The 86,162-nt window shown below is 47.5% G+C and carries 62 protein-coding genes and 3 pseudogenes; 34 read left to right on the top strand and 31 right to left on the bottom strand.

Annotation, left to right across the window (positions count from 1 at the left end; translation table 11 throughout):
• Positions 1 to 113: 113 nt before the first annotated feature.
• Positions 114 to 266, top strand: a pseudogene (locus NDI33_RS19775) (IS701 family transposase); the annotation flags it as partial.
• Between the two features lie 27 nt (positions 267 to 293).
• Here NDI33_RS19775 and NDI33_RS19770 read toward each other — a convergent pair.
• Positions 294 to 2,078 carry an ATP-binding protein gene (locus NDI33_RS19770; RefSeq protein WP_190677975.1) on the bottom strand — a complete coding sequence of 595 codons (1,785 nt, stop codon included), beginning with the start codon at positions 2,076 to 2,078 and terminating at the stop codon, positions 294 to 296.
• Positions 2,079 to 2,333: 255 nt separating this feature from the next.
• On the opposite strand from NDI33_RS19770, the gene NDI33_RS19765 reads away from it, so the two are divergent.
• Positions 2,334 to 3,077: an SIMPL domain-containing protein gene (locus NDI33_RS19765; RefSeq protein WP_190677971.1), complete on the top strand. Its 744-nt coding sequence runs from the start codon at positions 2,334 to 2,336 to the stop codon at positions 3,075 to 3,077.
• Between the two features lie 8 nt (positions 3,078 to 3,085).
• On the opposite strand, the gene NDI33_RS19760 is transcribed toward NDI33_RS19765, so the two are convergent.
• From NDI33_RS19760 to metK, 3 genes are all read right to left on the bottom strand, one after another.
• The gene (locus NDI33_RS19760) at positions 3,086 to 3,469 is read right to left on the bottom strand and encodes a YkvA family protein (protein WP_190677967.1); all 384 of its coding nucleotides are present in this window, start codon (positions 3,467 to 3,469) and stop codon (positions 3,086 to 3,088) included.
• Positions 3,470 to 3,519: 50 nt separating this feature from the next.
• Positions 3,520 to 5,118 (bottom strand): glycosyltransferase family 39 protein, encoded by a 1,599-nt coding sequence (locus NDI33_RS19755; protein ID WP_199302569.1) that lies wholly within the window; start codon positions 5,116 to 5,118, stop codon positions 3,520 to 3,522.
• A 180-nt stretch (positions 5,119 to 5,298) separates the two neighbouring features.
• Entirely contained in the window at positions 5,299 to 6,555 is a 1,257-nt protein-coding gene (metK, locus tag NDI33_RS19750) for a methionine adenosyltransferase (RefSeq protein WP_190526496.1), read from the bottom strand.
• Between the two features lie 306 nt (positions 6,556 to 6,861).
• Between metK and NDI33_RS19745 the strand changes: the two are divergent.
• Positions 6,862 to 7,299 (top strand): annotated as a pseudogene (locus NDI33_RS19745) (hypothetical protein).
• A gap of 30 nt (positions 7,300 to 7,329) precedes the next feature.
• Here NDI33_RS19745 and NDI33_RS19740 read toward each other — a convergent pair.
• The 8 genes from NDI33_RS19740 to NDI33_RS19705 all read right to left on the bottom strand — a co-directional run bounded on the left by NDI33_RS19740 (position 7,330) and on the right by NDI33_RS19705 (position 14,463).
• On the bottom strand, positions 7,330 to 8,076 hold the full coding sequence (locus NDI33_RS19740; protein WP_190677960.1) for an HAD family hydrolase: 747 nt from the start codon (positions 8,074 to 8,076) through the stop codon (positions 7,330 to 7,332).
• A 109-nt stretch (positions 8,077 to 8,185) separates the two neighbouring features.
• Positions 8,186 to 9,298 carry a 30S ribosomal protein S1 gene (locus NDI33_RS19735; RefSeq protein WP_190433695.1) on the bottom strand — a complete coding sequence of 371 codons (1,113 nt, stop codon included), beginning with the start codon at positions 9,296 to 9,298 and terminating at the stop codon, positions 8,186 to 8,188.
• A 250-nt stretch (positions 9,299 to 9,548) separates the two neighbouring features.
• Complete coding sequence (locus tag NDI33_RS19730) at positions 9,549 to 10,391, bottom strand: S1 RNA-binding domain-containing protein (RefSeq protein WP_190677957.1); 843 nt, start codon at positions 10,389 to 10,391, stop codon at positions 9,549 to 9,551.
• Between the two features lie 65 nt (positions 10,392 to 10,456).
• The gene (gene nrdR / locus NDI33_RS19725; protein ID WP_190411293.1) at positions 10,457 to 11,020 is read right to left on the bottom strand and encodes a transcriptional regulator NrdR; all 564 of its coding nucleotides are present in this window, start codon (positions 11,018 to 11,020) and stop codon (positions 10,457 to 10,459) included.
• Between the two features lie 202 nt (positions 11,021 to 11,222).
• A complete protein-coding gene (locus NDI33_RS19720) occupies positions 11,223 to 11,321 on the bottom strand; it encodes a photosystem II reaction center protein T (RefSeq protein ID WP_190411294.1) in 99 nt (32 codons plus the stop codon).
• A 113-nt stretch (positions 11,322 to 11,434) separates the two neighbouring features.
• Positions 11,435 to 12,964 (bottom strand): photosystem II chlorophyll-binding protein CP47, encoded by a 1,530-nt coding sequence (gene psbB, locus NDI33_RS19715; RefSeq protein WP_190425144.1) that lies wholly within the window; start codon positions 12,962 to 12,964, stop codon positions 11,435 to 11,437.
• A 417-nt stretch (positions 12,965 to 13,381) separates the two neighbouring features.
• Positions 13,382 to 13,714, bottom strand: coding sequence for a hypothetical protein (locus NDI33_RS19710; protein WP_190425142.1), 333 nt, complete (start codon positions 13,712 to 13,714; stop codon positions 13,382 to 13,384).
• Between the two features lie 413 nt (positions 13,715 to 14,127).
• Positions 14,128 to 14,463 (bottom strand): hypothetical protein, encoded by a 336-nt coding sequence (locus tag NDI33_RS19705; protein ID WP_190425141.1) that lies wholly within the window; start codon positions 14,461 to 14,463, stop codon positions 14,128 to 14,130.
• 222 nt (positions 14,464 to 14,685) lie between these two features.
• Between NDI33_RS19705 and mnmG the strand changes: the two genes are divergently transcribed.
• The 3 genes from mnmG to NDI33_RS19690 all read left to right on the top strand — a co-directional run bounded on the left by mnmG (position 14,686) and on the right by NDI33_RS19690 (position 18,942).
• A complete protein-coding gene (mnmG, locus tag NDI33_RS19700; RefSeq protein ID WP_190677989.1) occupies positions 14,686 to 16,608 on the top strand; it encodes a tRNA uridine-5-carboxymethylaminomethyl(34) synthesis enzyme MnmG in 1,923 nt (640 codons plus the stop codon).
• A gap of 347 nt (positions 16,609 to 16,955) precedes the next feature.
• Positions 16,956 to 18,248, top strand: a complete 1,293-nt coding sequence (locus tag NDI33_RS19695; RefSeq protein ID WP_190677954.1) for a hypothetical protein — start codon at positions 16,956 to 16,958, stop codon at positions 18,246 to 18,248.
• Positions 18,249 to 18,363: 115 nt separating this feature from the next.
• A complete protein-coding gene (locus NDI33_RS19690) occupies positions 18,364 to 18,942 on the top strand; it encodes a TIGR04376 family protein (RefSeq protein WP_190425136.1) in 579 nt (192 codons plus the stop codon).
• Between the two features lie 152 nt (positions 18,943 to 19,094).
• On the opposite strand, the gene bchD is transcribed toward NDI33_RS19690, so the two are convergent.
• Positions 19,095 to 21,158, bottom strand: coding sequence for a magnesium chelatase ATPase subunit D (gene bchD, locus NDI33_RS19685; protein WP_190677951.1), 2,064 nt, complete (start codon positions 21,156 to 21,158; stop codon positions 19,095 to 19,097).
• Positions 21,159 to 21,641: 483 nt separating this feature from the next.
• Between bchD and NDI33_RS19680 the strand changes: the two genes are divergently transcribed.
• The 10 genes from NDI33_RS19680 (at position 21,642) to NDI33_RS19635 (ending at position 30,724) form a co-directional block, all read left to right on the top strand.
• On the top strand, positions 21,642 to 22,178 hold the full coding sequence (locus NDI33_RS19680) for an NYN domain-containing protein (RefSeq protein WP_348245658.1): 537 nt from the start codon (positions 21,642 to 21,644) through the stop codon (positions 22,176 to 22,178).
• A 12-nt stretch (positions 22,179 to 22,190) separates the two neighbouring features.
• Positions 22,191 to 22,448 carry a hypothetical protein gene (locus tag NDI33_RS19675; protein WP_190677947.1) on the top strand — a complete coding sequence of 86 codons (258 nt, stop codon included), beginning with the start codon at positions 22,191 to 22,193 and terminating at the stop codon, positions 22,446 to 22,448.
• 190 nt (positions 22,449 to 22,638) lie between these two features.
• Positions 22,639 to 23,325 (top strand): ribonuclease III, encoded by a 687-nt coding sequence (rnc, locus tag NDI33_RS19670; RefSeq protein ID WP_190677944.1) that lies wholly within the window; start codon positions 22,639 to 22,641, stop codon positions 23,323 to 23,325.
• Positions 23,326 to 23,424: 99 nt separating this feature from the next.
• On the top strand, positions 23,425 to 24,522 hold the full coding sequence (locus tag NDI33_RS19665; RefSeq protein ID WP_190677942.1) for a YihY/virulence factor BrkB family protein: 1,098 nt from the start codon (positions 23,425 to 23,427) through the stop codon (positions 24,520 to 24,522).
• Between the two features lie 428 nt (positions 24,523 to 24,950).
• Positions 24,951 to 25,574, top strand: a complete 624-nt coding sequence (locus tag NDI33_RS19660) for an OmpH family outer membrane protein (protein ID WP_190677940.1) — start codon at positions 24,951 to 24,953, stop codon at positions 25,572 to 25,574.
• Between the two features lie 126 nt (positions 25,575 to 25,700).
• Positions 25,701 to 27,482, top strand: coding sequence for an OmpA family protein (locus NDI33_RS19655; protein ID WP_190667014.1), 1,782 nt, complete (start codon positions 25,701 to 25,703; stop codon positions 27,480 to 27,482).
• Entirely contained in the window at positions 27,482 to 27,979 is a 498-nt protein-coding gene (locus NDI33_RS19650) for a Rab family GTPase (protein WP_190677937.1), read from the top strand. The genes NDI33_RS19655 and NDI33_RS19650 overlap by 1 nt, the downstream gene beginning before the upstream one ends.
• Positions 27,980 to 28,996: an adenylate/guanylate cyclase domain-containing protein gene (locus NDI33_RS19645; RefSeq protein ID WP_190677934.1), complete on the top strand. Its 1,017-nt coding sequence runs from the start codon at positions 27,980 to 27,982 to the stop codon at positions 28,994 to 28,996.
• Complete coding sequence (locus NDI33_RS19640; RefSeq protein WP_190677930.1) at positions 28,996 to 30,114, top strand: HAMP domain-containing sensor histidine kinase; 1,119 nt, start codon at positions 28,996 to 28,998, stop codon at positions 30,112 to 30,114. The genes NDI33_RS19645 and NDI33_RS19640 overlap by 1 nt, the downstream gene beginning before the upstream one ends.
• Positions 30,115 to 30,334: 220 nt before the next feature.
• Positions 30,335 to 30,724, top strand: coding sequence for a hypothetical protein (locus tag NDI33_RS19635; RefSeq protein ID WP_190411312.1), 390 nt, complete (start codon positions 30,335 to 30,337; stop codon positions 30,722 to 30,724).
• An 81-nt stretch (positions 30,725 to 30,805) separates the two neighbouring features.
• Here NDI33_RS19635 and NDI33_RS19630 read toward each other — a convergent pair whose 3' ends face one another.
• The gene (locus NDI33_RS19630) at positions 30,806 to 33,550 is read right to left on the bottom strand and encodes a family 10 glycosylhydrolase (RefSeq protein WP_347275940.1); all 2,745 of its coding nucleotides are present in this window, start codon (positions 33,548 to 33,550) and stop codon (positions 30,806 to 30,808) included.
• Positions 33,551 to 33,774: 224 nt separating this feature from the next.
• Positions 33,775 to 36,483: an RNA helicase gene (locus NDI33_RS19625; protein WP_190435553.1), complete on the bottom strand. Its 2,709-nt coding sequence runs from the start codon at positions 36,481 to 36,483 to the stop codon at positions 33,775 to 33,777.
• 625 nt (positions 36,484 to 37,108) lie between these two features.
• On the opposite strand from NDI33_RS19625, the gene NDI33_RS19620 reads away from it, so the two are divergent.
• The 3 genes from NDI33_RS19620 (at position 37,109) to NDI33_RS19610 (ending at position 40,366) form a co-directional block, all read left to right on the top strand.
• Complete coding sequence (locus tag NDI33_RS19620) at positions 37,109 to 37,276, top strand: hypothetical protein (RefSeq protein ID WP_190536917.1); 168 nt, start codon at positions 37,109 to 37,111, stop codon at positions 37,274 to 37,276.
• A 151-nt stretch (positions 37,277 to 37,427) separates the two neighbouring features.
• Positions 37,428 to 39,587, top strand: a complete 2,160-nt coding sequence (locus tag NDI33_RS19615) for a tetratricopeptide repeat protein (RefSeq protein ID WP_190677983.1) — start codon at positions 37,428 to 37,430, stop codon at positions 39,585 to 39,587.
• 467 nt (positions 39,588 to 40,054) lie between these two features.
• A complete protein-coding gene (locus NDI33_RS19610; RefSeq protein WP_190411315.1) occupies positions 40,055 to 40,366 on the top strand; it encodes a chromosome segregation ATPase in 312 nt (103 codons plus the stop codon).
• Between the two features lie 68 nt (positions 40,367 to 40,434).
• On the opposite strand, the gene NDI33_RS19605 is transcribed toward NDI33_RS19610, so the two are convergent.
• Positions 40,435 to 43,575 carry an MFS transporter gene (locus tag NDI33_RS19605; RefSeq protein WP_190677929.1) on the bottom strand — a complete coding sequence of 1,047 codons (3,141 nt, stop codon included), beginning with the start codon at positions 43,573 to 43,575 and terminating at the stop codon, positions 40,435 to 40,437.
• Positions 43,576 to 44,807: 1,232 nt separating this feature from the next.
• Here NDI33_RS19605 and NDI33_RS19600 point away from each other — a divergent pair.
• The gene (locus tag NDI33_RS19600; RefSeq protein ID WP_190677926.1) at positions 44,808 to 45,122 is read left to right on the top strand and encodes a hypothetical protein; all 315 of its coding nucleotides are present in this window, start codon (positions 44,808 to 44,810) and stop codon (positions 45,120 to 45,122) included.
• Here NDI33_RS19600 and NDI33_RS19595 read toward each other — a convergent pair.
• Both NDI33_RS19595 and NDI33_RS19590 read right to left on the bottom strand, forming a co-directional pair.
• On the bottom strand, positions 45,083 to 49,750 hold the full coding sequence (locus NDI33_RS19595; protein ID WP_242033245.1) for a CHAT domain-containing protein: 4,668 nt from the start codon (positions 49,748 to 49,750) through the stop codon (positions 45,083 to 45,085). The genes NDI33_RS19600 and NDI33_RS19595 overlap by 40 nt on opposite strands.
• 199 nt (positions 49,751 to 49,949) lie before the next feature.
• Positions 49,950 to 51,821 (bottom strand): tetratricopeptide repeat protein, encoded by a 1,872-nt coding sequence (locus tag NDI33_RS19590; protein ID WP_190677924.1) that lies wholly within the window; start codon positions 51,819 to 51,821, stop codon positions 49,950 to 49,952.
• Positions 51,822 to 52,302: 481 nt separating this feature from the next.
• Between NDI33_RS19590 and NDI33_RS19585 the strand changes: the two genes are divergently transcribed.
• Together NDI33_RS19585 and NDI33_RS19580 are read left to right on the top strand one after the other, a co-directional pair.
• The gene (locus tag NDI33_RS19585) at positions 52,303 to 53,097 is read left to right on the top strand and encodes a DUF2993 domain-containing protein (protein ID WP_190428742.1); all 795 of its coding nucleotides are present in this window, start codon (positions 52,303 to 52,305) and stop codon (positions 53,095 to 53,097) included.
• A 184-nt stretch (positions 53,098 to 53,281) separates the two neighbouring features.
• Positions 53,282 to 54,574 (top strand): amino acid permease, encoded by a 1,293-nt coding sequence (locus NDI33_RS19580; RefSeq protein WP_190677921.1) that lies wholly within the window; start codon positions 53,282 to 53,284, stop codon positions 54,572 to 54,574.
• 36 nt (positions 54,575 to 54,610) lie between these two features.
• On the opposite strand, the gene NDI33_RS19575 is transcribed toward NDI33_RS19580, so the two are convergent.
• The 3 genes from NDI33_RS19575 to lepA all read right to left on the bottom strand — a co-directional run bounded on the left by NDI33_RS19575 (position 54,611) and on the right by lepA (position 59,174).
• On the bottom strand, positions 54,611 to 56,002 hold the full coding sequence (locus tag NDI33_RS19575) for a UDP-glucose/GDP-mannose dehydrogenase family protein (protein ID WP_190411322.1): 1,392 nt from the start codon (positions 56,000 to 56,002) through the stop codon (positions 54,611 to 54,613).
• A 108-nt stretch (positions 56,003 to 56,110) separates the two neighbouring features.
• Positions 56,111 to 57,070 carry a UDP-glucuronic acid decarboxylase family protein gene (locus NDI33_RS19570; protein ID WP_190526465.1) on the bottom strand — a complete coding sequence of 320 codons (960 nt, stop codon included), beginning with the start codon at positions 57,068 to 57,070 and terminating at the stop codon, positions 56,111 to 56,113.
• Positions 57,071 to 57,362: 292 nt separating this feature from the next.
• Complete coding sequence (gene lepA, locus NDI33_RS19565; protein ID WP_190411324.1) at positions 57,363 to 59,174, bottom strand: translation elongation factor 4; 1,812 nt, start codon at positions 59,172 to 59,174, stop codon at positions 57,363 to 57,365.
• 773 nt (positions 59,175 to 59,947) lie between these two features.
• On the opposite strand from lepA, the gene NDI33_RS19560 reads away from it, so the two are divergent.
• The 6 genes and pseudogenes from NDI33_RS19560 to NDI33_RS19535 all read left to right on the top strand — a co-directional run bounded on the left by NDI33_RS19560 (position 59,948) and on the right by NDI33_RS19535 (position 65,692).
• Positions 59,948 to 60,178 (top strand): type II toxin-antitoxin system CcdA family antitoxin, encoded by a 231-nt coding sequence (locus NDI33_RS19560; RefSeq protein WP_190411356.1) that lies wholly within the window; start codon positions 59,948 to 59,950, stop codon positions 60,176 to 60,178.
• Between the two features lie 188 nt (positions 60,179 to 60,366).
• Positions 60,367 to 61,641: pseudogene (locus NDI33_RS19555) on the top strand (ATP-binding protein); the annotation flags it as partial.
• Between the two features lie 313 nt (positions 61,642 to 61,954).
• Positions 61,955 to 62,080, top strand: coding sequence for a hypothetical protein (locus tag NDI33_RS19550; RefSeq protein WP_277878926.1), 126 nt, complete (start codon positions 61,955 to 61,957; stop codon positions 62,078 to 62,080).
• A 206-nt stretch (positions 62,081 to 62,286) separates the two neighbouring features.
• A complete protein-coding gene (locus NDI33_RS19545) occupies positions 62,287 to 62,937 on the top strand; it encodes a DUF3386 domain-containing protein (protein WP_190411327.1) in 651 nt (216 codons plus the stop codon).
• 130 nt (positions 62,938 to 63,067) lie between these two features.
• Positions 63,068 to 63,310 carry a NifU family protein gene (locus NDI33_RS19540; RefSeq protein ID WP_190411328.1) on the top strand — a complete coding sequence of 81 codons (243 nt, stop codon included), beginning with the start codon at positions 63,068 to 63,070 and terminating at the stop codon, positions 63,308 to 63,310.
• A gap of 150 nt (positions 63,311 to 63,460) precedes the next feature.
• Positions 63,461 to 65,692 carry a glycoside hydrolase gene (locus NDI33_RS19535; RefSeq protein ID WP_190526463.1) on the top strand — a complete coding sequence of 744 codons (2,232 nt, stop codon included), beginning with the start codon at positions 63,461 to 63,463 and terminating at the stop codon, positions 65,690 to 65,692.
• Positions 65,693 to 65,739: 47 nt separating this feature from the next.
• Here the strand turns inward: NDI33_RS19535 and NDI33_RS19530 are convergent, their stop codons facing one another.
• Both NDI33_RS19530 and rtcA read right to left on the bottom strand, forming a co-directional pair.
• Positions 65,740 to 66,411 (bottom strand): GNAT family N-acetyltransferase, encoded by a 672-nt coding sequence (locus NDI33_RS19530; protein WP_190677918.1) that lies wholly within the window; start codon positions 66,409 to 66,411, stop codon positions 65,740 to 65,742.
• A 125-nt stretch (positions 66,412 to 66,536) separates the two neighbouring features.
• Positions 66,537 to 67,613, bottom strand: coding sequence for an RNA 3'-terminal phosphate cyclase (rtcA, locus tag NDI33_RS19525; protein WP_190677916.1), 1,077 nt, complete (start codon positions 67,611 to 67,613; stop codon positions 66,537 to 66,539).
• Between the two features lie 59 nt (positions 67,614 to 67,672).
• On the opposite strand from rtcA, the gene NDI33_RS19520 reads away from it, so the two are divergent.
• The 3 genes from NDI33_RS19520 (at position 67,673) to NDI33_RS19510 (ending at position 72,913) form a co-directional block, all read left to right on the top strand.
• Complete coding sequence (locus NDI33_RS19520; protein ID WP_190526457.1) at positions 67,673 to 68,551, top strand: Tab2/Atab2 family RNA-binding protein; 879 nt, start codon at positions 67,673 to 67,675, stop codon at positions 68,549 to 68,551.
• 201 nt (positions 68,552 to 68,752) lie between these two features.
• Entirely contained in the window at positions 68,753 to 70,069 is a 1,317-nt protein-coding gene (locus NDI33_RS19515; protein ID WP_190526455.1) for a TldD/PmbA family protein, read from the top strand.
• A 90-nt stretch (positions 70,070 to 70,159) separates the two neighbouring features.
• The gene (locus NDI33_RS19510) at positions 70,160 to 72,913 is read left to right on the top strand and encodes a chloride channel protein (RefSeq protein ID WP_190536924.1); all 2,754 of its coding nucleotides are present in this window, start codon (positions 70,160 to 70,162) and stop codon (positions 72,911 to 72,913) included.
• A 31-nt stretch (positions 72,914 to 72,944) separates the two neighbouring features.
• Here NDI33_RS19510 and ftsE read toward each other — a convergent pair whose 3' ends face one another.
• The 6 genes from ftsE to alaS form a co-directional block, all read right to left on the bottom strand.
• A complete protein-coding gene (ftsE, locus tag NDI33_RS19505; RefSeq protein ID WP_190411357.1) occupies positions 72,945 to 73,604 on the bottom strand; it encodes a cell division ATP-binding protein FtsE in 660 nt (219 codons plus the stop codon).
• A gap of 169 nt (positions 73,605 to 73,773) precedes the next feature.
• Complete coding sequence (locus NDI33_RS19500) at positions 73,774 to 74,514, bottom strand: WecB/TagA/CpsF family glycosyltransferase (protein ID WP_190411358.1); 741 nt, start codon at positions 74,512 to 74,514, stop codon at positions 73,774 to 73,776.
• A 761-nt stretch (positions 74,515 to 75,275) separates the two neighbouring features.
• Positions 75,276 to 75,644: a VanZ family protein gene (locus NDI33_RS19495; RefSeq protein ID WP_190432312.1), complete on the bottom strand. Its 369-nt coding sequence runs from the start codon at positions 75,642 to 75,644 to the stop codon at positions 75,276 to 75,278.
• Between the two features lie 289 nt (positions 75,645 to 75,933).
• The gene (locus NDI33_RS19490) at positions 75,934 to 76,194 is read right to left on the bottom strand and encodes a hypothetical protein (protein WP_190428755.1); all 261 of its coding nucleotides are present in this window, start codon (positions 76,192 to 76,194) and stop codon (positions 75,934 to 75,936) included.
• Positions 76,195 to 76,237: 43 nt separating this feature from the next.
• Complete coding sequence (locus NDI33_RS19485) at positions 76,238 to 77,980, bottom strand: adenylate/guanylate cyclase domain-containing protein (RefSeq protein WP_190677910.1); 1,743 nt, start codon at positions 77,978 to 77,980, stop codon at positions 76,238 to 76,240.
• Positions 77,981 to 78,138: 158 nt separating this feature from the next.
• Entirely contained in the window at positions 78,139 to 80,781 is a 2,643-nt protein-coding gene (gene alaS / locus NDI33_RS19480; protein WP_190677908.1) for an alanine--tRNA ligase, read from the bottom strand.
• 703 nt (positions 80,782 to 81,484) lie between these two features.
• Between alaS and NDI33_RS19475 the strand changes: the two genes are divergently transcribed.
• Entirely contained in the window at positions 81,485 to 81,688 is a 204-nt protein-coding gene (locus tag NDI33_RS19475; protein ID WP_190411340.1) for a heavy-metal-associated domain-containing protein, read from the top strand.
• Positions 81,689 to 82,308: 620 nt separating this feature from the next.
• Positions 82,309 to 83,298: a diguanylate cyclase gene (locus NDI33_RS19470; RefSeq protein WP_190677978.1), complete on the top strand. Its 990-nt coding sequence runs from the start codon at positions 82,309 to 82,311 to the stop codon at positions 83,296 to 83,298.
• A 268-nt stretch (positions 83,299 to 83,566) separates the two neighbouring features.
• Here NDI33_RS19470 and NDI33_RS19465 read toward each other — a convergent pair whose 3' ends face one another.
• Complete coding sequence (locus NDI33_RS19465) at positions 83,567 to 84,253, bottom strand: ATP-dependent Zn protease (protein ID WP_190536928.1); 687 nt, start codon at positions 84,251 to 84,253, stop codon at positions 83,567 to 83,569.
• Between the two features lie 79 nt (positions 84,254 to 84,332).
• On the bottom strand, positions 84,333 to 85,166 hold the full coding sequence (locus tag NDI33_RS19460) for a M15 family metallopeptidase (protein WP_190677905.1): 834 nt from the start codon (positions 85,164 to 85,166) through the stop codon (positions 84,333 to 84,335).
• 240 nt (positions 85,167 to 85,406) lie between these two features.
• On the opposite strand from NDI33_RS19460, the gene NDI33_RS19455 reads away from it, so the two are divergent.
• Positions 85,407 to 86,105, top strand: a complete 699-nt coding sequence (locus NDI33_RS19455; protein WP_190677902.1) for an AEC family transporter — start codon at positions 85,407 to 85,409, stop codon at positions 86,103 to 86,105.
• Positions 86,106 to 86,162 lie beyond the last annotated feature (57 nt).

The raw sequence follows: 86,162 nt of genomic DNA, 5'->3' as shown, positions 1-86,162 counted from the left end.
GTGAAATACCAGTGGCTTTCTGATTCCTTGATTGAGGAACTGAAACATCCTTCTATTCCCATGCAACTTGTGTAACTTGTACGCTATATCTAGCGCCTTTGCGTAAGTCCTGAAATGATACGGTTCTAGACAAGCGTTATTCAGACTCGATTGAACTGGTCAGGCGACAATACTGGTCAGGCGGCAATACAGTGGGAATGAGCATCGCGTGATTCGGGGCATTGGCTTGACGCCGCTGTCTGTACGTCAATGGTGAAACTGGACTGAAATGTCCCTTGCGTAAGCCCTGTCCTTTACAAACTCAAGGGGAGGCGAACCGTGAAACTAGATCCCATCCCTTCCTGACTTTCTACAGTAATATCACCCCCCATCATCTGGCAGAAGTGACGGCTAATCGCCAACCCCAGTCCAGTACCGCCATACTTTTTCGTAGTCGAGGCATCTCCTTGCATAAAGGCTTGAAACAGTTGCTGTTGTTGTTCATCCGAGATCCCAATCCCAGTATCGGCGACCCGAAAAAGGATGAAGGACGTTTTCAAGGATGAAGGATGTAGGGTGGAAGAATCAGAGTTTCGGGTTTTTAGACTTGCTGCTGGTAGTTGACTCTGAGCGATCGCGCTTTCATCTTTCTGCACCGTCAGCGTCACTTTACCTTGCTCGGTAAACTTGGCGGCATTGGAGAGCAAATTAAACAATATCTGCCGCACCTTAATCTGGTCAGCGTACATGGTGCCCAGATTCTCGTCACAATGAACGTCTAAGACATTTCCATTCTTCTCTACTAACGGTTTTACTGTTATGACAACGCTAATAATTAACATTTTGATATCAAACGTTTCCGGGTAGAGGGTCATTTTCCCGGCTTCAATCTTCGACAAGTCGAGGATGTCATTAATCAGTGCCAGAAGATGTTTGCCAGCAGAGTTAATTGATTGAAGATCGCTAATAAAATCTTCATCGCTTAAGCCGAGATCCTGAGCATCTTCTTCGAGAAGTTTGCTCAAGTTAATGACAGCATTCAAGGGTGTACGCAGCTCGTGGCTCATATTCGCCAGAAACTGACTTTTCGAGGTACTAGAAGCTTCAGCTAATTCTTTCGCTTGTTGCAATTCTTTGGTTCGCTCGGATACCCGTTCGATGAGATGATTCAGAGAAGTGGCTAATGACCCAATTTCATCGCCAGTGGTAACAGGGGCACGCAGATCAAAATTAGATTCCCGTGCTACCTGCTGAGCCACTTGAGTAACCGTGACGACTGGCTGTGCGATCGCGCGACTGGTACGCAGCGCCATCGTCCCTGCGATCGCAACCGAAACAAGCATACTCAAGATAATAATGATTTTCTCCAGTCCTTGAGCATTCTCCATCACTTCTCTCCCTTGCTGCTCCTGCTTTTGAGCCATGTCAAGGAGGTTGCTCAATTGTGCATTGAAGCGCTCTAAAGTCATCGCTGACTCCCCACGGATCGTGATGAGTAGTTGCCGTCGTGCTGACTCAACCGCCTTTGGCTGCAATTGCAATTGGTCAATTGGTTGCAAGCTAGACTCAGTTTGCTGAACGTAGGAGTCCAAAGTAGTCGTGTAAGTCTGCAATAATTCCTGTATTGTGTCGGGGGTTGCTGCTAACCAGGCAGGGTTACTCTGGATGAAGCGTTCAATTTCCAGCCTCAACTTCTTAGCTCTGCTAACACAGTCGAAAAATTGCGCTTTTTCCAATTGCAGCTGTTGTGAATCCTCTAGTACAGCAGCTAAATGCGAACCATGTAATTGCACCTCGATGACCGCATCCTTAAAATTTCCGAGCAGTTGTGCTTGTACGTGGGCATCATTGAGTTGTTTGACGCCTTGCCCTTGGTAATAGTCTGCGATTACTAACCCAGCTAGCGAACCGAAAAAGCCAATCGCAATTGCTAGGAAATAGCCGTAGCCAATCTTTTGGTGGATGCGCCAAGAACCGGCTTTCGGTTGCCAAGGTAAGAGAGATTTTAGCGAGTGGCGGTCGGTCGAGAGCGGCTGAGTCGCTAAAACTTTTTGGCTCTGTGTGTTGTCGTCAGCAGCGGTTGGCTCTTGAGGTTGCATCAGCAGAAATTCCTTGCCTTGCTGCTAAAAATGACCAAATCAGCCCTATTAGATCGAGTCGAGTCTCGCTCGACACTTAGCTCCACTTCTTTTATAACAGCACCACCGCTGAGCCAATGTGATTTGTATGGTGTTTTAAACAAGATCGAGGAAAGGGTTAAGTTTCCAAAAATGTAACCTAAAGCACTACTCGAAAGCTACAGTGCCAGATTAGGAACACGAGATTATTTGTTGTTCTAATTTGTGTTCCAAAATATGAATCGCTTTCTCCCGTGTAGTGCTAAGCCGAATTTCTGGAATCGTGTAAAAATTGTTTCTCTAGCGCTGGGTATCCTCAGCCTGAGTGCCTGCCAATCTGCCCCGACGCTAGAGAAACTACCCAGAAGCCTGACTGTCTCCGGAAAAGGAGATGTCAGCATTCCGACAACGATCGCGCAAGCGCGTTTGGGTGTGGAAGTTCAGGGGAAAACTTCTCAGGAAGTTCAGCAGCAAGTCGCCCAACGCTCTTCTGCGGTAGTGAAACTGCTGAAATCCCGTCAGGTGGAAGAACTAAAAACGACTGGAATTACTCTCGCTCCTAACTATAGTTTCAAAGACGGTAAGCAAACCCTGAATGGATATATCGGCACCAACATTGTAAGTTTTCGGACTGGTCATGAAAAAGCCGGGACGCTGTTAGATGATGCCATCAAAGCCGGTGCAACACGAATTGATGGCGTTAATCTTGTTGCTGCGGATGAAGCGATCGCGCAGGCTCAACAAGAAGCGGTTAAGGAAGCCTCCGAAGACGCCCAGAAGCAAGCAGCAGCGGCTTTGGGGGCACTCGCTCTCAATCAGCGAGAAATTGTCAGCATTCAAATCAATGGAGTCAATCCACCACAGCCAGTCATCGCCTCCGAGCAGGCTTTATTATCCCCTCGAAATCAGGCTGCTAACACGCCGGTTGTGGGTGGCGAACAGAAGATTATTTCATCCGTTACCTTGCAAATTCGCTATTAAAGAGCGGCTTAACGTTTCAGGATGCGTCCAATCCAAATTACACCTAAAATCCCTAACCCAAACCAGATAGCTACGATAATAAAGGCAGCAATCCAATTCGTAGGTTTATCTTGAGCGATCGCAGTTGTTGCTCTTTCCCGAAAATCCGCCATCACGGCTGGGGGAATCATCTTCAGTACCAGCCAAATTCCCAGCGGCACAAGAATCAGATCGTCTAGATAACCAATGACTGGGATAAAATCTGGAATGAGATCGATCGGACTAAAGGCATAGGCGACGATCAACCCAGCCAATATCCTTGCATACCAAGGAACTCTGGGATCTTTACAAGCCAAGTAAATTGCGTAGGTTTCTTTTTTCAACCGATGGAGTTGTTGTTTCCATCCCTGCATTTGCGTTGACCTGAATGAACGTTAAACGCTAATGAAGCTGTAGCGATCGCTTACTGCAATACTTGAATAAGTTGCCACTCTCGGACTTTCCCGATCGCTCGGTAAGGCGAGGATAAATTGGCGAGTTGTTCTGACCTAATCCAAGCGTAGCTAGACGGTTGCAGCTCTGAAACTTGTTTAACCTGTTTCGCCAAATCGGGAGTGTAAAAGCATAGTAGCACTCCAGTTTTTCCCGTTCCTCTGATCCAATTCACTGGATGAGTTTGTAACACAGCAGCAATTTCCGGCTGCTGCATTAATGCCTTGATCTCAGGGTTGTAATCTCCGATTAAACCGGTGCTTCCCGCTACGGCTAAAGCAAACCAAGGTCCTACCAACCAAGCTGCTAACCAATAACGAGCCGTTAAAAACTTCTTGCCAAAGTAATAACGACCCATCCATACCACTGGTAACATTAGCCATCCCAACCCCAAACCGAGAGCGATCGCTCCATACTTTTGTATTTGTGCATCCCCTTTCACGCCAGGAATCGGAAAACTACCGTACAACGCCACACCTGCTAACACTAATAAACAAGCTAAGCCCCCAAAAGCATAACTAAGATTTTGCGGAAGCCATTTTCGCGGCGATGTATCCTCATAAATTCTGGCAAGCCAATCCAAAGCAAGTCCTGCCAACAAAGCCACAAAAGGATAAAGAGCCAAAGCATAATGGGGCAAACGAGTCGAGAAAAAACTCAGTTCTACAAACAGAATCAGCGGAAAAACCCCTAATATTAGCTTCTGTCGAGGAAGTAGATTTCGTAAACAAATGCCTATACCTAACAAACTGAAAAAAGGCCAGGGAAACGCTTTGACTGGAATATTCCAGAAATAGTAAGGCCAAGTATTTCCATCACTTTCATCTGAGCTAAGCCTGAAAATAAACTGGAACAATTCCTGAAAAGTATCTTTGTCATAGTACAGCCAGCCATTCAAAAGCCAGACGATTGTTGGACTGAAGCCAACTACAAAGCCTAAATAGAGCATGGGATTTGTGAGATGTCGGTGACGACGATGCTCCCAAATTAGGTAAGGTAACAGCGCGATCGCTGGCAAAAAAATCATATAGCTTCTGATTAAGAAGCCCAGGCCTAAACTTATACCAGCGACAAAGCTCCAAAAACCTTGATATTTTGGATGTCGTTCAGCTTTTAATAAAGACCAAATACCCAAAAGTGCCATGCAAACCATCGGCACATCTGGAACGGCTAATCGACTATATTGAAACCAAAAAAACTCAACACTTAGAATTGCCGCTGCTAACCATGCGGCTCGTTTACTTAACAAAATTGTCCCAATTTCATAGACCAATATCACGCTAATGATGCCAGCAATGATGCTCGGTATTCGCGCAGTTGCCTCACTAATGCCGAACAGCGAGAATGAACTGGCAATCAACCAATAGGCACCGGGAGTTTTACCATAATTAGCGATAGAGGGCTTTAACCAGTTGCTAGACTCCACTATTAATTTAGCTCGCCAAGAGTAAAGTCCCTCATCATGCGCCATTAGGCTTTGCTGTTCGTGACTGAATAGCAATAAAGGGACTGACCAAAGTAACAAGGTCAAATAGGGTAATAATGCCTGTAGGCGAGAGATTTTAAGCATTTGACTTCTCATTAAGCAGTCATTTTATTTAGTTGAAAATTAGCCTAGAAGATTTTAAGTTTTTTTATCTAAACTTTTTTGTTGACCCTCACAAAAAAGCCGAGAGGACACTGCTTTTTTCAAAGCAAGCATCTCTTCGGCTTTAAGCTTCGAGGTATTCAGGTACTTGAAGTACAAGGGTTAAGCAGTCGCTTCACACTCGGTCATTGCTTCCCGCAGGAGTGCTGCTTTGTCAGTTTGTTCCCAAGGCAAATCTAAATCCGTCCGTCCAAAGTGACCATAAGCAGCGACATCTTGGTAGAAACGACCGCCGCGATCGCTGGGTAGGTGACGTAATTTGAATTCTTGGAGAATCCCCGCTGGGCGCAATTCAAAGTTCTGTTTCACCAGTTCCAGTAAGCGCTCATCGTCTACTTTGCCGGTACCGAAGGTTTCTACCAAAATACTGACGGGTCGAGCAACGCCAATTGCATAGCTCAACTGGACTTCGCATTTTTCTGCCAAGCCAGCCGCCACAATGTTTTTAGCCACATAGCGACAAGCGTAAGCCGCACTGCGGTCTACTTTTGTCGGGTCTTTTCCGGAGAAGGCACCGCCACCATGACGGGAGTAGCCGCCATAGGTATCAACAATAATTTTCCGTCCGGTCAGACCAGAGTCGCCTTGAGGTCCCCCGATGACGAATTTGCCAGTGGGGTTGACTAGAAAGCGGGTTTCTTCGTCCGGCTGAATCGCCATATCCGCAAAAACGGGTTGTACAACCGCCGCCCACAAATCTTCTTTAATCTTGGCTTGGACTGCGGATTGCTCGCTAATTTCACCAATGTTGGCGGTGTGCTGGGTGGAAATCAGGATGGTGTCAATCCCAACGGGTTTCCCACCTTCATAGGCAACCGTTACTTGAGTTTTGCCGTCTGGACGCAGGTAAGGCAATTGTCCAGTTTTCCGAACTGCTGCAAGGCGGCGAGAAATTCGGTGTGACAAACTGATCGGCAAGGGCATCAGTTCTGGTGTCTCGTTGCAGGCGAAGCCAAACATGATGCCTTGATCGCCAGCGCCAATGGCGTCTAATTGGTCGTCGCTGGCTTCTACGCGGGTTTCCTGCGCGGTGGTAACACCTTGGGCAATATCTGGGGATTGTTCATCCAAGGCAACCAAGACTGAGCAGCTGTTGGCAGAGAAGCCATTATCGGCATCGGTGTAGCCGATCTCTGCAATTTTTTTCCGGGCTAAGTTAACGAAATTTACTTGAGCTTTGGTGGTAATTTCACCTGTGATTAGCACTAAGCCGGTGTTGACGACAACTTCTGCTGCGACGCGGCTGCTGGGGTCTTGTGTCAGTAGCGCATCTAGAATGGTGTCAGAAATCTGATCGCAGATTTTATCGGGATGACCTTCAGTAACAGATTCAGACGTAAATAGGTAGCGACGAGACAAGGGCAATTCCTCCTGGGATGATGGCTCTTGCTAGGGCAGTGATTTGAGTTAAGTTAAGCTATTTTAACCTGCGATCCTAAAAACATTGAGACGCGATCGCTATTATGGTCAATTTATTTGATAAAGCTTTGATGAAGCGAATCGACTGCCCTACTATTTGGCGTTACAGTGGGAAGACATCGGGATTCCCTTTGTAGCGGGAATTTTTCGATGATTTTTATCAGAATAGTCGCTCTTGGTGGACACGAAAGCGATCGCGCTCATGCCAATTACAAATAAATCGGTGACGCTGAGACGGTGCTAGTGATGACAGCAATTTTACCGACAGCCCAACCGGAGAAATCTTTTCCCCTAGTGCCGATGGTGAACCAGTAGCAGAAACCTATGACCATCTCTATGCCATTTTGACGACTTTGGAAGTCCTCAAACAATACTTGGTAGAGCGTCAGGCAACTGTTCTTGCTAACCAGTTTCTTGACTATTCCCAAGGCTTTCCTAAAAGGGAAACTACTTGGCTTTTACCGAGAAGATACTGGGGAAAAGTTGCTAATTGCCGATGAGCTAATGCAGGCGCTAAAGCGGGAAACTCAGAGGCGACAGCAGGCAGAAGAACAAGCCGAACAAGAACGCCAACGAGCTGAACAAGAACGCCAGCAGCGGGAATTCGCTCAACAACAGCTTGCCGATATGGAAAACCTGTTAGCTCGTTATCGCGATCGCTTTGGGAATTTGCCTGATAGCTAATGGCTAACGGGTGTCAGGGGTTCTCACCGATTAGCCATTAGCATCCAAAATTTGAATTTCGTCGAGTTGCGCGATCGCGACATCTGCACTTTCTAGATGCGCCGCCTCCGGTTTTCCCCAGCAGATGCCAATACAACCCGCCGCCCCCGCCTGACGTGCCATCTGAATATCTCCGGCAGAATCTCCCACCATCAGAGTATTGCTGGGTGAAACTCCCAGTCTCTGGCAAGCTTGCAAAAATAAGGCTGGATCGGGTTTAGTGGGACCTTCATCAACTCCCATCTCTAACTGGATGTAGGGCGAGAGCTGATGCCGTTTGACAAAAGCTTCTACTCGTGAAGTCGAAGCAGCTGATAAAATTCCTAATTTTAAGCCAGCTTGAAACAGAAGTTGCAGCACTTCCAAAGAACCGACAAATAAGGGGGAAGGGGCAGCATCTTTTAGAAATTGATCTGCTTCATTAAAGGCGCGACGAGCGATCGCTCTTGATTCCAGCCACCCCCGTCCGGTCTCAGCAATATAAGCAGCAGCAGTAATTTCATTCTCTCCATGACTACCTACTGCTAATAACCCCGTAGGGTCGAGAGTGTCTCCATTAATGCCAAACGCCATTAATAAAGGGTCTCCGGTTCCGGGGATTTGAGCGTCTATAATGCGCGATCGCTTTTGCCCCAACTTTCTCAAAAATGACTCCGAATCCTCTAGGGTGCCGTCCTTGTCAAAAATTACCGCCTGGATATTCGGGAACGTGACCTCTCGACAGCGAATTGTTACCAAAATTTCCCCCTCAACTCATTAAACTGCAATAAAAAAAGAGGGAAATTCCCTCTTTGGTCATCACTAATTTCAAATTTAAAATCTGAAATTTCTCTGTCTCCTAACAAAATTACTCTTGTTCTATAGCAGGTGACAGCTCTTTAGCTTCTGTATCAGGTGACTCTTCTTCCTCTTCTGTAGCGGGTGGCACCTCTTCAGCTTCGATAGCGGGTGGCACTTCTGCCTCTTCTGTAGCAGGTGGCACGTCTTCATCTTCGATAGGAGGTAGCGCTTCTTCGTCAGAAACGCCGATTTCTATAGAAGGTATCGTAGTGCCTTGCAGCTTGGCTCGCATCTGCTCCCGATACTTAGCCGCCATTTCTTCCGCCATGTCATAGACGCGATCGCGGTTCTTGATCATGTCGCCCGGTTCTGGCTCTAGCTGCTTGGTGGAGAGCGAAATCCGTCCCCGTTCAGCATCAAGGTCAATGATCATCACTTTCACTTCATCATTGACATTGAAGACGCTGTGAGGTGTGTCGATGTGGTCGTGGGAAATCTCGGAGATGTGCAGCAGTCCGCTGACGCCGCCAATATCGATAAATGCACCATAAGGCTTGATGCCTCGTACTGTTCCAATAACGACCTCGCCCACTTCCAGACGATTCATCTTCCGCTCGACTAGCGCCCGTCGGTGTGACAGAACTAGACGGTTGCGGTCTTCGTCTACCTCTAAGAATTTTAGCGGTAGTTCTTCACCAACCAAATCTTCCTTGGGTTTGCGAGTGCTGATGTGAGAACCAGGAATAAACCCGCGCAATCCTTCAATCCGTACCAACGCGCCACCGCGATTGGTAGCGAAGACAAGCGATCGCACTGTAGCGTCTTCTGTCTGCAACTGCCTGACTCGCTCCCATGCTCGCATATACTCAATGCGGCGGATGGAAAGGGTTAGCTGTCCATCTTCATTCTCGTCGGTCAGAATGAAAAATTCTCGCGTCTCGTTGGACTGCAACACTTCTTCCGGAGCATCAACCCGATTGATTGACATCTCCTGAATCGGAATATAAGCCGCTGTTTTAGCGCCAATGTCAATCAGAGCGCCCCTAGGCTCTAAACTGAACACGGTACCGGCGACAATATCACCGGGATTAAAGTGATAGTCGTACTTATCGAGTAGGGCCGCAAAATCTTCGTGAGAAAATCCAATATCTGCTGTAGCGGTTGTTTTCTGATTGACCATGCGTATCGTTTCCTGGTGTTATCTCCGTATTTAACTGTGCCTCCTGTCGATGTACGCCCACGTTTACCGCGTGCAGTTTACACCTACATAGCTCTCTCGCCAAACCTATTGTATGAGATTTTCTAGGAGCGAGAAGTTGTCCAGACAGGATATTATAACTTAGTTTGCTCATCCTCTGTCTAGCTAAAATTGCTCCCCAGCAGTAGGTAAGCGGTTTTTCAGCTAAAGCCTACATCCGAGGCAACAACTACTATTTCTGCATCTGGTTGCGGTAGTTTGCCGCCATTTCCTCAGCTTTTTCATAGACTTTCTGAGGATTTTTCAGCAGATCACCTGGTTCGGGTTCGAGTGCTTTTGTAGAGAGTGAGACGCGATTCTTCTCCACATCCATCCAAATAATCATCGCCTTTATTTCATCATTAACCTTGAAAATACTTTCAAGCGTGTCAAAGTGAGCGTGCGAAATCTCACGAATGTGCAAAAGAGCGTTAATGACTCCAATATTGACAAATGCACCATAAGGCTTGAGTGCAAGTAATCGACCAACAACGACTTGACCAACTTCTAGATGCTTTATCCCGTCTGGGTACAGCGCCAGTCGGTGGGAGAGAAACAAGCGAAAGCAGTCTTCATCTACCTCGACGATTTTCAAAGGTAGTTCTTCTCCAAATAACTCTTTTAATGGTTTACACGTACCCAACAAATTATTGGGAATGAAACTACGCAACCCCTCAATCTTAACTAATAGGCCAGCAGCACCACAGGTGTTATAAACTTTAGCGTACACTGTGACGTTTTCTGCTTGCATTTGACGCACTCGTTCCCAAGCCAACTTTTTCTCAAGCTGTCGTATCGAAAGACCGAGTATCAAATTCCCCACTTCATCGTATTGGTTCACGATCAAGAATTCACGGGTTTCATTAAGCTGCAAGACTTCTTCTGGTGAGTCAATCTCATTGATTGACATTTCCCGAATTGGGAGAAAAATAGCTGTTGGTGCGCCAATATCAATTAAAGCGCCTTCCGGCTCCAGAGCGATCGCTTTACCAATTACAACGTCGCCAGGACGAAAGCTAGATAAATTCGAGTTCAAAAATGTTCGGCTGTAACCACCGCATCTCTAGCGCATACTGTAGCAGCTTTGTCAACCGCTAGTTACTAATAACCAATAAACAAAGAAGCCTGGATTGCTGTGTCACCAGGCTCTGATAAGGAAGGCTTATTATTTTCGAGAGGATCTGTTAGTTCAGTGTCTTCCTCTGTTCCACTGCCATGACTTCGCAGATGATTCAAGGTATCCACAAAATCTCGAATTCCTTGAAACTGCCGATAGACCGAGGCAAAACGGATATATGCAACTTCGCTGATAGATTGCAGACGCTGGAGGACTAATTCCCCAATTTCTTGACTGGTGACTTCTCTGATGATGCGCTGCTGTAATTCTGCTTCAATTTCATCAACCAATACTTCCAGAGTTCCTTGGGGGATGCCGGTTTTTTCACAGGCTCGAACAATCCCACGAATTAACTTGGAACGATCAAAGGAGTCTCGCTGACCTCCCCGTTTGATCACCGTAATTGGAACAAATTCAATGCGTTCGTAGGTAGTGAAGCGATGATTGCACTTCAAACACTCGCGGCGTCGCCGGATACTTTGTCCGGCTTCCGTGGAACGGGACTCAAGGACACGGCTATCGGTGTACTGGCATAAAGGACATTGCATTTTAAAAAGTCCTCGCTTGTTGGATAGACGAGCGTGAGGAAGGATTAGAATTATCTGCCACTTTACTAAAGAAATACCTAAAATTGGAAAAGCTGAGCCGGTTATTATCTTAACCCTTGTGGAAATACAAGGGTTAAGACAGTTGCGGCTCAGTAGCTTTTCCTAAATATTAAGTTGTAGTGCTGCGAGCTTTAGGTGCGAACTACTTCTTCTCAATCCGAGGAGGTTCGCGGAAAGCGATCGCAAAGAAGAGAGTACCCAATGCGAGGGTCAAAATCAAAATGTAAGCAGCGGCTTCCATATCAGAATTTCCTGATTGTTTGCTTTACTACCAGTCTACCTTGTCAAGAAAAACTAAAAAGGCAAAAGGTCAAAGAAAAATACTTAACTTTTGCCTTTCGCCTGATTACATTTCTAGACAGCTTCCTTCTTGCGGGTACTCTTGTCACCCACTTTCTGGAACAGACCCCACTCAACCTGCTCTTCCAGGTCAGCCTCAACCCCAGCAAACACATCCCGGAACAGAGTCCGAGAGCCATGCCAGAGGTGCCCGAAGAAGAACAGCAGAGCAAATACAGCGTGTCCGAACGTGAACCAGCCACGGGGACTGGTGCGGAACACCCCGTCAGAATTCAGCGTTTCGCGGTCGAATGCAAAAGGCTCACCCAGCTGAGCTTTCCGAGCAAATTGCTTCACTTTAGCGGGGTCATCAAAAGTTTTCCCATCCAAAGCACCGCCGTATAAGCTTACGGTGACACCCGCTTGCTCAAAGCTATTTTTTGATTCTGCCCGACGGAACGGAATATCGGCGCGAATCACACCGTCTTTATCGGTCAAGATCACGGGGAAGGTTTCAAAGAAGTTGGGAAGACGACGTACCGACAATTCCCGACCTTCAGCATCTTTGAATACTGGATGCCCTAACCAAGCCTGAGCAATCCCATCTCCTTTATTCATTGGACCTGCGCGGAACAAACCACCCTTCGCAGGGCTGTTTCCGACATAGTCATAAAATGCGAGTTTTTCTGGAATTTGCGACCAAGCTTCGGAAGCGCTCGCCCCTTCAGCAATATTGGCTTGAATGCGCCGGTCAATTTCTTGCTTGAAGTAACCGCCATCCCACTGATAGCGGGTGGGACCAAACAGCTCAATCGGAGTTGTAGCACTGCCGTACCACATCGTACCTGCCACAACGAAGGCGGCAAAGAATACAGCGGCAATACTGCTGGAAAGCACGGTTTCGATGTTCCCCATCCGCAAAGCTTTGTAGAGCCGCTCTGGGGGTCGAACTGCTAGGTGAAACAAACCAGCGATAATTCCTACGACACCTGCTGCAATGTGGTGAGCGACGACACCGCCAGGATTGAACGGATTAAAGCCATCGGGTCCCCACTCTGGCGCGACAGGTTGGACGCTGCCAGTGATACCGTAGGGGTCGGAAACCCACATACCAGGGCCAAATAGCCCCGACAGGTGGAATGCACCGAATCCAAAGCACAAAAGACCCGACAAAAGCAGGTGAATGCCAAACATCTTTGGCAAGTCGAGCGCTGGTTGGCCGGTGCGGGGGTCTCTAAACAGTTCCAAATCCCAGTAAACCCAGTGCCAGACGGCAGCTAGGAACAGCAGACCGGAAAGGACGATATGAGCGGCAGCAACGCCTTCAAATGACCATACGCCAGGGTAGTTTCCTGAGCTGCCAGTAATGCTCCAACCACCCCAGGATTCGGTTACACCCAAGCGAGCCATGAATGGCAGTACAAACATCCCCTGACGCCACATGGGGTTCAGGACTGGGTCGCTGGGGTCAAAAATTGCGAGTTCGTACAGGGCCATCGAACCGGCCCAGCCTGCCACGAGGGCAGTATGCATCAGGTGTACAGATATCAATCGACCTGGATCGTTCAGGACGACTGTGTGTACTCGGTACCAGGGTAGTCCCATTGACTACGCTCCTCCTCAGATGAATAAGTGTCTACTTCGACGCTTCTTTTTTTATGTGCGATTTGCCGTTGTTTACCATAATCTAAGCCAGAGAAGCTCTCTTGCAAGACTGCGGGACTGTTTCACAAGGCAAAAGTGAAAATGAAAGATTATGTTACCTACTCTTAGCTTCAAGAGCCATGCCGATTGCAGGCTTTTTGCATGAGAGTTTCGCGTACTTGATGTTTTACCTCGGCAGATGTTACAGACACGATTTATCATGTCGATGAGGTTTTTGGCCTCGTCACACCAGGTTCACGCCATTCCTAGGTCGGAAGACCGAGGGGAGTTACCATTTAAAGAAGTGTAACTATTGTTAGAATCCATTGCAAGCGGGTTGACAGTTGGGATTAAGGTAGCGATCGCATTCTTAACCTTTCATCCCGACTCCTGGGTGCTGCTGAGTTGGGGTAACGCTGCTGACTCGTTCATTCTCTGGATGACCTCTTCAGCATCAATCAAGCGTTTTAGCACTACTTGACCAATATTCTGATTGGCTGACTCAGTTGGGACATGAGCTGTGGGTTTGACTTCGACCATAAGAATGGCGTCTTCTACTCGATACAGCCACAGTTTTTCGCCTTGCTCGAAGATGCAAAGGTTCATTTGCTGAATTTCGGGTTTGCGTCGCCAAGAGTTTTCGTTCCACAAGCCGCCGAATTCCCATACTCGACCGACAGTCCATCCATCAGAAAGGAAAAAATACTTCACGAACTTTCAACTTTCTTTATACAGGCCCTAGATTTGGAAGTTGTTCACCATTAACTACCACTTCTATCACCCAGATGTCCTGGTTATGACGAAATCCACTCAGCAAAAGAATATAAATTAAACTTATAAGTATATTTTGTTACCCTTTCCAAGAAGCATGACTGGCGATCGCCCTTATGTGAGCTTGAGGGAATGCAAAAGGATTCAAGGCGAAGCGAACAAAGCGTCCCTTGGCTAACGTATCTTGGTTGATGAAGGCGATCGCACTTTATATGATTTAAAATAAAATACTCTACAAAAAAGATACTTTAGCTAGATAATAATGAATTAAAAAGACACGGAAAACCGTGTCTTTTTAAAACGTTTTATGCAACTTTTTCCCTATAAAGTAAAAACAGACAAAGCAAGAAAACTTAATCTGCCAGAACTTCCCAGGTCAAAGTGTAGTCTGCATCATCCTCAGTAAACTTACCCCGTTGCTCTCCACGACCTAATTGACTACTTGAAGCATTTAACGTGCCCAGATAATCATCCTTATCGAAAATCCCCGTATCTTGGTCATAAAGCCGAATTTCAGCAGAAGATGTAAAAGAAATCGGCGGGATATAAGTGAGGTTGCGTGCTTCGCGATCGTTGATACTTTGTACGCCTCCAACTTGTTGTCCATTCACAACCAAGTAAGCTTCATCAGCCCCGGCGTTGTCTTCAGTCCGTTCGCAGTACAGAGAAATCAATCTGAGTTTTGGCATAGTAACCAACCTTGTATTCAATCGACAAATCTTGAATACGAAACCTCATCCGACAAATCCGAGTGATATGCTTTAACTTGAAAAGAATCACCCGATAGAATTAAGTCTATATACTGTCTAAATCGGGTTTATTTTGCCACTCAATGGCTGAAACTCCAAGCAGACTGGTGTAATCGCTAATATGAAGGATGAGTCCTTGCTACTCAGACACTTACCATGACCATGACCACGCGATCGCCCGTAGAATTTCAAGACGCTTTTGATGTTGTTGTAGTCGGAGCCGGACACGCCGGTTGCGAAGCTGCCCTCGCTACAGCACGATTGGGCTGTCGTACCCTGCTGCTGACCCTTAACTTGGACAAAATTGCTTGGCAACCGTGTAACCCAGCAGTCGGTGGCCCTGCCAAGTCCCAAGTGACTCACGAAATCGATGCGTTGGGTGGGGAAATTGGAAAAATGGCGGATCGCACCTACCTACAAAAGCGGATTCTGAACTCGTCACGGGGACCTGCGGTGTGGGCATTGCGGGCGCAGACGGATAAACGGGAATATGCGGCGGTAATGAAGGAGATTGTCGAGAACCAGGAAAACTTGATAATCCGCGAAAGCATGGTCACAGATTTGGTAATGGGCGCTAACGATGAAGTGATTGGCGTCGAGACTTATTTTGGCGTGGCGTTTGGGTGCAAAGCAGTCATCCTGACGACGGGGACTTTTTTGGGGGGTCGCATCTGGGTCGGAAACAAGTCGATGTCAGCAGGTCGTGCGGGGGAATTTGCCGCAGTTGGGTTGACGGAAACCTTGAATCGGCTAGGGTTTGAAACAGGGCGACTAAAGACGGGGACTCCAGCACGGGTCGATAAGCGATCGCTAGACTATACTAATTTGGAACCCCAGCCGGGTGATACGGAGGTGCGGTGGTTCAGCTTTGACCCCTCAGTTTGGGTGGAACGGGAGCAGATGCCTTGTTATCTCACCCGGACGACGCCGGAGACTCATCGGATTATTCGAGAAAATCTGCATCTGTCGCCAGTTTATGGCGGTTGGGTGGATGCAAAGGGGCCGCGTTATTGTCCTAGCATCGAAGATAAAATTGTGCGCTTTGCCGATAAGGAAAGCCACCAGATTTTTATTGAACCGGAAGGACGGGATATTCCAGAACTTTATATTCAAGGCTTTTCGACGGGATTGCCAGAGAATTTGCAGTTGCAAATGTTGCGAAGTCTCCCCGGTCTAGAAAACTGTACGATGCTGCGTCCAGCTTACGCGGTGGAGTATGATTACTTACCCGCAACTCAGTGCTATCCGACACTGATGACCAAAAAGGTAGAGGGACTATTTTGTGCTGGGCAAATTAACGGCACGACCGGCTATGAAGAAGCCTCTGCTCAAGGCATTGTAGCGGGAATTAATGCAGCTCGATTTGTCCGCAATCAAGAAATGATTGTATTCCCGCGCGAACACAGTTACATCGGGACGCTGATGGACGATCTGTGTACCAAAGATTTGCGGGAACCTTACCGGATGCTAACTAGCCGATCTGAGTATCGGTTGTTACTGCGGTCGGATAATGCAGATCAGCGCTTGACGCCGCTGGGTCGGGAAGTCGGCTTAATTGATGACCGTCGCTGGGAGTTGTTCCAACACAAGCAAGCGAATATTGCTGCTGAGAAGGAACGGTTGTACTCGACGCGGATTAAGGAGCATGATGAGATCGGGAAGGCGATCGCGTCTGACACCCAACAAGCCATCAAAGGCTCGATTACTCTGGCTGATTTGCTACGACGCCCTGGTTTCCATTACGTTGACTTAGATCGTTACGGACTGAGCAACCCCAGTCTAGACTCCGTGGAGAAAGAAGGGGCAGAAATCGATCTCAAATATTCTGGGTATCTCCAGCGTCAGCAGCACCAAATTGACCAAGTGATCCGTCATGCAAACCGCCAGCTACCGCCGGATCTAAATTATGCAGCGATCGAGACTCTCTCGAAGGAGTCTCGTGAAAAGTTAGCGCAAGTGCAACCGCTCACGATTGGTCAAGCAGCTCGAATTGGCGGCGTCAATCCGGCTGATATCAACGCTTTACTGGTATATCTAGAATTACGCTCTCGGCAAACCGCCTTGGTTAGCAGCCAGTCATCGTAGAGGCTTTTTTGGTACCGCCTCCTTGCCTGAGTGAGTGGTAAAAACATCAACAACTGACCGAGAGACGAGATTCGTCGCCTGTCTACCCGTTGACAATTGACAAGTGACAAAAAGCATGGTTTGCTAACTGGGTCAAGCCCAATTTAACGACAAAATTGGCTTGGTCGCCACGGGAAAATATAAGCTAGAAGTAAGGCGTTCTTTGAACCAATCAGTCAGGGAGCATTGACAACTGATTGCCTTAGGGAATAATGTCCCACAATTAGGAATTTCTGTACCGATATAAGCCCCATCAAATGTCTTAAGGCTTATCGTTGATTCAGTGTAGCCACGAGAGTGAGCAATCGATGACTCAGGATGTTAGCAATAACCAGAGGGACTCAGCACCCTTGGCAAATTCCACTTCTATCCAACCTTGGTCGGTTGACAAATATGCCGATCAATTGATGGACGACTTGTTTGCAGACATCGACCGGGTTTTGGAGGGCGGTAGCATCTCAACTCCAGAGCAGCCGCAGTCAGAGTATATCTCCTTACAACCTGTCCAAGTTTCGCAAGTCACCTTGCCCCCTACCTGGGTGCCACCAGAGGAGCTGCTCCCGGAGCAACCAGACAATACACCCCGCAGTATTGTGCAAACGCCTCTAGCGCTGGATATCAGCGTAGAGGAGATTCAACCCGAAGACAACAAGGATCGTGGGGAAGGCAAATTATTTGAGAAACTCCTGCTGGGACTGGCTTTGACATCGGCGGCAGCTACATTGCTGCTGTGGCTGGTGAGTCAGGGCAGGCTAAATTGGCTCTTTTCGCCCCCCGCAACGGTTACACCCGTCAGCCAAGAGGTTCAGTCTAAAGCAGATGAGCAGTTTGTGAACTATATGCAGCGATCGCTCGAAGTCATCGATCGCAAAGCTGACGCGAACAAACGCACGGGAAGTGCCGCCGCGCCCCAAGGGACTAATCTGCCGCCCGTGACAACTGTCCCCGGAAATGCGGCTGGGACAGCAAGAGGATCGGGTGTTATGGAAAGAGTCTACATTCCCATCTATCCATCACCCCAAAGTCAGTCTGTGGTTCCACAATCTGCCCTAGGATTGCAAGGCGTTTCCCCCTTAGTGCGTCCTCCCTTGCTTCCATCACTGCCAAGGCGTCCGGTACCGCCGGTGCGTCCCGCGCCCTCAGTGAGTTCGATGCTGCCAGTACGTCCCGCGCCCTCAGTGAATTTGATGCCGCCAGTGCGTCCCAAACCCCCAGTCAGTCGTCCGGCACCGTCGGTTCGTCCCTCAGCACCCTCATTGGGTTCCAAACCTCTGACACTGCCTCCGATGGCTGCCACAATGCCTCGGCTTCCCATCCCTGCCTTACCACCCCTGGCACCCCCAGCACCCCCCGCGCCCCCAGCCGCAGTACCCGCACCCAACCCAGATCCGGCTCCTACGGCGACGCATACGCTTGTGGGAGTCTTAGAATTGGGCGATCGCTCTGCTGCTCTATTTGACTTCGGCGGTGTTGCCAACCGCATCCGCGTGGGCGAAAACATTGGCTCTAGCGGATGGACTTTGGTTTCCATCTCGAATCAGGAAGCGGTTATCCGACGCAACGGAGAAGTCCGTTCTGTTTATGTTGGGCAGAAGTTTTAAATGAGTCATTAGAGATCACTCATAAGTCTATTACTAATGACTAATGACTAATGGCTGATGAGCGATCGCGCCTAATTGCTAACATGGTGACAAACCTGTAGTGGGAGTTCTTGCAGTGGGTCTATTTGACGATTTCAGCCGGTTTTTAGAAACCCGATTAGAAGAATTCTTGCGGAATAATCCTCATTTGGAATTACAGGCGCTAGAGGAGCAGCTACGGGAACAAGAAGATGATGCCCTTAAGCTGATTGCAGACCTGCAACTGCAAGAGAAAAAATTACAAGATGAAATCCTCTCAACCGCTCAAGAAATTCAGCGATGGCATGTCCGGATTGAAAAGGCAAAAGCTGCCAACAGGTTCGATTTAGTCCAGCCTGCCCAAGAGCGAGAAGCAGCCCTGCTACGTCAAGGTAATCAACTTTGGGGACAGATGCAAGGGATTAAACAGCGAAGCGAGCAAGCAAAACAGCTACAGCGTCAAATTCAAGTTCGCCGCCAGGAAGTCCATACCAAAGCTGTTCAGGCGCAAGCAGCGCGTACAAGTTCTCAAGCTCAGCAGCGTGCGGAGACGGTTGGCTGGAATCAGAATTACCACCGCCCAATCAACAGTGGTCCCGATCCATTAGAGGCTAAATTTAAGCACTGGGAAGCGGACGACGAGCTTGAGCAGTTGAAGCGAAATATTGGGCGGTGAAGAGTTTTTGAGATGGGTAATGGGTAGAAGTGATATTAACTCTGGTTGATTACCCGTAATAAAAGAACCCCACCCCGCTATCGCCTGCGGCTTCAGCGCTCCTCCCCGCTTGCGGGGAGGGGTTGGGGGTGGGGTTCCTAGAGATTTTTGTACTAGCGAGATTTCATATCTGCGATCGCGCCTCTGGTCACTCCAGCGATCGCTTGCTCCGTTGCCTTGGGTAAGTGATAATATTTTCCCCCTGATTGCTTTGCTAATTCCTTCGCGAAGCCAGTGGAAATAAATTTATTTTCCGTATCAATCACTAACAACTGAATCCCCAAAGCGCGAATTCTAGAAGCAATATCCAACAATTCAGCTTTAATATCGGGCTTTTCCCCTTCCTGTATCGGTTCGCCCAAAGAACGAGCTAAAGGAATATTGCCCCGTCCATCGGTAATCGCCACAATCACCACCTGACCAATATCTCCAGACATCTGAGCATTCATCCCGACGCGCACTGCCTGAGTCAAACCATGAGCCAGAGGGGAGCCGCCGCCACAAGGCAATAGCTCCAGACGCCGCCGCGCTAAGGCAATCGAACGGGTTGGCGGTAGCAGCACATCGGCTTGTTCTCCCCGGAAGGGAATTAACGCCACTTGGTCGCGGTTCTGATAGGCTTCCGTCAGCAGGCGCATCACTGCACCCTTGGCTGACTGCATTCGGTTGAGCGCCATTGAGCCAGAGGCATCGACAACGAAAACGACGAGCGCTCCGGCTTTACGGACTAAGCGTTTGGAGCGAACATCCCCCTGTTCGACGAATACCCGCCGATCTCCTCTTTGTCCTCCCTGACCCAGTGGAGATTGAGCGATCGCGGCATCGTTTCGCTCCCGCCGAGCCTTTTGGTAGGGTGCAGCGGCTCTGAGCGTTGCATCAACGGCAATTCGCCGCACCTTGCCTTTCGGCAACATTGGCTTGACGTAGCGCCCTCGATCTTCTGAAATGATGAGACTGCGACTGCCCGACTTGCCGTGACGTTGCGCCATTTGAGCAAAGTAAAGCACGGTAGGGTCGAGGATGACACCCTCTGGATCGAAGACAAATTCTTCCGGAATACTCGACTGATCCTCTTGGGGTTCTTCCGGTTCCTCTTCATCCTTCTCATCCGGCTCATCTTGCTCTTGCTGAGATTCGTCTTGGGGCGGTGGCGGTGGGGGCGGTGGCGGTGGGGTTTCTTCTGGTGGTGTCTGCACGACTGTAGCGCGGGGCACGATCACCAATTCCACGGCACGGCGCAAGTCTTCCGCCGTCACATTAGTGCGTCCCTCTAAAGCAGCAGCCGCCTTGGCAACTCGCACCGCAAAGAGTTCGGCTCGATGTCCCTGCACTCCGCCTCGAATTGCTTCATCAACTAGATAAGCAATTTGCTCGCGGGTGATGCGAACATCCTTCAGCCATTCCCGCGCCAAGACGATCTGAGTTTTCAGGTTGTCGATGTCTTCGGTGTACTGTTCTAGAAATTTTTCTGGGGATTTGGCGTAGGCGAGTGCTTGTTCTACTGCTTGCACTCGTTCATCTAAGCCGAGGACACCATCAGCGGAAAGCGCGATCGCAATTCTGTCGAGCAAATGTTCTCGCAGTGGTCCTTCTTCTGGGTTGTAAGTGGCAATAAATAAAGGCTTACAAGGATGCTGAAAGCTAATCCCTTCCCGCTCAATCTGGTTACGTCCTTCAGATAAAACAGTCAGCAGTTGGTTAGCAATTTGCTCATCAAGTAGATTAATTTCGTCTACATAGAGGACACCCCGGTGTGCTGTCGCCAGTAACCCAGGCTGAAATATCGTGTCCCCCTGTTTAACGGATTGCTCGACATCCACAGAACCCAGCAGTCGATCTTCTGTGATTCCCAAAGGAATTTGCACGAATGGAGCCGGAATCACTTGAGCGTCAATCGGAGCATCCGGCTGGGCATTCGCTTCTACCAATAATTTGTCATCCCACTCGCTGGGAGAATCGGGGTCGCAATTGCTAATCGATCCTTTGATGACTTCAATGGGGGGCAGGAGAGAGTGCAAGGCGCGTGCCATGACCGATTTAGCAGTCCCGCGACGACCCGCGATCGCTACCCCTCCCAGTCCGGGATCAATTGCTGCCAATAGCAGCGCCATTTTTATTGCTTCTTGCCCCACAACAGCAGCAAGGGGGAAGGCGGGGTTAGCTACAGATGCAGGCATATTTTTAAAGCGATGCAAGTCCAATTTTTCAGCATAGCGCAAAGTTTGTCGCCTTCAACTAAGTCCTACGCTTCAAATCAACCCAATTACTCTTGACATCCAATTTTTGCTGATGTTACATTCAACGCAGGCAGAAAAAAATTACGCATTAAAAATCGCGGAGTTTTGAATGCTGTCTCAGGTGCAGGGTTTTTAGTCTCTTGCTGAGCGTCTCAATCAATCATTTGGTTGAACATTCAGTCTGATATTAGGTCAATTTAACGACCAAAATTTCGGGAAAATGACAAAATATCCGGCTTAATGTTCAATCAAGTGATTGATTGACCGCTTGTTAAGAGGCGAAAAACCCTACACCTGAGACTGCAAATTCAATAATTCCCAAGCAGAAAAGTTGATTAGGCTATTAACTTATTTGGGGTTTATTTTATCTTTATTAAATCCCTATAAGCGGCTTTTTGCTAAAGCTAAATGCACGATTTTTGGATGTCCATTAACTTAGTATTTGGACGTATCAAAATGACAAGTATTCTTGGCTCTTCCCAAATAAAAACAAACAATCAAGAACCCTTAGTTTCGATTTATTGGGATTCTCAAAACGTCCCCTTCACAGAAAGAAATGCAAAGTTATTGGTAAGTTTTGCCAATTTGCAAGGACATTTGATAAGTGCAAAGGTTTACTACAATTCAAAGTGCATAAACATGGCTTATGACAAAGAAAATCTAGAAAACCTTGGTTTTGCTGGTATTGATGTTCCTTGTCCTTTAAAAAATAGTGCTGATAATCAATTGATGGCTGACTATCTTGAAGATATTCACGGCAACCAACCTCCCGATGTGGCTATTATTGTATCAGGAGATGGGGATTTCAAATACTTAGTTTTGAATCAGAAAAAGTTGAGTAAAAAGGCGATAGTTGTCGCTCGACAAGGCAATGTGAAGCTAAGCCTAAAAATTGTTGCTGATGAAATTTACTTTTTAGACGAGTTACCTAACTTAGTTCGCAACAAGGCTGTGATTTAGAAAGATGGCAAGTTGTCTGATATCAACTACGATGATGCTGTTGACTGCCTTATTGAAGCTATCAAAACTGCGGTCAGCAAAGGTAAGCGTACAACATATTCCATCATTGCTAGCCTGATGAGTCACAGTCAGTGTTTTCCCAACTATAAAGGGGGTTCCACTATTTGTAAACCTGACGGTACGAAATTTAGACGCTTCAAAAAATTTGTTGCTGCTGTTGAAAAAGAGGGGAAAATCAAATTGCAAAATGAAGAAATGTTGTTAGTATAGTTAAGCAGATTGCTAAAAGCTAGATAATCAAGCGATCGCTACTTATCAAAAACTCGGTTTGATATAGAAACTGGGTTTATCCAAAAACCGCTATTGAGCGGTTTTTTCGTGTTCACCTAGTTAATAGCCATCAATGACTTGTACTGATATTTCCATGCAATTAATTTACCCAAAACTAGGAGCAATCAAAATGGAATTTCCAAATTTTCAGAATGAAAAACTCTTGCTTCATGCGCTTACACACCGTTCTTATGCCAATGAAAATCCCGGAGAGTGCGAAAACAACGAACGTCTAGAATTTTTGGGTGACGCTTTGCTAACTTTCTTAAGTGGCGAATATCTCTATCGTCGTCACCCACAAATGGGAGAAGACCAAATGACTCGTAGGCGTTCCGCGCTGGTAGATGAAAAGCAGCTAGCAAAGTTCGCTACCGAGATAAATTTAAACTTCAAAATGCGGTTAGGTCAAGGTGCCATTCGTGAGGGAGGCTACTATAATCCAAATTTACTCAGCAGTACCTTTGAAGCCATCGTCGGCGCTTATTATCTAGATAACAATTTAGATGTTGAGAAAGTCCGCGATTTTGTAGAACCACTATTTGATTCCGTTCCGGAGGATATTGTAGTGTCTCTCTCCAAGGTGGACTCGAAAAATCGGTTTCAACAATGGGTGCAAGCAAATCCTGACCTTGGCTCAACACCACCGAAATATGTCACCAAACAAGCAGGCGGAACACCCCACGCCCCAGAGTTCATCGCCACAGTGCTTGTGGGCGATAAAGCCTACGGGGAAGGTAAAGGACGCAGCAAAAAAGATGCTGAGAAAGCTGCTGCTGAAGATGCACTGTCCAAACTGAAAAAACGAGGGCTGATGTAAGCTGGAATTCTGGAGAAACTCTAACTTTCGGGTCTTTTAACTTCTTGACAAGGCGCTGCAAACTCAAAGAAGAGTGGTAGTGCAGGCTAGAAGTTAGTTATGAAGCCAAAAGATATAGTAGGACTGCTTAAAGACACATTTGCGGAGTGGCAAGAAGATAAGGCATCGCGGTTAGCGGCGGCGCTGGCGTATTACACCGTGTTTTCTTTGGCACCGCTAGTTATTATTGCGATCGCGATCGCGGCTTTGGTATTTGGGCAAGAAGCCGCTGAGGGGGGAATTGTTACGCAACTTCGAGAATTGCTAGGCAAGCAGGGTGCTGAAGCTGTCCAAGAGATGATCCAAAATTCTCGCAAGGCAGAGGAAGGCACAATTGCCACTCTGATTAGCGTTGGTCTCCTCCTGTTCGGTGCCTCCGGCGTTTTTGGTCAGCTGCAAGATTCACTCAACACCATCTGGGAAGTCGCCCCCAAGCCTGGACGCGGCATCAAAGGCTTTATCAAAGACCGATTTTTGTCCTTTGCAATGGTACTGGGCATCGGCTTTTTGCTCTTAGTTTCGTTGATCTTGAGTGCCGGCTTGACATCAGTAGGCGACTATTTGGGCCACTTGATACCCGGTTTGCCCTTCCTGCAAGCCCTAAACTTTTTCATCTCCTTCGGCGTCGTGACGGTGCTGTTCGCGTTGATGTTTAGAATTTTGCCAGATGCCAAAATTGCCTGGGGTGACGTTTGGATCGGTGCCGCCATCACCTCTTTACTATTTACCATTGGTAAGTACTTACTGGGGTTGTATCTTGGCAATGGCAGCGTCGGCTCAACCTACGGCGCAGCTGGCTCCTTTGTGGTGCTGCTGTTGTGGGTGAATTATTCCGCCCAGATTCTCTTTTTTGGTGCCGAATTTACTCAAGTCTATGCCAACAAGTACGGCTCTCGAATTGTCCCCTCTAAGAATGCCGTACCCCTTAGTGAAGAAGCGAGGGCAAAGCAGGGAATACCGCGCACTGACGACATCAAAGCCGCTGCCGCACAAGACCAAGGCGATCGCTCCTCTGGAACCTCTACCAGCACCATACAACGGGTAAATCCGCCAAAGTCCAGACACCCGATGGTAACAGTCCTCGCCTTAATGATTGGCGTTTACCAAGGCTTTGCATCTCTAGTGGGAGCCAAGGGGAAGAAGAACAAACAAAAATGATGTATTCTGAGGAATTTTGCAGAGATTTATTAGGTGAGTTTTCTTAGGGCGCAGAGGCTATCAATATATGTTTTGGTTTGTTACAAGTTTCTCATAAGTATTGACTTTCTTAGGCAAGATAGCAGTAAAGGCAGAAACAACTTTAGCTTGTGCCTTGTCCACCCCTTACGGAAATGGTAACGGAAGATGCAAAAGGCTAGCCTTCCGTTCTTTGCAATATAGATTTTTTTATACTTCTGGCAGTCCTTTTAGCCCTTGCATTTACTGACGCTGACCTTTAGGGTAAAGTCTTAATGTACGAAAAGCGAGGTTTTTGCGCTCTAGAAGACAACTCGATTTACTGGTTTGCCGCCATAAACCACTTCTTCCTTGCCTAAAAAACAAGAAGATAAGACAACAATAAGTCTCTTTAATAAAGGATTAAATTTATGAGTTCTTTGGAAGAAAATTCCATCAATTATATAGAATTGGAATCCGCTCAAACAAATCCAATTAAGTCTAAAAGTGATTCCTCGCTTCCTAGTGTAAATGGGACAGAAAGTGGAAATCTCGATAAAGTCAGAGATATTCTTTTTGGGAATCAGACGCGAGAATACGAAAAAAGGTTTGCTCGTTTGGAAGAACGTTTAGTGAAAGAATCCACTAACTTACGCGATGACACGAGAAAACGTTTAGATAATATTGAAAACTACCTCCGAAAAGAACTTGAATCTATAACTGACCGATTAAAAACTGAGCAATCAGAACGAGACGAATCAGTAAAAGGGCTTTCTCAGGAATTAAAAAACTTGATTGGTTCTTTGGAAAAGAAGCTCGCGCAACTGGATGAACAAACTACAACGAAAGAGCGAGAGTTACGTCAGCAGATTTTAGAACAATCTAAAAATTTGGACGATGAGATTAGGCAAAAATATGAAGAACTTTTGGCTGCGCTTGAACGAGAAGCCCAAGAACTTCGTAAGGATAAAACAGACCGTTCAACTCTGGCATCTCTGTTTGCAGAACTAGCAATGAGACTTAACACTCAACCGGGAATTTCTCGAAATGAATAATTTTTCTACAAAAGAGATTTTTAAGGGGGGAATCCAAAATTATCCGTCCATAGACTACTAAATCGCTCTAGCTCCCTCATCTGATGTCGGCATAATAATTTAGTTGTGAATAGGGGGATTTGAGCAATGGCTGACTCTTCTACCCATGATTTATCTAGCAATACTCCAGAAAATAATCTTTCAACGAACGAGGATCTCTCAGAACTTCGGAGTTTGCTTCTTGGTTTTGAGCAAAGCGAACTTGATAAACTGCATGAGCGACTAAATAATCCCAATATTCATGCAGAGGATATCAGCCAACTGCTTCCAGAGGCGATTATCCTACGGACAATGCGAGATAAGCAGCTAAGCGAAGCAATCGTGCCAACGGTTGAAGAAGCGATTCATTTATCGGTCACAAAAGACCTGAATATCCTGTCAGAGGCAATTTTCCCCGTAATCGGCCCTGCCACGCGCAAAGCGATCGCTACAGCTCTGGAAACTACAGTCCAGTCCCTCAATCAAACTGTTGAACACAGCTTGTCTCCACAAGGCTTTAAGTGGAGATTGGAAGCTTTACAGACAGGAAAATCATTTGCCGAAGTTGTTCTTCTCCGCACTCTTCTCTATCGAGTTGAACAAGTTTTTTTGATTCATAAAAAAACTGGATTGTTACTTCAGCACGTAGTAGCGCCAAACGTAGCCGCTCAGGATGCAGACTTAGTTTCAGCGATGTTAACAGCGATCCGGGATTTTGTCCAAGACTCTTTTAGCGTACAAACCGGCGATTCCCTAGAAACGTTGCAGTTTGGCGAACTCACTATCTGGATTGAACCTGGTCCGCAGGCAATATTAGCAGGGATTATCCGGGGAAATGCACCCAAAGAATTTAAGTTAGTTTTCCAAGAAGTAATAGAAAAAATTCACCTCAAATACGACCAAAAATTTAATTCGTTTGAGGGAGATACTGCTCCCTTTGAAGGCAGCACGCTTTATCTTGAAGATTGCTTTCAGGCCCAGTATCAACCCAAAAAGACAAAACCTTCTCCTGTTCTATGGATTTTATTAAGCTCTATATTAATAGCTTTGGGTAGCTGGTTCTTTTTTGACTTCACAGAGAAACAGCGATGGACAGCGTATTTGGAAAAATTAAATGCCCAGCCAGGAATGACCGTAGTTACTTCCGAGAAACGTCGGGGAAAATATTTTATTTCCGGACTTCGAGATCCTTTGGCGGCAGATCCAATCAAGATCATGAAAGAATCAAATATTAATCCCAAAATAGTTATTAGCCGCTGGGAGCCTTACTTATCTTTTTATCCAAAATTTACTGAAATTAGAGCGAAAGACTTGCTTCAACCTCCGGCAACTGTATCTTTAATCGTTGATGAAAAGGGCACTCTTCGTGCTGAAGGTTCTGCTCCTTATCAATGGATTATTGAAACCAGAAAACTGGTGCGAGCAATTCCCGGAATTAATAAATTTGACGAAAAAAACCTTATTGAGATGGAGCTTAAAGAACTTGAGCTTAGTGAAAACAAGATCGAAAAGCAGTTACTCTTTTTTACAGAGGGAAGTACACAACTTGAACCTGACCAGGAGATCATGATAGAAAACCTTATAAAAGAAGTTAAAAAACTTACAAATGCCGCGCCTTATTTAGGTAAAAATGTCCAAATTGAAATTTTAGGACACGCTAACAAAATAGGCTCAGAGCAGAGAAATATGATCCTAAGCCAAGGGCGTGCCGATGCCATCCTTTCTACTCTAGTTTCGCAAGGAATAAAGAAAACCAATCTTTCTGCGGTGGGTGTAGGCACAAAAGAAATTTTGGATAAAGAAACGACCCAACAGGATCGATCATTGAATCGCAGCGTCTCTTTCAAGGTAAAAATAACTGATACCTCCGGGAGAGAAATAACTCAGTAATGATCCAGAAAAAAATGTGTATGGTGGGTGCATTCGCCACCGGAAAAACGAGTTTAGTCTCACGTTTTGTTAAAAGTATTTACTCTGATACTTATCAAACAACTGTTGGAGTAAAAATTGATAAAAAATCACTCAATCTTGGAGGGAAAGAATTAAATCTCATTCTTTGGGATCTTTATGGAGAAGACGAATTTCAAAAAGTTCGGATGTCCTACCTGCGGGGTTCGTCAGGCTATTTCCTGGTAGCTGATGGAACCCGCCGTACTACCTTAGATAAAGCTTTTACACTTCAAAAAAGAGTAGAAGATACGATTGGCACCCTTCCCTTCATTTTGGTACTCAACAAATGGGATTTGACGGAGGAATGGGATATTGATGATACGGCAATGGACGAAATAGTAGAAAGAGGTTGGCTAGTCGTTAAAAGCAGCGCAAAAACAGGTTTAGGTGTAGAAGAAGCTTTTCTAACGCTTGCGAAGAAAATGATAGAGGCATAGATGCTTGACCTCCCTTCGCCAATTCTGAATTATATTCACACTTTGGCTGTTGAAAATCGTTCTCCAGCCTATCTTCTGGTAGAAAAAGATGGTCGCTTGTCAGATTGGGGTGGGAAACTGGAAGCCTATGGAGTGAATGATTTGCAAAAAGGAGAATATATCGGGAAACAAGTCTTTTTTCTAGAAGGTCTTTTTCCCCTGAACGGTTCTCCTATCTGTATCCCTTGCATGAAAACGGAATATGGACTTTCCGCAGATGTCCATCTTGTACCTGGAGAAGAGAGAGACTGGGTATTGCTATTAGATGCAACTTTGGAAGAAAGCCAGCACCGTCTGATGCAACAACAAGGAAACGAATTGAACCTTTTGCGAGAGGAACACTGGAAAATATTAAATCAATATTTTGGAAAGGACATTACCCAATTGCCACAAGCAGTTCTAACCTTTCAAGACAGAGGAGAACGACGGGATGTTACTATTCTTTCCATCCATATTTGTGGACTCACTTCTTACAGTGAAAATAACCCTCCCGAAGTGGTTTTTAAAACATTAAATTTATGTATCCCTATTATGATACAGATACTTATTGATGAAGCTGGGATAGTCAATAAAATAACTGGAGATGTAATAACGGCTTTCTTCGGGGTTATTGCCTCAACGGGATGTCCTAAAAATCAGGCAATAAAAGCTGCACGAGACATAATTGAGGCCATTGCAGAGATAGGTGAAGCGAGGAAAGGCGAGCTTGGTTTAACTCTCGAAATCGCTATTGGTATCGCTTCGGGGCCCGTTACTTTCGGTATTTTGGGTAGCAAAGGTAGCAGAATGTTCACTGCTATTGGCTACTATGTTAATTTAGCAGCTTGCTTGGAAAGTCAGGCACGTCCCAGCGAGATTCTCATCGACGAAAATACATTTCAAGAGCTTGATGAGATGAAAAAAAAATTTTTAGAAAATTTCCTTCTATTGAAAGGAATTGTTGAACCTATACGAACTTATTCTTGCCTGGTAAAATAATGAAAGAATCTATTACAAACGAGCTTTTTGCCGCCCTGAATATTGTAATTTTAGAACGCCTGGATAATGGATTTTTTACAATAGTTGGGACGATGCCGGATTGGTTTAATAATTTCCATGTAAATACTACGCAGGAACCGGATAGATTAAATTTGGGTCAGCAATTTCCTTTTCTAGACAATTTTCTCATTGATGCTGAAGATTTCTGGGCGACAAAGGGTACAGAACCTCTAAGATCGGGGCTTTGGACAGAGATAAATGTATTGGGAAACGAATGCCATCTAGAGGCATCAGCCGTTTGTCTGGAAGATAAGAAAATACTCTTGATTGAGTGTTTGGGATTTGCTTATGAAGAAAAACAGTCTCTGATCCAGAAAGCTAGACAAAATAATCTAACTTATCAACATCTTATTAAAGAAATACAAAAAAAAGAAATTTTACTTCACTGCTTTGTACACGACATAGCAGGACAACTAACGGGACTTAACTGCTGCTTTGCACTTCTTGCTTTAGACAATTTGACACCAAAAGGCAGAGAACGCCTAGAAATTGGGAGGAAGCAATGTACCAAGCAAGAGATGTTGATTCAGGAAATATTGAAGGCATTTTCTGCCGAGGTAAAATCACTAGAGGCTTTTTCACTCGATCCTGCTCACGCTCCAGATGCAATGATTTGTGCAGTGGAAGTGGTGGATGCTTTATTACCAACTTTTACATTCCATAAAATGCAGTTGCAATTGGCTGTTGACATTAATAGCTCGAAAGATTGGAAGGTAGTTGGGGAAAACTCGCGTTTGGAGAGAGTTCTTTTTAACTTAGTAGAAAATGCTCTTAGACATAGTCCATCTGGTTCTACTGTGACAGTTAATCTCAAAGAAGATGGAGAATTTATTTTGGTGAGTGTGGACGATGAGGGTTTTGGTGTACCGCCGGAGCTTTCAAAAAATTTGTTTCAAAAATTTTCTCAAGGTACAGAGAAAGCTGGCAAAGCCGGTTTAGGACTTTATTTTTGTCGGATTACGGTTGAACGCTGGGGTGGCAGTATTGGTTATTCACCCCGTAGTGAACGAGGTTCCCGATTTTGGTTTCGGCTCCCTAGACCCATTGTGCAATCATAGACTTGGATTTTAACTATCTACAAAATTTTTCGGGCGGAGAAGTTGGATGGTTCATTGCTATGAACCACGAACTATCAAAAGCCTACGTTGATTGACACGTACCTATGTAGTATTGGTTACGGTAAAAAGCGATCGCTCTTAGTTTTTTGCACTCAAAGTGATTTCAATCTGGCAGCAATATCGTAAAATCTGAGTGAGCTCGTGCGGGAGAAAGCGTAAAATGGACAGTCGAGTGTACGAATTTGACCAGACGCAGAACCAGCTGATTCGGGATCTTGCTCAGAAAATGCGCTTTGTTAGCTACTTTCTGATCGCTTTAGGGGTGCTTCTGGTTATAGATGGGATTGTCAGTATCGCAAAAGGTGAAATTGGCGGCATTATCACTGGCGTTGTTCAAATCTTCATTGGTTTATGGACAAGTAAAGCAGCCTCTTCTTTCCAGCTTATTGTCGATACTCAGGGAAGCGATATGGAAAATTTGATTGGTGCCCTTGGGGAACTTAGAAAACTTTATACACTCCAATACTGGCTGATATTGATAGCGGTCTTCTTTGTTGCTGTTGCACTAATTATGACAGTGATTTTTGGAACATTCCAAGTCACTCGATAACAGACGGTTGAGCGTTTCTTGGGATGGGAAATAAGTTCAGAAATAGGCAATATATCGCTTTTTACACCTATTTTTGAATCTTTAATTCTTAATTCCTCGCTCGCCATAGCGCAGTAGCCTTTCCAAAGTTGCCAAACGGTTATCCCAAACTTGAATTTGGTAGGGCTGCTCTATACCTTCCCGTTTCATCCATTGATTGAACTGAAATTTAAAAGCCTGGAGTGAAATTTTCGCCTTTGCCAGGTTATTCGCAGAAGGATTCGCAGCCAGCTGATTGAGCGTATTTGAGAGAGTCTCTGATTGTTTGCGCCATTCCGAGAGTGCTGGTTCCTTAATCCCAAACTGGTTAGTTTCTAAAAGAAAATCCCATTCTTTTTGGAGTGCCGCGTAACGAGTCGCAGCGGCTAGGAAAGGTTGGCGATAAGGCAGCGGTTCTGTGGATGATTTTATTTCCCTCCCCTGAGTGCGGCGGAAGATTCCTTGCAGATTTTCGTTGAGATTTTCGGCGGCAAATAGAGCGTAACCGCTGGCAGGAAAATTCCGCAGCGCTTGTATTTGATCGATTGCCACAACATCTGGCAGATTCAGTAAACGAATCGAGGGCAAAACTAGAGTTGAACCCAGTAGAGCCTGAGTAAGTAAAGGCTGTGCCAAACTCTGGAGTTTGTTAGTATCTAAAGCGTAAGTCATCGGCACCAGCAAATCTACATCTCCGCGCTGCGCCCAGACTTCCCAATGTTGTTGTAGTTTTTGCAAGCGCTCAGTTTCAGGAAAAGGAAACACTGCCGCTGACACAATCAGGTTTGGTTTTAAGGCGCGTAGGCTTCTCGATGCATCTGCTACAAAACTGTTGATGGCATTAGTGCGAAATTGCGTCCACTTTTGCCATAAATTGCGGTCTTTCGGCGAAATCTTTGCCGGATCGACCCCGTGTAACTGCTGAAATTGCTGACGAGCCGCTGTACCGTAGCCAAAAGCATAACCCGCACGGGGATCTTGAAAAGGATAGCGAATGTAATCGAACTGAATGCCATCCACTTGATAGTTTGTGGCAATTTCCCCCAACATCTGTATTAAGTAGCGCCGTACCTCCGGATTCGCCGGATCGAGAAACGTTTTTCCCGAACCCAAGTGGAATAAACGCCCCCGGTTATCGTAGCCTGCCCAGGTGGGATGCAGATCGAGTACCGGGCCGGGATACTCTTTCGGAAGCTTGACTAAGGTGTTATGACGCTGGTTGCCGACGGCGAAAATCCACACCCAGGCGTGCAACTCCATGCCGCGCTCATGAGCGAGTTTGACTGCGCTAGCTAGGGGGTCCCAGCCGCGTACCAAGGGATTCTGAATCTGAGCGACGCGACTGGGATAAATGGGATATCCCGCATTGACTGTTTCAAAAAAGACCGTGTTAAACCCTGCCGCTGCTAGTCGGTCGAAAATTTTTGCTAATTTTTGCTCCGAACCAGCGCTGACAATGGTACCCCGATCTAACCACATCGCCCGAATTTCTGACTGTCCTTGGGGTCGGTCGGTGGGATAGTTGTCCCAGAGAGTTCGTCGCGCCTGGAGCCATTGCTGTCGGGCAGCGCTGTAGTCTTTTTGGGCAACTAGCTGAAGAAATTGTTGCAACCCTGTCCGGGCAGTTTTGAGGGCTGATTCCTGATTAGAGCGTGAAGAAGTTTGAGCGATGAGCTTGGTTTGGGTTGAGGAATTATTTCCGTTTGCCGTTCCCACCTTATTCGTGGCGTTGGCAGTTAAGATTGCACTCTCAAAGCGTCCGATGAGCGCTTCCAACTCCTGGCGCATGGCGGTTGCTTGTCCGGCTGTGATGAGCTGGGAGCTTGGTTTTACTTCGAGTCCAGGTGGAGCCACTAAACCATCGGCGTTGACGTCTGCGGCTTGGGTTGCTGGGGCAGGAGGGAAAAGGATAGGGGTTCCCGACTGGGTGCGGGAAGCGGCAGGCGTCCCACCTGCCGCAGTCCCTGGAGAAACGGAATTCGTTGAATTTGGCTGCCCGTTTGGCGGGCGTGGTGTGGCAGCCGCAGTGGTTCCGGCTGGGGAGGAACACTGCTGGGGCGCATTGGTTGGTGCATTTTTGGCTGTTCTCACTCCCCCGTAGCGGTTCAGGGATGCCCGCAACCATGCGCTATCCAGGTTTGGGCTAGAGGCAGTATCGACACCCCAACGCCAGCCCAGAAAGACCGAGCGATCGGTGGTTACGACCGCCGGCGGATTTTCAACCGACTTCCAGACAGCAGCGGTTTGACTGGTCAATCCGGCGGGAATGATTACACCCCCTTGGGCGGTTCCGGCAAGTCCGTTCTGTTGCACCCAGCCCTGATTTTTAGCGGGTGCGGGTGCCAAGGTGGAGGGGCTTTGTAAGCCGAATCCCCAGTAAGCGCCAAAGAGCGATCGCAATTGCGATCGCACATTCGCTTGGGAAAGCGTGCCTAAAGGCCCAGTAGCGATCGCTCGCCCGCCTTTACCCATCCATTCTTGGATTGCTTGTACCTGTACGGCACTTAGGGTTTCAACATTCGGTAAAAATAAAACCTGCGTCCCGGCTAAATCTGCCGCCTGCCGGACTTGTTGTAAATCCACCACACAGTAGGCAACACCACTTAGTCCCAGGCGGGTTGTAATCCCCTCCCATTGGTTAGCATTGTCCTGAGTTTTCACCACTCCCAGTACACCCGGTGCAGCACTGGCAGGAAAAGAACTAAAAAATAAACAGGAAAAATTTACAACTAAAAATACCCAATTCCAAGCCTGAGATTTTTCCTTTCCCTGGCATTCCCGCTTCAAACCAAAACCACTCCTCAACACAAGCTGCTCCTGAAATAGCTGTTAGCGATTAGCTTTTCATCCTTAGCCATCAGTTATCAGTCATTACCCACAAACTAACGACTCATGACGAATCACCAATGACTTCTTTTAACAGCCAAGGGCTAATCGCTCATTCTAAGCAACGACCTCAGTTAGTCGCAACAAACTAATCACGAATGGCTAAGGACAAATCACAATGACCTTTTGACAGCGAACCGCTGGTTCTAAGCAACGACTTCGTTCACTGGAAAGCGGTCAATTAGATGAATTGCCCGATAGGCATTGCGCTGTAACGAATCTGAAATGTGAGGCACATGAGGAATTTGAGATAAGAAATCCACCGTCCGTCGCAATACTCGGACGACATCCCCTTCATCTAAGCTGGTGTTGGAGCAGAGTTGATCCCATTGAACGCCCAACGCCCACTGTTCCACCAAACCGGTTAAGTCATATTCCATCCAGACTGGTAGCGCTACGCGATACCGCCGCTGTAGTTGGAAGAGGTTGCGCCGCAAGCCCCGCAAACCTCCCAAAGCTTCGTCCATCTCAGCCGGTGCATCGTAGTGCGTCCAGCTATCCGGTCGCATCGTTTCGGTCACAAAGGAGGCACAAGCAGCGGCTAAGTGGTGGGGATCTAACTCGTCGAGTTTACCCGACATCAGGGCTAAAGCCATCCACAGCTCGTTGTCACCCCGAATCGCAGCAGCGGCTTCTCCTAGGGGTGTCGGCATCACGCCCTCTAGCCCGCCCATGCGTTGCAAAATTTCAATCAAGTCCATAAATTCTTCCCAGTGGCGTGCCAGGCTGTCTTGGAACAAGCTCTGAAGCTGGGAAATTTGGTCTAGTAATCCCTCTCGGCGCTGCTGGCGCTTGAGGAGGGCGGCGGGATTGCCCCATTGATGGGCAGGGTGATTTTGCAGTTGCGCTTCCACTGCGGCTACTTGCTGCTGTTGCGCGACCACTTCTGGGGCGGTATCTTCTTCGAGATCCGCATCCGGACGTCCGCAAGCGTCGTTCCGACAAGCCCAGCCAATTTGACGGGCAATGACCTCTGTGGATTCGGTGCCCTTCTTGCAATGACCGGGTTTTATCGGCATTTCCGGCGGGGGCTGTACGGATTTAACATTGGACACGCGGGGTAATTGGCTGCAAGCGACGACATCGGCAGCGGTGACTACATACCAGCGGTTATCTGCACCTAAGCAAATTAGGTAGGGCGATTGACCGGAACCGCGTGTTTTGGTGACTAAGACAGCGGGTACAGGAGAAGACACCGGAATGTGTTTCCCTTTTAAACTCAACAACGTACCGGGTTCTACAGAAGCGATCGCCATCGCAATTTCTCGCGATCGCTCGGCTTCGGCTTGGGTTTGTAAAATTTTCAGTAATCGGCGTTCTTCTCTAAGACGTTCCTGAAGCTTTTCATACTGTTGCAAGCTCTTATCGTCTACTGATGCCAGATCCGCTTCGATTTTTGCCAGTTCCTCGGATAAGTCAGCGATCGCTTTCCGAGTGGGTTCGAGATGCACAGTCGCCAAATACTGCCCGAAGCTGCGTTCTACTAACTCTCTCGCTTCTTCCAGACTATGAGTTTGCAGCAAGTTCAAAACCATGCCGTAGCTGGGGGTAAACTGGCTCACCAGTGGGTCAGGCCCGTTGGTTGCCAAATAAGCCGCTTCCTTTGAGCCTTCAAAAGGCGTCTGCAAGGTCACTACATGACCCGTGGTGTCCATACCCCGACGTCCGGCGCGACCCGACATTTGCATAAATTCGCTGGGCGTCAGCAGTCGGTGTCCCCGGTCGGTACGTTTGGAAAGGCTAGAAACTACGGTTGTTCGCGCAGGCATATTAATCCCCGCAGCTAAGGTTTCGGTGGCAAATACCACTTTTACCAAGCCCTCTTGAAACAGTTCTTCGACCAAACCTTTCCATGCTGGCAAAATTCCGGCGTGGTGAGAGGAAATCCCGCGCAGCAACGGTTCAACCCCGCCGCTACGCGCTGCTTCTGGATTGTGGGCTAAAAATGCTTCAACTTTCTGTTTTAAAAGTTTTGCTTCTTGTTCGTTTACCAGCGTCACTTCCCGCAATTCATCCACCGCCTTGTCACAACCCCGGCGGCTGAAGATAAAGTAAATTGCTGGCAGCATATCCCGTTTCCAGAGATGGCTCAGGACATAAACTAAACTTGGGCTGTCTTGCTTTTTGCCTTTTTCTTTAGTTTGTGGGCGCTTGGGCTTGAGTCGCGGATTTATTTTTTTTTGCGAGTCATCAAGGAGGGGAAACAGTCCTTTGGGATTGCAGAAGTGAAACTGCAAGGGAACGGGACGAAAATCGGAGTAAATCAGCTTGGTGGGGCCATGAACCCGATTTAACCAGTCAGTGAGTTGATCGCTGTTGGCGACCGTTGCCGAAAGCGCGACCAGCTGAATTTCGTGGGGACAATAAATAATGGATTCTTCCCAAACCGTGCCCCGCTGTCGGTCGTTCATGTAGTGGCATTCATCTAGCACCACGGCTTCTACACCCGTCAGGGAGGTACCGACTTCGCCGATGCGGGTGCCATAGAGCATATTCCGGAAAATTTCCGTGGTCATCACTAAGACTGGAGCATCCCGGTTGATGGACGTATCGCCGGTCAATAACCCTACCCGGTCAGCCCCAAAGCGATCGCGGAAGTCCCGTAATTTCTGGTTAGATAGCGCTTTCAGGGGTGTAGTGTAAAATACCCGCTTGCCGCGACTCAGGGCGCGGTAAATGGCGTATTCCCCAATCAGCGTTTTTCCCGACCCGGTAGGGGCACACACAACGACCGAGCAATCGGCATTTAACGCAGCGATCGCTTCCTGCTGAAACCGATCCAGTTCAAAGGGAAATAAGGTCTTGAGGTCTAGCTCTGGTATGGTAGTGGGCACGGTACGGTCAAATAGTTCCATTAAAAAATTGCAAACAGAATTCAGCCAAATCTCGCCATCAACTGTCTTCTTGTGCTTCCTTTAATTCTAAAGGACTTCCCAGGAATAAATTATCTTAACAATGGCTCTAGGGACGCGGTATTCAATGACTCCCAATGATGGCACATCGCTATTTTTTTAGGGAATTCCTTTCAGTGCAAATTAGCACCCAATCGGCGGGATGCACCAGATTCTCGACTTATCGATTTCGATCATGACGCTTGCCCTGAGAATCGTGACGCTATTTGCTTTTCTAGGTGCCATTTCCCGAAGCTAGTCTCTCAAGTCACTTGAAACCGCTTTACGAAACTTCAACTTTATTCGTAGCGGCAGAATAATAGAGCAATTGTCACTATAATAAATAATATAACTAAATTTTTTGGAAAAATTTCTTTAAAAAACCCTAATAATTGCGAATACCTGTCTATTTCTACCTAAATCTTTCTTCTGCTTTCACTGGCAAATTTGAGGTTTTTTAAAGACCTGCTGAAAAGCCTCTCAATCATTAAGTTATGCGAAATCGCGATCGCTCAAAAAGATGAAATCTAAAATCATCCTTTTGGCAGATAGATAAAAGCTGCGTTTAATCCTGACCCAGGCAACTGGAATGGGAAGAAATGGGTATCCACTTCTCAAAAAAGGCAGAAGTCGGATTCAAGATGATAGGCAAGAATTTTTATCGGTACTGATTCAGCAGTCAATTTGCCGTGTTGGGTTTCGTACCTCACCCCTCCACGCCCCCAACCGACAAAATGACACCGACAAAATGACATAGTTGAATTCGGTTCTCCTGCTAACTAACTGAATTGGTTTTCTAGTACCCAGTCCGAATGGGCGGGTTCCAAACCCCCCCAAACAGCCCTCAGTCCCTTATTTATCCTTCCTAAACGTCGGTGCCACAAGCCAACGGACACTACCCTGCCAGCATGACGGTGACGGATACCGCTCACCGAAAAATTTCCGATGGAAACCGGATCATCTATCAGCGATTGAAACAGGCGCTAAGTCTTGGTTTGCGTCGCCAAATTTTTGTGGCGGTATGCGACGACCTCACCTTGAGAAATCGTCTGGCTGCCCGATTACACGCAGAATTGGCGATTTCGGAAGACGGAAGAAGAAACAAGTCCAATCGCACTCATTCGTCTTTCCTGCCGAATCCTGGCTCCTTCCAAGGCTACCCCCGACTGGTTAGCCTGAACTTAAACTTGAGCCAGCCGCATCCCATCGCTCAGATCAATCGCTGGTTAGCCAAACACCCACCCCCTGACAACAACCCACCCGGATTTCAAATTTTGGGGGTGGAACTATTAACCAAGCAGCCAGCAACGGTACAGGGATTATTTCTGCGCTCTCTCAGGGGAATTGAGCGCAGTTTGCCGCGCTTAGAATCTAGCTTGTTGCTGTGGATGCCTCGCCCTTGGTTCCGGGCGATTCAGCAGTCGGCACCTGAGTTTTGGCGGTGTCACACCGGCTTATTTGAGTTTGAAGGGGAACCCACGCCTGTATCAGAAGAGACGTGGTATCCGTCTCTACAATTCTCAGCGCCCCGCGAACAAGCGGCTGAGCAAGAGACGGCAGTACCCCAAGAAAATCTGTGGCACATTCTGAACCGTGACTTCGCGAAATATGGCGAAACCCGTTCGGAAAAGTCGGTTTCAGACAATGGTTCTGGCAAGGAAGAGGTAGAAACGACGCCTCCGGGAGAGGAATCTCAGCATCCGGCGACAGATTCGCCAATCACTGCTTCTCCCCTACAAGAATCAGAAGAAAAGAGTGATGAATTAGCATCCATTCATCCTTCCCATCATGAAGTCCCTCATCGGGCGATTGAGAATTTGCCTCAGGTACAATCGTTGCAGGAAATTGCTCAACTACAGCAGCAATCCTGTCCGCCAGAGGCACTTGCTGAAGCTTATCTGAGGCTGGGGAATCATTACCGCGATCTGATTGAACTCGAACAATCAAATACCTCGCAAGAAAACCTGATCGTTGCCATCCAAGCTTACGAACAGGCATTGAGTTGGCTAGAGGCAGATTCGCCGCTGGTACCGGATACCCTTAATGACTTGGGCAATCTCTACTGGATGCTAGCTCGCTATCCAAGCAAAGTCGAGGAGATGCTTGTCTATCTGGAGCAAGGGATTCAAGCGTATCAAACCGCTTTAACCACCTTCAATCCCGATGAAGCGCCCCACACCTATGCCATGATTCAAAATAATTTGGGGGCGGCATACGGAGAAGTGGCTCGTTATCGAGATGCTGCCGAGAACTTGCAATACTCGATTGGCGCTTATCAGGAAGCTTTGCGCTATCGTCCTTCCCAGATGGAGCCGCTCAAATATGCGGCGACGCATAATAATTTAGGTACAGCTTACTGGCATTTAGCGCAGCAGCAGCAGCCGGTGACAAACTTGCAACAAGCGATCGCATCTTATACAGAAGCGCTGTTGTATTACAATCCGGAGCAAGAGTCGCTTAGCTGGGCAATGCTGCAAAACAACATCGGCACCGCCTACTGGAATCTCGCCCAGTACGAACAACCCGCAACCTATTTAAAACTTGCTATCGATGCTTACTTGAATGGACTAAAATATCGGACGCCAGATGTAGTCCCGGCAGCTTGCGCGGCGACGCAGAATAATTTGGGTACGGCTTACTGGCATTTGGCAAGCCAGGTAGAAACTAAGGTGGAGGCGCGACAGGAATATTTGCAGTCGTGTATTACAGCCTATGAAACTGCGATCGCGCTTGTCCACCGGCTGAGCCAAAACACTCCCCCAGTCCCGGTTACGTTTGATGCCTCTGCCACCTACAATAATTTGGGGCTGGCTCACTACCAGATGGCGACGGATAAGCAGTTCGCTTTGGCTCAGGGTTCGCTGTTAGAGCATCTAGAGGCAGCGTTACACAACCATTTGCAAGCATTGCGGGGCTTTAGCGCTCAACCTGATGCCTACGAATCCACTTTGTCTTATGTTGTGCAGACAATCCGGGCATTTTTCCGCGAACGTGGCTTACAAGGTCAAAATCTCGCCCTTTCCAAGGTTCCAGGTAAGCTGTTGCCAGAATTACTGCGACGGTTGTAATTCCCATGCACTGAATCAATCTGCTTCCGGAGAAATCGCAATCCTATTCGAGCTGTGAGACGTTAGCCCTTCAGATCCTCGACTTCAAGAGAAGTTGGGGATTTCTTCTTTGGAAATCATTTAGCAGTGCTAGAGCTTGGAATCTAAAGCAAAATCGCGATCTTGCTAACGAAAAATTATTTTCATTTATTCCAAGATATTGAAGAAAATGAAGCTTTCCCAGACTCCTGCTACACTATTGTGGGGAATGAACCTATGAAAGATTTTCTGGAAGCTGAATTAGTTACTGACTTGTTAATAATGACTTTCAAAAGTTTTAATGAGTTATTAATTGCCTAAAGCTAATTGAAACCATTTTTATGAATGGTGGAAGCCAGTTTATTCTTCTTAGCGGGGGCACTGCCATGCCGTGTCCCTAGCGCTCCCTCCATCAATTTGCCGTCACCCAATATCCCTAAATCTATACCGTGCAGAACATACCTCAAGATGATTCACCGAATGTTCCTGTCCAAAGAAATTGGTATTTAGTGACATTAACTCAGGTGTCGAAGCGTGAATTATTTTGCAAGCAAATTTTACACGCGATAGAACAAGAGAAACTACAAGATGTGATTTTAAGAGTGGAAATGCCAAAAGAATCTGTATATCAGAATTTGGTATTGCTGGAAACAACGAGTTTCAAAGCTCTACGCGATCGCTTGCGACAGCTAGACTACGATCCCAAAATTTCGCCTAAACCTTTAACTTCCGAGCAAGTTAACCGGATGTTGGGCTTATAAAAAAGCAGTAGGGGCAGGAAAACAATCCTGCCCCTACGTTTATGGATTAGCGGAGAAAATCGGTAACTTTAACGACCGGAAACGGCTAAAGCGCCAGCGATCGCGGAAACGATTCCAGACACAGTTGCCGTACCAAACAGCCACCAAGCGGCAGAGGCAGCAGCTTTGCGAGTTTCTTCCGCTTGCCGCTGCGCTTGATACTTCACTTCGTCTAAGCGGCGTTGCGCTTCCTGTTGGAGGCGATCCACCCGTTGCAGGACGCTGTTGCGTGCGCCTTCAATTTGATCGACGAGCCGGTTAGCATCTTCCTCGGAGATATCCTCGCGGGAAGACATGATAGCAACCAGAGTATTGCGATCGAAATGGGAGAGGCGATCGCGCAACGCATCAAACCCAGCTTGCGGATCGTCAAACAACTTGCGAACATCTTTCTTGATGCTGTCATAGTTGAGTTCTGGGCGATCCAGCGAGTTGAGGTAGTTGCGAATTTGGGCAAAAATCCCGTCAATTGTCTGTTGAATTCGCCGTTGAATGCTGCGAATTTGCTCCACAAATTGATCGCGTACCGAGAGGACTTGATCCACAATTCGGGCAGCTTCTTCCTCAGAGATATCCTGCCGTTGCGACAGCAGAGAGATCATCGTGTCGCGGTCGATGTGAGATAGGCGATCGGTCAGACTCTCAACTCCGGTGCGCGGATCGTGCAGCAACAACTGCAAATCGCGCTTAATTGCTTCTGGGTTGAGTTCGTCTTTGCCAGTATTCCGCAGGTAGTCTTGCAGCGTGCTTTGGAAATCTTGGATTTGTGCCTGCGTCCGGGTGGCAAGGCGACGAGGCGCTCTGACGATGTTTTTGATCGTCCCCTGCACCTGATCGATGACCTGATTTACTTGCTCCTCGCTTAGGTCTTGCCGTTGGCTCAGTAGCTTCACTAGGGTATCGCGGTCTACTTGAGATAGCCGTTGCCGCAGTGCCGTCGCACCTTCTCTGGGATCGGAGAGCAGCCTGGTCAAATCCCGCTGGATGCCTTCAGGATTCAGTTCGTCTTTGCCAGTGTTCCGCAGGTAATCTGCTAGAGCAGTGCTAGTTTTGTCTACCTGCTCTTTGGCTTTATCTACGACCATTTGCGGTGCTTGGACAACGCTGCCCCAAGAATGTTGCACCTGATCGATGATTTGATTTACCTGGTCCTCGCTCAAGTCTTGTCGCTGACTTAGTAGCTGAACTAAGGTATCGCGGTCAAAGCGAGAAGCTCTCGACCGAAGTGCCCACATTCCTGCCTGCGGGTCGTTCAGGAGAGTTTTGATATCTCGCTGGATGCCTTCAGGATTCAGTTCGTCTTTGCCAGTGTTCCGCAGATAGGACTCTAAATTGACCCACACTGCCTCGGTTTCCGATTGAATTCGGTCTCGGAGGGCTTGGGATTCGATCAGCACCCGATCGCGTGATTGTTCTAAATTCGTAGCGATCGCGTCAGCTTCTGTCTCGCCGATGTCTTCGCGTCCCCGCAGCAATTGCATCAAGGCATAGCGATCGTACAAAGCAAGACGACGCTCAAGGGTGTCATGGTCAGCATCTGCGTCTTCTAGCACCTTTTTGAAATTGTCGTTAACGCCTTCTGCGCTCAGTTCTGTCTTGGGTGCTGTTCGGATATAATCTTCAACTCGGCGGCGCAGGTCTTGCGTCCTTTCTTCTTCTTCAGCTGCCCGCACTGTCACCAAAACTTCTTGCCGGATGCCTTCCAATTGATCGGAAATGTCGTTGATTTTGTCTTGGGTAAAGACGCCCCGTTGTTGCAACAGGTTGGCAAAATATGACTTGTCTAGTTGCTCCAATTCCCGGCGAATTGTCCCCGGATCTCCTTGGGGGTCGTAGATGACTTCTTTGAATTCCCGGTTAAGTCCTGGTCGGGTAATCTGCCAGGAGTACGTGTTGAGCAGGTAGTTGTCTACATCTGCTCGAATGGTGCTGTAGGGGAGTTCTGGTTTAACTCCTGCTTGAGTCGCTAGTTTGTCGGTTTGCTCGGTTACTTTGTCTTTAGCTTTCGAGAGGGAACTTAAGATGGTTTGCACATCTAAATCTGAGAGATCCGTGCGTCCCATTGCTAATCCCATCAGGGTCGTTAAACCCTGTTGAACGCTTAGCTGAATTGGACCAGGAGCTGCGTCGTCGGCTGCTTTTTGATCGGCTTTTTTAGAGTCGCGCGTCTCTGCAATCAGCTGGTCGAGTTTGGCGTTGATATCATCTGACTTTACTTGACCCGGTTGTGCAGACTTGAGATAGTTGAGCAGTTCGCCCATCCGATCGGTTTGTTGTTCTCGCGATCCCACGGCTTGCCGCCATACGCCTTCGAGTTGGTCTACGATGCGGTTAAGGTCTCGTTTCGAAAGGTCTGTGCGATCGCTTACCAAATTTACAAATGTTTGGCGGTCGATGTTACGAAGATTATCGGTGTTAGCGATCGCTTTTAGTTGCGGGTCGTTGAGCAATCTTTCAAATTCACCCCGAATCTTTTGTATATCGAGTTCAGGGGGACGCAAGGACCCTAAATAATCCTCCAGCGTCTCGCGGATGCTGGCAGGATCGATTCCCGATCCCAGTTCTCGCCGCACGGCTGCTGCTGCTGCCTCTGCGGTTGACACAACTTGATTATTCACAGCTTGTGCGCCGATTGCTGCGGTTGCTGTGCCGACAATTGCTTGGAAGCCGCTGGTTGCAGTATTAACAACTGAACCCACTAACGATCCCACTGTCGTTGAACTTACCCAAAATAGCAGGCAGAAGTAGGTTGCCCAAATTACCAGACCGATAATGGCACCCAAGCCGCCACTGCTAATCAAGCTCAGTTTCACTGCCAGGAAACACGCGATCGCTAACGCAATGGTGACTGTCACCAGCGTCCAAATTCCGACTGCTGTCCCTATTTTGCGAATTGTCCCTCCCAAACTTCCAGATTCATCCCGATCGGAATCTGAATCTGATTGATGCCCCAAGTAAGAGATCCCGGCGGCGACTGAGAGGTTGGTTAACAATAATTGCAACGCAAAAGCTAACACTATCCCAGAAATCAGCGCTACAAAAAATTGAGGCCCTGAAAAGACAAGTGCCGCTTCTTCTGGAGTATTCACCGTTGGATCGACTGGTGTAACTTGAGCGAGCCAAAATAGGGTTTTGTACATTCCCATGAGTATTCCCGTACTCTCAAACATGATATTTTCTTCCTCAAAGCAAATCCCGCGCAAATTATAAATTAAGGTATGTTGAGTGGTCAAAATCTGCAAAAAAGACCACACTCTGAAACACCCGTTTGTCAAAAAAACGAGTGATTATCTTTCTGGTTTCTTTGTACTCATCTACTTAAGTAGTTACTCTGTATGTATCGCCTAACTCCTCTCTGTACGCCAGAATCGTCGAATCGGTCACTACAAAGCATCCTCCTGAGGTCTGAAATGTATACCTGTGGCAGGATGGAGAGAGTAAGGGAGTAAGCCGCGAGCAATAAAACTACATTTGCAGACCTTTTCCTAAAACACGCTGCTGCTTCTTTCCATAAGCACCTTTATCTAGGCGATCTGCTCCGAAACCATGACGTACAGTTTAACTTAAGGAGTGGAGCAATAACCTTTAATGAAAGTTTATCTTCTATCCAAATTTTAGGAACTGAATCAGAAGCTAGAGATACTTAGCTCAGGGCTTAGACTGAACGAATAAAATAATATATCAGATGCTTTTATGCAAGCCCCTATCGGTGTAAAATCGTTAAATATCTGAGAAAACACCAGGAATTCATTGTTCCAGGATTGTTTCTGATTCGTGAAGTAACCGCCCATTTTCTGAGATTTTTTTGAGAGAAGGTGCAAACGGAGCTTGCAAAAGTAACAGATATTCTCCATATCTTTAGAACTATAATGCTTGATTCATTCTTATCATAAATATCAAATTTAAATGCAATATGGTCATTAAGTAGAATTCCCTTAAAAGGTATAACTTAATTTTTAAGCTAATTATCCAATATTGCCAGCACCTATATTATCAGTTATTTCGATTTGGTAATTTTAGTAGATGTATTGAAAGTTTTAATTGTATTTGTAAATAAAAATTTAACTCTTGTTAGTTTTGATGGTTATAAACGTCAAAATCAACTGATTAACTGGGAACTTAACGAACATTTTAATATCAAAGTAATAATTTTATATTCCTTGAAGTGAAAGCTGGTGAGGGGTAATACGGTTTGGCTAGAAAAAGAACGTGAAAAAGTGCTATATCTCTATATCTATAGCGTTTCTCAGATGGCTGGAACATATTGTGGTTCTCACGTTCGGTAGCAGATTTTTGATTGCCATTCCCGTGCCGATGTATCTCATACCAATTCTCTGTAAAGATGCGCTTAATAATAGAATAATAGAGCTTCCGTGGCAGGCGAGCGAGCGGGTGAAGTGGAGTGAGGACTTTGTGGGAGGCATCTCGATGGCAATGGGAGGCATCTCGATGGCAAGCTGTTGACGAGCGCATCGGACTAGTTAGTGCTTGCCAGCCTGTTTTCAGCGTTTGCCTTTGCTCGTTTGCGATCGCTCTTGACACGCAAAACACTATCTATTTATTAAGCGCATCTTTAAAAAGAATTGGTATCACCTCTTTTTTCCTCAGCCCTTTTTGCCTCACCTCTCAGTCCTCAGTCCTCACCTCTCAGCCCTCAGTCATCTCTCCTCCCTTCTCTTACCAAGGGTTGCCAATCAACGTGAAAGCTGCCCAGTAGAAAGGATGCTCAAGACTTCTATTTCCCAGTCCAGCCATTGAGGGTGGCAAGGGAAAGCTGCCATTGAGGGTGCGGAGTTGACCTCCCTCTAAGCGCACTTTGCCTTTGAGCATTGCCACCTGTGCCTGACGCACCGCCTCCGCCTTGATGGGCGCTTTTTTCAATTGTTCGTAGAACTCTGTCATCAACCCCAAAGTCCCTTCATCGCTGACGTACCAGAGACTCGCTAGGGCTGACTTGACGCCTGCCTGCACTGATAACCCGGCAAAGCCTAATTCTGCCTGTTCATCTCCCAAGGCTGTGCGACAGGCACTTAGCACCAGCAATTCTACAGGAGGGTCATTCCAACCTAACTCCCGCAGCTGATCCAATCTCAGCTTGGTGTCCCACAGCTGAATATAGGAATTGCTCGGGTTCCCTGACTTAAATTCCCCATGCGTGCCTAGGTGAACAATTCCGAAAGGTTCTTGCTGACGCTGCGCCTTAAGATTTTTCAGAGTGAAGGCATCGTTGAGGAAAGATTTACCCGACCATAGGGAAGAGGCGATAATGGACAATTCCACGGGCACGGCGGGTAAGGGGTTTTGGTTAGTAAATTTGGCTGCTCCCATTGCCAGGACTTGGGTTTTTTTAATATCCCGGTAACGAGTATCGGTTAGGCTGAGACTCGGCATGAGTCCGACGCTGTATTTTTCCACTAGGAATTGTTGACCGTCATGGAGGGCAGCAACCGGAAGACTCCGCAACCCTGTATCCATGAGGAAAACCAAATTATCGATCTTGCTAGCTTCTAAATCAGCTTTTACGGGTGCTATCAACCACTTATAGAGTTGTTGGGAAGAATTGAGGTAACGGTTTGTTTTAAGCGGCTTAGTGATTTCTGAGCGAAATTCCTGGGCGACTTTGAGAACTTGACGGCGTGTTACCCCTGTGACTCTCCTGCGAATTGGTGGCTTTTTAGCTGTCACAATGACGAGTTCGAGTTGGTCGTTATCCTGCGGTAGGGGATTGTTTGACGATTGAGCTGGAAGTTGAGCTAGCTGATTTAGGGCTAATCCCTGAGAGTTGAATTGCCAAAGAATATCTAATTGTGGCGCGGGATAAGAGAGTTGACTTTTATCTGCTGCTGTTCCTGGTGTAACTGTTGCAGGCACAAAAGCAACATAAATGAGTGCCGGTTTCACTCCAGTTGCTTTCTCAATTTCGTTAAGAATTTCACGCGCCTCATCCAAGGTTTTTAAGGGAAGATCGGGAGCGAGTCCCAAATATTGCTGGAATTGCCTTGTAAACTCTTGGTCGATTTGAGCAACAACCGGATCGATTTCGACTGAGGCAAGGGTTCTCGTTGCCGGTATTCGTGTCAGTGGCGTCTCCTGCGGTGGTGATAATTCGCTGGAAAGTGGCGTTGGGGAAGGTGTTGGCGTGGGGATTGGCGTAGGAATTGGCGTAGGAATTGGTGTGGGGATTGGCGTGGGAATTGGTGTGGGGATTGGCGTGGGAATTGGCGTGGGAATTGGTGTGGGGATTGGCTCAGCTACATTGATGGTGAGCTGTTGCGGGGCGGAGAAGGAAACGCGATCGCTCGCACTAATTGTAAAGGCATTGAGCAAACCAGTCGCACCCGTAGGCGGTGTGTAAACTAAAACATCGCTCAACGACAAAATGGTTCCCGGTACGATGACGGTACCATCTTGTTTGGTCAGCGTTCCCCCATTAATGGCATCAATGCGTATTGAGGTAAAATCGCTATTTGCATCGGTTATAGATGGATTTAAACTCGCAACAGTGAATGTAATCGACTGATTTTGTGGAGTATCCGTTAGCAGAGTATTTGCGGTCAAAGTCGGTGCTTGGTTAATAAAGGTTATCTGAATCCCATCAACACTAGGATTGCCCACCTCGAAGGTATTGTTATTGGGAATCAGCGTATCGATAGATGGAATTATTTGTGTAGGAGAAGAAGAAATTAGCTCCCCATTCCCACTACTTCCACCCGTGTCAATCGCTCCTTCCGTACCGTTGTTAGTCTTATCGCCGACGATAAATTGAAAGTTATCTTGCCCCCCATCATGCTGGATGAAAACCGAGCCTCCTAGAGTCACTCCACTGGTGAGGATAGTTGCCGAAGTTCCGCCAATTATATTCAGTCCCTTAACAACTCCTAGGGAAGATATTGTGACATTACCACCGCTGAGTGAGCCATCGATTCCATCTACTTGTTCTTTAGCTTGGGTATTAATTGTATTAAAGGTAATATTGCCATCTGTTGTTAAGGTAACTAACCCACCTAATGCATTAGTAACCAGATCGGAAAAATCTGGATCGGGAGGGGGGGGATTAACAGTAGCAGAGGAATTAATGTTGCCGGCGATTATATCGTCCTTAGCTGTGAATTTGACCGCACCCCCTGTAGCAACGATGGGGTCAGTAGCAGAGGAATCAATATCGCCGGTTTGAATACTACCTTGGGCATCTAAGGTAACTGAGCCGCCTATCGCATCGAATAAAGCGGCACCACCACTTGTTTGGCTAACAACAGCAGAGGAATTAATGGCATCTGTTTTAAGATTGCCTCCAGATGTTATCTTGACGTCACCCCCTGTAGCTCCTGGATTATCTCCAAGGAAAAATATGTCAGCTTTTGCAAAAGAATTAATTGTGCCTGTAGTGATGTTACTGCCAGCTTCTAAAGTGACTGCGCCGCCTGTAGATTGAAAATAAGAGGTGGAGGAGGAATTGATATCGCCATTAACTGTAATTGTGCCGGTGTTAGTAGTTAAACTCACCAGACCACCATCATTATTATTATTAGAGGAAGTAATATCACCTGTAAGAATGTTCCCATTAGTGGCATCCAGGATGATACTTCCACTGTTCGCGTATAAGTTAGAGGTGTCTAGATTGCCGGTAGCGATCGCGCCGTTGCTACTGGTAAGTTGGATATTGCCACTATTGGTATTGATATTTCCAACATTGATACTTGCTCCTGAAATCGAGATATCTTTTCCATTAGTCTGAATGGTGTTCGCCGTATTTTGCATCACAAAAGATCCAACACCATCTTTATTAGCATCCGCAGTAAAAGTAATTGACGTGCCAGACGCGTCGTACAAGGGTTGGAAGTTCAGAACGCCGTCACTTGTAAGATTATTTATGGTGATGTTGTCAGTCGCTTGCAAAATCACATTGCCATAAGTAATTGCTCCCTCCAGTTCGGTTTCCGAGATCGTCAAATTTGCACCAGGGCTGTCATTAAAAAGGATTTGACTATCTCCTAAACCGAATTGACCGGAGGGCGGTGTTCCAGCACTTTGATCCGTTATCGTGATGTTGAGTGGATCGAGTAGTAAGGTTCCCGCCTTACCTTGTGGCGCAAGCGTATCCACCGTGCCTTTGAAAGTTAAGCTTTCCTTGCCTGAAACTTCCACAAATCCGCCATTGCCGGAATTATTGCCACCACGGGCACTAATATTGCCGTAAAATTCAGTTGCCTTGTCAGACCAAACGATCGCACGACCCCCATTACCCTTGTTCTTGCTATCGACATCGATCGAAGAATCTGGACTGATATATGTTCTAGAGGCATTTGGTACTGTGCCCTTCCCTTGATAATCGCCGCCAATTAGCACCGTTCCGCCGCCAAGACTGCCGGAAGCGTTGATGTTGGCACCCACCAGCCCTACTTTGTCACCCAGAACCTGCACTTTACCGCCAGTCTGACCGGATGCGTTAAGGTTGCCAGCTACAATCGCAGTACCTGTATCGGTGGGGATTGCAACGCCAGATCCCGTGAGTACCACTTGACCTTTACTATTAACAGTGAGTTTAGTCGCATTCCCAATTTTTCCGCCAGTCAGCAGCTGCGGTACGGATTGAGGATTAGGGATAGGGGATTGGGGATTAAAATTCTGAGTTGCGACCTCCAAACTGAGTAGGTTTCCAGGTTGACTAATCCGCACGGATTTTCCGCCGGAAACCGCTGCCACAGTAATATTTCCTTCTGGTGCCAAAAGTTGCCCAGTATTAACGATAGTGCCACCGAGTAAGGTGAGATTTTTCCCCTGTCCTACTGCTAAGTTTCCAGAGTTAACGATGGCACCGGGTTGGGGAGCCGTGAAAGCAAAAGTGCTGGGATTTCCTTCTAAAGCGGCATAATTATTGTTACCGATGGCATTAAACCAATTATTGCCAAAGCCGATACTGTTGGCGGTGGTGGCAGTGAAAGATGCAGGCACATTTAGACTAGCGTTGTTGCCAAATACAATTCCGGCTGGATTCATCAAAAATAAGTTTGAATTGCCGCCAGTGACTTGAATTAAGCCATTAATGACGGAGACATCTCCACCCACAACTCGACCGAGAATATTCTGAATGCTGGGGGTGGATAGGAAGTTGGCAATCTCACCTTGATGGAGATCAAATTGGTTAAAGCTGTGGAAGAGATTCTCACCTTGGCTTGATAGCTTACCGCCAGTGATGTCGAAGCGATCGCCATTGACGTTGACAAGGGTACCAGTGCCATCAGCAGCCGGAATGATGGGTTGTGCCAATGCTTTTTCTAAGCTGATGACTCCTGCTAGAGGCAAGGCTGCCATCACTAAGCTAACTTTTCTCACTAAGGGTTTCATAATTGCTCTCTCTTCCAGATATTAAGAAATATTGAACAACCAATCGCAGTTCTGCTTTGCCGAAGTCACTACGTTTTTGTTTACACGGGTTGTTCCTTTAACCAATCGCTAACTGTGATGTACTTTCTGGACAGTTATTATACTGCTGTTATAACTTATCTCAAACAGGATTGTCTTCAGGAACTAAAAACAACCAAGTCTAAGAAAAAAGTTTTTTTAGAAGAATTTGATGAGACTTATGGATGAATTTAATTTTATCGGAAAATACTGACAAAAAAGCGTCTATCCCCACCTTAGTATTTTGAAAGGAATTTTCTGCAAAAATAAAATCATAATCGTCAAAAATGATCGTGCCGCCAACTTTAACAAGCGCCCAAGTTAAAACTGCATCTTCCAGAACATCGCTGGCTAGGTGGGAGCCATCAATGTAAACTAAATCATAAAAACCCAAGGGTAACAAACGCAATATTTGTTGAGATTTACCTACTATTTTTCGTACCTTTTCCGCTGCACCCGTACGATTTATATTAAAGTCAAATCGCTCTTCTATAGAGCTTAGATAGTCACAATCATATCTTTGATGTTCTAAGCTACCTGCAAAGGTATCTATACAGGTAATTTGGCTAGAACTATCTATTAAAATATTTTCTAAAAACCAGCAAGTAGATCGCCCCTCCCAACTGCCTATTTCTAAAATATTTAATCCAGGTATTTTAGATAAAGGTTTAAGATGCTCATTCAAAATATCAAGGTTGCGGCTAAACCAGTCTGTAGAAAATTGATAACCTTTCAATATTGTCTCAATTTGATAACGAGCTTTTGAAAATTCAGGCTTGATTGTTAAGAGTTTACGGTAATAGCTCATTGCCTCGGCAACTCTACCCTTTTGCTGGAAAATCATGCCTAAATCGTAGTAGGCTTCAGGAAAGTCAGGTTTAACTTCCAGCGCTTTCTGATAACAAGCGATCGCTTGTTCAATCTGTTCTTGCATCCACAATTTTGCTCCCATTTTAAAATAGGCTTCAGCTAAGAGGTTTTGCGATCCCTGGTAGTTACTTATATCCCCTTGAACAGAGAAAAGTTGAGCAGATGTCTGCAAATCGGCGATCGCTTCTGGATAGCTACCCAATTTAGAATGGGCATTCCCCCGGTTATTGTAGGCGGCGGCAAAGTTAGGATTAAGCTGCAATGCCAGAGTATAATCGTCAATCGCTCCTTGACTATCTCCTAAATCGAAGCGTGCGACACCTCGATTAGTGTAAGCTTCAGGAAAATTAGGATTGATATTCAGCGCCTGAGTGTAATCCTCAATTGCTTTTTGCCCATCGCCAAGTCTGGAGCAAGTATTACCCCGATTGTAATAAACAACAGCATCATGGGGATTGAGATACAAGATTTGGCTATATTCCTCGAAAGCTTTTTGATGATAAATTTGCCAAATTCTCTGTACCGTTAAATGTCTTTCCTGGCGGTGATGTCTGTAAGTTTGGGCTTCGTGCTGTCTCCAGATAATCACTTGTTCGGCAACAGAAATCCCGGTTTGACCAGAGAGGAATAAGCTTAAAAATAAAGTGCCAGTTGAGAGATATTCGGTTTGCACTAGGTTGAAGATGCGGGGCAAGTCTTGTACCCAGTCTCCAATCTTGAGGCTGAAGCAGGGAGGGCAGAATTTTAAATTAGCGATCGCTTCTCGAAATAATTCATTTCCCTGGGCTTGATAAATTGGGGAAGGCACATCCTTGAACTGCCCGATAACCGCTGTATAAGGTAATGCTAAGGATGCATTGAGAAAGTTTGGTAAACTCTCTAGCGCCTCATCATCCCCATCTAGAATAAATACTTGTTTTACATTTTCTCTTTTTGCATCAGCCAGAGCCTGTATCAGCGTAGAAGCTGGCCCTTTATGCTCTAGGCGTCTAATTTGGCATCTATTTTTAACAGCAGCCAAATTAGGAAAAATATTGCTTCCATCATCGTATACAACAATATCAAAATCTCCCTGAATCGAACGGATAGCCCGTTCTAGATAGGGATAGCTAGGATCGTAATATCGAATAATGATCCGTGTCATCGCCGTCAACTTAAGAATACAGAACAGTGTTCATCCCACACCAGTCGCTCAAAATTTCCCTAGTCTGAGTCATGATGCTTTCGTTGCCACACTCCAAGTAATTTTCGTGTATCTGTCATAAGGAGTAGGGAAGCCCTGCCCTTACTGGCATCGGAAGACTCTAGAGATTGTGAAATTTAATTGTCTCCAATGATACTTTGCAACTTTTGGCAGTAATCTGGGATCTTTAGCCCAGAGTCTTTGCAGCACCTAGTGATGTTGTAGGCGATCGCGCATCCAGAGGGCGATCTGCTCACATCTGCGACTCTAATTGTTGTAACTAATTGGAAAATTCAGAAAATTCTATCAATCGCGCCATTTTCCGGCTGATAACCTTAAGCAGTAGGCTCTCTGGGGTTCTCTCTGTCTTAGGTCTTCTTGCTTATTTGTTAATATTTTGTTACAAACAAGAGAGTAAGCACTCTTATGGACGCGAAACATTATGTTAGGCGGCCTTACTGGTTTCACAAACAATACTGGCACTGATTGGGGAGAACGCCTCCTCAATACAGTCGCTAGCAAGACTATTCGCCACATGTTTACCCAGAGTGAGTCTGTGGAAGTTGCTGTTCGCTGCTATCCCTCCAGCAAGCTTTTGCAGGGCAGTATTGACAGCTTCAAAATGAGCGGTAGTGGTCTTGTGATTCGCCGCGAGTTTCGCACCGAGGAGATGTCGTTTGAGACAGACGCCGTCTCGATTGACTTCAGCTGTGTAATGCAAGGTCAGATTCGCCTTAAGCAACCTACTCAGGCAGTTGTACAGGTGACGCTAACCCAGGCAGATATTAACCAATCCTTTCAGGCAGAACTGGTGCAGAAGCGCCTGCAAGATATTTCCACACCAGCTTTGACAGATTTATCTGGCGGTCAGCCCGTTTCCTTTACCGAAGTCCAAGTACAGCTACTGCCCGAAAACCAAGTGCAAATTTTTGCAAAGGCAGATTTGGGCGAAAAAGGATTGGTGCCACTCAGCATGAAATCAACCTTAAGCGTGGAACGGCGACGTCGAATTCGGTTTAAAGATCCTCAATTTCAGGCAGAGGCGGTGCCAGAAGAAACACGGGAGATTTCTCAGACGTTGACCTCGGCATTTTCTGAAATTTTAGATAACATGGTCGATTTGGATCGCTTTAATCTTGACGGCGTAACCATGCGAATTAACCGTTTGGAAACCCAAGGAGATAAGCTAATTTTCAGTGGCTATGCCCAAATCGAGCGCGTTCCCAATAATCCTTGATTGTAGTCAATCGTCATGGGTTACTGGCAATCGCAGGGTCAGAACCGCGTTAAAAGGAACAGGGATAAGGAACGAGGATTGAACACCTCTGTTCTATCCTTAATTCCTAAAGGTCAGCGATCGCACAACTGTGTCTTAACCTCTCAGCCTTAGGATAACAGTAGTGTTATCTGGGAGATATCTTGTGACTGCTGGAACCTCACCCCCGCAGCTTCAGAGAGAGTTAGGGGTTTTGGGTGCCACGATGATGGGTTTGGGTTCGATCGTGGGCACGGGCGTGTTTGTCAGCATCGGCATTGCCGCCGGAATTGCAGGACCGGCGGTAATTTTGGCGATCGCGATTGGAGCCGTCGTGGCAACCTGCAACGGTCTCAATAGTGCCCAGTTAGCAGCGAATCACGCCGTCAGCGGTGGCAGCTACGAATATGGCTACAAGTATCTCAATCCGAGTCTGGGTTTTACCGCAGGCTGGATGTTTCTCTTGGCAAAAACTGCTTCAGCAGCAACGGCAGCTTTAGGTTTTGCTGGCTACTTGCTGAATGCGACGGGTTTGTATGGGCGGGGATTTCTGATTCCCACGGCGCTAGCTGCGGCGATTTTGATGGCTCTGATTGTTTTGAGCGGGATTCGCCGCTCTAATCGCGTCAATATTGCCATCGTGTCGGTGTCGCTGCTCTCTTTAATTTTCTTTGTCCTTATCTGTCTACCGCGCGCCACAGAGGTTGGTACAGAAAATCTCACGCCATTTTTCAAAGGTTCTCCGGCGACGGTACTCCAAGCCAGTGCGCTGATGTTTGTGGCTTACACGGGTTATGGAAGGATTGCCACGTTGGGCGAGGAAGCACGGGAACCCCGGAAGACAATCCCAATCGCGATGATTGTTAGCCTGGGGGTGACAATGCTGCTTTACATGGCAGTGGCAACGGTTGGCATTGGGGCGGTCGGGACAGAAATTTTGGGCAAAGCAACCCAGGCACAGGCAGCACCCCTCGAGGTGGCAGTTCGCAGCGTTGCCGGTTCAAGAGGTGCGGCGATTTTATCAATTGGTGCGATCGCGGCGATGCTGGGGGTACTATTAAACTTGATTTTGGGTTTGTCCCGCGTGCTGCTGGCGATGGGAAGACGCCGGGATATGCCCAGAATTTTGGCACGGCTAAATCGGCAAGGAACGACACCCGATTTAGCGGTGGTCGTGGTAGGAATTGCGATCGCCCTTTTAGTTCTGCTTGGCAATGTCAAAACGACTTGGTCATTCAGTGCCTTTAACGTCTTGATTTACTACGCAATTACTAATCTGGCAGCATTAAAGATGCCAGATTCAGAACGGCTCTATCCCAAATGGATAGCCTGGGCAGGTCTAGGATCTTGCCTGTTCCTGGCTTTCTGGGTAGAGCCGCAAATCTGGCAAATGGGTCTGGGATTAATTGTCGCTGGTCTAATCTGGCACCAAGTCAGGCAAAGAGTTAGGGAGTTATGAGTTATTAACTCATAACTCCCTAACTCAAAACTTTTCCTAGCGACCAACACCGATGTATTGGAAACCGGCGCTTTCTATTTCCTTCCGGTTGAGGAAGTTACGACCATCAATCATCACCGCGTTGTTCATCAGCTTAGACATTTTGCTGTAGTCTAGGGTCTGGAACTGCTGCCAGTCTGTCACCAACACAAGGGCGTCACAGCCATCAGCCAGCCGTTCGGGATCGGTTTCCACCATCACGCCGGTTAACCCATGACGCATCCCAGTTGAAGAAACAATTGGATCGTAGGCTTTCACTTTCGCTCCCAGCCGGTTGAGTTGCTCGATGAGATTGAGCGCTGGAGCATCGCGCATATCATCGGTATCGGGTTTGAAAGTCAGACCTAGCAATCCCACCGTTTTGCCTTTGAGGATTTTTAGCGCCTGTTGCAGTTTTTCGATCGCAATCACGCGCTGGCGCTGGTTGACACTCACAGCAGATTTGAGCAGTTGAGCTTCATAGCCGTAGTCGTCCGCGGTATGAATCAAAGCCGAGACATCTTTCGGGAAGCAGGAACCACCCCAGCCAATCCCAGCTTGCAAGAACTTGTTACCAATCCGAGAATCCAAACCGATGCCCTTAGCGACTTGGGTAACATCAGCACCAACGCGATCGCAAATATTGGCAACTTCGTTGATAAAGCTGATTTTGGTTGCGAGGAAGGCATTCGCGGCGTACTTAATCATCTCAGCAGAGTTGATGTCTGTCACCACGACGGGCACTTGCGGTAAGGATTTGTCTTCTGCCACCTGGCGCTCGACGATGGGAGCATAGAGTTCCTGCATCATGGCGATCGCTTTCGGATTGGTGCTACCCAGCACAATCCGATCCGGGTTAAAGGTGTCGTAAACCGCCGAACCTTCGCGCAAAAATTCTGGATTGCTAACAACATCAAACTGAGGAGTTGTTTCTAGTGTCAACTCCTCGGTAACAACGCCACCAGCTCCCACTAGGGACTTTTGGCGTTCCAGAACGCCATCAAGTACAATCATCCGCACCCAGTCCCCAGAACCAATTGGCACTGTGGATTTATTCACAATGACTTTGTAACCACCGTCAAGATGAGCGCCAATTCCACGGGCAACGGCTTCAACATATCTGGTATCGCTTTCACCATTTGCCAAAGCGGGCGTCCCTACTGCGATGAACAAAATTTCTCCATGAGCCACTCCAGCACCCAAATCGGTAGTGAACTCAAGATGCCCTGACTGGGAAGCCGATTGCATAATTTCTGACAGTCCTGGCTCATAAATCGGGGACTGTCCTGCCTTCATCAACTTGACTTTTTCTTCGTTATTGTCAACGCAGATGACATGATGTCCAATATGAGCAAGACTGGCACCCGTGACCAAGCCAACATATCCAGTGCCAATTACGCAAACACGCATAGGAGTAAACCTCAAAAAAATTGGAATGACAGTTCTGGGGGTACGATTCTGTTGGGTAGTCTTTTGTTAAAAGTCATTGATAATTAACTTTTGACAAAGGACTCTAATTCACGAATCGCTGGGGATGCGATTCTCCGGCAGAGAAGCTAAGCGATCGCGAAAATCTTCTATAGTCAGTTGTAACCCTTCTTGCAAGGGTATTGTTGGCTCCCAATCTAGCCAAGTCTTTGCCCGCGTGATATCCGGACGCCGTCGGCGAGGATCGTCTTCTGGCAGTGGCTCAAGCTTAATCTTCGAGTCTGGGTTCACCATTTTTTGGACAGCCTCAGCCAGCTCTAAAATCGTATATTCATCGGGATTCCCTAAATTAATCGGTCCCGTATGCTCGCCATTCATCAGCCGCATCAGCCCTTCCACTAGGTCTGAAACGTAGCAGAAACTTCGGGTTTGCGAACCATCACCATAAACGGTTAGGGCGGTACCCCGCAGAGCTTGCACTACAAAGTTGCTAACCACTCGACCGTCATTTTCTAACATTCGAGGGCCGTAGGTGTTGAAGATTCGCGCGACTCGAATTTCTACATGATTCTGGCGATAATAGTCAAACGCCAGTGTTTCTGCAATTCGCTTGCCTTCGTCATAGCAGGAGCGAATTCCTATCGTATTGACATTACCGCGATATTCTTCAGTCTGGGGGTGGATTTCAGGATCGCCGTACACTTCTGAGGTGGAAGCCAAGAGTAATCTCGCCTTCACCCGCTTTGCCAGTCCTAACATATTCAGTGTACCCAGGACATTCGTTTTCACGGTCTTTACTGGGTTGAACTGGTAGTGTACTGGAGAGGCGGGGCAAGCTAGGTGATAAATTTGCTCCACTTCCAAGCGTATCGGTTCGGTGATGTCGTGACGGATGAGTTCAAAATATGGATTATCCAGCCACTTCAGGATGTTGCGTTTGTGTCCGGTATAGAAGTTATCGAGGCAAATGACTTCATGCCCTTGCGTCATTAGCCGGTCGATCAGATGGGAACCGATAAAACCAGCACCACCTGTGACTAAAATTCTCATCTGGCAATTGAGTCTTTTAAGAGTTGGAATCCATCTTAGACTAACCTTGCCATGCGATGGTGTCCAGATGTACCTGCATTTTCAATAAATCTTTGAAGATATCGATGAAGATAATGTAAAGATTAGCGATCGCTCTTGGGCATTCATTTGTTCACCTCAAGTTCCTTCCTTTCCTACTCTCAGCCTGAGATAGTACCCTATGTAAGAAGCCAAGCTACGAAAATACGCTGGATTCCTAAGCTTAGCTTAAAAATCCAGCGTAAGTCTCAATTCAGTAGTTTCAATCCAAGCGCTACTCTTGATCCAGGCGCAACACTGCCATGAAAGCTGATTGCGGTACATCAACCGTCCCAATCGACTTCATGCGCTTCTTCCCTTTAGCCTGCTTCTGCAACAACTTTTTCTTTCGAGAAATATCACCGCCGTAGCACTTGGCAAGCACATCTTTTCTCAAAGCGGGGATATGTTCGCTGGCGACAATCTTACTGCCAATCGCGGCTTGAATCGGAATCTTGAACTGATGCCTGGGAATCAGTTCCTTCAACTTTTCTGTCAAACCACGTCCTACGTTGTAAGCCTTATCCCGATGCACAATCATCGCCAAGGCATCAACGGGGTCGTTGTTGATTAAAATATCTAGCTTAACCAGGGGATTTTCCTGATAGCCAATCAAATGATATTCCATACTGGCATAGCCGCGAGTTCTGGACTTCATTTGGTCAAAAAAGTCCGTCACCACTTCCGCCAGGGGTAACTCATAAGTCAGCGTGGTTCGCCCCTGCGTTAAATACTTCATATCTTTGAAGACACCACGCCGGTTTTGACATAACTCCATCAAAGTCCCCACATAGACTTCTGGGGTAATCATGTCTACCTTGACATAAGGCTCCTCAATTTTTTCCCGCTCGTTCGGCGGCGGTAGGTGGCTGGGATTATCAATGTAAACTTCCTCTCCCTTATTGGTAATCACACGATAGACCACCGAAGGAGCGGTGATAATCAAATCTAAATCGTATTCCCGCTCTAGACGCTCTTGGACGATCTCCATGTGCAGCAAGCCCAAGAAGCCGCAGCGGAAGCCAAACCCCATCGCGCTGGACGTTTCCGGTTCGTAGTTCAACGCCGCATCATTTAATTTCAGTTTTTCCAAGGCTTCCCGCAAGTCTGGGTATTGGTCAGCATCGGTGGGGAACAAGCCGCAAAAGACCATCGGCTTCGCTTCAGTGTAACCGGGCAAGGCCTCGCTAGCAGGGGCATTCGCTAGGGTAATGGTGTCTCCTACGCGAGCATCTTCCACCGCTTTAATTGCCGCTCCTAGGTAGCCCACTTCTCCGGCGTGCAGTTCGTTTACCGGCTTCTGAGTCGGGGAAAGGATACCCAATTCGTCAATTTCATATTCTTTGCCGGTCGCCATCAGACGAACGCGATCGCCTTTTTTGACCGTACCATCCATCACCCGGAAGTATACAATTACACCCCGATAGCTGTCATAGTAACTATCAAAAATTAAAGCTCTCAGCGGTTGGGACACCGTATCTATCGGCGGCGGGACTAAGTGAACGATCGACTCCAGGATCTCGTCAATCCCAAGCCCTTCTTTTGCAGAAGCGAGAATTGCACCGCTACAATCCAGTCCGATAATTTCTTCAATTTCTCCCTTTACCCGATCTGGCTCAGCTCCAGGGAGATCGATTTTATTTAATACTGGAATAATTTCCAGATTATTCTCAAGGGCAAGATAAACATTGGCAAGCGTTTGCGCTTCCACCCCTTGAGAGGCATCCACTACCAAGAGTGCGCCTTCGCAAGCAGCCAGAGAACGCGACACCTCGTAGGAAAAATCAACGTGACCAGGTGTATCAATTAGATTTAGAACGTACTGTTGACCATCCTTGGCGGTATAGTTCATTCGGGCAGCTTGCAGCTTAATCGTAATGCCGCGCTCCCGTTCTAAATCCATATTGTCCAGGAACTGTTCCTTCATCTGCCGATCTTGCACCGTGCCCGTAAACTGCAAGAGGCGATCCGCCAGAGTGGATTTTCCGTGGTCAATGTGGGCAATGATCGAGAAATTACGAATGCGAGAAACAGGTACGTCAGTCATAGCCAAACAAAAAGGCACGAACGGCAATTGAAAAGTTCAGCGGACTTCAAATATTGTAATGTTTCCGATGCCCAGGCAGTTAGGACAGCCGCAGATATGTCCTAACTGTCAACGTGAAACAATTCTTTAACTTTGAGTAGGACAGTTACCGCCTTCGATGACTATACAGTAGAAAATCTGCGCGGTTTACCTAAATCAGAGACAGCGATAAAAATAGATGCAGGACTGAGGACTGAGGGTTGAGTAGGGAGGACTGAGGACTGAGAGTTGAGGAAGGAGGACTGAGGGTTGAGGAAGGAGGACTGAGTAACTGTCAAACAGTCAGTCAAGCGAAGCGATAACCATTTAATTTGGCATGGGAGGGTGATGAGAACACAGCAAAAGGTATTGTGAATCTAAAGACTTAAAAAGAAATCTTGTGTATTCAAGTAGATTAGGGCACATTGGAATTAAATCCATGCAAAAACTGCTCTGATGAAAAACCTTTAAAAAAAGGGTAATTTTCTGATGAGAGAACGACTTCTCTACCGAAAAGTGGCAATGCTTCAGGAGCAGCCGTCCTCACCAGAAAATAGAGCGCTATTGCCAACTAGCAGTTAGCGCCCAGAGAATGTCAGAATGCATACTAGGGATCGGAATTGCAAAATTTTGTTGCCCATTAGGATAGGAGCTGCATTCTACTGACTGCGTTGCTTGCATCAGCAGTTAGCATGGAAAGACGGCGCATCCTCTTCCGCGTTGGTTTTGCTTGGAAATGTCATCACTGCACTGATATGAACGATCGGGCCAGATATTCTCAGGGTTCAGCCGAAAAGGTGGAAATTTCTATCCACCTTGATTCTGAACTGTTAGCACAAATTAAGCACCTGACCAACGATCCGAGTAAGGTCATTGAGACGGCAATTCGGCAGTGGCTTAGAGGTGAACGAGATCGAGATGATGAACTGACTCGGAACCTAGAGAGGAATCCGCCCGTGCCTCCGAGAGGGGAATGGAACGATTAATGCAAAATAAAGAACACTCTAGATGTAGACTTTAGCCGCAGGGCAAGTCTTTTGAGGTTGTATCTATCACAGAAAACGGCTGGTAATCATTAGCTTCTTCTCCTTTTGCAGTTTACAGGTATACTCTGATGGCGGCTCCTGTTAATGTCTCACTGCCAACTTTCGAGTCAACTGTGTCAAGTCCAGATCAGTACCAAAAACTGCTGAGTCAGATTGCTAGGAATATCCGTCGCACGCTCGATCTAGATACCATTTGGCAGCAAACGGTTAGAGGGCTAGGAGAAGCGCTTAACGTTAGTCGCTGCATCATCTGCAACTACGAAAGTTCTAAGCCCAAAGTGCAGGTGGTGGCGGAGTATTGCCAGGAGACGTTTCGGTCGATGCTGGGACAACAGTTACAGCTTGCCGAGCAACCCTATCTAAGGCAAGCACTGGAGACGCAAGGCGAGCCAGTTGTGGTAGAACAGGCTGGGGTAAATGCGTTTGGGCAACAATCGGTATTAGTCGTTTCCACCTGCTATCAAAACCAGCCAAATGGCGTCATCGCTTTACAACAGTGCGATCGCACTCGGCGATGGAACGATGCCGAAGTTGAGTTAGTCAGAGAACTGGCAGATCAGGTGGGAACCGCGATCGCTCACGCCACCCTGTATAAAGAATTAGAAGAAGCCCGCGAACAAGCAGAAGAAGCTTCTCGCCTCAAATCAGAGTTTCTGGCAAATACTTCCCACGAACTTCGGACACCGCTAAACGGCATGATTGGCTCCCTGAAGCTGATCCTAGATGGGACCGTAGACGAGCCAGAAGAGCAACTGGATTTTATCCAAGATGCTTACCGTTCAGCTTTACATCTCCTCAACCTGATCAATGACATTCTCGATGTCGCCAAAATTGAAGCAGGCAAAATGGAGCTGGAACTGGGACAGGTGAAGCTGGAAGAACTATTCGGGGATGTTGAGGAATTTACCCAGAATCAGGCGCAGCAGAAAAACCTGAGCTTATGCATTCAAATGCCATCTACCTACGATGAAATTATCCTGTATGGCAACTACCAGCGGCTGCTCCAGGTGATGTTAAACCTGATAGGGAATGCAATCAAATTTACCCATGAAGGCGGCGTCACGGTCAGCGCCGAGGTCAGTAAAAAGAAACTTAAGTTTGGAGGACAGGAATGTCCAGGCGTCGTGAAAGTCCAAGTCGCCGATACGGGGATTGGCGTCTCCCTTGACAAGCAAGACAAACTATTTCAATCATTTAGCCAGGTGGATGGCTCTCGCACTAGACAGTACGGTGGTACCGGATTGGGATTGGCAATATCTCAAAGGCTGGTAGAAGCAATGGGTGGGGTCGTAAACTTCTACAGTATGGGCGAAGGTCTGGGTTCAACAGTTACGTTCACCGTGCCTCTGTATCAAGAGCCGGTAATGATTTCAACGCAACAGACAGGTTCGATGGATTGTTAATGTAGGTGCTACTTTCGGGGATTGATGAAATTGGATTGAGTTGGCTCTACCAGTTGAAAGCACAAACAAGCTGCTTGCTGGTAGTTTCAGGCTCTACGATGAAATTTCGAGAAAGCAAGCACGCCAACATAGCCTGCGAGGTCAACAGGATTCTATGACTGAGCCAATTTCCGAACCGTACCAAAACTTTGAACTAAATTGCTAACAGGAGCGATCGCACACTCGCTCTAAAAGCGATTTTCCAGCAAACGGTTGAAAGTTTGGGAAAAGCATTGGACATAAGCTGGTGCCTTAGTTTCAATTGTTCGGTAAAGTGAATGGCTCTCACACAACTCCCGATGCGGGTACGGGACTCGGACTCACAATCTCTCAAAAGCTGCTCGAAGCAATGGCTGGCAATATTCATGTTCATCGTTACGGCGAAGGACTCGCTCAATAGTCATGGTCACTGTACCCCTGTATCAAGCTCCAGTGATGATTACTACGCCACAGACGGGTTCAATAGGGCTATTAATCTAGGTGGGTACAGCGACGCTATCGGGTTTTTCTGCTAACCCCAGTTTTCAGAGAATTGTGTCGCCAAAGCGTGTCACTACTCTGCAAAGATTTTTACACTAGGAAAGAAGTTGATTAAAGTAAGAGTCTATGACTGAGCAAGCAAATGCTCGTGACTTGTTTCGGGCTGCCTACGAAAACCGCTACACCTGGGATACTAATTTCCCCGGATATAGTGCTGATGTAGAACTCAAGCAAGGTGATGAAGTCTACAAAGGCAAAATTCGCATCAACAGCGACATGACTGTTGAAGTTACCGGCATCGAAGACGAAACGGTGCAAGAGAGCATCTATACTCAGCTCAGGGATATTGTCACCCACCGCAAGCGGGGGTCTTTTGACAAAGCTCACGGCAAGAACGAATTTAACCTGGGGGAAACGGATGCCAGCGGCGCAACGGAAATTCTGGTTAAAGGCGATGCGATGGGATCTAACTACAAAATCCGAGGCACTGAAATTTGCCAGGTGAGTCGGGTAATGGGTCGAATGGCATTTGTCATCGATACCGCTGAAAGTTTAGACACCGGAGAAGGCTACGCCGCCAGTCGCTACGATGTTGTCTTCCGGAATCCTCAGACAGGTGAATTGCTCAGAGAAATGCAATTTGAGGATACCTTCGAGAAAGTCGGCGATTACTACGTGATGACCAAGCAGGTAATTCACGCGAATGAGCAAGGTCAAAAAACGACCACCGAGTTCAACTACGCGAACGTCAAGTTACTGGAACCAGCAGCGGTATAGGCGGTCCGCGTTACGATACCCTCTCGGCTGTCCCCAGTGTTCTCCATTTTCGCGATGAGTTTTTATCTCTGCGTGAACTAGGATCAACATAGCAGCAATAGAAAGAAAGATTCGATAAGGTAAACTAACCATGTCACAAACACTGGCACTGACTTCAGAAAACGTCGAACAAGTTTTGGATGAACTGCGCCCTTACTTAATGTCCGATGGTGGTAACGTTGAGCTGGTAGACATCGACGGTCCAGTCGTGAAGCTACGCCTCCAAGGAGCCTGCGGATCTTGCCCTAGTTCAGCAATGACGCTGAGAATGGGAATTGAGCGCCGCTTGCGTGAATTTATCCCCGAAATTGCCGAAGTTGAGCAAGTCCTTTAAAGGCAAAAGGTAAAAGGCAAAAGGCAAAAGATTTTTTCTGATTTCTTTTGCCTTTTTAGTTTAATTGAACCAGTCTTTTCAAAGCCAAAGGCAAAAGAAATAGAACAAATATTTCTTTTGCCTTTTTAGTTTCTACTATTTACTTTTCCTATGCCCCATCCTCTCTATATCTCTTTCATCTGGCATCAACATCAACCTCTGTACAAAAGCCGCGCAGTCAATCAGTATCGTTTACCGTGGGTACGGCTGCATGGGACGAAAGATTACCTAGATTTAGTGCTGCTGCTGGCTCGTTATCCGAAGCTGCATCAAACGGTTAATCTCGTGCCATCTTTGATTTTGCAGTTAGAGGATTATGTTGCTGGCACGGCGATGGACCCTTACTTAGCAGCAGCTTTGACGCCGGAACAGCAACTGAGTGATGAACAAAAAAGATTTATTATTGAGCATTTTTTTGATGCCAATCACCATACTTTAATTGACCCTCATCCTCGCTACGGAGAACTGTACGGGCAACGTCAAGAAAAGGGGGAAGAATGGTGTTGGACAAATTGGAATCCGCAAGATTACAGCGATTTGCTCGCTTGGCATAATCTGGCGTGGATCGATCCTTTGTTTTGGGACGATCCAGAGATTGAGGGCTGGTTGAAGCAGGGAAGAAACTTTACTTTAAGCGATCGCCAGCGAATTTTCTCTAAACAACGAGAAATCTTGAGTCGCATCATTCCGCAGCACCGGCAGATGCAAGAAGCGGGGCAACTGGAAGTATCGACAACGCCCTACACGCACCCAATTTTGCCCTTACTGAACGATACCAACTCCGGTCGGGTGGCGGTGCCCAACATGACCTTACCGAAGCAGCGCTTCCAGTGGGCTGAAGATATCCCCAGACATCTCCAAAAAGCTTGGGATATGTACAAAGATCGGTTTGGGCAAGAACCGCGTGGTTTGTGGCCTTCAGAACAATCGGTCAGCCCCGAAATTTTGCCTTATATCGCCAAGCAAGGATATAAGTGGATCTGCTCGGATGAAGCCGTCTTAGGTTGGTCTAAGAAGCAATTTTTCCATCGAGACGGCGCGGGGAATGTCTACGAACCCGAATTACTATATCAACCTTATCGGCTGCAAACCGAGTTCGGCGACTTAGCGATCGTGTTTCGGGATCACCGATTATCAGATTTAATTGGCTTTACTTATGGAGCGATGGAACCGCGCCGCGCCGCCGCCGACTTAGTCGGGCATTTGGAAGCGATCGCTCGCACCCTGAAACACCGTCAGAAAGGAGGCGGTACAGCCCTAGAACAACCGTGGCTGGTCAACATTGCCCTTGATGGCGAAAACTGTTGGGAACACTACCATCTGGATGGTAAGCCCTTCTTAGAAGCTCTTTATCAAACGCTGAGCGACCACTCAGAGCTGAAATTGGTCACGGTTTCGGAATTTCTAGACCAGTTCCCTCCCAAGGCAACCATCCCCGCCGAGCAGCTGCACAGCGGCTCTTGGGTCGATGGCAGCTTTACAACTTGGATTGGCGATCCCGCCAAAAATCGCGCCTGGGATCTCTTAGAAGATGCGCGGAAAGTCTTGGCTAGCCATCCAGAAGCAACCGAGGAAAACAATCCAGAAGTTTGGGAAGCTTTGTACGCCGCAGAAGGTTCCGATTGGTTCTGGTGGTTTGGCGAAGGTCATTCCTCAAACCAAGATGCCATGTTCGACCAGCTGTTCCGGGAACACCTGTGTGCGATTTACCAAGCTTTAAATGAGCCGATCCCGTCGAACTTGCGCCAACCCGTAGAAGCTCACGAAGCGCGGGGAGACCATCGACCCCAAGGCTTTATTCATCCCACCATCGATGGACTGGGTGACGAACAGGATTGGGATCGCGCTGGTCGGATTGATGTGGGCGGATCGCGGGGTACGATGCACAAGAGCAGTGCCATTCAGCGTCTTTGGTACGGCGTGGATCACCTTAACTTCTATCTACGGCTGGACTTCCAGACCGGCATTCAACCGGGTAAAGGCTGTCCGCCAGAGTTGCATTTGCTGTGGTTCTATCCCAACCAAACAATGCACAATAGCCCCATTCCGCTGGAAAATTTACCTGACGAAGCGCCACTGAACTATCTGTTCCACCACCATTTAGGGATTAACTTACTGACTCACACGATTGAGTTTGAGGAGGCTGGGGAACATCTCAAGTGGCATCCTCGGTTTAGCCGCGCTCAAGTGGGTTTAAATAAGTGTTTGGAAGTGGCAGTTCCTTGGGCAGATTTGCAAATCGGTCCAGATTTTCCGCTGCGGATGGTAGCTATCTTAGCGGATGGCGAACGGTTTAGTAGCTATGTGCCTGAAAATGCCTTGATTCCGATTGATGTTCCTTAAGAATTCAATCGCAAAAATCAGGGATTTTACAAAAATCCCTGATTTTTCTAACTTTGATACCGCATAACTGTCCAAACATTTCCACTAATTAGGGTATCTAGTTGGAAAATGTGAAAACTTGATTTGAGAGGCTGTGAGATTTCTTGCCAAGGAACAATCGTAAAGCCAAGTTGCGAATAAAATCGTACTAATTTAGGCTTACAGACTAAATAGAGGGGATGGGTCGCTTCTTGAACAAGACGCTTCACTAGATAGGAACCCAGGTGCTGGCTGCGCCAAACAGGTTTCACAAATAAGTAATACAGCATAGAGTGCTTACTGTAGCCGTTTATTTCACCGCAAGCTACTAAGCTTCCATTACATTCAATGACCCAGAACCGCGACCAATTGACAAAAGCATAGGTAAAAATTGAGAAGAAAAATAGAATAAAGGAAGCTGCTAAACAAAGAGTAACAATAAAAAGAAGTGAAAGGATAAGAAACAAAAGAATTCCGAGCAAGAAATTAGAAGCAAGAATTTTGATAATTTCTATGATTGCTAGCATGAAAAAAGTCAAGGCAATCAAAATTAGGAAATTGAAAGATAAAACTCTCAAATCAAATTTTAAAGCCTCAGATTTTGTGAATTCTAATAATAATTGCTGAATTAACCATTTTTCTTCCGCACGGGCTGGTCGGAGAACACACCCTGGTGGCAATGAAGGAGGTAGGTCAGCCATTAGTCCATTTTGTTGCAGCAGTGAACATCAAAGTCTGCGGCGATGAGGGCAATATTAGCAGTATGGGAGCCGTTGTCGTGTTTAAATTAACTGGAAATTTAGAAGCGATCGCTAACTATCCCTACTCATCTATCGGGGTTGGGTGTTACCGTCACCCGACGATCGACTTCATCAATCGTTATCGATGCCAAGCCAAACTGCTCAATCACCCACGCATTGGTCGTTAGGTGGGTGCTAATCTCCGCCACTCGGTATTGACTCGTCGAGTCAGCTAAAGCCGCTGGCAATAGCAACTGATCCCCCAGGTGTACATCGACGGGTGCGCCAGTGTTATGAAAATCCAGCAACTCCTGACAAGCCATATCGGCAACTTTATCGGCTGGCAGTCCCAGACGTCCCAAAGCACCAAAGAAAGCCTTGCTATTCTCGTACTCAGCGGTGAGGAAAATCCCCGCCCCCGGTGCGATACCCCTTTCCCGTAAGGGTTGGACAGTGGCTTTGAGATCTGCCTGATGCAACACATTCTCGGCGCGGCTAGCCATCCGTTGGGGAATGTGGGAAGGAAGTTGTGTCACCACAGCAATCCCCCGCACCTGCTGAAATTCTCCAGGTTCCAGAAGGCTAATCCCTCGCAATGGTTGGATTTCCCTGTTCTTACCCCTAACGCCCCTACCGCTAACGCGAAGTTCCACTTCTCCTTGGCCTTGGGGATACCACCCCCAACTGCGTATCCTCACCTCAGCTTCCACTCCCATCTGATGTAACAGAGGCAAGTAGACTTGCTCGATGTAGGTATAAGCGGGACTATAGGCGACATGGGTGCCGCCGCGCAGCGTCACCTGCGATTCTCCCTGCGCGATCGCTAAAGGCAGCAAAATTGTCTGCAAAACCAAAGTGACAGCACCCGCCGAACCGCCTTCTTGTGCTTCGGTGACATCAAACGTGTATTTTCCCGGTTGGATTGAATCACCCGGAATAAACTCTAAAGCCGTTGAACCCAACGTATCCCCCTGCACTTTCGCTCCGCAGATGGCAGCAGCGGCACGCACAGCCGTTAAGTGTTGGGCAGCGAGTCCGGGCTTTTTGCGTCCCGCCCGAACCCGCCCGATTCGGATCGGATGACCTTCGATCGCCGCCAGGCTGAGGGAAGTCCGTAAAACCTGTCCGCCGCCTTCTCCGTAGGAACCGTCGATGTAAATCATGAGTAAAAGGATGCTTCAAACGTATTATGAAGGAAGTGACCAGATTTTAACGGCGCGGCATGGGAACAGTTTGGGAATTAGATTTTTATTCGCGTCCAATTTTGGACGAACAACAGAAAAAGATTTGGGAATTATTGGTGTGCGAAAGTCCGTTGGATATCCGCACCAAACCTGAGTCCCTGTTTCGTTACGCCGAGTTTTGCCCCAATAGCACGGTAAATTCGATCTGGCTGCGAACGACGTTGGAAGAAGCGATCGCTAGGGCAGCTGAACCTCCTCAAAAAATCCGCTTCTTCCGCCGCCCGATGACCAAAATGATTGTGAAAGCCTGTGATGAGTTGGGCATTTCCGCTCAGCTGAGCCGCCGAACTTTTACATTGTATCGGTGGCTGCAAGAGCGGATGCAGGACGTTTATCCCCAGCAACCAGGCTACCAAGGAGTTGCCCCGAATCCCTCTGTCCAATACCAACCCCAGCCGCCCCAACCTTTACCGGATGCGCTGGTTGGGCAAAAGTGGGCATTTGTAACCTTGTCAGCGGAAGCCTTTGAGGAAATGCACGAGTGGGACATCGGCTTTCGAGAAGCTTTTCCACTTATTGGATTAGGAGATTTCGCGCCTTTGCCACCGGAGACGCAGATTCCAGGGGTGGTGATTTTCTCTCCCAGAGCAGTACCGATGGCTGGCTGGATGTCGGGAATTGAACCGGCGTTCCTGAAATTTAATCGGAACACACCGCCTAGATTGCTTTTAGAGACGGGTGAGAGTAATAGCTGGATTTTGGCAAGTATCAAAGATTCAAAAACTTTGACGGAAGCCGAAAACTTTGAGGACGCCAAGCGAAAAGCTGGGATGTTGCATTTTTTAGCGATTCAGTCCGATCCGCAATCAGAATCCTTTGCGGGTTTTTGGCTAATGCAAGAATTGCCTCTGAGTTAAATTGATTCCAAAGTAAATCTTTCGGTTTCGCAACCAGACTGGGAGAATAGAAGACAAAGACATCAAAAAAGGCTCTCAGACAAGCATAAAAGTCGGAGTAAAAGCGCGGATGTTGAGACTGAGCGACAGAATTTCGCACTTTCTACTTTGACTTTATGAGGGCGTCTTGGCGGTTCCATCAATAAATTCCACGGTCAGAATATGGGTTTTAACGATTTACCACAAGAGACGCTAGCAGAGCAGTTATTGGAGTTAGCCACTCGTTCTGGAGCCGAGGCAGCGGAGGTTTATCAAGCGCGATCGCTTTCTCGTCCAGTTTTTTTTGAAGCCAACCGGCTCAAACAACTGGAAAGTGCCCAATCAGAAGGGACGGCGTTGCGGCTGTGGCGAGAAGGGCGTCCGGGTTTAGCCGTTGCTTATGGCCCTGTGGAACCGCAAGCACTGGTAGATCGAGCGATCGCTTTGTCGGCACTCAACGGAGTGGAAACCGTGGAATTGACTGAGGGGCGGGCATCTAAGTATCCCGACTTGGGCGAGTTTATGCCCGTCGAGGAGCTGATATTAATGGGCAAAGAAGCGATCGCCCTCGTCCGAGATGCCTACCCAGAAGTCCTCTGCACCGCTCAATGGGAATGCGAAGCAGAAACGACGCGCCTTGTCAACACCAAAGGATTGGATTGTCGCTATACCGATACGACCCTCAGCTGTTATCTGGCAGCCGAATGGGTGCGGGGGGATGATTTCTTGAGCGTTGGCGATGGACAAACCCAGCGGAATAGCCTCGATCCGGTCGCCTTGGCAAACCAAATTTTGCAGCGGTTAGCGTGGGCGAAAGAAAACATTTCACCCCCCATCGGTCGCGTGCCCGTGTTATTTACCGCCAAAGCAGCGGATATGCTTTGGGGAACCCTCTCAGCTGCACTGAATGGGAAACGAACCCTTGAGGGGGCTTCGCCGTGGAGCGATCGCTTGGGCGAACCCGTGACTTCAAAAGCCCTCACGATTACCCAAAACCCAGAATCTGGGCCGTTTAGCTGTCCTTTTGATGATGAAGGCACGGTCACGCGGAATCTGGAATTTATCAAAGACGGCATTTTGCAGCTGTTTTATACCGACCGCACGACCGGACGCCAGCTGGGTAGCGGGACTACTGGAAACGGGTTTCGTCCCGGTTTAGGTAGTTACCCGACACCGGGGCTATTTAATTTGCTGATTCATCCGGGAACTGGGGATCTGCTGAGCTTAATGCAGCAGATGGGTGATGGGCTGGTAGTAGATCAGATGCTGGGAGGCGGTTCTGGGATTTCGGGGGACTTCTCGATTAACGTTGACCTGGGCTACCGGATCAAGAACGGTCAGGTGGTCGGCAGGGTAAAAGATACGATGGTGGCAGGTAACGTATACGCAGCCCTCAAGCAGCTAGTGGCATTGGGAGGCGACGCCGAGTGGAATGGTTCGGTCTATACCCCATCTCTGATTGTGGAAGGGCTGTCTGTCACCGGCAAAATGCTGAGTTAATCCGAATCGAAGACTGGCTAATTGCCCGTTAGCCGTTAGCCATTAGCCATTAGCCATGAAATGAGTTGAGGGCAAAATGTTGAATGACTTATGAATTATTTGAGAGTGTTAAGTTCTCAAGTTTTGTCTTTACACTCAAGACTCAAATTTCCCAAATCCAAGGTCAAAGCTTTCTTACAACCCAGACGGCGTTTAGCGATCGCTGAAGCTTGTCTAATTGGGTTAGTATCGGGACTCGCCGCAGTTCTGTTTAAAGTTGGCGTCGGGACCTTGGGTGCATGGCGAGTTCATGCTTCCCACTTTCTCCCTGCATGGTTCGCATTACCCGCCATTGGTTTATCCTTTGGACTCCTCTCCGGCTTCCTAGTCGAACGTCTGGCACCAGAAGCAGCGGGGAGCGGCATTCCTTTTGTTAAAGCTGCCCTTTCTCAATTCCCCATCGCCCTGAATTTACGAGTTGCCCTCGTGAAGTTAGCCAGCAGCATTATTGCTCTGGGTTCCGGACTCACCTTGGGGCGTCAAGGGCCAACCGTGCATATCGGTGCAGCCGTTGCTGCTCAATTCAGCCACTGGGTTCCTACCTCGCCCGACCATCGCCGCCAGATGATTGCCGCTGGTGCGGGTGCTGGGTTAGCGGCTGGTTTCAATGCACCGATTGCCGGTGTGCTGTTTATTGTCGAAGAACTCCTCCAAGATTTATCCGACCTCACCTTGGGCACAGCCATTCTCGCATCCTTTATCGGTGCGGTTGTGTCGCGGCTGCTGGGCGGTCGTAGCCTTGACCTCAACCTCGATATTAGCCAATCTCAGACTAGCTTTTTTGCCCAAGAGATTCCTTTTTACCTGTTGTTAGGAGCCTTGGCTGGGGTGCTGGGGGCAATGTTTGGGAAAGGAATTTTCACTTCCCTCGCCTTCTATCGCCGCCTCAAACTTTCTCTACCGCTGCGAATTGGGCTGGCTGGATTAATTTCTGGTATCGTGACCGCCCTTCTCCCCTCAACATTTCGAGACAACACCGGGCTGCGAGAGTCCCTGCTGGCAGGTGGAGTGAGCTGGGAAATGGCAGCGATCGCTTTTGTGGCTCAGTATATACTCACGCTCGTCGCCTGTGGTTCTGGTGCCCCTGGCGGGTTATTCGCGCCTTCCCTGATTCTGGGGTCTGGGCTTGGCTATCTGGTCGGGTTCGTGCAGGAGGTAACCTTGGCAGTGGGTTCACCGACTACCTACGCCCTGGCTGGTATGGGGGCATTTTTCAGTGCCGTCTCCAAAGCGCCCATCACCGCTATTGTCATCGTTTTTGAAATGACAATGGACTTCAATCTTGTTCTGCCGCTGATGATTGGGTCTGTTGTTGCTTACCTGGTGTCGGAAAAGATAGTCAGGGGGTCGCTCTACGATCGCCTGCTGAAGTGGAATGGGATTGAACTAGAGAAAAAGCCAACTACCGATGGACTCTTATCGATGCTGAAGGCGGCAGACGTGATGCAGCGCCGAGTCGAAACCTTAACCAGCAATATGACCCTTGATGAAGCCGTGCAAGCCTTCTCTCGCTCCCATCATCGCGGCTTTCCGGTTGTGTATAAGGAGAAACTGGTTGGGATTATTACCCAAACTGACCTTGCTGGAATTGCCCAACGGGGATTACCAGGGAATGCCCCTTTGAGCAAAATCATGACGCCGAAGCCGATGGCGGTAAACCCTACCGACTCCTTGGGTGATGTTCTCTATTTACTCAATCGCTATCAACTCAGTCGGTTGCCAGTGACGGAAGGGCGCAAGCTGATTGGGATTATTACCCGTGCTGATATTATTCGGGCGCAAGCAGATAAGCTGAACGGTCAATCGGTGAATATTGGCCCGCGTCCGGAGCCTTCTTACTGTGTTTATCAAACTCGTTCTCCGGCAGTGGGAAGCGGACGAATGCTCGTTACCATCGCCAACCCGCAAACCGCACCCGCATTGTTGCAAATGGCAGCTGCAATTGCGCGCGATCGCAACTACGAAATCGAATGTCTTCAGGTTATCTCGGTTCCCCGCAACAGTGCCCCTGCTCAAACGCCCGTCAGCACTACCAAAAGTCGTCGGCTGCTCCGTCATGCCGAAAAACTGGGGCAAGATTGGCAAATTCCCGTTCACACTCAGATCCGCGTGTCTCATGATGTTGCTCCAGCGATTCTGGAAACCATTAACGAGCGTCACATTAATTTGCTGCTGATGGGCTGGAAAGGCACCAGCATCACGCCCGGTCGAGTTTTTGGCGATGTGGTAGACACGATCATCCGGCAGGCTCCCTGCGAGGTGGTGCTGGTGAAAATGGGCGAAGAGACTCCAGGTGTAGAAGAGCCGAGAAGCAGAGGCATCAGGGCGCATATCGCTGCCAATTCTCCCCGGCCCCCCCGCATCCTGGCACCCCGGCATCGCATCGGGGCACACTCACCCACCGTGTCCCTCTGCTTCAATCGCTGGCTGGTTCCGATTGCTGGTGGTCCCAACGCCCAGCAAGCTTTGCAACTCCTACCCGCTTTGATGTGTCTGAGTAAGACACCCGCAATTGAGCTAGCCCAAGTTTTCCATCCTTCCACCCTCTTGCCGGACACCGCCATGTTAGAAAAATCAGCCTTGTTCCTCAGCCGCCAACTGAGTGCAAGCGTGACGGCGATTCCCCTTCGTTCCAGTTCTGTCTCGGATGCCGTGATCGATCTAGCGCAAGCTGACGCCTGCGATGTGGTGATATTGGGTGCTAGTCGGGAAGGGCTATTACAGCAGGTGATGAAGGGAAATATCCCCGAAGCGATCGCGCGTGGCGTGAAAAGCACCGTGATTTTGGTAAGAAGCGCCCAGTAAAAAATTAAACAGAAGAATTATTCATTTCTGGTTAATTTCTGATTTTGACTTGCCCCTCACGGATTTGCACCACAGGTCGATTCGCCATCCGCAATAAGCGTTCGTCGTGCGTTGTCACCATCACAGTCGCACCGAAGGCGTTGAGTTTCTGGAGAATTCTCAGCACCGATGCCGAGTTATCCGCATCGAGATTTCCAGTGGGTTCATCTGCCAGTAACAGCGGCGGCGTTCCGACAATGGCGCGAGCAAGACTGACGCGCTGTTGCTCTCCACCAGAGAGTTCTTCAGGAAAACAATCCGCTTTATGCTGCAACCCGACTAATTTCAGCGTTGGAGGAAGGCGGCGCTCAATTTCCTTGCGCGTGAAGCCTTGCGCCCACAGTACAAAAGCAATATTTTCCGTTACTGTCCGGCGGGGGATGAGTTTGTAGTCTTGAAAAACAACGCCGATGCGCCGCCGCAGCAAAGACAGGCGATGACCCCGCAACTGCGCCACGTTGCAGTTATCGACCATGACCTCGCCATCCGTGGGGCGTTCTTCCCCATACAACAGCTTTAAGAGTGTTGATTTACCAGAACCAGAAGGCCCGGTAACAAACAAGAAATCCCCTCGCTTAACTTCCAAATTCACATCCAATAACCCACGGCTGCCATTGGAATAAATTTTTGTCACTTCCCGCAATTTCACCATGACTGCTGAGGAGGCTGAGTAATTGGCGTCCCGTGCGTCACTCCGGCGATCTTTGCCAATGCTGGGATGAGCAGAAGCTGTGGTCATATAAAAGTTATCAGTGCGTAATGCTAAGGGCTAATAGCTAATCGCTCATCGTTCATGGCAACTTCAATGAACAATTAACAATTCAAAACTCATAACTTTTTACCACAGCTCGCAAGGCAAATTGCGGTAAAGCCATCATTCTTCGCCAGCGCCAGGGTTCTTGATACAAGCGATAAAGCCATTCCAGATGATTATCCCGCAACCAAGCGGGTGCCCTGGATTTAATTCCAGCCCAAATATCAAAGCTACCGCCGACACCAATCCAAATCGATTCGGGACACAGGTGTCGGTTTTGGGCAATCCATAATTCCTGACGGGGAACGCCTAAACCCACGAATATCAGACGGGGTTGGAGAGTTTGCAGGGTTGTCTTAAATTCTGGTTCTGCTTCGGGTAAGAGGTAGCCGTGTTGACTCCCAGCGATCGCAATTCCCGGCACTCGTTCCTCCCAAACCGCAGCTGCTGCTTGCGCAACTCCCGGTGCCCCACCATAGAAAAAAATCGGGCAAAGCTTCCCCATTTGCCCAGCTTCCTGTAAAAGTGACTCTGCCAACTCAATTCCCGGACAGCGTCTCAGGCGTCTACCCTTTAGCCGCAAATAAAGGACAACCCCAGCTCCATCCGGAATCACCAGTTCAGCCTGCTGGATGATCCCCGCAAGGCTGGGGTTGTCTTCTGCCTGAATCGCCATTTCCGCATTTAGCGTAACGACATGACCGCCTACCTTCTCATGTAGGCGCGAGATTAGCCACTTAGAATAGTCTTCTAACAGATGAACGGGCACTCCCAGGACGGGAAAATGTTCGGGTTTCTCCAATAGCATCGAATTTTGGTTAGGCTTTACACCAGCCATAGCAGCTCTGTCGTTTCAAGACTATGAACGCTAACTTATTCGCTGTATTGTAGAGTATTCCCGAACTTTGGTACAGAATCGGGAAACAGAATTTTTTTATATTTGCAGATCGTATTTTCTCTTCAGATAGCTCTCTTAAGAGAGCCATCTGCGTATAACTCCAGCGGCACCAGTTCAGTTTTTCCGTTTACATTAACCTTTGAGTAGACGATTCTCACAAAGGGAGCTTTATTTTGGTTGTAGCGATAAGACATATTAAACCTCCGCGTGAACCTTGATTTTCTGAATTTTTTAGTTGATTTTATTCCAATGTCTTCTCTTTAGACTTACTTTTTTGCTACACTAAGTCGCTCGAAAGCTCCAGAAGAGAATAGTAAGCTTTCTAATAATTATTTTGTAAAAACTTGGACTGTGTAGAACTATATTTGTATCGTCTAAAGCCATCTAAATTAAGGTTAAATCCACAGGAATTGCCTGTCATTAACCCTTGGACTTAAGTCTGTAGATACACATAAACTGAATTACTTTAAGTGAATACTTCTTGAGATAGAGATCGGTGAAAAGGGAAGTAATCTCTGTTCTCCCATGCTCATGTCAATAACTTCTGCCCAGTCGTCGCGTACCAAGCGTTGAGAAAGCCGCCGAATCATCGCAGCATCGGCGACGCCATCAATCTCTAGTAAATCCAAATGCTCAGGATGTAACCAACTCCAAAAAACGATTCCCAGGCTCTACTTTAACGATGCTAGCCAGTAAAAGAACCAAATTCCGATTAGGTTGGCAGCGAGATCAGACAAGGTGGAGGAACGAAGCGGTGAGAGGGCTTGCAGACTCTCATCAAATAAGGCAAAGATACTAATCAGAATTGGTGATAGTGGTAGGCTTATGGAACGAGACCAAATATTAATCACCCGGTTCCCTAAAGCTTTCTGACCTAAGTAACTGGCAAACCCTAATAAAATGAAATGTCCAATTGTGTCATAAAAAGGAATGGCAGAAATTTTGACTGGCACAATTCCTAAATAAGCAGAAACAAAAATTGTCAGTAAAATTACGAAATAAAGAATAAAACCTAGAACCCAACGCTGATTTGATTTCATACCCATTGCTCCCTGAGGCGCGTGTCAACCCTCAGCGTAAGTTTAGAAAGTCTGTTTGCTTTCAATTAAAATAATTTCAATAAATTTAACTGGTTATATTTAATAACAAATTACACAACTATACTGCGATTTGTTTATGAAATTAAAGGGAATTCTTCTTAAAATACGTCCATTAAAACAGATTTTTTAGGGTGGTAGGCGGTCAAGTAGAGACGCGCTTAACCGCGTCTCTACAACCCATCCATTTTGGCTGACAAATTTGGCTGACAAGCTAGTGCATTAAACAGCGTTAAGCGTGGCGGTTGACTTCTTGTTGAAGCCACGGATCGACCGGCTGTCCATCTTTGCGGCGCAACTCAATCTGAATAGCGATCGCTTCTTTGGCTCCCGGCGGCGCGGGTTGCTGATGGAAGAGAATATCATATTCGGCTGGATCGTGATTGCGCTCTCGCAGCCAATCCTGCACCTTCACTGGGGCGAAGATAGATTGCCCGTCTTGGAACATCCGGGTAATCTGCATCTGTAACGTGTAAGGATTTAAGCGACCCATAAAGTTTTGCCTTTCTAAACAGCGATATCTATAAACTTCTAGCTCACACTAGCAGTTTTTCTTTTTTTCTGCCGATAAGTAGATAAGTCATCATTTCTCCCTTTCCTTTCACCTGAATTGCACCCCGCTCTTTCCATTGATATTTGTCCTGTAAAAGCTGGTAAGTGGCGGCGGTAACTTGAATAGAACCAGTTACTCCGTGAGATTCCATGCGACTGGCGGTATTAACCGTATCTCCCCATAAATCATAGATAAACTTTTTCAAACCAATGACTCCAGCAACAACCGGGCCAGTGTTAATGCCAATTCGGATGTTGAACTCTTCGCCATTCACTGCATTGAATCGGTCAATTGCCTTTTGCATATCTAACGCCATTTCGGCAATAGCTTCTGCATGATCCGTGCGAAGGATAGGTAAACCGCCAACCACCATATAGGCGTCGCCAATGGTCTTGATCTTTTCCAAACCATGTTGCTCAGCGAGTTGGTCAAACGCAGAAAATATTTGGTTGAGCAAGTTGACTAGTTCTACTGGTGATGTATGAGCAGCCAGTTGAGTAAAACCAACGATATCTGCAAATAGAACCGTTACTTCGGCAAAGTTATCGGCAATGATAGTATGTTGTTCTTTTTGTAAACGGTCAGCGATCGCCTGGGGCAAAATGTTGTGTAGCAGTCTCTCCGCCTTCTTCTGCTCCGCTTTTAGTTCTTTTAACGATGACTCTAAAGTTTCTAACATCCAGTTAATTGTCCGAGCCAGGAGCGACAATTCATCTCTGCCAGCAATTAAGACGCGCATTGACAGATCGCCTTTAGTACCAATGCTCCGAACCTCCGTACTGAGATAAGCTAGCCGAGACAGAAGCAATTTTTCTAACAGAAATAAAGTTGCCCCGGTGAACGCGATCCCCACGACCAAAGTAGATATACCCAGGGACACTACCAGATAAGTCAGAAGAAGTTGGCTTTGTTGATAAAATTCTTTGGGCATATCAACTCGCAACAGCATTACGGGTTTCCCGTCAATGTCCCGCAGTAGGGTATATCCCACCATCCCGCCATTGCTGAGCGATCGCACCAGAATCGAAGAAGACTTATCGGGCATTTTGGACAAAGCCGGACGCACCGATTTGAAGTCGGGAGGTAGTTGCGGATCGCTTGCCAAGTACATACTGATGGGCAAATGGGTCAACTCGCTCAAAGCCTTGATTTTTTCAGTATTCAGGTAACGCCCTAAGATCAGCGTTCCCCGACTAGGCCCTTTACCCCCGCTAGTGAGAATTGGCCGGGCTGCGATCGCCATTGGCCCTTGGGGCAACAGAACGATGCCAACATAGTGGTCAAGTCGTTTGGCGTTCTGTAGCAGGCTTGTGTTAGCCGCTAAGTATGCCTGGATTTCCTTCGGAGTGGGGATTGCTTTGCGCTGCTTCAGGTTGAAGCTTTGACTAAAAACCAGCTGACCGGAGGAATTGATAAATAGGATTAAGTCGGATCTGAGCGATCGCAAGGAAATATCATTCAGATTGCGCTCGATATAGCGGCGGTTGCCATCCTTGATGAAGTTATAGGTGTCATCCCACATCGCCCATTGCTCGTTGAGAACGCTGAACTCACTCAGGTAGTTAGAGAAGGCATCCTGAACTCGTTGAACGTTCCGGTAAGCCTCCCGTTTGTGCAATTGGTCGAAGCCTTTGAGCAGGATGGTTGACGAGGTAATATACAAAATCCCTATCAAACTTACGACGGTAACGCCAATCGTCAGCAGTGTTTTTTCGCGTAGTTTCATGCCCCTGAATGCGCTGTCAGCTATGCAGGTACTGACACGCTACACTCACAACTTTATAACTAAAACCAGAGAAAATTTGTAAGCTAAAACAGGCAGAAGCCTCAGTTACACTGAGGCTTGAGAGTTTTCAAAGGTGGGCAAAAGCCCACCTTACGGGATTACTGCAAACCTTCAAGTAACTGAGTTCTAGCACTTTCTAAGGCTTCTTTCAGCTTACTAGGATCGCGTCCGCCAGCTTGCGCCAGGTTGGGGCGTCCGCCGCCGCCGCCGCCGCAGATTTTAGCGATCGCGCCAATGAATTTCCCAGCTTGCAACCCTTTTTTGTTGACTTCCGGGCTAAAATGTGCAACCAAACTTACTTTATCTGCTTCGGGAATTGATGCCAAGAATACGGCACCATTGCCTAATTTTTGCAGTAATCTTTCAGCGGCATTTTTTAGAGATTCTGCGTCAACATCGCCCAATTCGGCAACTAAAATTTTGAAATCGCCCACTGTTTCAGCAGTGCTGAGTAACTGGTCAGATTTCGCGAAGGCGAGTTCTGCCTTTAATGTTTCTAGCTGCTTTTGGGATGCTTTTAATTCGTTCTGGATGTTAGTAATTCTGTCGGGAAGTTCTTCGGGTTTGACTTTAAAGCGATCGCTCAAATCCTTAACCACTTTCTCCCTTACATTCAAGTATTCCAGAACCGCTGGCCCTGCCACTGCTTCAATCCGGCGCACTCCAGAGGCAACACCCGCTTCGGAGACGATCTTAAATAGCCCAATTTCAGCAGTATTGTGAACGTGAGTACCGCCGCACAATTCCATCGAAACGCCGGGTACATCCAGTACCCGCACTTCATCGCCGTATTTTTCACCAAACATCGCGATCGCGCCTTTCGCTTTGGCTTCTGCGATTGGCAGAATTTCGGTTTCGGCGGGATGCGCTTCCGCGATCCAAGTATTAATTTGCTCTTCGATTTGTTGTACTTGTTCGGATGTCACGGAACGAGGACAGTTGAAGTCAAATCGCAGCCGATCGAAGGCGACCAAAGAACCCGCCTGAGTAATCGACTCATCGACAAACTTCTTCAACGCCGCTTGCAGCAGGTGCGTTGCTGTATGATGCGCTTGCACGCGACGGCGACAAGACAAGTCAATTTGGGCAGTTACAGCATCTTCTACCCGCAGCGTACCGCGTTCGATACGACCGAAATGGACGAAGAAATCGGATTCTTTCTTAACGTCTTCAACTCGCACCAAAACGGAATCGCCGGAGATATAGCCGCGATCGCCAATTTGTCCGCCCGATTCTGCGTAGAATGGCGTCTTATTCAGGACAATCTGCACTTGTGTTCCTGCTTCCGCCGCTTCGACAGATTTGCCTTCTACAAGAATCACTTCTACTTGCGATTGGCTAGAAGGTTGGGTATAACCCAGAAACTCGGTGCTATGAATGTGTTCGGCTAGCTTATCTAGGGAACCTTGTAGGGTGAGATCGATGGTTTCGTGGGCGGACTGCGATCGCGTTTGCTGTTCCTCCATTGCCGCATTGAAGCCTGACTCGTCTACGGTGAGTCCTTCTTCCTCTGCAACTTCCTGAGTAAGTTCTACAGGGAAGCCGTAGGTGTCATAGAGAGTAAAGGCGTCTCGTCCGCCAATTTGAGTTTTGCCTTCCTGTTTCACCCGCTGGATAATTTCATCCAACAGTTTCTCGCCTCGTTCCAGTGTCTTGAGGAAGCGAGATTCTTCCCGTTGCAATTCCGCTTTGATTTGTGCTTCTCGCACCCGGACGATCGGATAAGCGGATTCAGAAAGCGCGATCGCAGTCTCCGCCACTTGCGGCGTAAATTCCCCTTGAATGCCAATCAGTCGTCCGTGACGCACCACGCGCCGAATCAAGCGCCGCAGCACATACCCCCGCCCAATATTCGATGCGCGAATTTCATCGGCAATCATGTGGACGACGGAACGGACGTGATCCCCAATGACCTTCAGGGAAACTTTCGTCTTTTCGTCGCTGCTAGCGTAATCAATTCCGGCGATTTCAGATGCAGTTTTAACGATCGGGAAAATCAGGTCAGTTTCGTAATTGTTGGGAACCTGCTGGAGGATTTGCGCCATCCGTTCTAGTCCCATCCCCGTGTCGATGTTCTTATTTTGCAGCGGCGTTAGGTTGCCTTCTGCATCCCGGTTGTATTGCATGAACACCAGGTTGTAGAACTCGATGAACCGCGTATCATCTTCTAAATCAATCTTGTCATCACCGCGTTCTGGGTGGAAATCATAGTAAATTTCCGAACAAGGACCGCAAGGACCAGTGGGACCAGATACCCAGAAATTATCTGCTTCTCCCATGCGTTGGATTCTGGCTTCGGGAACGCCAATTTTATCCCGCCAAATCGTATAAGCTTCTTCATCTTCCCGGAAGACACTGACGACAAGGCGTTCTGGGGGTAAACCAAAAACTTGTGTTGACAGTTCCCAACCCCAAGCGATCGCTTGTTCTTTGAAATAATCCCCAAAACTGAAATTACCCAGCATCTCAAAAAAGGTGTGGTGTCGGGCAGTCCGTCCTACATTCTCAATATCATTGGTGCGGATGCACTTTTGAGAAGTCGTGGCACGCTTGAACTCAGGCGATCGCTGTCCTAGAAATATCGGCTTAAAAGGCAGCATCCCGGCGATCGTTAGCAGTACGGTGGGATCTTCTGGCACTAAGGAAGCACTCGGCAAAATTTGATGTCCTCGCTGGGCATAGAAGTCGAGGAATTTTTGCCGAATTTCGCTACCGCTAAGGAACTGGGAGGAAGAAGACATGGGAATTTACAAGGGCTTGGTATCGGTCAACTTTATCTATTTTTACATTTGTTTATGCCTTGTTGTAGCCCTTCTCGTTCAGGCATTGCAAGGCAGGGGAATTGTTTCTCTTTACTAACGCTTATTTGCTGTATTTAAAGACTTGTCAAGTTTGGTAAAATCGGGGATTTTGTCTGGAAATGGGGTGCTAATTTAATAGTGGACACCAGGAAGTTTAGAAAAACAAGGAGGCAAATGAAAAACGGAATGGGAAACATAGACGCGGTGTCCCCGGTCTGTTACCCAAGAGCAGCAAGAACCAACCAAGCATAGACTGTAGTGGTAAAAAGCACTGGAGGGGCAAAAAGCCAAGCTGGTGCAAAGCCAAACCAAAGTCTGGGAAGACTGGACTATGCTGGAACACTAAAGGTAAAGGTGAAGCTGCCAAACTTGTCCACCCTAGTTGTTGAAGTTCATTTTTTGAGAAAACCAATCCTTTCGATCTAACGGGCTTAGTCGCACTCGACTAAGCCCAAAAATGTTTTTAGGGGAATTTTTATCGAGGATGCGAATTGACAAGTCAGCGCTAGACTAACGCGATCGCGCCAGAATGCCGAATCTGCATTATCGCTCAGCAGGCTGATTTATCCGACACTGTGTCAACGGTAAAATAAAGGCTTCTCGAATCGCACACTTGCAAACTTAATTGACTTGAATTGAATTTATGGCACTTCAACTAAAAGTTCCCACTATCGCCTGTAATGGCTGTGCAGAAACGATTACCGACACGATCCATACGATGGAACCCGACGCCAAGGTGGACGTGGATGTAAAAGCCAAGACGGTGACAGTGGAAGCTCAAGCTTCGGAAGAAACAATCAAACAAGCGATCGTGGCGGCAGGTCACACGATTGAAGGTTATCAATAACCATACTCTGCATTACTAGGGTTAATTTTGAGCCAGTTAGGTAATAATCTAACTGGCTTTTGTCTGGTTACTGACTTCGTAGTGAATCAAGAAATCACAGATGAATCGGCTGCAAAAAGGCGCGATCGCGTAGCGTCTCCAAAGGAGAATCCCTCTGTTCTTGACAAATGGGGATGCGATCGCTCGCTTTACGCTTCCTTTCTCAAGAGTGGTAACATATACCGATTATCTGCCAGCATAAAGAAGAATCTGCTCGCAGGTTGTTCAAGCATTTGGGTAGTGTGGCAGTTTTATGAAGATTTTGTAAAATTCTCTACCGCCAACGGAATACCCATCTCTAATACTTGTAGCAAACTGAGAATGTAACAGAGTGTGTCGGTGCCAACGATCGGGTTAGAGTTTGGTAGTGCTACCCGGTTCAATGGCATAGCAGCCAGAAGCCTCGTATAGCGGCATCCGCTAGAGCGATCGCCTCTTCGCCCCACAATCTACACGCTCATCCAGTCTAGGGTCATCTATCCATTCGTCTCCTTCGTTGCTCCATAAAAACTCTAGTGGTAGAAATTCTCACGTTTCGTCAACAGGGAAAGAGCCTTGATTCTTCCGGAATACCTACGCTAATGGATGCTTTTGTTCTAGTTGTTGGAACTGATGCATTTCTGGCAACATTTCTGACGCGAATTGCTGCTTTAGTCGGTGGCGCAGTTGAAGCTGCCTCCCAGCTAGATGAAGTCATCCCACTGCTGGAAAAGCGACTGCCCTATATCTTAATTTTGCAGGCAAGTCTGGAGGGCAGTTTGGAATTCTGTTATCAGCTCAAACAACACAACCAATTAGCGGGGATTTACTGCATCTTGATAGAAGACCGACCGGAACTTGCCCACGAGCAAACACTTTCCGATCGACACCGGAAGTTGGCACTCATGGCAGAAGCTTTAGAAAAAGGAGCAGATGCTTACTTGCAAATTGCCCCAGTCAGAAGAAGGAGTGCTGCCCTTGCACAAGAGGAGATTGGGTTGCAAGATCGCTTACTGGCAGCACAAATTCAGATGGGATTACGCAAGGTGCAGAACTATCGCCAATTGATGCGAACTAATGATTTATTGTCAACAATGGCGCTATCTGACCCGCTAACAGAATTGAATAATCGTCGTGCCTTGGAATGGGAATTGCCCCGGCAGATTCAAAATGCTCGGAGTCGCTCAATACCGTTGAGTTTAGTGATGTTGGATGTGGACTTTTTCAAGTCTATTAACGACACCTACGGGCATCTTATCGGCGATCGCGTCCTGCAACTACTCTCCGCCCGTCTGCAACACAACCTGCGATTTCAAGACACTCTCTTCCGCTACGGAGGTGAGGAATTTGTTGTAATTCTCAGCCACACAGATGTTCAAGAGGCTCCAGTGGTAGCCCACCGTCTGTGTCGCCTGATCTGCGAACAACCCTTCAGAATTAATCCCACTCTGTCACTCACAATTACGATCAGTTTGGGGACAGGCACCCTGAATGCGACGGACGATATTAAAGGAGTAAACTTGCTACAACGTGCTGACCAAAACCTTCTGCAAGCCAAATCTGATGGTCGCAATCGAGTTGTTAGTGAATAATTGCGAATTGCGGAAAAGGTAGAAATTCTCCCCCTCAATTTTTACCTGTTAAAAACAACGAGAAGTGTATTGGAAATTACTACTTATTTGGGCTTAAAAGAGTATACTTAAATAATAGAAATTCGCATAAAACTTTTATTAAAGCTTATTTCTTCCTTATCAAAGTTATTATATCAAAAAAAGTAGGTGAAGTCTAGGATACAGAGCCAAAAACTTCCCATTAATTCTATAAATTGGTAATTGATTAATGACTACTAATTAGGAACGACTAACTTCTAACAGTATGTTGCTGAAGCACCTGATAGCACTCCTCAACTGAAGCACGTTCTTCCATCGTCGCTACCAGGGCTTCGTAGGCGGGATAGTTTTCCTCAATCAGAGTACGTGCTTGCAGCGCACTGGCACGCTCTTTCTGTTGAGCGCCGCTTTCCTGCCGTCCTAACTGTGTCAGCGCCTCTCTAATTTTTTGCCGGTCTTCTGCGCCTCCCTCGGCGCTACCGTATGCCAAAATCTCGGCGGCGATGCCTGCCATCCAGACGGTGCAGAATCGATCCAGGATGACTTGCATCTCCCAAGGGGTTGTCATTTCTTGCTGCAATTTTTGGGTATCAAATATCACCCCACCTTGCCCAGGATTTCCTTGTCTAACGGTTTCCCAGGCGCTGAGCGTGTAGCCAGTGATGGGAATTTCGAGTAAGTAGGCGACGAGGAAATGACCGGCTTCATGCCGCAATACGCGATCGCGGTATTTGGAGTCAGCACCTGCAAACAACTCCAAAAGGATTGCGATCCCTTTGCCTTGGAAGCTGAGGGTGTCTAGGGTTGCCAGTCCCAGAATGCTAATCGTTGCGATCGCGGGGATTGTCGGTGATATGTTCAACATTGGCCCCAACAAGCTAGAAAGCGTCATTGCAAAGACGCCAATGGCAATTAGATTTAGGGCAGTTTGTTGCATGATATTGAAGTCTAAGGTAGATGAATTAAAAATTAAAACTGGTGCTTTAAATTTTGCATTTTTAATTTTTAATTACTGGCTAGGGTGAAGTATTGGGGTTGGGATTGGTCGGCGACACGACAGAGCGATCGCCCGATGGCTGCGCCCCACCTCCGAATTGTTTGGCTTTATAAAATGTTTCCAGACTATCGCGATCGCCCACATAGCGCCAGTGCCACGGTTCATAACTAACGCCTTGGGGATTGTTGCGGGGAAACGATATCTCAAAGCTATAGTAAGGGGCGTTCTTCTGAAGCCACTTAAAAGCCGCAGTCTTCTCAAAGTTAGGACTGAGATTCGTTGCGGGGACTCTTCCATCACCCACGTCTATCGCGTACCCAGTATGATGTTCGCTGTGACCGGGAGGCGCACTCACTTTTGCCCGTTCGGCGGCTGACTGTCCGCGCTGCGCCTTAGTGTCAAAATATAAATGCTGCTGCTCGCTAATCGAGCGAAATCCTGAAATTGGCACGATGATAATCCCGGAAGCTCGCGCCGCTGCTACCATCGCGTTATATTGTCTGGCGGCAGCTTTACGCATTTTCAAGCGACCATCCGCTGTAATCGCCTCTAGTTCGGACTGTGGTGCTTCTTGGTAGGGAAAGTGTCCAAAGAGAGTATTAACTTCTGGTGTAGCGGAAGGCGTTTGAATGCCTGGAATCTGATTTTGGACAGGCGTTGATGCATCCGATTCGGATACAGGACGGGGGACTAAGATACCGATAATCAGCGCGATCGCTCCCAATCCCAACGAACCCGCTAACAGGAGAATCGGATGCCACTTTCGGTGGTGTCGGCTGAGGTGCGGCGTATCCCGCAACGCCTCCGGAATATCGTCTATCGGCAGTGCCGACTTGGGTGGTTTTTCAGGCATACCCGCGTTTTCCAAAAGAGCCACTCCTGTTGTTTTTGTGGTTAGTTATCAATTCTTAGATATCCAACAACGGCACTGAGACTCAACACCTAACTTTACAAGTATTTTAGACTGAGCGAATATCAACAGCCGCCGTGTATTCCCAGATGCCTCGTCATCAACCCTGATGCTTAACATGAATAGAGGCTGACATATCGTACAGGTGTCAGTCTAAACCTTCTGCTGACAACCCATGAGACGATGCCTAATATAGGAATTCAACTGCTGGAACTCTATTTCCGGCTAGGTGGTGGCATTTTGCTGGGATGGGTTTTGGGTCGCCAACTGCCCAAAGTAGTTCCCACCTATTTAGGGAAGTTTCTCTTTTGGATTGGAGTCCCGCTTGGCATTGTGGCGTTTCTGCGTCACGCTGACTTATCTGGGCCAATTTGGATTGCACCCGTCGCCGCTTGGGTGGCAATTTTGGTGGGAGCCGGATTGGCCTGGTTTTGGATAGGAAGGCAAGCCTCGCGATTCCCTAAAAAAGCTTGGAGTAAATCTACTCAAGGAAGTTTTCTATTAGCCTCAATGGTCGGGAACACCGGCTACTTGGGTTATCCCGTCACCCTCGCTCTCGTCGGGCAGCAGTACTTTGGGTGGGCGCTATTTTATGACCTGATGGGCACCACGCTGGGAGCCTACGGCTTGGGCGTTGTCTTGGCGGCTCGTTTTGGGGTTGGGGCAGAAAAGGGCGTCTTCCCGTCCCTACAGGCAGTGCTGATCAATCCAGCGCTGTGGAGTTTTGGCTTTGGACTGGGTTTTCGCAACTTCCCACTGCCCGAACCCGCTGAACAATTGCTGCAAATGATTGCTTGGAGTGGAGTGGCGCTGGCTTTGGTGCTAACGGGACTTAAACAGATTTCAAGCCCAAATAAAACCCAAAGCAGCTTTATAGGCTGAGAATACATCTCGATTAGCGTTCACCCACTCCATAAAACGGAAAGACATCGCTGTCCG

Source organism: Trichocoleus sp. DQ-A1 (assembly GCF_039961955.1).
Classification (GTDB): domain Bacteria; phylum Cyanobacteriota; class Cyanobacteriia; order Cyanobacteriales; family FACHB-T130; genus FACHB-T130.
The sequence above is the reverse complement of the archived record's forward strand: the minus strand, read 5'-3'. Positions and strand labels throughout refer to the sequence as shown.

What these genes read in the sequence shown, in the direction of transcription:
- NDI33_RS19645 (WP_190677934.1), top strand. Translation starts at nt 27,980, where the DNA reads ATGCTTGACCTCCCTTCGCCAATTCTGAATTATATTCACACTTTGGCT.
- ftsE (WP_190411357.1), bottom strand. Translation starts at nt 73,604, where the DNA reads ATGGTGAAATTGCGGGAAGTGACAAAAATTTATTCCAATGGCAGCCGT.
- NDI33_RS19720 (WP_190411294.1), bottom strand. Translation starts at nt 11,321, where the DNA reads ATGGAAGCCGCTGCTTACATTTTGATTTTGACCCTCGCATTGGGTACT.
- NDI33_RS19760 (WP_190677967.1), bottom strand. Translation starts at nt 3,469, where the DNA reads ATGCAGGGATGGAAACAACAACTCCATCGGTTGAAAAAAGAAACCTAC.
- NDI33_RS19540 (WP_190411328.1), top strand. Translation starts at nt 63,068, where the DNA reads ATGTCACAAACACTGGCACTGACTTCAGAAAACGTCGAACAAGTTTTG.
- NDI33_RS19520 (WP_190526457.1), top strand. Translation starts at nt 67,673, where the DNA reads ATGGGAACAGTTTGGGAATTAGATTTTTATTCGCGTCCAATTTTGGAC.
- NDI33_RS19680 (WP_348245658.1), top strand. Translation starts at nt 21,642, where the DNA reads ATGTCCATTAACTTAGTATTTGGACGTATCAAAATGACAAGTATTCTT.
- NDI33_RS19570 (WP_190526465.1), bottom strand. Translation starts at nt 57,070, where the DNA reads ATGAGAATTTTAGTCACAGGTGGTGCTGGTTTTATCGGTTCCCATCTG.
- NDI33_RS19575 (WP_190411322.1), bottom strand. Translation starts at nt 56,002, where the DNA reads ATGCGTGTTTGCGTAATTGGCACTGGATATGTTGGCTTGGTCACGGGT.
- NDI33_RS19515 (WP_190526455.1), top strand. Translation starts at nt 68,753, where the DNA reads ATGGGTTTTAACGATTTACCACAAGAGACGCTAGCAGAGCAGTTATTG.
- NDI33_RS19650 (WP_190677937.1), top strand. Translation starts at nt 27,482, where the DNA reads ATGATCCAGAAAAAAATGTGTATGGTGGGTGCATTCGCCACCGGAAAA.
- mnmG (WP_190677989.1), top strand. Translation starts at nt 14,686, where the DNA reads ATGACCACGCGATCGCCCGTAGAATTTCAAGACGCTTTTGATGTTGTT.
- NDI33_RS19470 (WP_190677978.1), top strand. Translation starts at nt 82,309, where the DNA reads ATGGATGCTTTTGTTCTAGTTGTTGGAACTGATGCATTTCTGGCAACA.
- bchD (WP_190677951.1), bottom strand. Translation starts at nt 21,158, where the DNA reads ATGCCTGCATCTGTAGCTAACCCCGCCTTCCCCCTTGCTGCTGTTGTG.
- NDI33_RS19510 (WP_190536924.1), top strand. Translation starts at nt 70,160, where the DNA reads ATGAATTATTTGAGAGTGTTAAGTTCTCAAGTTTTGTCTTTACACTCA.
- NDI33_RS19585 (WP_190428742.1), top strand. Translation starts at nt 52,303, where the DNA reads ATGTTAGGCGGCCTTACTGGTTTCACAAACAATACTGGCACTGATTGG.
- NDI33_RS19590 (WP_190677924.1), bottom strand. Translation starts at nt 51,821, where the DNA reads ATGACACGGATCATTATTCGATATTACGATCCTAGCTATCCCTATCTA.
- NDI33_RS19605 (WP_190677929.1), bottom strand. Translation starts at nt 43,575, where the DNA reads ATGTTTGAGAGTACGGGAATACTCATGGGAATGTACAAAACCCTATTT.
- NDI33_RS19660 (WP_190677940.1), top strand. Translation starts at nt 24,951, where the DNA reads ATGAGTTCTTTGGAAGAAAATTCCATCAATTATATAGAATTGGAATCC.
- NDI33_RS19755 (WP_199302569.1), bottom strand. Translation starts at nt 5,118, where the DNA reads ATGCTTAAAATCTCTCGCCTACAGGCATTATTACCCTATTTGACCTTG.
- NDI33_RS19770 (WP_190677975.1), bottom strand. Translation starts at nt 2,078, where the DNA reads ATGCAACCTCAAGAGCCAACCGCTGCTGACGACAACACACAGAGCCAA.
- NDI33_RS19460 (WP_190677905.1), bottom strand. Translation starts at nt 85,166, where the DNA reads ATGCCTGAAAAACCACCCAAGTCGGCACTGCCGATAGACGATATTCCG.
- NDI33_RS19500 (WP_190411358.1), bottom strand. Translation starts at nt 74,514, where the DNA reads ATGCTATTGGAGAAACCCGAACATTTTCCCGTCCTGGGAGTGCCCGTT.
- rtcA (WP_190677916.1), bottom strand. Translation starts at nt 67,613, where the DNA reads ATGATTTACATCGACGGTTCCTACGGAGAAGGCGGCGGACAGGTTTTA.
- NDI33_RS19735 (WP_190433695.1), bottom strand. Translation starts at nt 9,298, where the DNA reads ATGGTCAATCAGAAAACAACCGCTACAGCAGATATTGGATTTTCTCAC.
- NDI33_RS19535 (WP_190526463.1), top strand. Translation starts at nt 63,461, where the DNA reads ATGCCCCATCCTCTCTATATCTCTTTCATCTGGCATCAACATCAACCT.
- NDI33_RS19545 (WP_190411327.1), top strand. Translation starts at nt 62,287, where the DNA reads ATGACTGAGCAAGCAAATGCTCGTGACTTGTTTCGGGCTGCCTACGAA.
- NDI33_RS19655 (WP_190667014.1), top strand. Translation starts at nt 25,701, where the DNA reads ATGGCTGACTCTTCTACCCATGATTTATCTAGCAATACTCCAGAAAAT.
- NDI33_RS19615 (WP_190677983.1), top strand. Translation starts at nt 37,428, where the DNA reads ATGACGGTGACGGATACCGCTCACCGAAAAATTTCCGATGGAAACCGG.
- NDI33_RS19495 (WP_190432312.1), bottom strand. Translation starts at nt 75,644, where the DNA reads ATGAAATCAAATCAGCGTTGGGTTCTAGGTTTTATTCTTTATTTCGTA.
- NDI33_RS19490 (WP_190428755.1), bottom strand. Translation starts at nt 76,194, where the DNA reads ATGGGTCGCTTAAATCCTTACACGTTACAGATGCAGATTACCCGGATG.
- NDI33_RS19455 (WP_190677902.1), top strand. Translation starts at nt 85,407, where the DNA reads ATGCCTAATATAGGAATTCAACTGCTGGAACTCTATTTCCGGCTAGGT.
- NDI33_RS19695 (WP_190677954.1), top strand. Translation starts at nt 16,956, where the DNA reads ATGACTCAGGATGTTAGCAATAACCAGAGGGACTCAGCACCCTTGGCA.
- rnc (WP_190677944.1), top strand. Translation starts at nt 22,639, where the DNA reads ATGGAATTTCCAAATTTTCAGAATGAAAAACTCTTGCTTCATGCGCTT.
- NDI33_RS19665 (WP_190677942.1), top strand. Translation starts at nt 23,425, where the DNA reads ATGAAGCCAAAAGATATAGTAGGACTGCTTAAAGACACATTTGCGGAG.
- NDI33_RS19475 (WP_190411340.1), top strand. Translation starts at nt 81,485, where the DNA reads ATGGCACTTCAACTAAAAGTTCCCACTATCGCCTGTAATGGCTGTGCA.
- NDI33_RS19560 (WP_190411356.1), top strand. Translation starts at nt 59,948, where the DNA reads ATGAACGATCGGGCCAGATATTCTCAGGGTTCAGCCGAAAAGGTGGAA.
- NDI33_RS19625 (WP_190435553.1), bottom strand. Translation starts at nt 36,483, where the DNA reads ATGGAACTATTTGACCGTACCGTGCCCACTACCATACCAGAGCTAGAC.
- NDI33_RS19595 (WP_242033245.1), bottom strand. Translation starts at nt 49,750, where the DNA reads ATGAAACCCTTAGTGAGAAAAGTTAGCTTAGTGATGGCAGCCTTGCCT.
- psbB (WP_190425144.1), bottom strand. Translation starts at nt 12,964, where the DNA reads ATGGGACTACCCTGGTACCGAGTACACACAGTCGTCCTGAACGATCCA.
- NDI33_RS19765 (WP_190677971.1), top strand. Translation starts at nt 2,334, where the DNA reads ATGAATCGCTTTCTCCCGTGTAGTGCTAAGCCGAATTTCTGGAATCGT.
- NDI33_RS19530 (WP_190677918.1), bottom strand. Translation starts at nt 66,411, where the DNA reads ATGGCTGACCTACCTCCTTCATTGCCACCAGGGTGTGTTCTCCGACCA.
- NDI33_RS19640 (WP_190677930.1), top strand. Translation starts at nt 28,996, where the DNA reads ATGAAAGAATCTATTACAAACGAGCTTTTTGCCGCCCTGAATATTGTA.
- NDI33_RS19485 (WP_190677910.1), bottom strand. Translation starts at nt 77,980, where the DNA reads ATGAAACTACGCGAAAAAACACTGCTGACGATTGGCGTTACCGTCGTA.
- NDI33_RS19465 (WP_190536928.1), bottom strand. Translation starts at nt 84,253, where the DNA reads ATGCAACAAACTGCCCTAAATCTAATTGCCATTGGCGTCTTTGCAATG.
- NDI33_RS19620 (WP_190536917.1), top strand. Translation starts at nt 37,109, where the DNA reads ATGGGAAGAAATGGGTATCCACTTCTCAAAAAAGGCAGAAGTCGGATT.
- NDI33_RS19705 (WP_190425141.1), bottom strand. Translation starts at nt 14,463, where the DNA reads ATGCCAAAACTCAGATTGATTTCTCTGTACTGCGAACGGACTGAAGAC.
- alaS (WP_190677908.1), bottom strand. Translation starts at nt 80,781, where the DNA reads ATGTCTTCTTCCTCCCAGTTCCTTAGCGGTAGCGAAATTCGGCAAAAA.
- nrdR (WP_190411293.1), bottom strand. Translation starts at nt 11,020, where the DNA reads ATGCAATGTCCTTTATGCCAGTACACCGATAGCCGTGTCCTTGAGTCC.
- NDI33_RS19635 (WP_190411312.1), top strand. Translation starts at nt 30,335, where the DNA reads ATGGACAGTCGAGTGTACGAATTTGACCAGACGCAGAACCAGCTGATT.
- lepA (WP_190411324.1), bottom strand. Translation starts at nt 59,174, where the DNA reads ATGACTGACGTACCTGTTTCTCGCATTCGTAATTTCTCGATCATTGCC.